This window comes from Frigoribacterium sp. CFBP9030, from assembly GCF_034045195.1.
Lineage (GTDB): Bacteria > Actinomycetota > Actinomycetes > Actinomycetales > Microbacteriaceae > Frigoribacterium.
Genome location: NZ_JAXCWG010000002.1, coordinates 286531 through 401873 on the forward strand (window position 1 = coordinate 286531; position 115343 = coordinate 401873).

Genomic DNA, 115343 nt, shown 5'->3' on the forward strand with positions numbered 1-115343 from the left:
GCCGAGAGCGACTCGACGTAGCGGCGCTGACCTTCGGCGAAGATCGTGTCGAAGGCCAGCGAGGACTTGCCGGAGCCGGAGAGTCCCGTGAAGACCACGAGGGAGTCGCGAGGGATTTCGAGGTCGACGTTGTGGAGATTGTGGACTCGGGCGCCTCGAACACTGAGTTTCGGGACACCGTCTACGGGAGAGATTGACACTCTTGCCATTCTACGAAGACCGCCGGGGAAGAGACCGGGGTCGCTCGCTCAATCGAGGGTGGGTTGGGTTGAAGTGAGTCGGGCCGACTCCGACCAGAGTCGCTGGGCGGCGTCGGCGTCGTGCGCATGACGGGACGCTCTGACGAGGGCTGGTTCGCCGGTGAGCTGGAACCAGCCGGCCGGGCCCCAGTATTCCCCGCCGTCGACGCCTTCTGCCACGGCGGCGTGGACGAGCGGTTCGGCACCGATCTCCTTGCCCTGCGAGAAGGTGTGCATCATCGAGGTCAGGACGGCCGGCGGGCGCCGGGGCTCGACGACGGGAGGCCGAGGGTCGCTCAGCGACTCCCACGAGAAGCCCGGATGCGCGACGACACTCGACACCGACGAGCCGGACGCTCTGAGGCGTCGGTCGAGATCGAACCCGAACGTCATGACGGCGAGCTTGGACCGGGCGTAGGCGACGTAGCTCGAGTAGCTGGAGAGCATCATCGGATCGTCGAGGTCGAGCCGGACCCACCGGTGGCTGATGCTGCCGAGGTGGATGATGCGACCGGCCGGCGCCGCCTGAAGACCGGGCAGGAGGTGCGAGACGAGGGCGAAATGGCCGAGATGGTTCGTCCCGAACTGAAGCTCGAAGCCGTTCGCGGTCGTCTGTCGCCGGCGCGAGCCGACCACGCCGGCGTTCGCGAGCAGCACGTCGACCGCCCCTCCGGCGGTGATCGCCGAGGCGCCCGTCCGTACGGAGGTCAGGTCGGCGAGATCGAGCTCGACCGTCTCGAGGTCGGCGCTCGCGACGCGGTCTCGGATGGCATCGACTGCCCGGCTGGCCCGCTCGCCGTCGCGAGCGGCCAGCACCACCTTGTGGCCCTGCGCCGCCAACCGCTCCGCCGCGAAGAAACCGAGGCCCGCCGTCGCCCCTGTGACGACGACCCTCTTCGGGTCAGCGGACATGCCCTGCCGCCTCCATCTGTCGCAGATCCTTCTTGAGGTCGGCGACCTCGTCGCGGAGGCGCCCGGCCAACTCGAACTTGAGCTCGGCCGCCGCCTGCAGCATCTGCTCGTTGAGGTCGGCGATGATCGACTCGAGGCCGTTGGCGGCACCGGCCGCCAGACCCTGCCGTTTGAGATTCGGCGTGGGTGCGCGTTTCTTGCCGTCGCGGCCGGCGAGGAGTTCGGCCGTGTCGGCCCCCTCACGAGCGAGCGCCTCGGTGATGTCGGCGATCTTCTTCCGCAGCGGCTGCGGATCGATGCCCCGTTCGAGGTTGTACGCGATCTGCTTGTCCCGACGCCGGTCGGTCTCCTCCAGCGCCTGCTTCATGGAGTCCGTCATCTTGTCGGCGTACATGTGCACCTGACCGGACACGTTGCGGGCCGCACGACCGATGGTCTGGATCAGAGACGTCGACGACCGGAGGAAGCCCTCCTTGTCGGCGTCGAGGATGGCGACGAGCGACACCTCGGGGAGGTCGAGGCCCTCGCGGAGCAGGTTGATGCCGACCAGGACGTCGTAGACGCCTTGACGCAGCTCGGTCAACAGCTCCACACGTCGGAGGGTGTCGACATCGGAGTGGAGGTAACGGACACGGACACCGGCCTCGGTGAGGAAGTCGGTGAGCTCCTCCGCCATCTTCTTCGTCAGCGTCGTGACCAGAACCCGCTCGTCGCGATCCGTACGGAGGCGGATCTCCTCGAGGAGGTCGTCGATCTGCCCCTCGGACGGCTTGACGACGATCTCGGGGTCGATGAGTCCGGTCGGTCGGATGATCTGCTCGACCACGCTGTCCGTGATGCCGAGCTCGTACTTGCCCGGGGTCGCCGACAGGTACACCTTCTGCCCGACGCGGTTCAGGAACTCCTCGAATTTGAGGGGTCGGTTGTCGAGCGCACTGGGCAGTCGGAAACCGTGATCGACCAGGGTGCGCTTGCGGGAGGCGTCGCCCTCGTACATGGCGCCGATCTGCGGCACCGTCACGTGCGACTCGTCGATCACGACCAGCAGGTCGTCGGGGAAGTAGTCGAGGAGGCAGTGAGGCGCTTCGCCCGGCGAACGGCCGTCGATGTGGGAGGAGTAGTTCTCGATGCCGTTGCAGAACCCGATCTGCTCCATCATCTCGAGGTCGAAGGTCGTGCGCATGCGGAGGCGCTGGGACTCGAGCAGCTTGCCCTGCTTGTCGAGCTCTCCGAGTCGATCGGCCAGCTCGTCTTTGATGGTGCCGATGGCGCGATGCATGACGTCCGTGCCGGCCACGTAGTGGGACCCGGGGAACACGGACACGGCGTCGAGGGTCTTGACGACGTCGCCGGTGAGGGGGTGCAGGGCGTACAGAGCCTCGACCTCGTCGCCGAACATCTCGATGCGGATGGCGAGCTCCTCGTACATGGGGATGATCTCGATGGTGTCGCCACGCACGCGGAAGTTGCCGCGGGAGAAGTCGATGTCGTTGCGCTGGTACTGCATCGAGACGAACCGTCTGATCAGCGTCTCGCGGTCGATGCGCTGACCCACCTGCAGCGCGATCATGGCCTCGAGGTAGCCCTCGGGCGTGCCGAGCCCGTAGATGCACGACACCGTCGAGACGACGATGACGTCGCGGCGACTCAGCAGCGAGTTCGTGGTCGAGTGCCTCAGCCGCTCGACCTCGGCGTTGATCGAGCTGTCCTTCTCGATGAACGTGTCGGTCTGGGGCACGTACGCCTCGGGCTGGTAGTAGTCGTAGTACGAGACGAAGTACTCGACGGCGTTGTGCGGGAACATCTCACGGAACTCGTTCGCGAGCTGCGCGGCGAGGGTCTTGTTGTGCGCCAGCACGAGCGTCGGGCGCTGCACCTGTTCGACGAGCCAGGCGGTCGTCGCCGACTTGCCTGTTCCGGTCGCACCCAGGAGGACGACATCGGTCTCGCCCGCGTTGATCCGACCCGCGAGCTCGGCGATGGCGGCCGGCTGGTCGCCGCTCGGTTCGTACTCGCTGACGACTTCGAACGGGCGGACGCTACGGGTTGGTTCCATGCTTCCGAGTTTACGAGGGACCACCGACACTGGGCGCCTCGGGGGCGTCCGCCTTCCGTGCTGACAGCGAACGCAGCCGCTCGTGGAGATCGTCCGCGCGCCTCTTCGTGTCCTCCAGGCTGCCGGTGGCGTCGACGACGATGTCCGCCGCCTCGAGACGCTCCTCGTCCGACGCCTGGGCGTCGAGTCGCCGTTCGGCCTCGGTGCGCGACATGCCCCGCAACTCGATCAGACGACGGAGGCGCTGCTCGCGAGGAGCGTGGACGACGACGATGACGTCGAACTCGCCCGCACCGCGAGACTCGACCAGGAGGGGCACGTCGTAGACCACGACTCGTCTGGGGTCGTCGCGGACGGCCTCGGCCATGCGCTGCGCCGAGAGGGCTCTGACCGCGGGATGGATGATCGACTCGAGGTCGAGCCGAGCGGCCGAGTCACCGAAGACGAGGGCACCCAGTGCCTTGCGGTCGAGCCCGCCGGAAGGTGAGACGACACCGGTGCCGAAGCGCTCGACGACCGCCTCGAATCCCGGAGTCCCGACGTCGACGACCTCGCGGGAGAGCTGATCCGCATCGATGACGGCCGCACCCCTCTCGGCCAGACGCAGTGAGACGGTGCTCTTGCCGGCGGCGATCCCGCCCGTGAGGCCGCAGATGAACATGCCGCGATGATACTCGGCCGGGCCGGGCCGGGCCGGGTCAGGCCGCTGAGCGCAGACTCCCCCGCATCGGGCCGCAGACGCCGACAGGCGGCTCCCCCGAGGGGGAACCGCCTGTCAGTGCGATCGTGAGCGCCGAGGCGCCGTGATCAGTTGCTGCTGGAGAGCTTCTCGCGCAGTGCGGCGAGCGACTCGTCGTCGGCGAGGGTGCCGGCGCCCGAGGGGGTCTCGTTCGAGAACGAGGAGCCGGTGGGCACGTCGAACGTCGTCTCTTCGGCCAGCGAAGCGGCGACCTGCTTCTTGTGGGCCTCCCAGCGCGACTGGGCTGCAGCGTAGTCCTGCTCCCACTTCTCGCGCTGCGAGTCGAAGCCCTCGCGCCACTCGTTGGTCTCCGGGTCGAAGCCCTCGGGGTACTTGTAGTTGCCCTGGTCGTCGTACTCGGTGAGCATGCCGTACAGCGCCGGGTCGAACTCGGTGCCCTCGGGGTCGACGCCCTCGTTGGCCTGCTTGAGGCTCAGCGAGATGCGACGGCGGTCGAGGTCGATGTCGATGACCTTGACGAACACCTCGTCGCCGACGGCGACGACCTGCTCGGCGAGCTCGACGTGCTTGGCCGACAGCTCCGAGATGTGAACGAGGCCCTCGATGCCGTCTGCGACGCGCACGAACGCACCGAACGGGACGAGCTTCGTGACCTTGCCGGGCGCGACCTGACCGATGGCGTGCGTCCGAGCGAACACCTGCCACGGGTCTTCCTGCGTCGCCTTGAGCGAGAGCGAGACGCGCTCACGGTCGAGGTCGACCTCGAGGATCTCGACGGTGACCTCCTGGCCGACCTCCACGACCTCGCTGGCGTGCTCGATGTGCTTCCAGCTCAGTTCGGAGACGTGGACGAGACCGTCGACTCCGCCGAGGTCGACGAACGCACCGAAGTTGACGATCGACGACACGATGCCCTTGCGGACCTGGCCCTTGTGGAGGTTGTTGAGGAAGGTGGTGCGGCTCTCGGACTGAGTCTGCTCGAGGAGCGCGCGACGCGACAGGACCACGTTGTTGCGGTTCTTGTCGAGCTCGAGGATCTTGGCCTCGATCTCCTGGCCGAGGTACGGCGTGAGGTCGCGCACACGGCGGAGCTCGATGAGCGAGGCCGGGAGGAAGCCACGGAGTCCGATGTCGACGATGAGGCCGCCCTTGACGACCTCGATGACGGTACCGGTGACGACGCCGTCGGCGTCCTTGATCTTCTCCACGTCGCCCCAGGCACGCTCGTACTGAGCGCGCTTCTTGGACAGGATCAGACGGCCTTCCTTGTCCTCCTTCTGGAGGACCAGGGCCTCGACCGTGTCGCCGACCTCGACGACCTCGGTGGGGTCGACGTCGTGCTTGATCGAGAGTTCGCGCGAGGGGATGACGCCCTCGGTCTTGTAGCCGACGTCGAGGAGGACCTCGTCGCGGTCGATCTTCACGACGGTGCCTTCGATGAGGTCGCCGTCGTTGAAGAACTTCAGAGTCTTTTCGACCGCGGCCAGGAAGTCATCAGCGGATCCGATGTCGTTGATGGCGACCTGCTTGGGTGCCTTGGTCGTTACGGTTGTCATGTAGTTAGTGCTCCAGTGAAAGCATGAATCGGGCCGTGGTCGTCCGTGAACGTGTTCTCGGGGTGATCGACCGCAGCGTGCGGGCAGAGTGACGCGGATAGCGCATGGACATCATAGCCTCGTGTCCCGGCCGCGGCAACGGACTCCGACTCCGTGTCGACACTCGTCGATCGGGCCCCGTCAGCGGAGGAGCTCGCGCCTCAGCGTGTCGAGGCCGACCCCGCCGAGTCGGAGCGCGTCACGATGGAAGCGGCGCACGTCGAAGGCCGCGCCGTCTCGTCGGGTGCGTTCCGCGCGAAGGTCCTCCCAGATGCGCTGGCCCACCTTGTACGAGGGGGCCTGACCCGGCCAGCCGAGGTAACGGTCGACCTCGAAGACGACGAACTCGTCGTCCATGTTCACGTTCCGGCGCATGAAGTCCAGGGCGTTCTCGGCATCCCAGCGTCGTCCGCCGTCGCCCGGGAAGGGCTTCCCGAGATGCACTCCGATGTCGAGGACGACACGGGCCGCGCGCATCCGCTGGCCGTCGAGCATGCCGAGCCGGTCACCTGGATCGTCGAGGTAGCCGAGTTCGTCCATCAGGCGCTCCGCGTACAGGGCCCAGCCCTCGGCGTGACCCGAGGTACCCGCCAGCTGCCGCCTCCAGGTGTTCAGATTCGTGCGGTTGTGGACGGCCTGGCCGAGCTGCAGGTGGTGACCCGGGACGCCTTCGTGGTAGACGGTCGTCGTCTCGCGCCAGGTGTCGAAGCGGGTGACCCCCTCGGGCACCGACCACCACATCCGGCCGGGCCGCGAGAAGTCGTCGCTCGGACCCGTGTAGTAGATGCCGCCGTCACGGGTCGGGGCGATGCGGCATTCGAGGCGACGCAGCTCGTCGGGGATGTCGAAGTGGGTCCGACCGAGCTCGTCGACGGCCCGGTCGCTCAGCTCCTGCATCCAGTGCTGCAGGGCTTCCGTCCCGTCGAGACGCCGTGAGGGGTCTGCGTCGAGCACCTCGACCGCGCGTTGCACGCTCGCGCCCTCTTCGATCCGGCCGGCCACCCCCTCCTGCTCGGCGGTCATCCGCGCGAGCTCGTCGAGGCCCCACTCGTAGGTCTCGTCGAGGTCGATCGCCGCTCCGAGGAATCGACGGGAGTGCAGCGCGTACGCCTCGCGCCCCACTCCGTCGTGGGCGCCCCCGGACGGGAGCATCTCGTCGACCAGGAATCTCTCGAACCGGAGGTAGGCCGACGCGGCCGCCTCGGCTCCCCGTGCGAGATCGCGATCGAGGGAGGCAGGAGGCGCGGTGCCGTCTTCAGGACGGGCCCCGCCGACGAGATCGGCGAAGAATCCGTCTCGTCGTCCGATCCGTGCGCACTGGACGGCGACCTTCTCGATCTGCCGGCGAGCCGGGACGACGCCCTCGGCGGCACCGGCGCGGAGGGACGCCTCGTAGCCCTCGAGAGCGGACGGGACGGCCGCCAGACGGGAGGCGATGTCGGACCAGTCCGACAGCGAGCCCGTCGGCATCAGATCGAACACCTCGCGGATCCCCTGCGCGGGCGAAGCGATGACGTTCAGGTCGCGGAGATGCAGCCGCGCCTCGTGGAACTCGACGTCGAGCGCCAGCTCACCGCGCAGATCCGTCTGCGTCACGCGGTCGACGTCATCGACGACGGGGGCCGCGTCGAGAGCGGCGATGACGGCCCGCGCTTCGCCGATGCGCCGGTCGTGCCCCTCGGGCGAGTAGTCGCCGTACTCGCCTGTGCGCCCTTCACGCCCGATCCACGTCGCGACCGAGGGATCGAGATCGACGAGCGTGTCGACCCAGCGTTCGGCGATCGCGTCGATGGCTGTGGGGACGCGGCTGGAGGTGCTGGTCGAGTCGTCTGACATGCCCCGAGCCTAGACGCGACCTCCGACACGGCGGGCTGGTCATTCTCGGTGGCTGACAGAGAAGGGCACCGGGTCGACGTGTCGTCGACCCGGTGCCCTCGAGGACCGCAGGAGGCGCTCAGTCCTTGTCGAGGTCCGTCTCGAGCAGGGCGGCGAGCTCGTCGAGGGCGGCCTCGGCGTTGTCCCCGTCGGTGGCGATGACGACCTCGTCGCCGTGGTTGATGCCGAGCGACAGCACGCCCAGGATGCTCGCAGCGTTGACGCTCTTGCCGGCCGAGGTCGTGAGCGTCACCTTTGCACCGGTCTTGCCGGCCGCCTGGCTGAACAGCGAGGCGGGACGGGCGTGCAGACCGACGCTCGAGGCGATGGTGACGGTGCGTTCGGGCATTTCTACTCCTTGGTCGAGACCGGTGCGGTCTGGTGCCGTCGTCGTCGGACGGCGGTGCGGATCCGATCGGCCGGGAGGCCGGACGGAGGGGGCGTGGAGGTCAGTCGTCGTCTTCGTCGGACTGCAGCAGGTCGTAGACCTCCGAAGTCGTGGTCGCACCCCGGAGGGCTGCGGCCTTGTCGGGGTCCATCAGGATGCTCGCCAGCTGACTGAGGATGGCGATATGCCCATTGCCTTTCGCGGCGATGCCCACGGTGACCGAGACCTCGTTGCCGTCCCAGTCGATCGGCTGCGGGAACCGGAGGACGACGAGGGCGTCGTTCTTCACCGAGTCCTTGCCCGCCAGGGTGCCGTGAGGGATGGCGACACCTTCGCCGACGTACGTCGAGACGGAGTTCTCACGCTCGAACATCGCGTCGATGTACGCCTCATCGATGGCGCCGGCCTCGACGAGGGCCCGACCGGTCGCCCGGATGGCCTCGTCGCGCGTGCCGGCGGACTCGTCGAGCCGGATGGAGGATTCGGCGAGCAGCGCCGTCAGTTCAGGAGCCTGGTCGGTCATCGTCAGACCTCGACCGTCGAGCCGTCCTGGATGGCCTTGACGACCTTGGCCACGTTGGGGTCGCCCATGAACAGCTGGAAGGGCACGACGGGGATGTCGGGGACGACCCCGCGCGCACGCTCGGCGAGGTTGTTCTGGGTGACGACGACGTCGGCGTCGGCCGGGATCTCGGACACCGGCGAGTGCTCGACGGTGACCCCGCTCTTCTTGAGCTGCTTCTTGAGCGTGGAGGCGAGCATGACGCTGCTGCCCATGCCCGCGTCGCAGGCGACGATGAGCTTCTTGATGGACGATCCGTCGAGGGTTGCCATGGTGTTCTCCTTGTTTCGAGGTGGAACGGGGGGCGGCCGGAGCCGCCCCCCGATTCAATCACTAGGACGCTGTGGGAGCAGCGGTTCCCTTGCTGGTGGCCTTGTTGGCGGCGGTCGCCGCCTGGGCGTCGGCCAGCGCCTGCTGCTGGGCCTCGGCGTCCTCCGCCGCAGCCTCGCGGTTCTCCTTGCGGCCGAAGCCCATCAGGAGCGAGGAGACGACGAACGACACGAGAGCGGACAGCAGGATGCCGACCAGGATGAGCGGGAAGTCTCCCCGCGCGGCGACGCCGAAGTAGGCGATGATGCTGCCCGGCGAAGCCGGCCCGACGAGCCCGAGCCCGAAGGCCGAGAACCAGGCGATCCCCGTGGCGCCACCGGCGACGGCGGCGATGAGCAGGATGGGCTTCATGAGGATGTAGGGGAAGTAGATCTCGTGGATGCCGCCGAAGAAGTGCACGATGATCGCGGCGGGGGCCGACGGGCGGATGGCACGCGGGCCGAAGAAGAGGAACGCGAGGAGGATGCCGAGCCCGGGGCCGGGGTTCGACTCGAGCATGAACAGGATGGACTTGCCGGCGTCTGCGGACTGGATGGCGCCGAGCGGGGTCAGGAAGCCCTGGTTGATGGCGTTGTTGAGGAACAGCACCTTCGCAGGCTCGATGATGATCGAGGCCAGCGGCAGGAGACCGAGGTTGACCAGGAACTCGACGGCCTCACCGAACCGGTCGGTGAGCCACGTCGTGATCGGGGCGAGGCCGAAGAAGGCCGCGATGGCCATGGCCGCACCGATGATGCCGAGCGAGAAGTTGTTGACCAGCATCTCGAACCCGGACTTGATGCGACCCTCGACGAGCTTGTCGAACTGCTTCAGCACCCAGGCGGCCAGCGGGCCGACGATCATGGCGCCGAGGAACTGCGGAACGTCCGTCGCGGAGATGACACCGAGGACGGCGACGGCGGCGATGACCGCTCCACGCTGACCGTGGATCATGCGACCACCGGTGTAGGCGATCAGGATCGGCAGCAGGTACGTGATGATCGGACCGACGATGCCGCCGTAGGGCTCGCCGGCGGAGTCCGTTCCGAAACCGCCGAGCTGCGGGACGGGCGTCCACCCGGTCTCGATGAACAGAGCCGTGATGAGACCCCAGGCGATGAACGCGCCGATGTTCGGCATGATCATGCCGGAGAGGAAGCCTCCGAACCGCTGTACGCGAGCGCGCACACCGGTCCCGGTGACCGTGGGGGTGAATTCGGACATGAGGGCGGTACTCCTTCGTACTCAGTGACGAGCGTGGGGGTGCGGGAGGGGGATGGTGCTTCGGGTGGGGCTGTGGGGGGAGGTCGCTATCAGACGATCACGACCCTGGGGCCGGCACGCTCGACGTCGTCGGCGAGCTCGCCGTCGACCCCGGAGTCGGTGACGATCGTGTCGACGTCGGAGAGCGGGGAGACCTTCGCGAAGTCCTCGCGGCCGAACTTCGTGTGGTCGGCGAGGACGACGGTCCGCCTGGACGACGCGAGGAGGGCGCGCTTGACCCGCGCCTCGGCGAGATCGGGCGTGCTGAGCCCTCGCTCGACGGAGACGCCGTTCGTCCCGACGAAGGCCACGTCGGCGAAGACGTCGGCGAGCTGGCTGCGCGTCCAGTCCCCGACCGAGGAGTACGTCCTGGTGCGGATCAGTCCACCGAGGAGGTGCAATGTGACGTTGGGCCTGCTGATGAGGATGGTCGCCACGGCGAGCGAATGGGTGACGACCGTCAGCACGCGGTCCACAGGCAGCAGCTCGGCGAACCGGATGGCCGTCGTGCCGGCGTCGATGATGATCGAACCCTCTTCGGGCAGCTCATCGAGCGCAGCTCGGGCGATGCGGTCCTTCTCGGCCGCCGCGGTGCCCTCACGATCGACGACGGGGGGCTCCATGCCGAGGCGCTCGACGGCGATGGCGCCACCGTGGACACGTCGGAGGACGCCACGCCGTTCGAGCTCGGTCAGATCCCGGCGCACTGTCTCGGGCGCGACCGAGAGGTCACGGGCCAGACCCGCCACCTCGACCCGACCTCTGCTCAATGCCGTATCGAGGATCTGCTGATGACGCTCAGGTGCGTACATGCGAGACCTCGTCGTCGTGCGGGGATGACTCACCGGAAGGAAGTCATCAGCTGTTCAGTGAATTAAGAGCCGTTTGGTGCCCGACGTTCACCGAGCAGATTTCATATAAGCCCGTTTGTGTCTGTTCGTCAAGTCGGGACCGCGTTTCTGCTTTGTTTGCGCCCGCTTCGAGTCGTCGCCGGGGCTTGAGGCGCGCGCAGGCTGCCACGGTCGCGCCCGAGTGTGCCCACTCCGAGCGGATCGAGCCGTTCTGGACCGACGCGGCGGGTCGGCTGGCCGACGATCGCGTCAGGCGGGCCGTCAGTGCGCCGCGGCGTCCCAGCTCTCGCCGAGACCCACGCTGACGTCGAGAGGCACTCTGAGATCGGCGGCACCGCTCATCTGGCGACGGACGATGTCGCGGATGGCGTCGACCTCGCCGGGTGCGACCTCGACGATCATCTCGTCGTGCACCTGCAGGAGGACACGCGACGCGAGTTCACGAGACCCGATCTCGGACTGCACTCCGAGCATGGCGATCTTCATGATGTCGGCGGCCGAGCCCTGGATCGGGGCGTTCAGCGCTGCACGTTCGGCGTTCTCGCGCAGCACCCGATTGGGTGACTTGAGGTCGGCGAAGGGTCGACGGCGACCGAAGATGGTCTCGGTGTAGCCGTCTTCGCGGGCCTGCTCGACGACGTTCCGCAGGTACTCGCGGACGGCCCCGAAACGCGCGAAGTAGTCCGTCATCAGCTGCTTGGCCTCGGAGCTCTCGATCCGGAGCTGCTTCGACAGGCCGAATGCGCTCAAGCCGTAGGCGAGACCGTACGACATGGCCTTGACCTTCGTCCGCATGGCGGGTGAGACGTCGGCCGGTTCGACCCCGAAGATGCGGGCACCCACGAAGCGGTGCAGGTCCTCACCCTCGTTGAACGCCTGGATCAGGCCCTCGTCACCCGAGAGATGCGCCATGATCCGCATCTCGATCTGCGAGTAGTCGGCCGTCAGCAGGGTCTCGTACTCCGGACCGTGGATGAACGCGGCACGGATCTCGCGACCGACGGCGGCCTTGACCGGGATGTTCTGGAGGTTCGGGTCGACCGATGAGATCCGCCCGGTGGTCGTGCCGGTCTGGTCGTACGTCGTGTGGATGCGTCCGTCGTCGGCGATCGACTTCTCGAGCGTCTCGATGATCTGCCGCAGCTTGGTGGCATCGCGGTGCTTGAGGAGGAGATCGAGGAACGGGTGGGGATGCTTCTCCTGCAGGTCGGCGAGAGAGGCCGCGTCGGTGGAGAAGCCCGTCTTCGTCGCGCGGGTCTTCGGCATCTCGAGCTGCTCGAACAGCACCTCCTGCAGCTGCTTCGGGGAGCCGAGGTTGACCTCGCGGCCGATCTCCGCGAACGCCTGGGTGGCGAGTCCGGCTGCGGACTCGCCCAACCGCACGGACAGGGCCTGGAGCGTCGGGCGATCAGCGGCCACCCCGGTGAGCTCCATGTCGCCGAGCACCGGGACGAGCGGGAGCTCGATCTCCGTCAGGACGCGCCGCGACCCTTCATCGAGTGCGTCGACCAGGGAGTCCGAGAGGCGCAGCACGAACCACGCCTCGGATGCCACGCTGAAATCGTCTTCGCTGGCGACGAGCTGGTTGGGGTCGCCGACGGGCAGCGACTCGCCGAGCTGCTCGTAGACGAGGTCCGAGAGGGCGAACGACGTGCGGGCCGGTCGGAGGAGCCAGGCGGCGACGCGGGGATCGCCGACGACGCCCGTGAGATGCAGACCCACTCGCGACAGCGCCTTGTAGGCGCGCTTCGCGTCGTGGACGACCTTGGGGGTCTCTCCGTCGAGCCAGGCCTCGAGGGCCACGTAGTCGCCGCGCCCGGCGGCCCACGGGATGTACGCCGATTCGACCCGCGTCGAGAGGCCGAGCCCGACGACGCCCTCATTGCCGTACTCGACCACGAGCCCCACGGGGCTCTGCGGGTCGGAGGCGTGCTTCTTGAGCCAGAAGGCGAGCTCTTCGTCGACGAGGGTCCGGACGACGGGCATGCCGACCGGTACCGCCGTCACGGCGGGCTCGGACGCCTCGCCGGTCGCCGAGGACTCGGACAGGAGGAGGACGCGCTCGAGCAGCGTCCGGAACTGCAGCTTGTCGAACAGCTCTCGGACCGCAGCCTCGTCGATGCCCCGGCGCTCGAGGTCGGCCGGCCCCACGGGCAGCTCGACATCGGTGACCAGACGGTTCAGGCGACGATTGCGGATCGCGTTCTCTTTCTGCTCTCGCAGCTTCTGACCGACGACGCCCTTGATCTCGTCGGCGCGCTCGATGATCTGGTCGAGCCCCCCGTAGAGGTTGATCCACTTGACCGCGGTCTTCTCGCCGACCTTGTCGATGCCGATCAGATTGTCGCTGGTCTCGCCGACCAGGGCGGCCACCTCGGGATACTGATGCGGCTCGATGCCGTAGCGCTCGAACACCTTGTCGCGGTCGTAGCGGGTCAGTTCACTGACGCCCCGCGCCGAGGGGTAGAGGAGGGTGACGTCGTCGTTCACCATCTGGATGGCGTCTCTGTCGCCGGAGACGACGAGCACACGGAAACCCTCGTCTCGACCCCGCGTCGCGAGGGTCGCGAGGATGTCGTCCGCCTCGAAGTCCTCTTTGGTGATGGTCGTGATGCCCATCGCGTGGAGGGCCTCCTCCAACAGAGGGATCTGACCGACGAACTCGGGCGGGGTCTCGGAGCGCGTGCCCTTGTACTCGGGGTACTCGCGCGTGCGGAAGGAGAACCGCGAGATGTCGAACGCGACGGCCAGATGCGTGGGCTTCTCGGCTTTGAGAAGACTCAGCAGCATCGAGATGAAGCCGTGGATCGCGTTGGTGTGCTGACCCTCGCGGTTGACGAAACTGTCGACCGGTAGAGCGTAGAACGCGCGGAAGGCCAGCGAATGACCGTCGATGACCAGGAGGGTAGGCTTTGCTTCGTCCGACACCCCGTCAGCCTAGCGGGCACCTCCGACACGGCCGTCGGGGAGATCCACCGGACCACGGCCCCACGGAGCGCAATGACCTCCCACTCCCCCGCCGCTTCCTCCGAAGGTGCCGCCCGTCAGGTCGGCGGATCCGATGCCGTGCGCCCCGAGCTCAGTGACGCGGCGTCCGAGCTCTTCGGTCGTCGTGGAGTCGGCGACCTCGCCGAGAAGATGGGGATCGAGATCCTCGAGATGAGCGCCGAGCGCGCCGTGGCTCGGATGCCCGTCGCCGGCAACACGCAGCCGGTCGGCATCCTGCACGGCGGGGCGCACGTCGTCCTCGCGGAGACCCTCGGCTCCATCGCGTCGACGGTCCACGCTGGCCCGGGGCGGCTGGCCATGGGGATCGAGCTCAACGCGAGTCACAGTGGCTCGATCTCGACCGGCTGGGTCATCGGCACCTGCACCGCGATCCATCTGGGCCGAACGCTGGCGACGCATCAGATCGTGATGACGGACGAGGCAGGGCGGCTCCTCTCCACCGTCCGCATCACGAACTTCCTCACGGACGCGCGCTCCTGATCGCGAACCGCAGCGGACGACGCGGCAGACGGATCGAGGCCGCCACCCCGTGGGGTGACGGCCTCGTCGCGCGACTCGGGTCTACTTCTTGGCGCTGAGCTGCTCGATGATCGCCTGCGCGACGTCGTGCATCGTCAGTCGGCGATCCATCGACGCCTTCTGGATCCAGCGGAAGGCCTCGGGCTCGGTCAGCCCCATCTTCTCGTTGAGCAGGCCCTTGGCCCGGTCGACGAGCTTGCGGGTCTCGAAGCGCTCGACGAGGTCGGCGACCTCGGCCTCGAGCGTGATGATCTGCGTGTAGCGCGACAAGGCGATCTCGATCGCCGGCAGGAGGTCGTTCGGTGTGAACGGCTTGACGACGTAGGCCAGGGCGCCGGCCTCGCTCGCCCGTTCGACGAGCTCCTTCTGGCTGAAGGCCGTCAGGAGGACGACGGGCGCGATGTGGTTCTTGCTCAGCGTCTCGGCCGCGCTGATCCCGTCGAGCTTCGGCATCTTGACGTCCATGATGACGAGATCGGGCCGGAGCTCGGTGGCGAGGGCGACGGCGGTCTCGCCGTCTCCGGCCTCGCCGACGACCTCGTAGCCGTTGTCGCGGAGGATCTCGACGATGTCGAGCCGGATGAGGGACTCATCTTCGGCCACGACGACGCGACGGGGTGCTGCTGGGGTTGCTTCCTGGTCACTCACGAAGCAGAGCCTACGGTATTCTTGCCTCGGTCGTCGTGAGCCGGATTGGCGGAATGGCAGACGCGGAGCACTCAAAATGCTCTGTCCGAGAGGGCGTGTGGGTTCGAGTCCCACATCCGGCACGAACGCGGCCAGCGACTTTTTCCGACATCTCCGTCGATGAAGTGGCGTGCGGGCCGGTCTTGTGCACTACAGTTGCATCACTGGTTGTTGTGTTACGCATTTGTATCTCGCGACGTTCCAGGTCGGACTTCTCCGGGAGTCGGGTCCGGTGGCGTCGTTCTCAGAGGGAGCGGACAAAAAGGCACCGCGACGAGCGTTCTCGAAATCGGGAATGACAACTCTGAAAATATAAGGAACAAGAAAAATGGCTACAGGTACCGTTAAGTGGTTCAACTCCGAAAAGGGCTTCGGCTTCATCACCCCCGACGACGGATCCACTGACGTCTTCGCGCACTTCTCCGCGATCGCCGGCGACGGCTACCGCAACCTGGAGGAGAACCAGAAGGTCGAATTCGACACCGCTCAGGGCAACAAGGGCCTCCAGGCCGAGAACATCCGCGTCATCTGACTCGGCGGCGTCCTCGAGGCGCCGATGATCTCGGGTCCGCCCGATATCGACGAGAAAGCCCCGATCCACTCCGGTGGGTCGGGGCTTTCTTCTGTGTCGCCGACGTCTCGCCTCATTCGCGGCCTGGTGGGAGACCGAGGAGGCGCGCGACCGTCTCGTAGTCCCGAGCCGCTTCGAGATGCTCTGCTCCCGAGGCCGTCGCGTCCGCTCGCCGGTACCGCGACACGAGCGTCGACCAGAGAACGAGCTCGTCACCGGTCGAGTCGTCAGGAGCCGACGACGCGACGTCCTTCGGGACCTCGACGGCGTGCGAAGCCCGGGGAGCCGCCTGCCCTTCGCCGGTCGCCGCCCCGACGAGCGAATGCGTCCCCGCTGCGAGGAGGGCCCCGACGAGCGCGCCCATCGTGAAGCACAGCAGGAGCGAGAGGAGCGCGGTGACATGCCAGCCGCCCGCGGCGGCGATCACGGCGAAGGCGACCCCGCCGCCGACGGCTCCTGTCACGACCCAGTGAGCCGCGCCTCCCGGGGGCGTCGGACCGGAGAGCTCGATGGCGGATCGGGAACGCAGGGCTCGCGCCGATTCGGACACGCTGAGATCGGATCCGCTCGGGACGACGTACAGGCGTCCGTCGAAGACGAAGCACGCTGGGTGAGACGGGCCGACCGACATGGCCACAGGATACGCCCGGACAACACGACGCCGCCGAGCCCGTCGAGGACCCGGCGGCGCCGGTGCGGTACTGGTGTGTCTGGCTAGGCGAGCTCGGCGTAAGCCGGAGCGGCCTCGCCGTGCGCGTCGCCGACCCGGTGCACACGCAGATCGTTCGTCGACCCGGCGATTCCCGGAGGGGTGCCGGCGATGACGATCACCTTGTCGCCGACGTCGGCCAGCTTCTTGCCGATCAGGATGTCGTCGACCTGCGCGAACATGGCGTCGGTGTGGGTGACGTTCTCGACCAGGTGCGACTGGACGCCCCAGCTGAGGGCCATCCGGCGCCGGGTCGCCTCGTTCGGGGTGAAGGCGAGGATCGGGATGGAGTGGCGGAGGCGCGACATCCGACGGACGGAGTCACCGGACTCCGTGAACACGCAGAGGAACTTCGCCTGGACGAAGTCGGCGACGTCGGCGGCGGCGAGGGTGATCGCGCCACCCTGCGTGCGCGGCTTGGTACCGAGGGGCGGGATGCGCTCGAGTCCGTGCTCTTCGGTGGACTGCACGATGCGGGCCATGGTCTGGACCGTGATGACGGGGTACTCCCCCACGCTGGTCTCGCCGCTCAGCATGACGGCGTCCGTACCGTCGAGGACGGCGTTGGCGACGTCGGACGTCTCGGCTCGCGTGGGGATGGGGCTCGAGATCATCGACTCGAGCATCTGCGTGGCGACGATCACGGGCTTCGCCATGCGACGGGACAGCTCGACCGCGTGCTTCTGCACGATCGGCACCGCCTCGAGGGGCAGCTCGACCCCGAGGTCGCCGCGGGCGACCATGATGCCGTCGAACGCGTCGATGATGGCCTCGAGGTTGTCGACCGCCTGGGGCTTCTCGATCTTCGCGATGACCGGGACCTTCCGGCCCTCCTCGGCCATGATCTCGTGCACGCGGTCGACGTCGTCCGCATCCCGCACGAACGAGAGGGCGATGAGGTCGGCACCCAGGGTCAGCCCCCACCGCAGATCGGCTTCGTCCTTCTCGGACAGCGCGGGCACGTTGACGGCGACGCCGGGGAGGTTGATCCCCTTGTTGTTCGAGACGGTGCCGGCGACGACGACCTCGGTCGTGACGGTCGTGCCGTCGGACTCGAGCACGCGGAGCTTGACGCGACCGTCGTCGATGAGCAGCGGATCGCCGGCGCTGACGTCGGCGGGCAGGCCCTTGAACGTCGTGCCGCAGATGTCTCTCGTGCCGAGGATGTCCTCGGTCGTGATCTTGAAGACGTCGCCCACGGCGAGATCGTGCGGGCCGTCGGAGAACTTGCCGAGCCGGATCTTCGGCCCCTGGAGATCGACGAGGACCGCGACGGGACGCCCGGCGTCGTCCGCCGCCTGACGGACGTTCTTGTACACGCTCTCGTGGACGTCGTAGCTGCCGTGGCTGAGGTTCATCCGGGCCACGTCGACACCCGCGTCGATGATCGCTCGGATGTCGTCGTAGCTCGATGTCGCCGGCCCGAGGGTGGCGACGATCTTTGCGCGTCTCATGTGTTCCTAACGTCTGGGGATGGTGTCGGACGACTCAGGCCCGCCGTATTAGCTTATTCCCGCCCGGGCGGACGATCAGACAGAAATGGAGCGATCGGTGGGTGCGACCGGGAACGGCAGAGTCGTCTGACCCTCGAGATAGGCGTCCACCGACGATGCGGCCGCCCGCCCCTCGGCGATCGCCCACACGATCAGCGACTGACCCCGACCCGCGTCGCCGGTGACGAACACGCCGGCCTCGCTCGTCTCGTAGGTCTTGTCGCGGACCAGAGCGCCGCGCCCGTCGAAGGGCAGTCGCAGCTGCTCTTCGAGTTCGTCCCGCTCGGGACCCGTGAAGCCGAGCGCCAGGAGGACGAGGTCGGCGGGGATCTCCCGCTCGGTGCCGGCCTTGGGCACCCGGCGGCCGTCGAGGTACTCGGTCTCGGCCACGCGGATCGCCCGCACCTCGCCGACGTCGTTGCGGAGGAACTCCACCGTCGACGCGAGGAACATCCGCTCGCCGCCCTCCTCGTGGGCGCTCGAGACCTCGAACACCGTCGGGAACATGGGCCACGGCTGGGTCTCGGGCCGCTCCTCCGGAGGCTGTTGACCGATGGCGAGGTTCGTGACCGAGAGAGCGCCCTGACGGTGCGCCGTGCCGATGCAGTCCGCGCCGGTGTCGCCGCCCCCGAGGACCACGACGTGCTTGCCCTCTGCGGAGATCTGGTCGACGACGGTGTCGCCTGCACCGACCCGGTTCTGCTGGACGAGGTACTCCATCGCGAAGTGGATGCCCGACAGATCACGGCCCGGGATCGGCAGATCGCGGGGCACCGTGGCCCCGGTGGCCACCACGACGGCGTCGTACCGCGCCCGGAGGTCGTCCCAGGCGATGTCGCGACCGATCTCGACGCCCGCTCGGAAGCGGGTGCCCTCGGCCTGCATCTGCGCGAGACGGAGCTCGATCTGCTTCTTCTCCATCTTGAAGTCCGGGATGCCGTAGCGCAGCAGGCCGCCGATGCGGTCGTCGCGCTCGTAGACGGCGACGGTGTGACCGGCGCGGGTCAGCTGCTGCGCAGCCGCGAGCCCGGCAGGGCCGGACCCCACGACGGCGACGGTCTTGCCGGTCAGACGCTCGGGCGGGTGGGGGGTGACCCAGCCGTTCTGGAACGCCTGGTCGATGATCGAGACCTCGACCTGCTTGATGGTCACGGGCGGCTGGTTGATGCCCAGCACGCACGACGATTCGCAGGGGGCGGGGCAGAGGCGACCGGTGAACTCGGGGAAGTTGTTGGTCGCGTGCAGGCGCTCGATGGCCTGTCGGCCCTCGCCGCGCCACATGAGGTCGTTCCACTCGGGGATCAGGTTGCCGAGCGGGCAGCCCTGATGGCAGAAGGGCACGCCGCAGTCCATGCAGCGGCCGGCCTGCCGGCGGAGCTCGCCCGACTCCTGCTGCTCGTAGACCTCTTTCCAGTCCATGAGCCGCACCGACACGGGACGCCGCTTCGGGAGCTCACGCTTCTGCGTCTTCAGGAATCCCTTGGGATCAGCCACCGGTCACCTCCAGGATTCGCTTCCAAGCTTCGTCGCCATCGGGGTCGAGACCCTCGTCGACGGCCGTCTGCCGGGTGGCGAGGACGGCGGCGTAGTCCCGCGGGAGGACCTTGACGAACTCCGAGACGGTCGTCTCGAGGTCGGCGAGGAGTCTCTCGGCCACGGGCGACCCGGTCTCGGCGAGGTGCCGGGAGAGCAGATCGGTCAGGATCTCGGCGTCGGCGCTGCCGAGCGGGTGGAGCTGCAGCTCGCCGGAGGCGAGCGCGTCGGAGTTGACCCGCTCCGTCCGCAGACGGTGCACGTAGGCCGTGCCTCCGGACATGCCCGCACCGAGGTTCCGGCCGGTGTCGCCGAGGATGACCGCGAGACCACCCGTCATGTACTCGAGCGCGTGGTCGCCGACGCCCTCGACGACGGCGCTGGCACCCGAGTTGCGGACCAGGAAGCGCTCGCCCACGATGCCCCGGATGAACATGCTCCCCCGGGTGGCTCCGTAGCCGATGACGTTGCCCGCGATCACGTTGGCCTCGGCCGTGAAGGTGCTCGAGCGGTCGGGACGGACGACGATGTCGCCGCCGGAGAGACCCTTCCCGACGTAGTCGTTGCTGTCGCCCTCGAGTCGGAGGGTGATGCCCGCGGGGAGGAACGCCCCCAGCGACTGACCCGCCGAGCCCGTGAGGGTGATATCGATGCTGCCCTCGGGGAGTCCGTTCTCGCCGTACCGCACGGTGACCTCGTGACCGAGCATCGTGCCGACCGCGCGTTCGGTGTTGCGGATGGGGAGTCGGAGTTCGACCCGCCCGCCGTTCTCGAGCACGGACATGCTCTGCTCGATGAGGCCGACGTCGAAGTGCTTCTCGAGCTCGTGCTCCTGCGGGCGGTGGTTGCGTCGAGGCTCGTCGTCGGCGAACGCCGGGCCGACGAGCACCGGCGCGAGGTCGAGACCGGAGGCCTTCCAGTGGTCGATGGCCCGGTCGACGTCGAGCACGTCGGTGCGGCCGATCGCCTCGTCGAGGGAGCGGAACCCCAACTCGGCCAGGTACTCGCGCACCTCCTGGGCCAGGAACTCGAAGAAGTTGACGACGAACTCGGGCTTGCCCGAGAACCGGGCGCGGAGCTCGGGGTTCTGCGTCGCGACGCCCACCGGGCAGGTGTCGAGATGGCAGACGCGCATCATGATGCAGCCCTCGACGATCAGCGGGGCCGTCGCGAAGCCGAACTCCTCGCCGCCGAGCAGCGCCGCGATCATCACGTCGCGACCCGTCTTCATCTGGCCGTCCACCTGGACGACGACGCGGTCGCGCATGCCGTTCAGCATGAGCGTCTGCTGCGTCTCGGCGAGGCCGATCTCCCAGGGGGTGCCCGCGTGCTTCAGCGAGTTCAACGGGCTGGCACCCGTTCCGCCGTCGTGCCCCGAGACGAGGACGACGTCGGCGAGGGCCTTGGTGACCCCCGCGGCGACCGCGCCGATGCCCGACTGGCTGACGAGCTTCACATGGACCCGAGCGGTCGGATTCGCCCGCTTGACGTCGAAGATCAGCTGCTTGAGGTCTTCGATCGAGTAGATGTCGTGGTGCGGCGGCGGCGAGATGAGACCGACGCCGGGGGTCGCGTGACGAGTCCGGGCGACCCAGGGGTAGACCTTGGTCGGCGGCAGCTGGCCGCCCTCGCCGGGCTTGGCGCCCTGCGCCATCTTCAGCTGGATGTCGGTCGCATGGGTCAGGTACATGCTCGTGACGCCGAAGCGTCCGGATGCGACCTGCTTCACGGCGCTGCGGCGTTCGGGGTCGAGCAGACGCTCGACGTCTTCTCCGCCCTCACCCGTGTTGGACTTGCCGCCCAGACGGTTCATGGCGATCGCGAGAGTCTCGTGCGCCTCCTTCGAGATCGACCCGTAGCTCATCGCACCCGTGGAGAAGCGCTTGACGATGGCCTCGATGGGCTCGACCTCGTCGAGTGGGATCGACGGACGGACGCCGTGCTTGAAGGCGAACATGCCGCGGAGGGTCATGAGGTCTTCGGCCTGGTCGTCGACGAGCTTCGTGTACTCGCGGAAGATGTCGTAGCGGCGGGTGCGCGTCGCGTGCTGCAGACGGAAGACCGTGTCGGGGTTGAAGAGGTGCTTGGGCCCCTCGCGACGCCACTGGTACTCGCCGCCCGTCGCCAGACGCTCGTGGGCGACGACGGAGCCGTCGGCCGGGTAGGCGCTGAGGTGACGCTCCTTGTTCTCGGCCGCGATGACGTCGATGCCGATGCCGCCCAGCATCGTCGAGGTGCCCGTGAAGTAGGTGTCGACGAACTCGCGGCTGAGGCCCACGGCCTCGAAGGCCTGCGCCGCCGCGTAGCTCGAGACGGTCGAGATGCCCATCTTCGACATGATCTTCAGCACGCCCTTGCCGAGCGCCTTGATCAGGTTGTGCACGGCGTCTTCGGGCGACAGACCCGTGATCATGCCCGACCGGACGAGGTTCTCGCTGGTCTCCATCGCGAGGTACGGGTTCACCGCCGACGCGCCGTAGCCGATCAGGGTGGCGACGTGGTGGACCTCGCGCACGTCGCCGGCCTCGACGATCAGCCCGACCTTCATCCGGTTCTCGGTGCGGATCAGGTGATGATGCACGGCGGCGATCATCAGAAGCGAGGGGACCGGCGCGAAGTCCTGGTTCGAGTCGCGGTCGGAGAGGACGATGAAGCGCGCCCCGGCCTCGATCGCGTCGTCGACCTCGTTGCACATCGCCGCGATGCGCTTCTCGAGCGCACGAGGTCCCTTGTCAGAGCGGTAGAGACCCCGGATGGTCGACGTGGCGCGCGAGCCCGGGCTCGGGTCGATGTGCTGGATCTTCGCCAGCTCGTCGTTGTCGATGACCGGGAAGTCCAGGATGACCTGGCGCGCATGCTCGGGTGTGGCCGCGAGCAGGTTGCGCTCGGGGCCGAGGCCGAGCTTCAGCGAGGTCACGACCTGCTCGCGGATCGAGTCGAGCGGCGGGTTCGTCACCTGGGCGAACTGCTGCGTGAAGTAGTCGAACAGGAGGCGCGGGCGCTCGGACAGGACGGCGATGGGCGTGTCGCTGCCCATGGCCCCGAGGGGCTCGGCGCCGGTCTTCGCCATCGGGGCGAGGAGGATCCGCACCTCTTCTTCGGTGTATCCGAAGGTCCGCTGGCGCCGCGTCACCGACGCCGGAGTGTGGACGATGTGCTCGCGGTCGGGGAGGTCGGACAGGTGGATGCGCCCCTCGGCCAGCCAGTCGCCGTACGGAGCCTCCGCAGCGAGGTCGCGCTTGATCTCGTCGTCCTCGATGAGTCGCCCGGCCTCGGTGTCGACCAGGAACATCTTGCCGGGGCGCAGGCGCCCCTTGCGGACGACCTTGGCGGGGTCGATGTCGAGGACGCCGATCTCGCTGGCGAGCACGACGAGCCCGTCGTCGGTGACCAGGTAGCGGCCCGGACGGAGACCGTTGCGGTCGAGCGTCGCCCCGACGACGGAGCCGTCGGTGAAGGTGATGGCGGCGGGGCCGTCCCACGCCTCCATGAGCATCGAGTGGTACTCGTAGAAGTCGCGCAGCTCGGGGTCGATGTCGACCTGGTTCTCCCACGCTTCGGGGACCATCATCATGATCGCGTGAGGGAGCGACCGGCCGGTCAGGCTGAGCAGCTCGACCACCTCGTCGAACGAGGCGGAGTCGCTGGCACCCGGGCTGACGATCGGCAGGAGCGGCTTGAGGTCGCCGATCAGCTCGGACTCGAGCTGCGACTGCCTCGCGCGCATCCAGTTGCGGTTGCCGCGGACCGTGTTGATCTCGCCGTTGTGCGCGATCATGCGGAACGGCTGGGCGAGAGGCCACGACGGGAACGTGTTCGTGGAGTACCGCGAGTGGACGATGGCCAGCTTCGAGGCGAAGCGCTCGTCGCTGAGGTCGGGGTAGAACGGCTCCAGCTGGAGTGTCGTCACCATGCCCTTGTAGACCATGGTGCGACTGCCGAGGGAGGTGAAGTAGGCGGAGAGCTTGCGCTCGGCGCGCTTCCGCAGACGGAAGGCGCGTCGGTCGAGCTCGACGCCCGACAGGCGCCGACCGTCGGCGCCTCTCTGACGGCTCGCCAGGAAGAGCTGCTCGAAGGCGGGCATGGCGTTGCGCGCCAAGGTCCCGAGTTCGTCCGGGCGCACGGGCACGTCGCGCCACCCGAGCACGTCCAGGTGCTCCAGATCGGCGATGCGCTCGATGCCGGTCTTCAGCTCGGCGCGCTCCTGCTCGTCGAGGGGCAGGTAGGCGATGCCGACCGCGTACTCCCCCGCCTCGGGCAGCTCGAAGTCGACCTCGTCGCGGAAGAACGCGTCGGGGATCTGGCAGAGGATGCCGGCTCCGTCGCCGGTGCCGGCGTCCGATCCGATGGCACCGCGGTGCTCGAGATTGCGCAGAGCGCCGAGGGCCGCGTCGATGATGTCGTGCCCGGCGGTGCCCCGGAGGGTCGCGACCATGGCGAGACCGCAGGCGTCCTTCTCATTGCGGGGGTCGTAGAGACCGACCGCGGAGGGGACCGTGCTGAACTGCTGATGGGCTGGCGTGGGGGCCATGGAATCCGTCCTCACGAAGAGATCCTGTAGGAGTCGGGACGTCGTCGGCCCGTGTCACTGGACGTCGCCGCGGAGGTGCGGCTGACGTCGGTCGCCGACCGGACGGTGGATCGGTTGTCCGGTGGTGCTTCGGCTCAGCGGAGTTGCCCTGACAGCTTGTGGCGGTCGTGAGGTGGTTCTCGATGCGGGAGCGGCTCCGGCTGGAGGGAGGCCGTGACTCGGTCGAGTCGTGGGATCCCTGGCCTGGTGCGGTGGTACCGGGGCTGTGTGCCCTAGGACCGCGGTGTCGTATCGGCGGTGTCGTCCGATGCTCCGACGGCGACGAGTTCGGGGTCGTCGTCGTCCGCTTCCGTGCGTCGCGAGTCTAGCTCAGTGTCGCGATCGATCGGGGACCGCCCCGGGGCGTAGGCGCTGGGCACCCGACCGGGGTGCCGTCGCGTGGCGACGACGTAGATGACGATGCCCAGGAGGATGGCGGCGAAGCTCATCCAGACGTTGGTGCGGATGCCGAAGAAGAGCAGGCTGGGGTCGGTGCGGATCGACTCGAACCAGGCCCGGCCGATGCCGTACCAGACGAGGTAGAACGACAGCGCCTTGCCCCATTCGAGAGTGGTCTTGCGCTCGATCAGCAGCAGGATCGCGACACCCGCGAGCATCCACACGATCTCGTAGAGGAACGTCGGGTGGAACAGCGTGCCCTCGGGGAGCCCGGTGGGGTACGCCGGGTTGCTCGACTGGATCTCGAGACCCCAGGGCAGGTCGGTCGGCATGCCGAAGAGCTCGTTGTTGAACCAGTTGCCCAGTCGACCGCAGGCCTGAGCCACGAGAAGCCCGGGGGCCAGGGCGTCGGCGAAGGTCCAGAAGCGCAGACCCGAGTACCGGCAGCCCAGCCAGACGCCGAGGGCGCCGAACAGGAGGGCGCCGTAGATCGCGAGACCGCCCTCCCAGATGAAGAACACGTGGACGTACTGGTCGGGCGACGAGAAGTAGTCGCCCGGGTGCGTGATGACGTGGAAGAAGCGACCGCCGATGATGCCGAGCGGAACGGCGAACAGCATGACGTCGATCACGACGCCGCTCTCGGCCCCGCGGCGCTTCAGACGCTGGTTCGTGATGATGCCGGCGATGACGATGCCGGCCAGGATGCAGAGGGCGTAGGCGTGGATGCGCAGCGAACCCGGCACCGAGGCGCCGAAGGTCTCGTTGATCCAGGCCGTCACGTCGAAGTACTGCCATTCGGCGGACGGACTCGGGATGCTCAGGGGAACGAACACGGGCGGAAACGCCTTTCACGGGGAACACGGGGTGTCGGCGGGCCGACGCGGGAAGACTCTAGCGCGAGCAGGAGTCAGCGTGAGACGGTGGCGCCCGACGACAGATCGGCTGCGACCTCGGCGAGGGCGTCGAGCCCGCCCTCGGCGAGGGCGCGCACGAAGGCCGAGCCGATGATCGCCCCGTCGGCGTAGGCGAGGACCTCACGCACCTGGGTGGCGGTCGAGATGCCCAGACCGACGCACGCGTACTCGACACCTGCCTCACGAAGGCGGTCGACGAGGGTGTGCGCCGCGGAATCGACGTCGGTGCGGGTGCCGGTGATGCCCATCGTCGACACCGTGTAGACGAATCCGCGGCTGGCCTCCACCGACTGGCGGAGTCGAGCCTCGCTGGAGGACGGCGCGGCGAGGAAGACCCGATCGAGGTCGGCGGCCTCGGCGGCGGCGATCCACGCGGAGCCCTCGTCGGGGATGAGGTCGGGGGTGATGAGACCGGCACCGCCCGCAGCGGCGAGGTCGTCGGCGAAGCGCTGGACGCCGTACTGCTCGACCGGGTTCCAGTACGTCATGACGACGACCGGGGTGTCGACACGGGAGGTGATCTCGCGGACGGCCGTGAAGACGTCGCGGACTCGGAAGCCCTCGGCGAGTGCCTTCTGCGTGGCGGCCTGGATGACCGGTCCGTCCATGACGGGATCGGAGTACGGCATGCCCAGCTCGATGACGTCGATGCCGTTCTCGGCGAGCGTCACAGCGGCCTCGATGCTCGTCGCCAGATCGGGGAACCCCACGGGGAGGTATCCGATCACGGCGCCGGACCCGGCTTCGCGACGAGCTCGGATGGCCGCCGCCACCTTGCTGCCCGTGGGGGCGTCGGCGCCGCTCACAGCTGCTGCGCCTGCTCGTCGAGGACGCCGAAGTAGCGGCTGGCGGTCGCCACGTCTTTGTCGCCTCGGCCGCTCATCGAGACCAGGATCGTCCAGTCGGGGTGACGCTGACCGAGCTTGATCGTGCCGGCGAGGGCGTGCGCCGTCTCGATCGCGGGCAGGATGCCCTCGGTCTGAGTGAGGAGCTTGAACGCGGCCATCGCCTCGGCGTCGGTCACGGGCTCGTAGTGGGCCCGTCCGCTCTCGGCGAGCCAGGCGTGCTCGGGCCCGACGCTCGGGTAGTCGAGGCCGGCCGAGATCGAGTGGCTCTCGAGCGTCTGCCCGTCTTCGTCTTGCATGAGGTACGACTTGGTGCCCTGCAGGTTGCCGATCCGACCCAGGGTGATCGACGCCGCGTGACGACCGGTCTCCACGCCGTCTCCCCCGGCCTCGTAGCCCCAGAGCTCGACCGAGGGGTCGTCGAGGAACGCGTGGAAGATGCCCATGGCGTTCGACCCGCCGCCGACGCACGCCGTGACGGCGTCCGGGAGCGACCCGGTGAGCGCCAGGACCTGCTCGCGAGCCTCTTCGCCGATGATCTTGTGGAAGTCGCGCACCATCGCCGGGAAGGGGTGCGGACCGGCGACCGTGCCGAGGACGTAGTGCGTGGTGTCGACGCTGGCGACCCAGTCGCGCATCGCGTCGTTGATGGCGTCCTTCAGCGTGCGCGACCCGGTCGTGACCGAGACGACCTCGGCCCCGAGGAGGCGCATGCGGGCCACGTTGAGGGCCTGACGTTCGGTGTCGACCTGGCCCATGTACACGACGCAGGACATGCCGAACAGGGCGGCCGCGGTGGCGGTCGCCACACCGTGCTGCCCGGCGCCCGTCTCGGCGATCAGCCGGGTCTTGCCCAGCTTGCGGGCGAGCAGCGCCTGTCCGAGCACGTTGTTGATCTTGTGCGAACCCGTGTGGTTCAGGTCTTCGCGCTTCAGGATGACGCGCGCCCCGCCGGCGTGCTCGGCGAAGCGCGGGACCTCGGTGATGATCGAGGGTCGACCCGTGTACGTCGCGTGCAGGGCACGGAGCTCCGCCTGGAACTCGGGATCGACCGCCGCGGCCTTGTAGGCCGAGTCGAGTTCGTCGAGTGCAGCCACCAGGGATTCGGGGACGAAGCGCCCCCCGAAGGAGCCGAAGTAGGGCCCCGTCTCGTCGCGCAGTGCCATCAGACCTCCAGGAAGCGGGTGAGTGCGTCGACCGGGTCGCCGTGCGTGACGAGGGCCTCGCCCACGAGCACGACATCGGCGCCGGCGCGACGGTAGTGGGCGACGTCGTCGGGTGACGCGACGGCGGATTCGGCGACGCGGACGACACCGGACGGGATGCCGTCGGCGAGTCGACCGAACAGATCGCGGTCGAGTTCGAACGTCGAGAGGTCGCGGGCGTTCACGCCGAGCAGCTCGGCGCCGGCGTCGAGACCGCGTCGGACCTCGTCGGCCGAGTGGGTCTCGATCAGCGCGGTCATACCGAGCGACCGCACGAGCTCGTGCAGCTCGACGAGTCTGGGCTGCGAGAGGCCGGCGACGATGAGGAGGACCAGATCGGCGCCTGCGGCACGCGCCTCGAAGACCTGGTACGGGTCGGCGATGAAGTCCTTGCGGAGCACGGGGACGTCGACGACCTGTCGGACGGCCTCGAGATCGGCGAGGGTGCCCTTGAATCGGCGACCCTCGGTGAGGACGCTGATCGCGCTGGCCCCACCCGTCGCGTACGAGACGGCGAGGGAGGCGGGATCGGCGATGTCGGACAGATCGCCGCGGGACGGGCTGGCCCGCTTCACCTCGGCGATGATCTTGACGCGTTCGTCGGGTCGGAGCGCGGCCAGGGCGTCGAGTGCCGCAGGACGTTCGAGGGCGGCCGCCTCGACCGACGCGAACGGCGCCAGCTCACGCCGGGCCTCGGCATCGGCCAGGGAGCCGGCGTAGAGGTCTTCCAGCACTTAGTTGTGCGCCTTCGGGACATAGCGGTGACCGCCGACGCCGTACCCGACGCGCTTGAGCACGAGCCCGACGACGAGCCCGACGATCACGAGCCCGGCGGAGGCCCAGACGATCCACGGGATGGCGAGGAAGAAGGCGACGGTGCCGATGGAGAAAGCGACCAGCATGATGATCACAGCCGTCCACGCGGCGGGCGAGTTGCCGTGACCGAGGTCTTCGGCGGCCTCGTGGCGGTCGTCGGGCTTCGTCTGAATGCTCACGGTGCTCCTTGGATCAAGATGGGACGCGACGAGTCTACCGGCTGCGGGCCGTCTCGTCGGGACTCTCGGTGGGGTCGTCCCCGCTCGAGAGGGTGTCCCAGGCGGCGGCCGGGTCGGTCGCGGGATCGGCGGCCACGAGCCGGGTCGCCGAGTACTTCCGGGTGGCCTGGGGCCACATCCCCGAGAGGACGACGACGGCGACGCCGAGCAGCGCCGAGACGATGCCGGTCACCAGCGCCACCCACGGCCAGGGCGTGGCCGAGACGGAGTCGACGAGCGACACGAGCGACTCGGCCCCCTCGACGCCGGTCGCCGTGGTGATGGGGGTTCCGGAGGCGCCGATCGGGTCGGCCAGGGATGTTCCGGCCCCGAGGGCGACGCAGACGCCGAGCAGGGTCTGCAGCACGCCGAGCACGATGCGGAAGACGCGACCCGCGATGGTCAGCGCGGCGAACAGGGCGAGGCTCGCGAGCGAGAGCGCCGAAAGGGCGCCGCCGGCGACGTCTCCGCTGGCCGTCACGCGGTCGGAGCCGCCCTGGGGCAGGCTGATCGCGAGCTCGAACCACGGCTGCGTCCAGGCGAGGAGCACCACGGCAGCCAGAAGGATCCCGAGCAGGATCGTCGTGAGCTTGATGCGGCGGGCGCTCATCAGACGAGCCTCGTCATGGCGTTGGCCACGGCCACGGCACGCAAGGGGGCCGCGGCCTTGTTGCGCGCCTCCTCGTTCTCCGCGACGGGATCGCTGTCGGCGACGAGACCGGCGCCGGCCTGGACCCGCGCGGTGCCGCCCTGCAGGAGCACGGTGCGGATGGCGATCGCGACGTCGGCCGAACCCGCGAAGTCGAAGTAGCCCACGACCCCGCCGTAGACCCCCCGCTGCGCCGGTTCGAGCTCGTCGATGATCTCGAGGGCGCGGGGCTTGGGCGCGCCCGACAGGGTGCCTGCGGGGAACGTGGCCCGGAAGGCGTCGATGGCGTTGTGCCCCGGAGCGAGATCCCCCTCGACGCTCGACACGAGGTGCATGATGTGGCTGAAGCGCTCGACCTGCATGAACTCGGTCACCTCGACGGAACCCGGGGTGCAGACCTTGAGCAGGTCGTTGCGGGCGAGATCGACGAGCATCAGGTGCTCGGCTCGCTCCTTCTGGTCGGAGGCCAGCTGGTCGGCGAGCAGCTGATCCTCCTCGGGGTTGCCGCCACGCGGCTTCGAACCGGCGATGGGGTGCGTGTAGGCGCGCCGTCCGTCGACCTTGACCAGGGCCTCGGGCGACGATCCGACGATCGAGTAGGGCCGACCGTCGACGTCGTCGAGGCTCACGAGGTACATGTAAGGGCTCGGGTTGAGAGTGCGGAGGACGCGATAGACGTCGAGCGGATCGGCCGTGAGCTCGTGGTCGAACCGCTGCGACACGACCACCTGGAAGACGTCGCCGTCGCGGATGTACTGCTTCGACCGCTCGATGGCCGCCCCGTACTCGGCGTCGCTCGTGCGTCGGACCGGGTCGGGGGCGATCGTGAGATCGACGTCGGAGAGGAACGCCTCGCTGGGCTCGGCCAGACGACTCTGCAGACCGTCGAGGCGCGACTGCGCGTCGGCCCACAGGGCGTCGGAGGTGTCGGTCTCGTCGTTCAGCACCGTGGCGATCAGCATGACGGCGCCGGTGCGGTGATCGAGCGCCACCAGCTCGCTCACGAAGCTGAGGGCCTGGGACGGGACCTCGAACTCGGCGGGCGGCGCGTCGGGCAGCGACTCGAGCTCGCGGACGGCCTCCCAGCCGATGAAGCCGACGAGCCCACCGGTCAGGGGCGGCAGCTCGCGGAGGCGCGGCGTCTGCCAGCGTTCGAAGAGCGCGGAGAGCACCTCGAGGGGTCGCCCGGTCGCATCGCCCAGCGCACGCTCGCGGCTCATGCCGTAGTCGATCCATTCGACGTCGTCTCCGCGGGTGGTGAGCACTCCGAAGGAGGACACACCGACGAACGACCAGCGCGACCAGATGCCGCCCTGCTCGGCGGACTCCAGCAGGAACGTGCCGGGTCGCCCCGCCGCGAGCTTCCGGTAGACGCCCACCGGCGTCTCGCCGTCGCCGAAGAGGTCGCGGACGACCGGGACGACGCGGTGGCCGGACAGGGCCGCGTCGAACTCGGCCCGGGAGGTGGTGCCCCGGTCAGACACGAGGATCTCCGTCGATCGACGTGGCCGTGACCGGCGACAACGGACCGACCTCGAAGCAGGAGTGCGCGCCGGTGTGACAGGCGGCCCCGATCTGCTCGACGGTGACGAGCAGGACGTCGTCGTCGCAGTCGAGCGCCGCCGAGCGGACGAACTGCGCGTGACCCGAGGTGTCGCCCTTCCGCCAGTACTCCTGACGGGACCGCGACCAGAAGGTGACCCGGCCCTCGGTCAGCGTGCGGATCAACGCCTCGGCGTCCATCCAGCCCATCATGAGGACGTCTCGGGAGGACTCCTCCTGGATGATGGCGGGCAGCAGCCCATCGGCGTCGAAGCGCGCGCGGGCGACGACCGGTGCGGCGGACTCGCGGGTGAGGGGGGCGGTCATGAGTGCTCCTGCGATCGACGGACCAGGATGCCGGACGCCGCCAGCTCGCGCTTGACGTCGTCGACGGTCAGCTGACCGGTGTGGAAGACGGAGGCGGCGAGCACCGCGTCGGCGCCCGCCTGGATGGCGGGGGCGAAGTGCTCGACCGCACCCGCGCCTCCTGAAGCGACGACGGGGACACGGCTGACGTCGCGCATCGACGCGACCAGCTCGAGGTCGAAGCCCTCACGGGTGCCGTCGGCGTCGATCGAGTTGACGAGGAGCTCGCCGGCACCGCGTTCGACCGCCTCTCGCGCCCAGACCAGCGCGTCGAGATCGGTCTCGGTGCGACCGCCGTGGGTCGTCACCACGAAGCCGGACGGCGTTCGCGGGGAGCGCTTCACGTCGAGGGAGAGCACCACGGCCTGGGCGCCGAAGCGGTCGGCGATCTCGCCGACGAGGGCCGGTCGGGCGATCGCCGCGCTGTTGATGCCGATCTTGTCGGCACCCGCGGCCTGCAGACGCGAGACGTCGTCGGTCGAGCGGACCCCGCCCCCGACCGTGAGCGGGATGAAGACCTGCTCGGCCGTGGCGCGGACCACGTCGTACATGGTCGCGCGCTCGTCGACCGTCGCGGTGACGTCGAGGAAGGTGATCTCGTCGGCGCCCTGCTCGTAGTAGGTGCGCGCGAGCTCGACGGGATCGCCGGCATCGCGGAGGTCGAGGAAGTTGACGCCCTTGACGACACGACCGGCCGCCACGTCGAGGCACGGGATGACCCGGACGGCCAGCGTCGGGTCGGCGGCAGTCATCTCAGAGCCTCGCGGCGTGGATCGGGCTGACGAGGATGGCTCGGGCGCCGAGGTCGTAGAGGGCGTCCATCACCTGGTTCGTGTCGGTCCGCTTCACCATCACCCGCACGGCCGCCCATTCGGCGTCGTGGAGGGGCGCGACCGTCGGGGACTCCATGCCCGGCGCGATCGCCGTCGCGGCGTCGAGCTTGGAGACCGGGATGTCGTAGTCCATCATCACGTACTGCCTCGCCACGAGCACGCCCTGCAGACGGCGGTGCAGAACGGCCAGCCCGTCGACGCTCTCGTCGGAGGCGATGAGCACGGCCGTCGACTCGAGGATGACGGGGCCGAAGATCTCGAGGCCCGCCGCCCGGAGGGTGCCGCCGGTCGACACGACGTCGGCCACGGCATCGGCGACACCGAGGCGGACGGCGCTCTCGACCGCACCGTCGAGACCGACGAGGTTCGCGGTCACCCCGTGCGAGGCGAGGAACGAGCCGACGAGACCCGCGTAGCTCGTGGCGACCCGGGTTCCCTGCAGCTCACGCAGGTCGGTGAAGCGCCCGGGAGGACCGGCGAAGCGGAAGGTCGAGCCGCCGAAGTCGAGAGGGGCGACCTCGTGCGCGGGCGAGTGCGAGTCGAGGAGGAGGTCGCGGCCCGTGATGCCGACGTCGAGCGCACCCGAGCCGACGTAGGTCGCGATGTCACGCGGACGGAGGTAGAAGAACTCGACGCCGTTGCGAGGGTCCTCGACGTGGAGCGTGCGGGTGTCGCGGCGACCCGTGTACCCGGCCTCGCCGAGCATGGCCGTCGCGGTCTCGCTGAGGGAGCCCTTGTTGGGCACTGCTACGCGGAGCATGTGGTGACTCTGTTCTCTCTGGTCGGCCCGTCGGGGCCGGATGACGTCGGACCGCCGGGGGACGACGGTCTCGCGGGGCTGCGGAGACGGATCAGAGATGTCGGTACACGTCGGCGGGCGTCAGCCCCTTGGCGAGCATCAGCACCTGCAGGTGGTAGAGCAGCTGCGAGATCTCTTCGGCGGTCGCCGTGTCGCCCTCGTACTCGGCTGCCATCCACACCTCGGCGGCCTCTTCTACGATCTTCTTGCCGATCTGGTGCACGCCCGCATCGAACTCAGCCACCGTTCCCGACCCCTGAGGGCGGTCGCGGACCTTGCCGCTGAGCTCTGCGAACAGTTCGTCGAAGGTCTTCACGAGGTCAAGGCTACCGTCGCGGCAGCGGCACGGAGAGCCGCGATGCGCTCCGACGGCTCGCCGCCGTAGACGGCCGAGCCGGCCACGACCGTATCGGCCCCGTTCGCGACCGCCGTGACGATCGTCGTGACGTCGATGCCGCCGTCGACCTCGAGCCAGACGTCGAGCCCGGACCGGTCGACCGCCTCACGAGCGCGGGCCAGCTTGGGCATCGTCTCGGTCATGAACGACTGCCCGCCGAACCCGGGCTCGACCGTCATGACGAGGATCATGTCGAACTCGTCGAGCGTCTCGAGGTACGGCGCGATGTCGGTGCCGGGCTTCACGGCGACGGAGGCGCGAGCCCCCGTGCTGCGGATCGCGCGCGCCGTGGCGACGGGATCGGCGGCGGCCTCGGCCGAGAACGTCACGGAGAACGCACCGAGCTCGGCGTACCGAGGAGCCCAGCGGTCGGCGTCGTCGACCATCAGATGCACGTCGAGAGGCAGCGGACTGACCTGCTGGAGGCGCTCGACCACCGGGAGCCCGAGCGTCAGGTTCGGCACGAAGTGGCCGTCCATGACGTCGACGTGGACGAGATCGGCGTCGCCGATGCGATGGAGGTCGCGCTCGAGGTTGGCGAAGTCGGCCGAGAGGATGCTGGGGCTGATGCGGACGGACACCCGACGAGCCTAGCGGGGCCACCCGTCCGGCGCCGCGTCACGACGGCGACGATCGGCGCCGCGTCAGGAGGCCGAGGGCTGGCGCCGCTTCTCGACGAGTGCGACGAACATCGCGTCCGTCCCGTGTCGATGCGGCCAGAGCTGGACGTACGGCGCCGAGCCGAGGTCGACGGGGGCGCCCACGATCGTCTCCGCGGAGGCGGTCGCGTCGACCACGGTGACGTCGTCGCGACCCCGCACGCCGGTCTCCACGATGGCCCGTGTCTCGGCGACGTGAGGTGAGCACGTCACGTAGGCGAGGACTCCCCCGGGTGCCAGGGCGTCGATCGCGGCGGCGAACAGGCGGGCCTGCAGGGCGGTCAGCTCGCCGACGTCGCGGGGCTGCTTGCGCCAGCGGGCCTCGGGGCGACGCCGGAGGGCGCCGAGCCCCGTGCAGGGCGCATCGAGCAGGATGCGGTCGAACGACTCGGGCTGCTCCGCGCCGAAGCGCGTCGCGTCGCCCTCGACCACCTGCACGCCGCCGGGGACGGACTCGAGCGCCTGACGGACGAGTCCGGCCCTCGCCGGGACGAGCTCGTTGGCCAGGAGCCGCGCGCCGCCGCCTGCCGCCTCCGCCCCGAGCAGCGCCGCCTTGCCGCCCGGCCCGGCGCACATGTCGAGCCACCGCTCGCCCTCCGTGATCGGGCGGTGGCGGCTCAGCAGCAGAGCCGCCATCTGCGACCCCTCGTCTTGAACCCGGGCGCGTCCGTCTCGGACGGCGGGGTGGCTCGCCGGATCTCCGCCGCCGCTGGTCGCCGCGACGGGCGAGAGGACGCCACCCGCGCCTCCCAGTTCGGAGACCTCGGCCAGCCCCGGCAACGCCACGAGACTCACCCGCGGGGCCCTGTTGTCGGCCTCGAGCAGCTCGACGAGCTCGTCGCCCCGCCCCTCGGCGGTGAGCGCCTGACGGAAGGCCCGCACGACCCACGCCGGGTGCGACCACTCGGCGGCCAGCGCCTCGTCGGCACCCCGGGCGCCCTCGAGGACGCGTTCGCGCCAGACCCCGGGCTCGGTGCGGGAGACGGTGCGGAGGACCCCGTTCACGAAGCCGGTGCCCGATCGACTGCCGACCTCGCGGGCGAGCTCGACCGACTCGTCGACCGCGGCGTGCGTGGCGACCCTCGTCGAGAGCAGCTGATGGACGCCCAGCCGCAGGACGTCGAGGAGAGCCGGGTCGATCTTCGACACGGGCCGTCGGGCGGCGATCGCGATGACGAGGTCGTAGTACCCCTGGAGGCGCAGCGTGCCGTAGGTGAGCTCGGTCGCGAGACCCGCGTCGGCGGCGTCGAGACGGGCACGGGCGATGCGCGACGGGAGAAGCAGGTTCGAGTAGGCGTCGTCGTCGGAGACGGCGCGGAGGACGTCGAGGGCGACCCGACGGGCGGGCTGGACACGGCTCATGAGCGGTCTCCTTCGTCGAGGGGGTCGGAGGGGCGGCCGGGTCCGCCCGGGTCGGGTGCCGAGTCGCTCGCGGTCACGAGGAGGCGCGGGGCGTCATCGCCGGACAGCCCGCGGAACCAGTCGGTCGCCGCCATGGCCTTCTTGCCGGCGGGCTGGACCCGCATCAGCTCGAGGGGCGCGGTGGCTGTGCCGACGAGGAGGCGGCGACCGGACAGCGAGAGGGCGCCGGGTGCCGGGTCGACGGCGAGATCGGGCGACTCGACGGCGCGCAGCTCGAGGATCTTGAGGCGGGCGCCCTCGAAGGGGACGTGCGCCCCTGGCTCGGGCGTGACACCCCGCCACCGGTCGAGGACCTCGCCGGCGGGCCGCCCGAGATCGAGCGCCCCGTCGTCGAGGGTCAGTTTGGGGGCCAGCGTCACCGTGCCGGTCTGCGCGACGCCCACGGCCGTGCCCGAGGCGAGGTCGGCGACCGTGCGCTCGAGCAGCTCCGCACCGGAGACCGAGAGGTCGTCGAGCAGGCCGCCCGCGGTCTCGGCGCCGCCGAGACGCTGCTCGACGACGCCGTAGACGTCGCCGGCGTCGAGCTCGGGGACGAGCTGGAACACGACGGCCCCCGTGACCTCGTCGCCGGCCATGAGGGCGCGCTGGACGGGTGCCGCCCCGCGCCACCGCGGGAGGAGCGAGAAGTGGAGATTGACCCAGCCGAGTCGAGGCAGCGAGAGCACGGGCTCGCGCAGCAGCGCCCCGAAGGCGACGATGACGCCGAGGTCGGCGTCGAGTGCCCGGAGGTGCTCGGTCACGTCGTCGGTGATCCGACGCGCCTTGACCACGGGCAGACCGAGACGCTCGGCCTCGACGGCGACCGGCGTCCGCGTCAGCACGCGCTTGCGGCCCTGAGGGGTGTCGCTGCGGGTCAGCACCGCCACGATCTCGTGCTCGCTCTCGGCGAGGGCGCGGAGGGACGGGAGGGCGGCGGCGGGGCTGCCGGCGAAGACGAGACGCACGGGGGTTCCTGAACTCAATCGGTGAACGGCTCGACGTCGTCGAACCGCACTCTGAGTGTAGGGACGGCACGACCGCGCTTCTGACCGATGGCCTTGCGACGCTCGGTGGCCGCCCGGATCACCTGCGACCTGAGGATCTGCGCCACCTCGCCGCCGCGCCGCACGTCGAAGCGGACGATGGCCCGCACCCCGGCCTCGGGCACGTCGACGGGGCCGAGCGTCTCGGCCCGCACCTCGTCGGGGAGCTCGCCGAGGGCTCGGGCGACGGTGTCGACGGTGCCCGTCACCGTCGCGACGCGGACGGCCGGCGGGAAGCGCAGCTGCCGACGGTCGGCGAGCTCGGAGGAGGCGAAGCGGGCGAGCTCCCAGGTGGCCAGCGCGGAGGCCAGGGCTCCCCCGACCCCGACGAGCACGACGGGTGCGCGTCGAGCCGCGAGAGCCGTCGCATTGGCCCACCAGCGGAGACAGTCTTCGGCGACTCGGAGACTCTCTCTCGCCAGCATGCGCTCCCCGTCGAGGAGGAGGACCGCCCGGTAGCCGCCGGGGGCGACGGGCTCGGCACCGCGCGTGGCGACGACCAGCGCGGGGGCGTCGTCGACGTGGGTGATCGGTCGCGTGCCGTCGGCCACGATGACGCGGACCCCCGGGAAGGCCTTGCCGAGCTCGTCGGCGGTGCGGGACGCACCGGCGCCGACGGCCTTCATCGCCGTGCCCTCGCAGGTCTTGCAGTGCCAGCCGACCGCGAGTGCTCCGCACCAGGAGCAGGCGGGCTGGGCGCCCTGCTCACGCTGGACGACCGGACCGTTGCAGCGCAGGCAGCGCGCGGTGTCACCGCATTCGGTGCAGGCGAGCCGTGGAGAGTAACCCGGGTGAGCCACCTGGACGAGGACCGGTCCGTGCTCGACGGCGGCTCGGGCCTCCGTCCAGGCCGTGGAGGGGATCCGTGCCCGCGCGGCGAAGCCGTCGTGCGCGGACTGCTGAGACGTCGGGATCACCTTGGGCTGGTACCGCGGATCGGGGCGGACCTCGGCGAGGAAGCCCAGCTCGACCAGGCGCTGGACGTCGGTGCTCCGGGCGTGGCCCAGGAAGACCAGGGCCGTGTCCTGCTGCGCCTGGCGGACGAGCGCGGTGTCGCGGGCGTGCACGTAGGGGCTGAGCGGCTCGGAGAAGAGAGGGTCGCCGTCGTCGAAGACGACGATGACGCCGAGACGAGCCGACGGCGCGAGGAGGACCGAGCGGTTGCCGACGATGACGACGGGGTCGTCGCCGCGGGCACGGAGGAGCGCCCGGTACCGGTCGGCGTTCGACTGCCGGGAGTCGAGACGGACGATCGCCTCGGACGGGACGACCGCGGCGAGGGCCCGCAGGACGTGATCTTCGTCTCGGTAGTCGGGGACGGCGATGATCGCGTTGTCGCCCGCCGCCAGCGCCACCGTGGCCAGCTGAGCGGCGGTGACGGCCCAGTGGCCGACCCACGCGCCGTCGTCGGCCAGTTCGACCAGCAGGGGGACGGCGTCGACGGCGGCCCGGCCCCTCGCGGGGACGAGATCGTGGAGCGAGTCGGCCCGGTACGCGGTGACGGCCTGGGCGACGACGGGCTCGGGCGCCGTGACCGGCTCGTCGGCACCCTCCGCCGCGAGGCGCGCGGCGGCCCAGGCCTTCTCGACCCGCACCTGCCGAGGAGGCACGGCGAGGCGCAGGACATCGCTCGCGGAGCCGCCGGCGCGGTCGGCCACCGCCCGGGCGAGCCGCCAGACCTCGGGGGCCAGCACGGGCACCTCGGACACGATGTCGTCGACTTCGCTGAGCTCGCCCGCATGGTCGGATCCGTCGACGACGTCGACCACGAATCCGTCGGCGATACGGCCGGCGGATCGCAGCGGTACTTTGACCCGGATGCCCGGGACGACCTGTCCGACCAGACGCGCGGGGACGCGGTAGTCGAAGAGACGATCCAGCTGCGGCAGCGGCGAGTCGACGAGCACACGGGCGACGGGCCGACCGGGGGTATCGGCGGACGTCGCGCTCACGGGGTTCTCGGACGGCGTGGCGGGGTCACCGATGATCAGAGCCCGGCGGCGGCCCGCAGCGCGTCGACGCGGTCGAGGGCCTCCCACGTGAAGTCGGGCAGGTCGCGGCCGAAGTGGCCGTAGGTCGACGTCGCCGCGTAGATCGGGCGCAGCAGGTCGAGGTCGCGGATGATGGCCGCCGGGCGGAGGTCGAAGACCTCGCCGATGGCGTCGATGATCACCTGGTCGGAGACGTGACCCGTGCCGAACGTCTCGACGTAGAGACCGACCGGGGCCGCGCGTCCGATGGCGTAGGCGATCTGCAGTTCGAGGCGGTCGGCGAGACCTGCTGCGACGGCGTTCTTCGCGACCCACCGCATGGCGTAGGCGGCGGACCGGTCGACCTTCGACGGGTCCTTGCCCGAGAACGCCCCGCCGCCGTGCCTGCTCGCGCCGCCGTAGGTGTCGACGATGATCTTGCGGCCGGTGAGCCCTGCATCGCCCTGGGGCCCGCCGATCTCGAAGCGCCCGGTGGGGTTGATGATGAATCGCGTGCCGCTCGAGTCGAGCCCCGCGTCGGCGAGCACGGGACGGATGACGTGCTCGATCACGTCGCTCTCGAGCTGAGCGCTCGAGACGCTCGGCGAGTGCTGCGTCGAGAGCACGACGGTGTCGACCGTGACGGGCACGACGCCGTCGTAGCCGACCGTGACCTGGGTCTTGCCGTCGGGTCGGAGGTAGTCGAGCTCGCCCGTCTTGCGGACCGAGGCGAGTCGCTCGGCGAGACGGTGGGCGAGCCAGACGGGCAGCGGCATGTACTGGGGCGTCTCGTTCGTGGCGTAGCCGAACATGATGCCCTGATCGCCCGCACCCTGGCGGTTGAGGACGTCGTCGTCGCCGCCCCGCGCCTCGAGCGCCGAGTCGACGCCCTGCGCGATGTCGGGCGACTGCGAGCCGATCGAGACCTCGACGCCGCAGGTGCGGCCGTCGAAGCTGACCGCCGACGAGTCGTAGCCGATGCCGACGATGAGATCGCGGACGATCGTCGGGATGTCGACGTAGCCCTTGGTGGTGACCTCGCCGGCGACGTGCACGAGACCCGTCGTGACCATGGTCTCGACGGCGACCCGGCTGGCGGGGTCGACGGCCAGCAGAGCGTCGAGGATGCCGTCGGAGATCTGGTCGCAGATCTTGTCGGGGTGGCCCTCGGTCACGGACTCGGAGGTGAAGAGACGGAGGCCCGTCGGAGTCGTACGGCTCGTGCTGGTGGTGTCGGTCGTGGTCAAGGGGACCCCTCGTGGCTCATGGTCGGCTCGACGGATGCATCGTGCCGTGGGACGTGACGAGGCCCCGCGGGATGGTCTCCCGGGGGCCTCGTCAGAGTCTAGGACCGACCCCTGACAGCTGGTCGTCCCGTGACGTGCCGCCTGTGGGCGGCGGATGCCTAGTCGGCTGTGACGGCGAGCGGCTTGACCTCGAGCCGGTCTTCGTTGATCTCGTGCATGGCGACCGAGAGCGGCTTGTCGTCGATGGTGCTGTCGACGAGCGGGCCGACGTTGTCGAACAGGCTGCCCTCGTGGAGGTCGGCGTAGTAGTCGTTGATCTGACGGGCGCGCTTGGACGCGAAGATGACGAGCGCGTACTTCGACTCGACCTTCGAGAGCAGCTCGTCGATGGGCGGATCGATGATGCCCTTGTTCTTGTCGGCCATGGTTACTCCTCGTTCGTGGTGCGTTGTCTCGGCGTGCCGACCGGGCAGGCTGAGGGGGAAGTCGTGGCGTCGATCAGTCGCGCTGTCGCGCGTCGTCGGACGCAGTCATCAATTCTACGACCTCTCGGGCCGCTTCGGCCACGTCGTGGTTGACGACCTTGACGTCGAACTCGTCTTGGGCGGCCAGCTCGACCTTCGCGGTCTCGAGTCGTCGCTGCTGCTCGGCGGCGTCCTCCGTGCCGCGGCCGATGAGTCGACGGACCAGTTCGTCCCAGGTGGGGGGGAGCAGGAACACGAGCACGGCCTCGGGCATCGCCGCACGGACGAGACGCGCCCCCTGCAGATCGATCTCGAGCAGCACGCTGCGGCCGTCGCGGAGCGCCGCGTCGATCGGAGGGCGCGGCGTGCCGTACCGGTACGAGTTGTGGACGGTCGCGTACTCGAGGAGCTCCCGCTCTCGGATCATCCGGTCGAACTCGGCGTCGTCGACGAAGTAGTAGTGCACGCCGTCGACCTCGCCCGGTCTCGGAGCCCGCGTCGTCGCCGAGATCGACAGGTGGACGTCGGGGTAGTTGTCGCGGATGTGAGCCGATACCGTGCCCTTGCCGACGGCCGTCGGACCGGCCAGGACGACCAGACGCGATCGGAGCCGCCCGCGCGCCTCGCGATGTGCCAGCCAGTCTCCGAGCGTGCGTCGCTGCCGGACTCCGAGACCGCCGACCCGCTTGGACTCGGCGATGCCCAGATCGGTCATGATGCGCGCCGCCCGGGTCGGGCCGATCCCCGGGATGCTCGTGAGCAGCTCGCGGACGCGGAGGGTGGCCTCGGGTGCCGTGGCCTCACCGGCCCACGCCGTCTCGGCGACGTCGAGCGCCTGACGTCGTCTCTCGGCGATCGCGGACTTCACGGCGGCCCGGCCCCGACGGGCGGCGACGGCGGCGCGGGCCGCGGCCGCGCGGTCGACGGGCGGCGGCGTCAGACGAGGCATCGGCGGATCTCGTCGGAGTCGCGACGGATCGCGTCGGCGAGGTCGGACGGACCGTGCTCGAGCAGCGCCCGGGAGGTCGAGACGACGACCGAACGGCCCGCAGCGCCGAAGAGGGCGGGGATGTCGCGGTAGAGCGCGCCCTGGTGCCCGAACCCGGGCGCGAGGACGGGCGTGGTGGTCAAGCGGTCGGGGTCGACGCCGGCGGCTACGAGGTCGACCGTCGCGCCGAGCACCAGCCCCACGGAGCCGAACCGGGGTTCTCCGGCGATCTGGTTGTCGTGCAGCACGTCGTCGACGATACCGCCCGCGACGGTCGAGACCGTGCCGTCGTCGTCGGTGCGCCGCGCCGTCTGCGTTACCCGCGCCTCCGGATTGGAGGTGGCGCCGAGCACGAACACGCCCGCACCCGCGCGACGGGCTCGTGCGATCAGACCGGTCATGGAGCCGAGACCGAGGTACGGAGACACCGTCAGCGCGTCGACCCGGAGGCTCGATTCCGGATCGAACCAGGCGTCCCCGTAGGCGTCCATGGTGCTGCCGATGTCGCCGCGTTTGGCGTCGCCGATGATCAGCAGCCCCGCCTGACGCGCGGCGTGCAGGACCTCTTCGAGGGCGGCGAAGCCGGCCGAACCCCACCGCTCGTAGAAGGCGACCTGCGGTTTCACGATCCCCGCGCCTCCTCGGTGCGCCGCGTCGACCACCCGCAGACCGAAGTCGCGCGCCCCGGCCGCCCCGCCCGGCAGACGCCAGGCGTCGAGCAGGTACGGGTGCGGATCGATGCCGACGCAGAGCGGGCCGAGACGGTCGAAGACCTCGCCGAGCCGCTCGCCGAAGGCCGGAGCCGAGGCCCCGGCCGTCACAGTCGGGCCGCCCGCGCGAGTCCGTAGTCTTGCAGGCTCGTGACCTCGAGGTCGGTCTGGACGGCCTCGATCGACGCGACCGCGGCACCGAGCTGGGCGATGGTAGTGAAGAGCGCCTTGTCGGCGGCGACGGTCGCCGCACGGATCTCGTAGCCGTCGGCACGGGCGCTCGAACCGCTCGGCGTGTTGATCACGATGTCGACCTCGTCGGCGTTTATCAGGTCGACGACCGAGTGGCCGCCCGCGCTGAACTTGGCGACGGTGTCCGCCTCGATGCCGTTGCGCACCAGCACGGTCGCGGTGCCCTCGGTGGCGAGGATCGTGAAACCGAGCTGCTGGAGGCGCAGCACCGGCAGGACGATCGCCCGCTTGTCGCGATCGGCGACGCTCACGAAGACGGTGCCCGAGGTGGGCAGGCCGCCGTAGGCCGCGGTCTGGCTCTTGGCGAAAGCCCGCGGGAAGTCGCGGTCGATCCCCATGACCTCGCCCGTCGAACGCATCTCGGGACTCAGCACGCTGTCGACGATCTGGCCGTCCTTCGTACGGAAGCGCTTGAAGGGCAGCACGGCCTCCTTGACGGAGATGGGCGAGTCGAGCGGGACGTCCGAGCCGTCTCTCGCCGGCAGCAGCCCGACCTCGACGAGCTCGCGGATGCTGCGTCCGACCATGACCAGCGACGCGGCCTTGGCCAGCGGGATCCCGAGCGCCTTCGAGACGAAGGGCACCGTGCGGCTCGCACGCGGGTTCGCCTCGATGACGTAGAGCACGCCGGCGGCGATGGCGAACTGGACGTTCAGCAGACCCGAGACGCCGATGCCGCGCGCGATCTCGAGGGTGGCGGCACGGACCCGGTCGATCTCGCCCTTGCCGAGCGTCACGGGAGGGAGCGTGCAGCTCGAGTCGCCCGAGTGGATGCCGGCCTCCTCGATGTGCTCCATGATGCCGCCGACGTAGAGCTCGGTGCCGTCGTAGAGGGCGTCGACGTCGATCTCGACCGCGTCGTCCAGGAACCGGTCGACGAGCAGCGGCGCATCGGGGCCGATGATGGCCTGGTCCTCGACGCGGACGAAGTAGTCGGCCAGCGAGGGGCTGTCGTAGACGATCTCCATGCCGCGACCGCCGAGGACGTACGACGGGCGGACGAGGACGGGGTAGCCGATCTCCTCCGCGACCGCGACGGCGGTCTCGTAGTCGGTGGCCGTGCCGTTCTTCGGGGCGTGCAGCCCGGCGGCGTCGAGGATGCCCTGGAACAGCCCGCGCTCCTCGGCGGAGTCGATGGCGTCGGGGCTCGTCCCCAGGATTGGGACGCCCGCGGCCTCGAGGCCCTTGGCGAGACCGAGCGCCGTCTGTCCGCCGAGCTGGACGACGACGCCGACGAGCTCGCCGCTGGCGCTCTCGGCGTGGACCACCTCGAGGACGTCCTCGAGGGTGAGCGGTTCGAAGTACAGGCGGTCGCTCGTGTCGTAGTCGGTGGACACGGTCTCGGGGTTGCAGTTGATCATGATCGTCTCGAAGCCCGCGTCGCTCAGCGCGAAGCTGGCGTGCACGCACGAGTAGTCGAACTCGACGCCCTGCCCGATCCGGTTCGGGCCCGAGCCGAGGATGATCACCTTGCGGCGGTCGCTCGCGACCACCTCGGTCTCGAAGTCGTAGCTCGAGTAGTGGTACGGCGTGAGGGCCGGGAACTCCCCCGCGCAGGTGTCGACGGTCTTGAACACGGGCCGGACGCCGAGGGCGTGCCGCTCGTCACGGACCTGCTGCTCGGGCAGACCGCGCAGCTGCCCCAGCTGGGCGTCGCTGAAGCCGTGGTCCTTCGCGAAGGCGATCGTCTCGGCGTCGAGGGACTCGGTCGCGGCCACCGTCTCGGCGACCTCGTTGATCAGCACGATCTGGTCGATGAACCAGGGGTCGATCTTCGTGGACTCGAAGACCTCGTCCGCCGTCGCACCAGCGCGGAGGGCCTGCTGCACGGTGACGATGCGACCGTCGGTCGGCGTCGCGGCCAACGCGAGCAGCGCCTCCTTGTCTCCGGGGGCGCCCTGCCAGTGGAAGCTCGATCCGCGCTTCTCGAGCGAGCGCAGCGCCTTCTGCAGCGCCTGCGTGAAGTTGCGGCCGAGGGCCATCGCCTCGCCGACGCTCTTCATGGTCGTGCTGAGCGTCGTGTCGGCCGCGGGGAACTTCTCGAACGCGAACCGCGGCACCTTGACGACGACGTAGTCGAGCGTGGGCTCGAAGGAGGCGGGGGTCACCTTGGTGATGTCGTTCGGGATCTCGTCGAGCCGGTACCCGAGGGCCAGCTTCGCGGCGATCTTGGCGATCGGGAACCCGGTGGCCTTCGACGCCAGAGCGCTGGAGCGCGAGACGCGGGGGTTCATCTCGATGACGATGACGCGGCCGTTCGACGGGTCGATGGCGAACTGGATGTTGCAGCCGCCGGTGTCGACGCCCACCCGACGGATGATGTCGATGCTGATGTCGCGGAGGTTCTGGTACTCGCGGTCGGTCAGGGTGAGGGCCGGAGCGACGGTTATCGAGTCGCCGGTGTGGACTCCGACCGGGTCGACGTTCTCGATGGAGCAGACGACGACCGTGTTGTCGGCCGTGTCGCGCATCATCTCGAGCTCGTACTCCTTCCAGCCGAGGATGCTCTCTTCGAGCAGGACCTCGGTGGTGGGGCTCTGGTGCAGACCGTCGGTCACCATGCGGACGAGCTCGTCGCGCGTGTAGGCGAAGCCGGAGCCGAGGCCGCCCATCGTGTACGAGGGGCGGATCACGAGAGGGTAGCCGAGGTCTTCGGCGTACTCGACCGCCTGGTCGACGGTGCGAGCGATGTACGACTTGGCCACGTCGGCGCCCGACTCGAGCACGAGGTCCTTGAAGAGCTGGCGATCCTCCCCCTTCTGGATCGCCTCGACCTTCGCGCCGATCAGCTCGACGCCGTGCTTGGCGAGGATGCCCTCCTCGTCGAGCTTGATGGCCGCGTTCAGGGCGGTCTGCCCGCCGAGGGTCGGGAGGATCGCGTCGGGGCGCTCCTTCACGATGATCGCCTCGAGCACCTCGGAGGTGATCGGCTCGATGTACGTGGCGTCGGCGAAGTCGGGGTCGGTCATGATCGTGGCCGGGTTCGGGTTGACCAGGATGACGCGCACCCCCTCTTCGCGGAGGACGCGGCAGGCCTGCGTTCCCGAGTAGTCGAACTCGGCCGCCTGGCCGATGACGATCGGCCCGGAGCCGATCACGAGGACGGAGTTGATGTCGGGGCGCTTGGGCATCAGATGCTGCTTTCGATGTCGGAGCCGAAGTCGACGGACTTGCCGTGCGAGCGGGCGACGACCGCCTCGCGGAAGCGGTCGAAGAGGTGGTTGCTGTCGTGCGGGCCGGCGGCCGCCTCGGGGTGGTACTGGACCGAGAACGCGGGGATGTCGAGGGCCCGCAGACCCTCGACGACCTGGTCGTTGAGGCTGTAGTGGCTGACCTCGACGCGGCCGAAGCCCGCGGGCGAGTCGAGCACGCCGTCGATGGGCGCGTCGACCGCGAAGCCGTGGTTCTGACTGGTGATCTCGACGCGGTTGGTCGTCTTGTCGAGGACGGGCTGGTTGATGCCCCGGTGGCCGAACGGCAGCTTGTACGTGCCGAAGCCGAGCGCCCGGCCGAACAGCTGGTTGCCGAAGCAGATGCCGAAGTAGGGCAGACCGTCGCGGAGAGCGCCCTGCAGCAGCTCGACCTGCGTGTCGCTCGCGGCCGGGTCGCCCGGGCCGTTCGAGTAGAAGAGCGCGTCGGGGGCGAGTGCGCGCAGCTCGTCGAGCGTCGTCGACTGCGGCAGCACGTGCACCTCGAAGCCGCGCTGGGCCAGGTAGCGCAGGGTCGAGGTCTTGACGCCCAGGTCGAGGACGGCGACCGAGCCGATGCGCTCGCCCTCGGGCTGGACCACGTAGGGCTCGAGCGTGGACACCTGGCTCGAGAGGTTGAGACCGCGCATGTCGCTGCCCGCAGCGACGAGGGCGAGCTGCTCGGCCGGGTCGAGCTCGGCGTCGGCACCGCTGAAGACGCCGCCCTTCATCGAGCCGACGTCGCGGAGGCGCCGCGTGACGGCACGGGTGTCGATGCCGCGGATGCCCACGACGCCGTCGGCGACGAGCTGGTCGTCGAGGCTGCCCTGTGCCCGGTGGTTCGACACGACGCGGCTGGCGTCGCGGACCACGTAGCCGGCCACCCAGATGCGACGCGACTCGGGGTCTTCGTCGTTCACCCCGGTGTTGCCGATGTGCGGGGCCGTCATGACGACGATCTGCCCGGCGTACGAGGGGTCGGTCAGGGTCTCCTGGTAGCCGGTCATGCCGGTCGAGAAGACCACCTCGCCGAGGGTGCGGCCGACGGCGCCGTAAGCGAGCCCGACGTACCGCGACCCGTCTTCGAGGATGAGGACGGCTTTTTCACTCACAGGTTCTCTCCAGTGCTGGTTCCGGCCCGGGGGGCCGTGGGGATGATTCCGCGGATGCCGTCGACGACCGCGGTGGGGTCGTCGACGATGCGCAGGTAGGTGTCGACGTCGGTCTCGCCGAGGGTCCAGGCGATGAGGACGAGCCCGCCCTCTTCGACGACGCGGTCGATCGTCCATGTGGCCCGGCCGACGTCGCGGATCGAGGAGGCGCGGATCAGCTTCGCCGGTTCGCCCGCGATCTCGAGGCGGACGCCCTCGACATGGACCGAGACGCCTGCGCGTCCGCGGAAGCCGAGCCCTCCGATGACGATGCGGTCGAGCGGATCGCCCGCTCGACTCGTGGCCACGTAGAAGCCGTCGGTCTCGATGCTCGGCGTGCCGAGGCCGTCGGGAGCGATCTCGGGGAGGGCGATGTCGGATTGACGTCGGCCGCGGGCACGCCACGATCGCGCCATCTGCCAGAGCAGAGCCGCGAGGAGGACGAGGACTCCGAGGCCGATCCACCAGTAGGTCATCGGGCCTCCGCCCCGGCCGTGGCCTCGACCGACACCCGGTGCGCCGCCACGGCCGCCGCGGCACGCGCGATCGTCTCGGTCTCGACCACCGCGCCGCCTTCGACGGTGGCGTAGCCCTGATGGAAGGTGGCCTCGACGCGGCCCGGCAGGACGCGGTCGATGAACGGCGAGTTGGTGCTCTTGCCCGCGAGGTGCTCGGCGGAGAAGGTGCGCGTCACGCTCCGATCGTAGAGGGTCAGCTCGGCGGGCTCTCCGACGGCGAGGGGTCGCCCCTGCCCCGAGACCCGACCGATGACGGCCGGGGTCGTCGACATGATGCGCGCGACGTCGCCCCAGCCGATGAGCCCCGTGTCGACCATCGTGTGCTGGACGACGGGCAGGGCCGTCTCGAGGCCGACCATGCCGTTCGCCGCGGCGTCCCACTCGCAGCACTTCGCCTCGGAGGTGTGCGGCGCGTGATCCGTGGCCACGATGTCGATGGTGCCGTCCGCGAGGGCCGAGCGGAGGGCCTGCACGTCGTCCTTCCCGCGAAGCGGGGGGTTGACCTTGTACCGCGAGTCGTACCCGGCCACCAGGTCTTCGGTGAGCAGCAGGTGGTGCGGCGTGACCTCGGCCGTGACGTCGATGCCCCGGGACTTCGCCCAGCGGATCACCTCGACGCTGCCGGCCGTCGAGACGTGGCAGACGTGCAGCCGGGCACCGACGTGGTCGGCGAGGAGCACGTCGCGCGCGATGATCGCCTCCTCCGCGACAGCGGGCCACCCGGCGAGACCCAGCTCGGCCGAGAGCGCCCCCTCGTTCATCTGGGCGCCGATGGTCAGTCGTGGTTCTTGGGCGTGCTGCGCGACGACTCCCCCGAAGCCCTTGACGTACTCGAGCGCGCGACGCATCAGCAGGGGGTCGCTCACGCAGTGGCCGTCGTCGGAGAACACCCGGACGGCGGCGCGGGATCGGGCCATGGCGCCGATCTCGGAGAGGTGCGTCCCCTCGAGACCCCGCGACACGGCGCCGATCGGTCGGACGGTCACGTACCCGGCCCGGTCGCCGAGCGCCTGCACCTGCTCGACGACCCCCGCGGTGTCGGCCACCGGCGACGAGTTCGCCATCGCGTTGACCGCGGTGAAGCCCCCCGCGGCGGCGGCACGCGAGCCGGTCAGAACGGTCTCGCTGCCCTCGCCGCCCGGCTCCCGGAGGTGCGTGTGGAGGTCGACGAGACCCGGCAGGACGAGGAGCCCGTCGGCGTCGACCACGGTGGCCCCGACGGCGCTGAGACGCGTGCCGAGCTCGACGACCACGCCGTCTCGGACGAGGACGTCGGTGCGGTCGCCGTCGACGGTCTCGACGGCGCGGATGATCTGGGTGGTGGTCACAGGGAGTCCTCCCGGTCGCCGGCGAGTGTGAGGTAGAGCACGGCCATGCGCACGGCGACGCCGTTGGCGACCTGCTCGCGGACGGTCGATCGCGGCGAGTCGGCGGCCTCGTCGCTGATCTCGAGACCGCGGTTCATCGGCCCGGGGTGCATCACGACGGTCTCCGGCGGCAGCGCACGGAACCGTGCGGCGCTCAGCCCCCAGGCGCGGGCGTACTCGCGGGCGTTCGGGAAGAACGCCTCGTTCATCCGCTCCTGCTGGATGCGCAGCATCATGACCACGTCGGGTCGCACCTGGAACAGGGCCTCGTCGAGGTCGTAGTGGACGTCGACGCCGAATCGGCTGACGTCGACGGGCAGGAGCGTGGGAGGCGCGACCACCGTGACCTGGGCGCCGAGCGTCCGCAGCAGCCAGGCGTTCGACCGGGCCACCCGCGAATGCAGGATGTCGCCGACGATGACGACCCGCAGACCGTCGAGGTCGCGACCCCGACTCGCGGCGCCATGGACCCGGCGTCGCATGGTGAACGCGTCGAGCAGCGCCTGGGTCGGGTGCTCGTGCGTGCCGTCGCCGGCGTTGACGATGCCCGCGTCCACCCAGCCGCTGTCGGCGAGCACCCGGGGAGCCCCGGAGGACGGGTGCCGGATCACGATGCCGTCGGCGCCCATCGCGGCGAGCGTCTGCGCCGTGTCCTTCAGGGATTCGCCCTTCGACACGCTCGAGCCCTTCGCCGCGAAGTTGATGACGTCGGCGCTGAGTCGCTTCGCCGCGGCCTCGAAGGAGATGCGCGTGCGTGTGCTGTCTTCGTAGAAGAGGTTGACGACCGTCGTCCCGCGCAGCGTGGGCAGCTTGCGGACCTCGCGGGTGCTGACGTCGGCCATGTCCTCCGAGATGTCGAGGATGCGCAGGGCATCGTCGAGTCCGAGGTCGGAGGTGCTGAGCAGGTGCCTCATGCGTGAGCACCCGCGCCGACGGCACCCTCTGTCGCCGCGCCTCCTTCGATGGCGACCAGCTCGTCCGCATCGACGCCGGCGAGCCGGACGTAGATCCGCTCCGCGGTCGAGGTCGGCAGGTTCTTGCCCACGAAGTCGGCCCGGATCGGCAGCTCGCGGTGGCCCCGGTCGACGAGGACGGCGAGGCGGACCGCACGCGGCCGGCCGAGCGAGCTCAGGGCGTCGAGCGCCGCCCGGATCGTCCGCCCTGAGTACAGGACGTCGTCGACCAGGACGACGGTCTTGCCGTCGATGCCGCCGACGGGCAGCGACGTGGGCCGGGAGGCGCGGGTCGGCTGGCTGCGGAGGTCGTCGCGGTACATGGTCACGTCGACCGACCCGACCGGGATCGGCTCGCCCGAGATCGTCGCCAGAGACTCGGCGATGCGCTCGGCGAGGACGACGCCACGGGTCGGGATGCCGAGCACGACGAGGCCGGAGGCGCCCCGGTTCGACTCGAGGATCTCGTGGGAGATGCGCGTCAGAGCGCGCGCGATGTCAGCCTGACTCAGCACGGTACGGGTGCTCAATCGGACCCCCTTCCCCGCCTCTCTGGACGGAACTTAAAGGATGTCGGATGTCGGGATCGTGGAGCTGCGGAGAGGCCCGGCGACCGTGCGGTCGCCCTACGGCCCCTCGGTTCGGACCAGCCTAGCTGCTGGCGGCGATGCGACCGAGCAGACCGTTGACGAAGACGGCGGAGTCGTCGGTGCTGAGCGACTGAGCCAGCTCGACGGCCTCGCTGATGGCGACGTGGTCGGGGATCTCGTCGTTGTGACCGAGCTCCCAGATGCCGATGCGGAGGATGGCCCGGTCGAGCGTGGGCATCCGGTTGAGGGACCAGCCCTGCGAGTACGTCTCGATGAGCTCGTCGATCTCCGAGCGGTGGTCGATGACCCCCTGGACGATCTCGCGGGCGTAACCCCAGCTCGAACTGCGCTCGGGTTGACCCATGGCCCGGGTGGTCTCCATGACGAGGGCGTCGGTCATGCTGATCTCGCGGATGTCGGCGACGTACAGGACGTCGAGGGCGCGCTTGCGCGCCTTGGTGCGGGCACTCACTGCTGTGGACGACCCGGACTAGCTGACGCGGCCGAGGTAGCTGCCGTCGCGGGTGTCGACCTTGACCTTGGTGCCGTTCTCGAGGAACAGCGGGACCTGGATCTCGTAGCCGGTCTCGACCGTCGCCGACTTGGTGCCGCCGGTGGAGCGGTCGCCCTGCAGACCCGGCTCGGTGTACGTGACCTCGAGGATGACCGACGCGGGCAGCTCGATGTAGAGCGGCGTGCCGTCGTGGAGGGCCATCTGCACGTTCTGGTTCTCGAGCATGAAGTTCTTCGCGTCGCCGACCACCGTCGCGGGGACGTTGATCTGGTCGTAGTCGCTGGTGTCCATGAACACGTAGCCGTCGGCCTCGGCGTAGAGGTAGGTGAACTCGCGACGGTCGACGTTGGCGAAGTCGATCTTCGTGCCGGCGTTGAACGTCTTGTCGACGACCTTGCCCGACATGACGTTCTTCATCTTCGTGCGGACGAACGCGCCACCCTTGCCCGGCTTGACGTGCTGGAACTCGATCACGTTCCAGAGCTGGCCGTCGAGGTTGAGGACGGCACCGTTCTTGATGTCGTTTGTAGTCGCCATGCGCGCGGGGTCCGTTCGGAGTCGGTGGGTGTCGGCCGGATGAGGCCATCGACGAGTGTAGCGGACCCGTCGAGCGCGGACTCGGAGCGGAACCCCGCCCGGGTCAGGACCCGATCTCCTGGTAGGCCGCGAAGAGGAGGCTCTGATCGGGGCCCTGGATGACCGTCGGCTTGCCGATCCCGTCGAGGACGATGAATCGGAGCATGCCCGCACGGGCCTTCTTGTCGCGCTGCATCGTCGCGAGGAGGGTGTTCCAGCGACCCAGCGGGTAGCTCACGGGCAGGGTCAGGGACTCGAGGATGCGGCGGTGACGGTCGACGGCGTCGTCGGACAGCCGGCCGGTCAATCGGGCGAGCTCGGCGGCGAAGACCATGCCGACCGAGACGGCGGCGCCGTGACGCCACTGGTAGCGCTCGGCGTGCTCGACCGCATGCCCCAGGGTGTGACCGTAGTTCAGGATCTCGCGGAGACCCTGCTCGGTGAGGTCCTCTCCGACGACCCGCGCCTTGAGGGCGATCGACAGCTCGACCACCCGCCGGAACTCCGGCGTCGTCGGGTCGGTCGCGCGGTCGACGTCGGCCTCGACGATGTCGAGGATCTCGGGTTCGGCGATGAACCCCGCCTTCACGATCTCGGCGAAACCGGCGAGGATCTCGTTCTTCGACAGGGTGTCGAGCATGTCGAGGTCCGCCAGGACGGCGATCGGCGGGTGGAACGCGCCGACGAGGTTCTTCCCCTCCGCCGTGTTGATGCCCGTCTTGCCGCCGACGCTCGCGTCGACCATCCCCAGCACGCTCGTCGGCACCTGGACGAGAGCGACGCCGCGCAGCCAGGTCGCGGCGACGAAGCCGGCGAGATCGGTGATCGCGCCGCCGCCGAGCCCGAGGACGACGTCCGTCCGGGTGAAGTCCGCCTGGCCGAGCACCTGCCAGCAGAAGGCGGCCACCTCGACGCGCTTCGCGTCTTCAGCATCGGGCACCTCGGCGATGAGCGCCTCGTAGCCCGCCTCGACCAGCGTCTCGCGGACCTCGTTGGCCTTCCGACCGAGGGTCGGCGCGTGCACGATCAGCACCTTCTTCGCCTGCGGCGGGAGGAGCCCGGGCAGACCGGCCACGAGGCCCCGCCCGACGAGCACGTCGTACGGCGCGTCGCCGCCGACCCGGATGGTGGTGGTGGTGGTGGTGGTGGGCTGCGGATCGGTCACGGGTTTCCTCTTTCGGGGTCGAGCCAGGTCACGATGTCGTCGACGACCCTCGAGACCGGGCGATGGGACGTGTCGACAACCACGGACGCGAGGTCGCGGTACAGGGGCTCGCGCTCGGCCGCGATGAGGCGCCAGGCGTCCATGCCCCCTCGGCTGAGCAGTGGACGGTGGCTTCCCGACAGGCGGGACTCGACCGCGGACTCGCTCACGGAGAGCATCACGACCGGGAGGTCCGCCAGGGAGGCGCGGGTCGACAGGTCGAGGACGGCTCCCCCGCCGAGCGACACGACCCCGTCGGACGCCAGCAGCTCGGAGACGACCTCGCGCTCCTTCGCTCTGAAGGCGGACTCGCCCTCGGCGTCGAAGATGTCGGCGATGGCACCGTGACGCTGCACGACGACCCGGTCGCTGTCGGCGAACCCGGCGCCGAGTCGGCGGGCGAGCTTCTTGCCGATGCTCGTCTTGCCCGCACCCATCGGGCCGATCAGCACGACAGGACGGCGCCTCACAGGCCGGCGGACTCGGGCTGCTCGGGGGCGGACCCGGTGCGGAGGTTCTCGGGGATGGCGTCGAGGTAGCCCCGGAGGTTGCGGGCGGTCTCGCCCAGCGAGTCGCCGCCGAACTTCTCGAGCACCGAGTTGGCGAGCACGAGCGCGACCATCGACTCGGCCACCACGCCTGCCGCGGGGACCGCGCAGACGTCGGAGCGCTGGTGGTGCGCCTTGGACTCCTCGCCGCTCGTCACGTCGATCGTGGCGAGAGCACGCGGCACGGTCGCGATGGGCTTCATGCCGGCGCGGACCCGGAGCACCGTTCCCGTGCTCATGCCGCCCTCGGTGCCGCCTGCACGGTCGGTGTCTCGCGAGATGACCCCGCCGGAGAGGTGCAGCTCGTCGTGCGCGACCGACCCGCGCCTCCTGGTGGTCTCGAAGCCGTCGCCCACCTCGACGCCCTTGATGGCCTGGATGCCCATCAGGGCGGCGGCGAGCTGGGAGTCGAGACGGCGGTCCCAGTGGACGTGCGAGCCGAGACCCGGAGGGACGCCGTAGGCGAGCACCTCGACGACGCCGCCGAGGGTGTCGCCGTCGCGCTTGGCGGACTCGACCTCGTCGACCATGGCCGCACTCGTCGCCTCGTCGAAGCAGCGCAGGGGGTCGTCGTCGAGAAGGTCGAGGTCGGACGGGAGCGGGAGCGGTGAGCCGTCGGGCACGCGGACCGGCCCGATCGAGAGGGTGTGGCTGACGAGTTCGATGCCGAGTTCGGACAGGAACGAGCGGGCGACGGCGCCGAGGGCCACTCGCGCCGCCGTCTCGCGGGCGCTGGCTCGCTCGAGGATCGGACGGGCCTCGTCGAAGTCGTACTTCTGCATGCCGACGAGGTCGGCGTGACCGGGACGCGGCCGCGTCAGAGGCGCACTGCGCCCGCGCGACACGTCACCGATCTCGACCGGCTCGGGGTTCATCACCTCGACCCACTTGGGCCACTCGGTGTTGCCGACGCGCAACGCCACCGGGCCGCCCATCGTGAGGCCGTGACGGACGCCGCCGGAGATGTGCAGCTCGTCCTGTTCGAACTTCATGCGCGAGCCGCGGCCGTAGCCGAGACGTCGACGGGCCAGATCGGCCTTGATCGCGCTCGACGAGACGGGCACCCCCGCGGGGAGGCCCTCGAGGACGGCGATGAGCTCGGGGCCGTGAGATTCCCCTGCGGTCAACCAACGAAGCATGGGAGCAATCCTCCCACAGCACGAGAGCGCCCCCGGTCCGTCGACCGGGGGCGCTCCGAGACACGTCGTGCCGCTACTGGTACTCGGGGTGCTCGCGCATCCACGCCTGCCACTGCGCGACGGCGACCTCGTGCTCGGCGAACGTGGTCGAGAACGTCGTCTCGCCCGAGTCGAGATTGACCGTGACGAAGTAGCGCCAGGGGCCGTCGGCGGGCTTGACCGCCGCGTCGAGGGCCAGATCGCCCGGGTTGGAGATCGGGCCGACCGGCAGCCCCTCGTGCACGTAGGTGTTGTAGAGGTTCGAGGCGTCGCCGCGCTCTTCGTCGGTGGTGGTGACGAGATGCGTGTTGCCGGTGCCGTAGGCGACCGTCGCGTCGGACTGCAGCAGCATGCCGTCGTCGAGGCGGTTGAGGAACACGCGCGAGACCTTGGGGTAGTCGGCGGCGAGCCCGGCCTCCCGCTGCACGATGGAGGCGAGTGTGATGACGCGCTGGTAGTCGGCGGGCTGGACGCCAAGAGCCGTCAATCGGGCCACCTGGGTGTCGACCATCAGCTGGAGGTAGCCATGAGCGTCGAGCGCGGGATCCAGATCGTAGGTCGCCGGGAACAGATACCCCTCGAGCGAGGTCACACCGGCGGGCAGACCGAACGACGCCATGTCGCCGGCCGCTGCCGTCACCTGGTCGAGCGGGATCTCGGTCGCCTCGGACAGCAGGCTGTAGATGTCCACCGCCGCGGTGCCCTCGGGGATCACCAGGCGGTTGACGATCCGGTTGGCGTCGTCCTGGAGGGCGTCGATGGCGGCCTGCGCGCTCATCTCCTTCTGCAGCGAGTAGGTGCCGGGCTGGAAGGTCACCGTCGTATCGGCCAGCAGGATCGAGTAGGCGGCCTCGTAGCTCTTCGTGACCCCGCTGTCGGCGAGGGAGGCGGCGATGTCCGAGCCGACCTGGCCGTCCACGATCGCGAAGTCGACCTCCTCGCCGTTGCCGGCGCCCGTGTAGTCGGCGGGCGCGTCGTCGCCGGTGATGCGCGCGACGATCGGAGAGATGGCGTTCCAAGCCGCGAACACACCCGCCGTGCCGCCGGCGAGGACGATGACGAGGATCGAGACGAGGATGATCGTGCCGCGATGCCGACCGCGCTCTCGCGGCTCGGAGCCGCGACGATCCCGGGGCGTGCGCTCGCGGGGCGTCCGCTCGCGACGCGACTGTTCGGCGGGACGACGTGGCTCGGACGCCTGCGCCGACTCGATCGACTCGTCGGCTGCCGCGGACCCGCCGGCATCGCCCGCGGGTGAGGCCTCGGCGGCCGAGGCCTGGCGCTCCTGCTCGCGCTGCGCCCGCCGCGAGCCCGGAGCGGGCGGTGAGCTGGGCGTCGCCGGCCGATCGTGGTCGTCACCGGATGGGGAGCCGTCGGTCGGCCGCTCGGCCCCGTCTCGTCGGGGGGGATCGGCGGGAGTGGGCTGCGACGTGAAGATGTCGTCCCATCGGGGGTCGTCGGCCACGAGTCAACGTCCTTCGTCGGTGTCGGGTTCGGTCCCGGCGCCCTCATCGGAGCCGGGGGCGTCGACGAGCTGACCGGGCGGTCTCCCGCTCGATCGCTCGAGATCGAGCGCATGCTGGACGATGATAACAGCGGCGACTTGATCGATCACGGATCGTTGTGTGCGCCCCTTGCGCCCGGAGGAACGAAGTGCGCTCTGTGCACTGACGGTCGAGAGACGCTCGTCGACGAGACGGACCGGCAGATCGGACGCTGCGGCGAGGGCTCCGGCGAAGAGCCGAGCATCGGCGGTCGACGCGGTGTCGCGCCCGGCGAGCGACAACGGCAGTCCGACCACGATCTCCACCGCGTCGAGCTCCGTCGCGTGCTTCATGATCGCCTCGACGTCCGCCGTGCCCGAGGAGGCGCGGGGCACCGTCTCGACGGGCGTCGCGATCATCCCGTGCGGATCGGTCCGTGCGACGCCGATGCGGGCCTTGCCCACATCGACGCCCAGTCGGACTCCGTGACGCACGTCGGCCGCTCAGCCGCGGAGCGCGTCGACGATGCCCGACAGCGCCCGAGGGATCGCCGACACGTCGGAGCCGCCCCCCTGGGCGAGGTCGTCCTTGCCGCCGCCGCCTCCGCCGAGGACGGTCGCGGCGCCCTTGGCGAGCACGCCCGCCTTGGCTCCCGATCGGCGAGCCGGCTCGCTGGTGGCGACGATGACCGCGGGCTTGCCGGCCACATCGGCGGCGAGGGCCACGACGGAGCTCGACTGCGACCCGAGACGCTCTCGGACCGACGTCACGAGAGAGCGCAGTTCGTCGGTCGACCGGAGCGAGCCGACGGAGTCGGCCACGACCGTGAAGTCGCCGACGTCGGTCGCGGACTCCGCCAGGGCCGGGATCTTCGTCGCCAGCTGAGCGCGCTCGAACTCGGCGATGCGCTTCTCGGCCGACTTGAGACTGGAGACCAGGTCGCCGACGCGGTCGGCGAGCTGCTCCCGCGGCGCGCGGAGCGAGGAGGTGAGCTGGGACACGATGGCCCGCTCCGCGGCGAATTCACGGAACGCGTCGAGACCGACCAGCGACTCGACCCGGCGGTTCGTGGAGCCGACGGAGGTCTCGCTGACGAGGTTGATCAGACCCACCTGGGCGCTGGTGGCGACGTGGGTACCGGCGCAGAGCTCGCGCGACCAGGGCCCGCCGATGTCGACCATGCGGACCGTCTCGCCGTACTTCTCGCCGAACAGCGCCATCGCTCCGAGCGATCGCGCCTCGTCGAGCGGGAGCTCGCGGGTGACGACCTGCAGGTCGTCGCGGATGGCGCCGTTCGCCACCTCCTCGATCTCGCTGCGCGTCGCCGGGCTCAGGGCCTGGTTCCAGTTGAAGTCGAGGCGCATGTAACCGGCCTTGTTGTACGAACCGGCCTGGTGCGCCTCCGGCCCGAGGACCTCGCGGAGCGCCGCGTGGATGAGGTGCGTGGCGGAGTGGGCCTGGGTGGCTCCTCGCCGGTAGACCGGGTCGACGACGCTGGTGGCCGCATCGCCGACGCCGACCTCGCCCGAGCGGACCTGCACGCGGTGGCTGATCAGACCCTTGACCGGCTTCTGCACGTCGAGCACCTCGAGGTCGAAGCCCGCACCCACGATCGTCCCGGCGTCGGCCTCCTGTCCACCGGACTCGGCGTAGAGGGAGGTCTCGGCGAGGATGACCTCGGCGATGTCGCCTGCGACGGCCCGGTCGACGGAGGCCCCGTCGACGATGAGCCCCAGCACGCGCGTCGGCGTGTGGAGCATGTCGTAGCCCGTGAAGACGGTCTCGCCGCCGGCCCGGAAGGCGCTGTAGACGCTGAGGTCGGCCAGAGCCACCTTGCGGGACTTCGCATCCGCCTTGGCCCGTGCCCGCTGCTCGGACATGAGCGAATCGAAGGCCGCACGGTCGACCGTCAGGCCGTTCTCCTCGGCGATCTCGAGGGTCAGGTCGATCGGGAACCCGAACGTGTCGTGCAGCAGGAACGCCGTGTCGCCGGCGAGGCGCGGGGTCTTCTCGGAGCTGGCCGCGCGGGTGTCGACGACCGCGTCGTCGAGGATCGCCGTACCGGCGGCGAGGGTGCGGAGGAAGGTCTCCTCTTCGGCGTAGGCGAGGCGCGAGATGCGGCCGAAGTCGCTCTCCACCTCGGGGTACGCCGACTTCATCGCGTCACGGGATTCGGGGAACAGCTGGGGGAAGGTCGCGCCCTCGACGCCCAGGAGCCGCATCGAGCGGACGGTGCGACGAAGAAGGCGGCGGAGGATGTAGCCCCGCCCCTCGTTCGACGGTCGGACTCCGTCGGACATCAGCATCAAGGAGCTGCGGACGTGGTCGGCGATGACCCTCATGCGGACGTCGTCCTCGTGCACGGCGCCGTAGCGACGGCCCGACAGCTCGGCGGCCTTGTCGAGCACCGGGCGGACCTGGTCGATCTCGTACATGTTGTCGACGCCCTGCTTGAGGAACGCGACCCGTTCGAGACCCATCCCGGTGTCGATGTTCTTGTTCGGCAGTTCGCGCACGATGTCGAAGTCGACCTTCGAGCGGACGTTCTCGATCTGGTACTGCATGAACACGAGGTTCCAGATCTCGACGTAACGGTCGTCGTCGGTGGCGGGACCGCCGTCGGCGCCGTAGGCCGGGCCGCGGTCGAAGAAGATCTCCGAGCAGGGGCCCGCCGGCCCGGGCTGACCCGTGTGCCAGTAGTTCGTGTCTTTGCCGAGGCGCTGGATCTTCTCGTCGGGCAGACCGGCGATCTTCTTCCAGAGGGCGATGGCCTCGTCGTCCTCCTCGTACACGGTGACCCACAGGTCGGCCGGGTCGAAGGCCAGTCCGCCGTCGGCCTCGCTCGAGGTGAGGAGCTCCCAGGCGTAGCCGATGGCGTCCTCCTTGAAGTAGTCGCCGAACGAGAAGTTGCCGTTCATCTGGAAGAACGTGCCGTGACGCGGCGTCTTGCCGACCTCTTCGATGTCGTTGGTGCGGATGCACTTCTGGACGCTCGTGGCCCGGGGGTACGGCGTCGGCACGAGACCCGTGAGATACGGGATGAAGGGGACCATGCCCGCCACGGTGAACAGCAGGCTCGGGTCGTCGCTGACGAGGGAGGCGGAGGGGACGACGGTGTGGCCCCGGTCTCCGAAGTAGTCGAGCCAACGGCGGCGGATCTCGGCGGTCTGCATGGTTCTCCGGTGTGGGGTGATCGGTGTGACGGGGGCGTCGAGGAGGCGCGGGTCGAGTGGGTGGATCAGCTCTCGCCGTCGGAGCGCAGCTCGGCGTCGCGGGCGCGGTAGCCGTCGACGAGTGCTGCGCGGAAATTCGTGAGGCTGCCGTCGAGCTCGCCGAACAGTCGGCTGCCGCGAGGCGTCTTGTTGTATAGATGCGCCAGAGTGAAGCCGGCGACGACGCCGATGGTCAGCAGGAACAGGCTCTTCACGGGGACTCCTCACGACGGTCGTGCGGACGACGCACGGGACGACACACGAGCTTACCCGTCGCGCAGGAGGAGACCGCCGACGACGAAGGGAGCGCGCCACGGTTCGTGGCGCGCTCCCTCAGGGTGCTGTCGTGACGGGTGTCAGCGGGCGGCGTAGTACTCGACGACCAGCTGGACCTCGCAGGTCACGGGGACCTCGACGCGCTTCGGGCGACGCACGAGGCGGGCCTGCAGCTTGTCGATCTCGACCTCGAGGTAACCCGGGACCTTGGGCAGGACGTCGACGTGACCGCCGGCGGCTGCGACCTGGAAGGGCTCCATCTTCTCGCTCTTCGGCGCGACGTGGATCATCTGACCCGGCTTGACGCGGAACGAGGGACGGTCGACGAGCTTGCCGTCGACGAGGATGTGACGGTGCACGACCATCTGGCGAGCCTGAGCCGTGGTGCGGGCGAAGCCCGAACGCACGATGAGCGCGTCGAGACGCGTCTCGAGCAGCTCGACCAGGTTCTCACCGGTCAGACCGGCGGACTTGCGGGCCTCGTTGAAGACGATCTTCAGCTGCGCCTCGCGGATGCCGTACTGGGCACGCAGACGCTGCTTCTCACGCAGACGGACGGCGTAGTCGCTGTCGGTCTTGCGCTTGGTGCGGCCGTGCTCACCGGGAGCGTAAGGACGCTTCTCGAGGTAGCGGGCGGCCTTCGGGGTCAGCGCGATGCCGAGGGCACGCGACAGACGGGTCTTGCTACGGGTACGTGACTTGGTCGACACGGTTCTTCTCTCTGATCGTGTGAAAGCTGACGGCCGAGGATGCTCGGGCGCAGGAAGCGCCGTTCCGACCAGGACCTCGTGAGAGGACACCGGGTCGGGTCGAGTACTCGACGAAACACGAGGGATGGTGCCACGGGAACCGATCGGCTAAAGACCAGGACCCTTGATCGAATGTCGTCACTGCAGCCGTGCGTGACAGACCGATACCAGGCAGCCATCAGCTTAACACGGGCGGGTCATTCTCCGCGAATGATGCGGCGCAGTTTCTCTAGGCGTGTCGTGACGGCGTTCTCGTTGCCGTGACCGGTCGGATCGTAGTAGACGGTGCCGACCAGCTCGTCGGGCAGGTACTGCTGCTTGACGACGCCGAGTTCGGAGTCGTGCGAGTACCGGTACCCCTTACCGTGCCCGAGTCGTCTGGCCCCCGGGTAGTGGGCGTCTCGGAGGTGCTTGGGCACACGCCCCGCCCGGCCGGCCCGGACGTCGGCTATGGCGGCGTCCAGGGCGCTGTACGACCGGTTCGACTTGGGCGCGGTGGCCAGGTAGACGACGGCCTCGGCCATCGGGATGCGGCCCTCGGGCATGCCGATCATCTGGACCGCCGTCGCCGCCGACACCGCCACGGTGAGGGCGTTCGGGTCGGCCATCCCGATGTCCTCACCCGCGGAGACGATGATGCGTCGGCAGATGAAGCGCGGATCCTCGCCGGCCTCGATCATGCGCGCCAGGTAATGCAGGGCGGCGTCCACGTCGGAGCCGCGGATCGACTTGATGAAGGCGCTGATCACGTCGTAGTGCTCGTCGCCGTTGCGGTCGTAGCGCAGCAGCGCACGGTCGACGGACTGGGCGACGGTGTCCGCCGTGATCACCGGTCGGGTGTCGTCGGGGTCGTCGTCGTAGTCGGCGTCGGGATCGAAGTCGGCCCCCGGGTCCGCACCGGCGGCCTCGGTCGCGCCGGGAGCCTCGAGACTCGAGGCGGCCGCCGACTGGGCGGACGCCTCGAGGGCCGTCAGCGCTCGTCGTGCGTCACCCGATGCGAGTCGGACGATCGTCGCGAGGGCCTCGTCGTCGAGGATGACGGTGTCCGCCAGACCGCGAGGGTCGTGCACGGCGCGTCGCACGAGATCGCCGAGGTCGTCGTCGCTCAGCTGCTCGAGGGTGAGGAGCAGCGATCGCGACAGCAGCGGTGTGATGACCGAGAACGAGGGGTTCTCCGTGGTCGCGGCGATGAGGATCACCCAGCCGTTCTCGACGCCGGGGAGGAGGGCGTCCTGCTGGGCCTTGGTGAACCGATGGATCTCGTCGAGGAACAGCACGGTCGTCGTGCCGTACAGGTCGCGATTGGTGAGGGCCTTCTCCATCACCTGGCGGACGTCCTTCACGCCGGCCGTCACCGCGGAGAGTTCGATGAACTGCCGACCGGAGGTGTGCGCGATGGCCTGGGCGAGAGTCGTCTTGCCCGTGCCGGGCGGCCCCCACAGGATGACCGAGACGGCGCCCTGCTCTCCGGTCGCGTCGGAGGCCAGCGTCACGAGGGGCGAGCCCGGCCGGAGCAGATGCCGTTGACCGGCGACCTCGTCGAGGCTGGTGGGACGCATGCGGACCGCGAGTGGGGTCGAGCTCTGCGGGAGCGGGCTCATGGGCACTCATGCTAGACCGGGCCGCCGACAGCGACGCCCGGCACGGCTCCGATACAGTGCGGGGCGACCATCGACACGGCATGGAGGACACGTGGCAGCGAACAAGGGCGACCGCGAGAACCGCGAGAGGCTCCGGCGCTACACGGCTCGGAAGAGCATCCACGCCGGGCAGGTCGCCCGTCGCCGTCGGGACGACATCCGCGCATCCCTCATCGCCCTCGTCGTCGTCTCCGCCGCAGTCGTCTCGCAGTTGCTCTACACGACCTCGGGGCCCGGTGCCGTCGACGATCCGCCCGCCGCCACGGCGACTCCGACGCCGACCGCCACCTCGACCGGGGACGTGCCCAGCTCGGACATCGCGGCGGATCGCGTCTGGACCGGCGATCTCGTGCTGAACGACGACGTCCCGCTGGCGATCAGCCTCGACGGCGCACGGGCCCCGCAGGCGACGTCGGTGCTGGTCGACCTCATCCAGCAGGGCTTCTACGACGGCACCGCGTGTCACCGCCTGAGCGACGCCCCGTCGGCGGAGTTCCTCCAGTGCGGCTCGGCGAACGGCGACGGGACGGGTGACGCCGGTTTCACCTTCGGACCGCTCGAGAACGTCCCCGCCGACGGCGTCTACCCGGCGGGCACCATCGCCATGGCCCGGGGCGAGGACCCGAACTCGCAGTCGACCCAGTTCTTCATCACCTACGGCGAGACGACATTGGACGCCTCGACGGGCGGATACACGGTGGTCGGTTCCGTCACGGACGGTCTCGACGACCTCGTCTCCTCGATCGCCGCCGAGGGCGTCCGACCGGTCGCCGAGGGTCAGGAGTCGACGGACGGCTCCCCCGTCGTCGCGACCACGATCACGTCGGCGACCATCGAATAGACCACGGTCGTCGACGGTGCAATAGGCTGGAGTCCCATCATCGAGACCCGTCCTGGGCTCCGTGACGAGCACATCCAGCAAGGGACAACAGTGGCTACTGACGATCAGGCACCCTGGGGCCGCGTCGACGACGACGGCACCGTCTACGTCCGGGAGGCAGAAGGCGAACGCGCCGTCGGCCAGTACCCCGATGCGACCGCCGCCGAGGCGCTCGCCTACTACGAACGCAAGTACACCGAGTTGAACGGGCAGGTCACCCTGCTCGAGCAGCGGGTGGCCCGTGGCGCCTCGGCGTCCGACGTCGGCAAGACCGTCAAGCAGCTGAAGGCGCTCCTCGTCGAGCCGAGCGCCGTGGGCGACCTCGAGGCGCTCCGCACTCGCGTGACGGCTCTCGACAGTACGGTCGGCGAGCTCACTCAGAAGCAGAGCGCGGAGGCCCAGGAGGCTCTGGCCGAGGCGGTCGCCGTTCGCACCGCCCTGGTCGTCGAGGCCGAGACGCTCGCCGCACAGGACCCCGCCCGGGTGCAGTGGAAGCAGGTCACGGCGACGATCGACGAGATCTTCGCGAGATGGCAGAAGCACCAGCAGGACGGCCCGCGGATCCCCAAGGGCGAGGGCAACGACCTCTGGAAGCGCTTCCGCACGGCCCGGTCGACCATCGACCAGAACCGCAAGTCGTTCTACGCCGAGCTGGACGCGACGCACCGTGAGGCGCGACAGCGCAAGCAGGCTCTCGTCGAGGCCGCCGACGCGCTGGCCGGCAAGGGCGCCGACGGCATCCCCGAGTACCGTCACCTGCTCGACGACTGGAAGCGCGCCGGTCGCGCGGGCAAGAAGTACGACGATGCGCTCTGGGCTCGCTTCAAGCGGGCCGGCGACGTCCTGTACGCCGCGAAGGGCGAGGTCGTCGCTCAAGACAACGTCGAGTACGAGGGCAATCTCGCGGCGAAGCTCGCGCTCCTCGACGAGGCCGAGAAGATCCTCACGGTCACCGAGCGGGTCGCCGCCCGCGAGGCGCTCACCTCGATCCAGCTCCGCTGGGACGAGATCGGCCGGGTTCCGCGCGAGCAGGTCCGTGTCGTCGAAGACCGACTCCGCAAGGTCGAATCGCATGTCCGCACCCTCGACGAGGAGTTCTGGCAGAAGAACAACCCCGAGCGCAAGGCGCGGTCCGAGGGTCTGGCGAGCCAGCTCCAGGACGCGATCTCGAAGCTCGAGGAGGAGCTCGCCACGGCCGAGGCCAGCGGGGACTCGCGCAAGGTGAAAGACGCGCGCGAGGCTCTCGACGCGCGCAAGGTCTGGCTCGACGCCCTCGGCTCCTGACCTCTCCACCACCGCCCGCACCGCCCGGCTCTCTCTCCACAAGGAGGGGCCGGGCGGTTCGTCGTGCGGGCGATGGTCGGGCAGGCTGGCAGCATGCCACCATCGCTCCCCCGCCTCCTGACGTCGGCTCAGCTGCCGGAGGCCGAACTGCGCGCTGCCGCCCTGGACGGCGAGTTGTACGCGGTCGGGGACGGCTGGGCCGAGATCACGACCGTCGACACTCCCTGGATCCGCGCCTCCTCGGTCGTCGGGCTGTTCGGACGGCAGGTGATCGCCGCTGGGGAGACCGCCGCATGGATCTGGATGGCTGCGGTGTCCCCACCATGGAGGCACGACGGCATCGTGCCCCCGGATGCTCGGCACCGAGACACGAGCGGACGGGTCTCGATCCGTGAGATGACCATCGATCGGGACGAGATCGCCGAGGTCGCGGGACTGCGCGTCACCGCACCGGCGCGCACGGCACTGGACCTCGCCCGAGCCTCGGTCTGGACTCCGGCCGACGAGAGACGCGTCGGCGACCTCTGCCGGCTGTATGGGGTCACGTCGGTGCAGGTCGCCCGTCTCATCGATCGACGCGGACGGCTCCCCCACCGGCAGCGCGCCGAAGCCCGGCTGCGATCCCTCCTGGATCCGCTCGGGGCCTGATCGGTCAGCCGGCGCTGACCCGGTACACGTCGTAGACGGCGTCGATGCGGCGCACGGCGTTCAGCACCCGGTCGAGGTGGGTCGTGTCACCCATCTCGAAGACGAACCGACTGAGGGCGAGACGCTCGTCGGATGTCGAGACGCTCGCCGACAGGATGTTCACGTGGTGTTCGCTGAGCACCCGGGTGACGTCGCTGAGCAGGCCGCTCCGATCAAGGGCCTCGATCTGGATCTGGACGAGGAACACGCTCTTCGACGACGGTGCCCACTCGACCTCGATCATCCGCTCGGGCTCGTTCATCAGGCTCTGGACGTTGTGGCACGTCGCCTGATGCACGCTCACCCCCTGCCCGCGTGTCACGAAGCCGACGATCTGGTCTCCCGGCACCGGCGTGCAGCATTTGGCGAGCTTGACGAGGATGTCAGGAGCACCCCGGACGAGCACCCCCGAGTCGCTGTTGCGGAGGGGACGGGTGGCGCCCTTGCTCGGGAACTCGAACTCGCCCTCCTCGACCTCGGTCTGCTGCTGGACGGCCGACAGGATCTTCTCGATGACGGACTGGGTCGACAGGTGACCCTCGCCGACGGCCGCGTAGAGACTCGACACGTCGTCATATCGCAGCAGGGCGGCGACCTCGGCGATGCTGTCCTGGTTCATCAGCTTCTGCAGCGGCAGGTTCTGCTTGCGCATGGCCCGGGCGATGGCGTCCTTGCCCTGCTCGATCGCCTCGTCGCGGCGTTCTTTGGTGAACCACTGCCGGATCTTGTTGCGGGCGCGGGGGCTCTTGACGAACATGAGCCAGTCCTGGCTCGGCCCGGAGTCCGGGTTCTTCGAGGTGAACACCTCGACGACGTCGCCGCTGGACAGCGCGCTCTCGAGGGGGACCAGCCGACCGTTGACCTTGGCGCCCATGGTGCGGTGACCGACCTCGGTGTGCACGGCGTAGGCGAAGTCGACCGGCGTCGCACCGGAGGGCAGACCGATGACCTTTCCCTGAGGCGTGAAGACGTAGACCTCCTTCGCACCGATCTCGAAGCGGAGGCTGTCGAGGAACTCCCCCGGGTCGGCCGTCTCGGCCTGCCAGTCGGAGATGTGCGCGAGCCAGGCCATGTCGGTGTCGGTCCGGGTGCCGGTGGCGGACTCGTCGCGCCCGCCGTTCATCCGCTGCTTGTACTTCCAGTGTGCGGCGACGCCGAACTCGGCACGCTGATGCATCTCGTGCGTGCGGATCTGGATCTCGACCGGACGTCCCTTGGGGCCGATGACGGTGGTGTGCAGCGACTGGTAGAGGTTGAACTTGGGTGTCGCGATGTAGTCCTTGAAACGACCGGGGATCGGGTTCCATCTGGCGTGGATGGACCCCAGCACGGCGTAGCAGTCACGCAGCGAGTTGACCAGCACTCGGATGCCGACGAGGTCGTAGATCTCGTCGAATTCGCGGCCTCTCACGATCATCTTCTGGTAGATCGAGTAGTACTGCTTCGGTCGGCCGACCACGTCGCCGCGGATCTTCGTCGACTTGAGATCGGATTTGACGGCGTTGATGACGTTCTGGACGAACTGCTCCCGCTGCGGCGTCCGCTGCTTCACGAGGTTGTCGATCTCGACATAGAGCTTGGGGTGGAGCACGGCGAACGAGAGGTCTTCCAGCTCCCACTTGATGGTCTGGATCCCGAGACGATGGGCCAGCGGCGCGTAGATCTCGAGCGTCTCGGTGGCCTTGCGCGTCGCGGAGGCACTCTCGACGAAGCCCCAGGTGCGGGCGTTGTGCAGACGGTCGGCGAGCTTGATCACCAGCACGCGGATGTCCTTCGACATCGCCACGACCATCTTGCGGACCGTCTCGGCCTGCGCGCTGTCGCCGTACTTCAGCTTGTCGAGCTTCGTGACGCCGTCGACGAGCATCGTGATCTCGTCACCGAAGTCGTTCTGGAGCATCGCCAGCGTGTAGTCGGTGTCTTCGACGGTGTCGTGGAGCAGGGCTGCCGCGATGGTCTTGGAGCCGATGCCGAGATCGGCGAGGATCTGCGCCACCGCGACGGGGTGGGTGATGTACGGCTCGCCGCTCTTGCGCAGCTGGCCGCGGTGGGCCTTCTCTGCCACCGAGTAGGCCCGCTCGATGATGACCAGGTCGGCCTTGGGGTGGTGCATCCGCACCGTCTTGACGAGGCGGTCGACGGCGCCCGCGGGCTGACTGCGCGAGAAGAGACGCGGGAGGAGGGTACGGAGCGACGCCGTGCCTCCGGCGGGCTCGGACGAGGGCGCACTCTGACTGGTGGTGATCTCGGTCACGGACGACCCTCGCTCTCGTGGTCACGGACGCCGATGCGGACGGCCCGCGATGTGCAGAGGGTCCGGCAGGGCAACGCTACTCGCTCTGGTTCAGTCGACCGACGCCGGGGCGCCGTTCTCGGAGGTGAGGTCTCCGTCGGCATCTCGCCACGCGAGCATCCCGCCCTCGACGTTGACCGCGTCGATGCCGGCACGCCGCAGTGCCGCCGTCGCCCGGAGTGAGCGCATGCCCGCGTGGCAGACCACGAGCACCTGCTGATCGGCGGGGACGTCATCGAGACGATCGCCGAGTTCGGAGAGCGGGACGAGTCGCGCCTCGGGGGCGTGCCCGGCGTCCCATTCGGACTGCTCGCGGACGTCGATCAAGGGCGTGCCCGCTCGGGCGCGTTCGATGGCCTCGGCGGCGCTGACCCCGGGGAGGTCGTCGACGGGGCTCACGGTGCCTCCACCAGGGTCGCGTCGGAGGCTTCCACCTTGCGGGCGTCTCGCTTGGCGATCTCGGGCTCGCGCATCCGGAGGGTGGCGTACAGAGGCGACGCGATGAAGATCGTCGAGTACGTGCCCACCAGGATGCCGATGAACAGCGCCAGTGAGATGTCACGCAGCGTGCCCGCACCGAGGACGAATGCACCGATGAAGAGGATGGCCGCGACCGGGAGCAGGGCGACCACCGAGGTGTTGATCGACCGGACCAGCGTCTGGTTGACCGCCAGGTTGATCGACTGACCGAACGTGCGCCGCGAACCCTCGCCGTCTTCGGAGGTGTTCTCCCGGATCTTGTCGAACACCACGACGGTGTCGTAGAGCGAGTAGCCGAGGATGGTCAGGAACCCGATCACGGCGGCCGGGGTGACCTCGAAGCCGACGATGCCGTAGATGCCGGCCGTCAGCACGAGGTCGTGCAGCAGGGCGGTCATCGCCGCGAGCGACATCTTCCAGGTGCGGAAGTAGAGCGTCATGCCGATGGCGGCGAGGATCAGGAAGATCACCAGGCCCTTGATCGCCTGACCCGTGATGTCAGCGCCCCACGACGCGCCGATGAACGACGAGGTCACGCGGTCGTCGGGGACGTCGTACGCCGTCGCCAGCGCCGCGGCGAGGTCGTTGGTCTGGGCCGCCTCGAGCTGGGAGGTCTGGACTCGGATCGTGTCGGTGCCGACCTGCGTCACCCGCGGGTTGGAGTTCGGGACGACCTCGTCGACCGTCTCGGCGGCGATGTCCTGATCGAGTTCGGCGGGCTGGGCGATCTGGAACTCGGAGCCGCCGGTGAACTCGATGCCGAAGTGGAATCCGCCGCGGAGGAACGGGACGGTGACGGAGATGAGGATCATCAGCGCGGCGATCCAGTACCAGGTCTTGCGTCGACCGACGATGTCGAACGATCGCGAGCCGGTGTAGAGGTCGTTACCGAACTTCGAGAAGCTGGCCATCAGGAGTTGGTCCCTTCGTCGCCGGACGCGTTGTCGCCCGGACGGGTGTTCTTCTCGGCGGCTTTACGCTCGGCGATGGTCTGGCGGATGACGGCCTCACGACCGCCCGCCTTCTTCCGACCACGGGCCACGACGGGTTCGCGGAACTGCGCCCTGCCCCGGTAGACGGCACCCAGCGCTCTCGGATTGAGGCCGCTGAACGAGTGCCCCTCGCCGAAGAACCGAGTGCGGGCGATGAGCTGCAGCATCGGATGCGTGAAGAGCGACACCACGATCAGGTCGATCACCGTCGTGATCCCCAGAGTCAGGGCGAAGCCCTTGACGTTGCCGACGGCGAGGATGAAGAGGGTGATGGCCGCGAGGAAGTTGACCGTGTCGGAGGCGATGATCGTGCGGATCGCGCGCTTCCAGCCGGACTCGACGGCGTTCTCGAGGATCCGCCCGTCGCGCAGCTCGTCTCGGATCCGCTCGAAGTAGACGATGAAGGAGTCCGCGGTGATGCCGATGGCGACGATCAGCCCCGTCACCCCCGCGAGCGACAGGCGGTACCCCTCGCGCCACGACAGGATCGCGATCACGAGGTAGGTGAGCACGGCGGCGATGATCAGCGACAGCACGGTCACGAACGCCAGCGCCCGGTACTGGATCAGCGAGTAGATCACCACGAGGATGAGGCCGATCAGACCGGCGATGAGCCCGCTGACCAGCTGGGTCTGCCCCAGTGTTGCGGTGATCGTCTCGTTGCTCTGGACGGAGAAGCTGAGCGGCAGAGCGCCGAACTTCAGCTGGTCTGCGAGTGCCTTCGAGCTGTCTTGCGTGAACTGGCCGGTGATCTGCGCGCGACCGTCGGTGATGGCGGCGTTGGCGGACGGAGCCGTGATCACCTGGTTGTCGAGGGTGACCGCGAACTGGTTCTGCGGGGCCTGGAGGGTGACGAGTCGCGACGTGACGTCGGCGAACTGGTCGGTGCCCTGACCGTCGAACTCGAGGTTGACGGCCCAGGTGTTGGTCGAGTTGCCCTGCGCGTCGGTGGCCAGCCCGTTCGTGGCGTCGCTGATGTCGCTGCCCGCCACCTCGACGGGGCCGAGGATGTACTTGGCCGTGCCGTCGGTCGAGCAGGTCACGAGGGGCTCGTCGTCGGGCGCCGTCGCGAGGTCGTTGTCGGCCGCGCAGTTGTAGTTCTCGTAGACGTCTGCGAGCTGGGGTGTGATCCACGCGAGGTCGGAGCCGTTGGTCGGCGACGCCGTCGGTGTGCTCTCGAGGTCGGGGTTCGGCGTGTAGGGCGCGGTGGTCGAGCCGGCGCTCGGACTGGCGCTCGCGCCGTCGGCCTCGCCGCCCACCTCGGCGCTGGACGCCGCCCCGGTGAACAGGACCGGGCGGAAGGACAGCTTGGCCGAGGCCTCGATGCGCTCGAGAGTCGCGTTGTCGGGTCGACCGGGGATCGAGACGACGATGTTCTGGCTGCCCTGCTTGGTGATCTCCGACTCGGAGACGCCCGCGGAGTCGATGCGCTGACGGATGATCGTCACCGCCTGGTCGAGCTGCTGACTCGACACCGTCTCGCCGTTCTGCAGCTGGGCGGCCAGCGTGATCTGCGTGCCACCCTGCAGATCGAGCGCCAGCTCGGGGACCCAGCTCGCGCCGTTCCACCAACCGTCTCGACCGGAGTCGTTCAGCACGGTCGCCGTGCCGTTCAGGGCCGTCAACCCGGCGATGATGACCAGGAGCCAGGTCAGCGATCGGATGGCTTTCTTCACCGGCGTCGAACGTGCCACGGAGGAACTCAGCTTTCTCATGGGAACGCGCGCCCGGTCGGAGCGCGCGCGTGTCGGGCCCGGTCGTCAGGACACGACCGGGCGGACGGATCAGGCAGTGGGCTTGTCGGAGTCTTTCGACGGGGTCGTGTCGATGCGCGGCTCGTCGGCACGCTCGCCGTATGCGGGCGACTCGTCGAGGGAGCCCGTGGAGGTCGAGTCGATCACGGGGCGGTCGAGGGCGTCGTCGCCGTCGGTCTCGCTGCTCGTCTCGACGACGACGGGCTCGACGACGCGGCCCAGGGTCTGACGGTGCACCTTGACGATCGTGCCGGGTGCGACCTCGACCTCGGCGACGTTGGTCTCGTCGTCGATCGAGACGACCGTGCCGTAGAGCCCGAACGTGAGCATGACCTCGACGCCTGGGACCATCTTGCGCTGGAGGTCGGCCTGCTGATTGTCCCGCTTCTTCTTGTTGCGGAACATGAAGAAGACGAGGACCACCAGGAGGAGGACCATGATCAGGGTTGTGGCGTCCATGCGGAACTGCCTTTCGAAGCTCGTGGGGTGTGGGCGTCGGCGACCCGGTTAGCTCTGTGCGCCGACCGACCTGGTGGAATTATAGATCATCGGCGAAGAGGCCCCCTGAGTCGCGGGCGAGGCCGAAGTGCCGCCAGGCCTCCGGCGTCGCGATCCGGCCCCTCGGGGTCCGCGTGACGAGACCCGCCCGGACGAGGAACGGCTCGACCACCGACTCGATGGTGTCGGCCTCCTCGCCGACGGAGACCGCGAGGGTGTTGAGCCCGACGGGACCTCCGTCGAAGCGCTTCAGGATCGTCGACAGCACCTCGCGGTCGAGTCGGTCGAGACCCAGGTCGTCGACGTCGTAGAGAGCCAGAGCCTCGCGCACCGTCGCGAGGTCGGCGGGTCGCTCGTGCACGAGCGCGTAGTCGCGGACCCGTCGGAGGAGGCGGTTGGCGATTCGAGGGGTGCCTCGGCAGCGGCCGGCGATCTCGGCCAGAGCCCGGGCGTCGACGTCGACGCCGAGCAGCGACGCGGCCCGGCGCAGCACCTCGGTGAGCTCGGCCTCGTCGTAGAACTCGAGATGGGCCGTGAAACCGAAGCGGTCGCGGAGGGGATTCGGGAGCATGCCGCTCCGGGTGGTCGCCCCGACGAGGGTGAACGGCGACAGCTCGAGGGGGATGCTCGTGGCCCCTGCTCCCTTGCCGACCATGATGTCGATCCGGTAATCCTCCATGGCGAGGTAGAGCATCTCCTCCGCCGAACGGGCCATGCGATGGATCTCGTCGATGAAGAGCACCTCGCCCGGGACGAGCGCCGACAGGATGGCGGCGAGGTCCCCGGCGTGCTGGATGGCCGGACCGGACGACATGCGGAGCGGTCGGGAGCTCTCGTGGGCGACGATCATCGCGAGCGTCGTCTTGCCGAGACCGGGCGGGCCGGCCAGGAGGATGTGGTCCGGAGACCGGTTCTGCATCTCGGCCGCCCGGAGGAGCAGCTGCAGCTGTCCTCTGACCTTCGTCTGACCGACGAACTCGGCGAGAGACGACGGGCGGAGGGCCCCCTCGAAGGCGAGCTCCGTCTCGGACTCGATGGTCGGGCGGGTGATGTCGTCGTCGCTCATGCGCGCGACGCCGGGGACTTCTGCGGACCCAGTCGACCGAGCGCCGCACGCAGCAGCTGCGGCACGGCGAGCCCGGAGTCCTGACCGGTCTCGGTCACGACGGCGTCGATGGCCGCCTGAGCCTCGCGCTCGGCCCAGCCGAGACCGACGAGGGCCACGAGCACATCGGACGCCGTGGTCGAGGCCGCGGTGACGCTCGAGGCGGACGGCGCGACGTCGAGCTTGCCTGCCAGCGAGAGCACGATGAGCTTCGCGGTCTTGGGGCCGATGCCGGAGACCCGACGGAACGCGGCGTCGTCCTCGTCGAGGACGGCCTGCGCGATCTGGTTCGGGGTGAGGGTCGCGAGGACACCCTGGGCGGACTTGGGGCCGACGCCCGTCACGCCACGCAGGAGGTCGAACACCTCGAGCTCTTCCAGCTCGAGGAATCCGAACAGCGAGAGATCGTCTTCTCGGACGATGAGCGTGGTGAAGAGGCGCGCCGTGTCGCCGGGGTGGACGGTCAGAGCGACCTGAGGGGTGACACCCACCCGGAGGCCCACTCCCCCGACCTCGACGACGACGGACGCCCCGGAAGCAGACAGGACGGTGCCGCGGACACTCGAGATCATGCGCCCAGCCTAGGAGTTCGCAGGGTCTTCTCGGCGTCCCGCCACGCCCGTTGCGCGGGAGTGAGCGTGCTGGCGCCGGCGGGCGCGGTCGCAGTGCCGCCCGCCCCGCCGCCCAAACCGTCGCGACGCCAGGCATGGCAGATGGCCAGAGCCAGGGCGTCGGCTGCATCGGCGGGCTTCGGCGCCTCGGTCAACCCCAGGAGGCGCGCGACCATCGCCCCCACCTGGGCCTTGTCGGCCGAACCGTAGCCCGTCACCGCAGCCTTCACCTCGGAAGGGGTGTGGAGCGCGACCGGGATCGAGCGCTCGGCGGCAGCCCGGAGAGCCAGGCCGCTGACCTGAGCGGTGCCCATCACCGTGCGCAGGTTGTTCTGCGCGAAGACGCGCTCGATCGCCATCGCGTCGGGCCGGTGCTCGTCGACGAGCGCTTCGATGCCCCGGCCGATGGTCAGCAGTCGCTGCTCGAGGGGAGAGTCGGCAGCCGATCGGATGACGTGCACCGCCACCAGGGAAGGCCGCCGGGTCGCCGACACCTCGATCACACCCACGCCGCACCGGGTGAGTCCCGGGTCGATGCCGAGCACCCGGAGCGTCACCGGGGGCTGCTACTCGTCGTCGTCGTCGAGCGCCGACTGGACGTCGGCGGGGACATCGTGGTTCGCGTAGACGTTCTGGACGTCGTCGTCGTCGTCGAGGGCGTCGATGAGCCGGAAGACCTTGCGTGCCGTCTCGAGGTCGACCTCGATCTTGAGACCGGGGACGAACTCGATGTCGGCCGAGTCGTAGTCGATGCCGGCCTCTTGCAATGCGGAGCGGGCCGGCACGAGATCGGAGGCCTCCGTGACGATCTCGAAGCCCTCGCCGCGGTCCGTGACCTCTTCGGCGCCGGCGTCGAGGACCGCCGTCAGCACGTCGTCCTCGGTGAGGTCGCCGTTCTTCATGACCGCGATGACGCCCTTGCGGCTGAAGTTGTAGGCGACGCTGCCCGGGTCGGCCATCGTCCCGCCGTTGCGGGACATCACGGTCCGCACGTTCGCCGCCGCGCGGTTCTTGTTGTCGGTGAGGCATTCGATCAGGAGGGCGACGCCGTTCGGGCCGTAGCCCTCGTACATGATCGTCTGGTAGTCGACGCTCTCACCGCTGAGACCGGCACCGCGCTTGATCGCCCTGTCGATGTTGTCGTTCGGGACGGAGGTCTTCTTCGCCTTCTGAACGGCGTCGACCAGCGTCGGGTTGCCCGACATGTCGGCCCCGCCCTGCTTGGCTGCGACCTCGATGTTCTTGATGAGCTTGGCGAACGACTTGGCACGGCGGCTGTCGATGACGGCCTTCTTGTGCTTGGTCGTTGCCCACTTGGAATGCCCGGACACGGTGCTCCTTCAACTGCTGGCGGAAATCGGGACGAGTCTACCGCGATGCCCGGGCACGGGCCTTGTCGAGGAAGTACGCGTGGAACCGGTAGTCGTCGGTCACCTCGGGGTGGAACGAGGTGCCGAGCAGGTTGCCCTGCTCGACGGCGACGACACGGCCGTCGTCGAGGACGCCGATCGCCGTGGCCAGCGGCCCGACCTCGGTCACCACCGGGGCCCGGATGAAGACGGCGTGCACGGGCGGCGCCCCGATGACGGGGACAACGACATCGGTCTCGAAGGAGTCGGTCTGACTTCCGAACGCGTTGCGCCGGACGGCGACGTCGAGACCGCCGAGGCTCTTCTGCCCGGCGATGCCGTCCACGATGCGGTCGGAGAGCATGATGAGCCCGGCGCAGGTGCCGTACACCGGCAGGCCGTCATCGATCGCGGCGCGGAGAGGGCCGGCGAGATCGAACAGGCGGGTCAGTTTATCCATCACGCCCGACTCGCCCCCGGGAATCACGAGACCGTCGACGGATGCCAGCTCGGATGCCCGGCGAACCGGCACCGCTTCTGCGCCGAGTGACGTCAGGACGCCGATGTGCTCACGGAAATCGCCCTGGAGCGCCAGGACACCGACGCGAGGTGACCGCCGACCCACCTGCGTGCTGTTACCAGCCACGCTCGGCGAGACGGTGGGGCGCCGGCAGGTCGGGCACGTTGATGCCGACCATGGCCTCGCCCAGACCGCGCGACGCGTCGGCCACGACCTGCGGGTCGTCGAAGAAGGTGGTCGCCTTGACGATGGCCCGGGCACGCTCGGCCGGGTTGCCCGACTTGAAGATGCCGGAGCCCACGAAGACGCCGTCGGCGCCGAGCTGCATCATGAGCGCGGCGTCGGCGGGCGTCGCGACCCCGCCCGCGGTGAAGAGAACGACCGGCAGCTTGCCCGTCTCGGCGATCTCCTTGACGAGCTCGTAGGGGGCCTGGAGCTCTTTCGCGGCGACGTAGAGCTCGTCGGTCTTGAGGCCCTGCAGCTGCGCGATCTCCTTCGAGATGGTGCGGATGTGCTTGGTGGCCTCGGAGACGTCGCCCGTGCCGGCCTCGCCCTTGGAGCGGATCATGGCCGCACCCTCGGTGATGCGGCGGAGCGCCTCGCCGAGATTGGTCGCTCCGCACACGAACGGCACGGTGAAGTTCCACTTGTCGATGTGGTTGACGTAGTCGGCGGGGCTCAGCACCTCGGACTCGTCGATGTAGTCGACACCGAGGGTCTGCAGGATCTGCGCCTCGACGAAGTGGCCGATGCGGGCCTTGGCCATGACGGGGATCGAGACGGCTGCGACGATCTCGTCGATCATGTCGGGGTCGCTCATCCGCGCCACGCCGCCCTGCGAGCGGATGTCGGCGGGGACGCGCTCGAGGGCCATGACGGCGACAGCCCCCGCGTCTTCGGCGATCTTGGCCTGCTCGACGTTGACGACGTCCATGATGACGCCGCCCTTGAGCATCTCGGCGAGACCGCGCTTGACGCGGTCCGAACCGGTTGTGGCGGACGAGGTGGAGGCGGGGGTCGTGTCGCTCATGATGCCTTCCATTCTAGGGCTGTTCAGGACTGTCGGGTCGTCGACGGGTCCGACGCCCGATCGGTCGCGGGCCAGGCCTCGGCGACGGCGGCGCGGACGTCGCCCAGAAGTCGGGTGACAGCCTTGGTCTCGGCGATGATCGGGAAGAAGTTCGAGTCGCCGCCGTACCGCGGCACGATGTGCTGGTGGAGGTGCTCGGCGATGCCCGCTCCCCCGACCTGGCCCTGGTTCATCCCGATGTTGAACCCCTGGGCACGCGATACGACGGTGAGCACCCGCATCGCGATCTGCGTGAGGGCGGCGATCTCGGTCACCTCGTCGACGGTCGCCAGGTCGTAGGTCGCGACGTGGCGATACGGGCACACCAGGAGGTGCCCCGGGTTGTAGGGGAAGAGGTTGAGCACGACGTACGCGTGCTCACCCCGCGCGACGATGAGCGCGTCGTCGTCGGACTTCGACGGCGCCTCGCAGAACGGGCAGTCGTCGTCGTGCGCGCCCTGCCCCTGCCCGACGTAGACCGCACGGTGCGGGGTCCACAGACGTTGGAAGGCGTCGGGAACGGCGGCGAAGTCGCCCGAGGCCTCGGTGGCCGCGGGATCGGACACGGTCAGACCTGGGCCTTGGTCTGGATCGCCGTGAGGATCTTCGCGATCGCGTCGTCGATCGGGACGCCGTTCTCCTGCGTTCCGTCGCGGTAACGGAAGCTCACGGCGCCCGCGGCGCGGTCCTCTTCTCCGGCGATCAGCTGGTACGGCACCTTGGACTTCGTGTGCGTGCGGATCTTCTTCGGGAACCGGTCGTCGCCGTGGTCGACCCGGGCGCGGACGCCCTCGGCTCGGAGACGCGCGACCACGCCGTCGAGGTACTCGCCGTACTCGTCGGCCACGGGCACGGCGACGACCTGCTCGGGCGAGAGCCAGACGGGGAACGCACCGGCGTAGTGCTCGGTCAGCACACCGAAGAAGCGCTCGATCGTGCCGAAGAGGGCGCGGTGGATCATGACCGGGCGCTGGCGCGTGCCGTCCGCCGCCGCGTACTCGAGGTCGAAGCGCTCGGGCAGGTTGAAGTCGAGCTGGACGGTCGACATCTGCCAGGTGCGCCCGATGGCGTCGCGTGCCTGGACGGAGATCTTGGGCCCGTAGAACGCGGCCCCGCCGGGGTCGGGCACGAGGTCGAGACCGGACTCCTCCGCGACCTCGCGGAGGGTCGCCGTCGCGGTCTCCCAGATGTCGTCGTCGCCGACGTACTTCTCCGGGTCTTTGGTGGAGAGCTCGAGGTAGAAGTCGGTCAGGCCGTAGTCGCGGAGCAGGGAGAGCACGAAGTTCAGCGTGCCGGTCAGCTCGTCTTTCATCTTGTCGCGGGTCGTGAAGATGTGCGCGTCGTCCTGGGTCATGCCCCGGACCCTGGTCAGCCCGTGGATGACGCCGGACTTCTCGTTGCGGTACACCGTGCCGAACTCGAACAGGCGGAGCGGCAGATCGCGGTACGACCGGGGCTGCGACCGGTAGGCGAGGATGTGCATCGGGCAGTTCATGGGCTTGAGGTAGTAGTCGGCGCCCTGACGGGTGATCTCGCCCTCGTCGTTCCGGGCCTCGTCGAGCTTCATGGCCGGAAACATGCCGTCCTTGTACCAGCCGAGGTGACCCGAGGTCTCGAACAGGCTCGCCTTGGTGATGTGCGGCGTGTACACGAAGTCGTAGCCGGCCGCCTCGTGACGCCGCCGGGAGTAGTCCTCCATCTCGCGACGGATGATGCCGCCCTTGGGGTGGAAGATCGCGAGACCGGAGCCGATCTCGTCGGGGAAGGAGAACAGATCGAGCTCGACGCCGAGCTTGCGGTGGTCGCGCTTCGCGGCCTCCTCGAGTCGCGACTGGTAGGCGCGCAGCTCGTCTTTGGTGGGCCAGGCGGTGCCGTAGATGCGCTGCAGCTGCGGGTTCTTCTCGGAGCCCCGCCAGTAGGCCGCCGCCACCCGCATCAGCTTCGTGGCATTGCCGAGGAGGCGCGTGCTCGGCAGGTGGGGACCCCGGCAGAGGTCGTACCAGATCACGTCGCCGGTCTTGGGGTCGACGTTGTCGTAGACGGTGAGCTCTGCGCCACCGACCTCGACGGACTCGCCGTCGTCGCCGATCTCGTCGCTCGACCCGCCCTTGAGGCCGATCAGCTCGAGCTTGAACGGCTCGGCCGCCAGCAGCTCGCGGGCCTCGGCGTCGGTGACGACCCGGCGACGGAAGCGCTGGCCCTGCTTGATGATGCGCTCCATGCCCTTCTCGATGGCCTTGAGGTCGTCGGGGGTGAAGGGCTCGGCCACGTCGAAGTCGTAGTAGAAGCCGTCGGTGACGGGCGGACCGATGCCGAGCTTGGCCGACGGGTTGATCGCCTGGACGGCCTGCGCCATGACGTGCGCGGCCGAGTGCCGGAGGATGGCGAGCCCGTCGTTCGACCCGATCAGGACCGGCTCGGCGACGTCGCCCGCGTGGAGCTCGGTCGCCAGATCGCGCAGCTCGCCGTCGACCCGCAGGGCCACCACCGAGCGGTCCGTGAAGATCTCGAAGCCCGTCGTCGTCTCGGACACCTCGACGGGCTGCAGGTCGGTCGAGGCGGGGGCGGCGGGGACGGTCTGATCTGTCACGGTCGTGAGGTTCCTTACGTGGGAGGGACCAGGTCAGTTTAGACGGGCGCGGAGCCGGGATCGATCGTGCCCCGCGCCTCCTCGGCCCTCCCGGTCGGGACGACCGCGAGCTCGGTCGCGCACGCCTCGGCGGCCACCCAGGCGAGCATCCCGCACTTGACGCGCATGACGAACTTCGAGACGCCGTGGAACGCGACCGCGTCGCCGAGCACCTCGTCGTCGGGCTCGCCCGCCCCGCGGGAGCGCATCATCGCGCGGTACTCGTCGATCAGCAGCCGCAGCTCGGGGAGGGTGCGGCCGGGGGCCAGCTCGCTGAGGACCGAGGCGGACGCCATCGAGATGGAGCAGCCGGCGCCCTGCCAGGCGAACCCGTCGATGCGCCCGGTGGCCTCGTCGACCGAGAGCCGGACGGTGATCTCGTCGCCGCAGGTGGGGTTCCGCTCGAAGTGCTCGGCCTGCGCGCCGGGCAGCTCGCCGTCGCCGTGCCGTCGCTTCGCGTGATCGAGGATGACCTGCTGGTAGAGGGAGTCGAGGGAGGCGCTCATCGCTCGGACCCCTCGACTTCGAAGTACGCCCGGACTCCGGCGACGCCGTCGAGGAGGCGGTCCACCTCGGCCTCGGTGCTGAACAGGTACGTGCTGGCACGGGTGGTCGCGGCGACGCCGAGGCGCCGGTGCAGCGGCTGCGCGCAGTGGTGCCCCACGCGGACCGCGATGCCCGAGGCGTCGAGGTACTGCCCGACGTCGTGCGCGTGCACCCCGTCGACGACGAATGACGCCAGACCGGAGCGGGCCACGCCCGCGGGCGGTCCGACGACGCGGACGCCGGGGACGGCGGCGAGACCCGCGACGAGTCGCTCGGCGAGCGTCTCTTCGTGCGCGCGGATGCGATCGAGACCGACGGCCTCGAGGTAACGGACGGCTTCGGCCAGCGCCACGGCCTGGGACACCGGCTGGGTGCCCGCCTCGAAGCGCTGCGGCGAGGGCAGGTACTCGGAGCCCTCGAGCGTCACGGTGGTGATCATCGATCCGCCCGTCTTGAACGGCGGCAGCGCGTCGAGCAGCTCGGCCCGCCCGTAGAGGACGCCGATGCCGGTCGGACCGAGCATCTTGTGCCCCGAGAAGGCGGCGAAGTCGACCCCCAGGGCCGGGAGGTCGAGCGGTCGGTGCGGCGCCGACTGACAGGCGTCGAGCACGACGAGGGCGTCGACGGCGTGCGCGGCCTCGACGAGGCGCTCGACCTCGGCGATCTGCCCGGTGACGTTCGACACGTGCGCGAACGCCACGATCCGGGTGCGGTCGCCGAGCAGCGCGATCAGGTCGTCGGCCGACCAGACGCCGTCGTCGTCGACGGGGACGAACCGGAGCACGGCCCCGGTCGTCGCCGCGAGCTCCTGCCAGGGCACCAGGTTCGCGTGGTGCTCGGCCTCGGTGAGCACGATCTCGTCGCCGGGACGGAGGGCGAACCGGCGGGCCGGCGCTCCCCCGCGACCGTGCGTCGCGTTCGCGAAGCCGTAGGCGACGAGGTTCAGGGCGTCGGTCGCGTTCGCCGTCCAGACGATCTCGTCGACGGAGGCGCCGACGAACCCGGCGACGATGGCCCGGGCGTCTTCGAAGGCCTCGGTCGCGAGACCGGCCAGCGTATGCGCACCGCGGTGCACAGCCGAGTTGATCGTCTCGAGGAACACCCGCTCCGCGTCGAGCACGCTCGACGGGCGCTGCGCCGTGGCCCCCGAGTCGAGGTACGCGAGCGGCTCGTCGTTCACCGTCTGGTCGAGCAGCGGGAAGTCGGCACGGAGACGCTGCACCTCGGACTCGGAGAGCCCCGAAGCGAAGGAGGCGCGGGTCGCGTCGACAGCGCCGATCGCGTCGGCAGCGCCGGTCGAGTCGGATGGGCTGGGCCTTGCGGAGATCTGGGTCACGGTGTCCTTTCCCGTCGATCCTATTGATCGTCGCCGACGGTACGACGACCCAACGGCCCGGCCGCCCCGCGTGTTCCCACCACTCCGGCGCATGACGCCGTGTGACGCGCGCCGCGGAGGGGGTGGCGCCGGGTCCGCAGCCCGGCCAGCATGAGGGCATGAGCCCTGACCGCATCGAGACCAGTCACGCCGGCAGTCTGCCGCGCACCCCCGAACTCATCGCCGCCAACGACGCCCGTGCCCTCGGGCCCGACGGCTTCACGCTCGAACGGACCCCCGAGTTCGACGAACTGCTGACCGCGGCCGTCGCCGACCTCGTCCGCCGGCAGGAGGACCTCGGCATCACGATCGTCGGGGACGGCGAGTACGGCAAGGCCATGACGAGCGCCGTCGACTACGGCGCCTGGTGGTCGTACTCGTTCCAGCGGGTCGGCGGGCTGTCGCTGACCGGCTCGGACATCTTCAGCCAGCAGCCGGTGCGCTCGGGCCCCGGCGATGTGCGCCTGACCTCGTTCCCCGACCGACGCGACTGGCAGAGGTTCCACGACGCGTACACCGACCCGACGTCGGGCATCGGCACGGGCTCGGGGGCGACGCCCTTCCCCAGCACGACCGGGCCGCTGACCTACGTCGGGCAGAGCGCCATCGCCTCCGACATCGCCAATCTCACGACCGGCGTCGCGGCCGGCGACGCCACGTCGGCCTTCATCACCTCGCTCTCGCCGGGCAGCGGAGCACGCATCGCGAACGACTTCTACGCCACCGAGGAGGAGCACATCTGGGCCTGGGCCGAGGTGCTGCGGGAGGAGTACCTCGCCATCACCGGCGCGGGCCTCGTCGTGCAGATCGACGACCCCTCGATCGCGGAGAACTGGGACCAGATCAACCCCGAGCCGAGCATCGACGACTACCGGGCGTTCACCCGCATCCGGGTCGAGGCGCTGAATCACGCCCTCCGCGGCATCCCGCCAGAGCTGGTGCGATTCCACCTCTGTTGGGGCTCGTGGCACGGCCCGCACACCACGGACATCGAGTTCCGGCACATCGTCGATCTCATGCTCGAGATCGACGCGGGCTCGTACTCGTTCGAGGCCGCGAACGTGCGCCACGAGCACGAGTGGAAGATCTGGCGCGACGTCGAGCTGCCCGCCGGCAAGACGATCGCCCCCGGGGTCGTGAGTCACGCGACCAACGTCGTCGAGCATCCCGAGCTCGTCGCCGACCGCATCGAGGCGTTCGCGTCGACGGTCGGCCCCGACCGGGTCGTCGCCTCGACGGACTGCGGTCTCGGCGGACGCATCCACCCGCAGATCGCCGTGGCGAAGCTCGCGGCCCTCGGGGAGGGCGCCCGCATCGCGTCGCACCGCCTCTTCGGCTGAGGCCGCTCGACCGGAACGACCCGCGCCTCCTGCGGTTACAGGGCCGAGGAGGCGCGGGTCGTCGTAACCGGGCGGTCGCCTCAGTCGTCGAGCGGCTTGAGCACGCGCCGGAGGAACTGCTGCGTGCGGGCCTCGCGCGGGCGGCTCAGCACGTCGGCCGGGCGCCCGCGCTCGACGACCACGCCGGCGTCCATGAAGACGAGCTCGTCGGCGACGCGCCGGGCGAACTCGAGCTCGTGGGTGACGACGATCATCGTCCAGCCGTCGTCGGCCAGCTCCTTGACGACCGTCAGGACGTCGCCGACCAGCTCGGGGTCGAGCGCCGAGGTGGGCTCGTCGAAGAGCAGCAGCTCGGGGCGGAGCGCCAGGGCGCGGACGATGCCCACGCGCTGCTGCTGCCCGCCGGACAGCTCGGCGGGGTAGGCGTCGGCCTTCTCGGCGAGGCCCACCCGGGCGAGCAGCGTTCCGGCCTCGGCCCGCGCCTCCCCCGGGTCGCGCTTCTGCACGCGCACCGGGCCCTCGACGACGTTCTGCAGCACGGTCAGGTGCGGGAACAGGTTGAAGTGCTGGAAGACCATCGACGAGCGGTCGCGGAGGGCGGTGAGGTATCGCTTGCCGACCTTGGCGCCGAAGTCGATCGATCGGCCGTCGGAGAGGGTCACCGTGCCGGCGTCGGGGACCTCGAGGCTGTTCAGCGACCGCAGGACGGTCGTCTTGCCCGAGCCGGAGGGCCCGATGATGGCGACGACCCGACCACGACGGACGTCGAGGTCGATGCCGCGGAGGACCTCGTTCTCGCCGAAGCTCTTGCGCAGACCACGGACGGTCAGGACGGTGGCATCGGCGCCCGATGCCGGAGGCGGGGTGACGTCAGCGGGCAACGTGGCGGTCCAATCTCTTCTCGAGGGCGTCCTGTCCGAACGACAGGATGAGGCAGATGACCCAGTAGACCAGGGCTGCCTCGAGGTAGATCAGGAGGAACTCGTTCGAGACCGAAGCGATCTGCTGCGCCTGACGGAACAGCTCGACGACGAGGATGACGCTCGCGAGCGAGGTGTCCTTGACGAGGCTGATGAACGTGTTCGACAGCGGCGGCACCGACACCCGGGCCGCCTGCGGCAGGATGATCCGCCGGAGCGCCAGCCCCCGCGACATGCCGATCGTGTGCGCGGCCTCCCATTGGCCCTTCGGCACCGAGAGGATGGCCGCGCGGATGACCTCTGCGGCGTACCCGCCCACGTTCAACGAGAACGCGATGATGGCGCTGGGCCACGGGTCGAGCCGGATGCCGAGCGAGGGCAGTCCGTAGAAGACGACGAACAGCTGGACCAGCAGCGGGGTTCCGCGGATGACCGAGGTGTAGAACCGGGCGATGCCGGCCAGCCAGATCCGCCCCGACAGTCGCATCAGCGCGATCACGATGGCGATCACGAGGCCCAGGGCCATCGAGATCAGCGCCAGCGGGATCGACGCCACGAGCGCTCCCGACACGATCGGCCAGAGCGACCGCGCGAAGAGGTCGAGGGTGGACTGCACGACTACTCGCTGACGTCCTGGCCGAAGTACTGGTCGGAGATCTCCGCGAGAGTGCCGTCGGCCTTCAGCTCGGCGAGGGCGTCGTCGATGGCCGCGACGAGGTCGTCACTGCCCTTGGTGGTGACCAGCGCCGAGTTCGAGACGTCGTCGGTCGTCGCCGCGATCTTGATCGCGGCCGCCTTGTCGGGGTTCGTCTTGACGTAGTCGAGGAAGGTCAGCTCGTCGTTCACCGTCGCGTCGATGCGGCCCTGCTCGAGCAGGGCGACCGACTGGGCCCAGCCCTCGACGACCTGCACGTCGGCGCCGGCGTCTTTGGCCGTCGTGTAGAAGTTGCTCGACTGCGACTGCGCCGTGGTCTTGCCCTCGAGGTCGGCCAGCGAGGTGATGTCGGTGTTGTCCGCGGCCGTGATGACGGCGCCGCGGCTCACCGTGTACGGCGTCGAGAAGTCGAAGCCGGCCTCACGCTCGTCGGTGATCGAGATCTGGTTGGCGACGATGTCGAACCGCCCCGCGTCGAGCCCGGCCAGCAGGGCGTCGAACTGGGTCTCCTCGAAGGTCGGAGTCAGGTCGAGCTTCTCGGCGACGGCCGTGGCGACGTCGACGTCATAGCCCGTGAGCGCCCCGGAGCCGCCCTCGTGGTAGGTGAAGGGCTGGTACGTGCCCTCGGTGCCGATGACGAGCTCGCCGGACTCCTGGATGTCGTCGAGGCTCTTCGCCGCGCTCGTGTCGGCGGTCGCATCGCCGGTCTGCGTGACGACGCCGTCGGTCGAGGCGGGGGCGCAGGCCGTCAGCGCGAGGGCTGCAGCGGCGACGACGCCGGCGACGGAGAGGCGACGGACGGAGCGGGGGGCGGTGATCTTCACGGGGTTCCTTTGCGGAGACTCGGGGTCGGACGAGCCACCCGACCCTAACGCCGACGGCGGCGGTGGGATTCCCGATGTCCTTTCGTGACCTCGGGACGGCTGCGATCGGACTCTCCGGGCGGGACCGGTGGTGGACCCGGTGGTGAGCTCGGGGGGGGGGTCAGCGGCGGGCCAGCGCCTCGGTCACCGACGGGGCGCCGTCGAGCCGGATGTGCCGGTGGGCGACGCTCGTCGCCGAGACCGCGACGGCACTCAGCGACAGGGACGAGAAGAGCTTCCCGTCGACCAGGTCGGAGCGGATGAGCGCATCGTCGTCGTCCGCCGCGAGGGCGCTGCTCTCGCGGATCAGATCGAGCCACGGAGCCCAGTCGCCCTCGCCGCCGGCGTCCGCGTCGGTTGCGGCGGCCGATGCGAGAGGCCCTGAAGGAGGCGCTACATCGCGGAACCGGGGCAGCCAGCGATCGACGCGGGGCACGCTCCGATCGTCGGGTGCGGCGTGGGTCAGCATGTGGACGCCGGGGTCGAGACGGGTGGACCGGGTGGCCGAGCCGTCCCAGATGGAGTGGGTCGCGCCTCCTCGGTCCGCGGTCAGCAGGTTGAAGGTCCGCGTCCGTTGCGGTCCGACGGGCAGGGCGCCGTCGGCCGCGGCCCGCAGAGGGAGGGAACCCCGCGTGGCCCAGCCGCCCTCGGGCGCGGGCGGCTCCTCGTGGCGGTTCAGCACGACGCTCGCCCGGCTCGGCCGCGTGGCGACGGCCAGCCAGGCGCCCCCGGCCTCACGGTCGTGCACGCCCGTGACCCGGTCGCCGAGCTCGGGCCACCAGGCGCCGGGCTCGTCCCACGGGCGGTCGGGGGATTCGTCGCGCAGCCCGAAGAACACCACGGGCCAGTCGGAGTCGGGTGCGATCGAGACGACGACGGTGCACATGAGGGTCCTCCGGGTGGGTGTCTCGCGTGGGGTCGCCGTGCGGCGACGCGCACGGCGATCAGACGGGCGGCCACGAGATGCGGCATCGTGGGAGTGCAACGCTACCGACCGGGGCCCCGGGTCGGCCGACCGTCCGCACCGATCGACAGGGCACTCCCGTGACGCACGACTCCTCCCCGCACTCCCCCGCCGACGCGACCGACCCGACCGACCCGACCGACCCCGCCGACCCCGCCGACCCGACCGGATCGTCGCGGCGGCTGAACGTCGTGGTCGGCATCTCGGGCGGGATCGCGGCGTACAAGGCCGTCGGCGTCGTCCGCGGGCTCGTGCTGCAGGGTCACGACGTGCACGTCGTGCCGACCGAGGCGGCCCTGCGATTCGTCGGCGCACCGACCCTCGAGGCGATCAGCCGCAACCCCGTGCGCACCTCGGTCTTCGACGACGTGGCGCAGGTGCGGCACGTCGCGCTCGGGCAGCAGGCCGACCTGATCGTCGTCGCCCCCGCCACGGCCCACACCCTCGCCAAGATCGCGCACGGTCTCTCGGACGACCTGCTCGGCACGACGATCCTCGCCAGCACCGCGCCGCTCGTCGTCGCCCCCGCGATGCACACCGAGATGTGGCGCAACGCGGCGACCGTCGCCAACATCGAGCTGCTGCGCGGACGCGGGGTGACGGTGGTCGGACCCGCCGACGGACCGCTCACCGGCGGCGATTCGGGGCCGGGTCGACTGAGCGAGCCGGACGAGATCGTCGCGGCGGCCCTCGCGGTGGCGACCCGCGCCTCCTCGACTGATCCGGCGGGAGCCGAGGAGGCGCGGGTCGCCGACCTCGCCGGCGTCCGCCTGGTCGTATCGGCAGGCGGCACCCGCGAACCCCTCGACCCGGTGCGGTTCATCGGAAACCGCTCGACAGGCAAGCAGGGTGCGGCCATCGCCCTCGCCGCGGCTCGACGAGGCGCCGACGTGACCGTCGTCGCTGCCGAGTTGGACGGGGCCGTGCTGCAGTCGCTGGCCGCAGCACCGACGATCCGCGTCGTCCCGGTCTCGTCCGCGCTCGAGCTGGAGACCGCCATGGGCGCCGAGGCGGCCGCGCACGACGTCGTCGTGATGACCGCCGCGGTGGCCGACTACCGGCCGGCCGAGGTCGCCCCCGGCAAGATCAAGAAGGACGACACCGGCGACGAGATGACCGTGCGACTCGTCCGGAACCCCGACGTGCTCGCGGGTCTCGTCGCCGCTCGCCGCGACGGTCAGGTCGTGGTGGGGTTCGCCGCCGAGACGACGGAGGACCGCGACGAGCTCGTGGCGCTGGGTCGGACGAAGCAGCTGCGGAAGGGCGCCGACCTGCTCGTGCTGAACTCGGTGGGATGGACGACCGGCTTCGGCGCCGACGACACCTCGGTGATCGTCATCGACCGTGAGGGTGCGGAGGTCGCCGAGGCCCGCGGGTCGAAGCGGGAGGTCGCCGACGCCCTGCTCGACGCGGTGGCGGAGCGCCTGGTCGAGTAGCGCCGGACGGCGAGGCGTGGGGAGATCGGCGCCGAGTCCGGGCGAGTGCGGCCGAGACGGTCGTCGCGAGCCGACCGCTTCGGCCGGACACGCCCGCATGGGCGGCCTGCGAAGGGACAGCCCGATGGGCCGCCGCGCGGACAGTCCGACGGGCCGACCACACCCGGACATGACGAAAGCCCCGGCGGATGCCGGGGCTTTCGGTGTGTGAGCGATACTGGGATCGAACCAGCGACCTCTTCCGTGTCAGGGAAGCGCGCTACCGCTGCGCCAATCGCTCAAAACTGTGTTCACATCTGTTGCGGATTACTGCATCGAGTGTAGACCTTGGTCTGCATCGATTGGAGGTGGAGACGGGATTTGAACCCGCGTGAACGGCTTTGCAGGCCGGTGCCTCGCCTCTCGGCCACTCCACCATACGAGCAGCCCCCCAGAAGGAGGCCACCAGTCGGTGGACCACCCTCTGGTGAGCTTGACACTCGAGCGGATGACGAGATTCGAACTCGCGACCCTCACCTTGGCAAGGTGATGCGCTACCACTGCGCCACATCCGCATTTCGCTTTGCATTTCTGCGTGCAAAAGAACAATACCCACACCCCGGACCAGATACCAAATCGAGTCACCCTCGTGTCTTGCTGGGGCCCATCCGGCCGCACCGCGCCTCCTTCGGGGCCGTGTCGAATGGCGCTCCGGCACCCGTATGCACTAGCATCGACGAGTCCCGCAGGGGCGATTGGCGCAGTTGGTAGCGCGCTTCCTTCACACGGAAGAGGTCATCGGTTCGAGTCCGGTATCGCCCACCAGGCAGACGAGAACAGGGCCCCGCAGATGCGGGGCCCTGTTCTCGTTCCGGTCGCTTCTACCCGGCTCGTGTGCGGTGGACGGGCGTGTCCGCACAGACGAGCGAGCTGGGGGACGCGGAACGGCCCCGGTCGTCTGACCGGGGCCGTCCTCGTGGTGCGTGTGGTGCTGGTGGGGTGCGCCTACTGGCGCGAGTTCTCGAGGACGTAGCCCTCTTCGCCGTGGATGGCGAGGTCGATGCCGGCCACCTCGTCCTCGTTCTTGACGCGGAACCCGATGGTCTTCTCGATGACGAAGCCGATCAGGTAGGCGAGAACGAACGAGTAGACCATGACGGCCAGGGCCGAGACGGCCTGGATGCCCAGCTGGTCGAGCGAACCCGAGAAGATCAGACCGCTGCCGTTGGCGAAGAAGCCGAGGTAGAGGGTTCCGATCAGACCGCCGACGAGGTGGATGCCGACGACGTCGAGCGAGTCGTCGAAGCCGAGCTTGAACTTGAGGTCGATCGCGAGGGCGCAGACCGCACCGGCGACGACGCCGAGCACCATGGCCCAGAACGGCGTGAGCGCGGCGCAGGCGGGGGTGATCGCGACGAGACCGGCTACGGCACCCGAGGCGGCGCCGATGGAGGTCGCCTTGCCGTCCTTGATCTTCTCGACGACGAGCCAGCCGAGGATGGCTGCCGCCGGCGCGGCGATCGTGTTCAGGAAGGCGAGGGCGGCAACGCCGTCGGCCGCGAGCTCGGAGCCGGCGTTGAAGCCGAACCAGCCGAACCAGAGCAGACCGGCGCCCAGCAGCACGAAGGGCGGGTTGTGCGGCTTGTCGGCGCCCTTGGCGAATCCGACCCGCTTGCCGAGCACGAGGGCCAGGGCGAGGGCCGCGGCTCCGGCGTTGATGTGGACCGCCGTGCCGCCCGCGAAGTCGATCACTCCCATGCTGGCGATCCAGCCGCCGTCGACCACCGAGCCGTCCTCACCGAGCGTGAAGTTGAAGACCCAGCTGGCGACCGGGAAGTAGACGATGGTCACCCAGACCCCGGCGAAGATCATCCAGGCGCCGAACTTGGCGCGGTCGGCGATGGCACCCGAGATGAGGGCGACCGTGATGATCGCGAAGGTCGCCTGGAACGCCGCGAACGCGATGGTCGGGTAGGCGCCGGCCGGGTCCAGGCTGTCGACGAACAGCGAGTTCAGGCTGAACATCGAGGGGTCGAAGCCGAAGACGCCGTCCCAGCCGATGTAGGTGTCGGTGCCGGCGGGCCCCTCGGGTCCGTTCGAGAAGGCGATCGAGTAGCCGAACAGGACCCAGAGGACGGCGATGAGGCCCATGGCCCCGAAGCTCAGCATCATCATGCTGATGACGCTCTTGGCCTTGACCAGGCCGCCGTAGAAGAACGCCAGGCCGGGGGTCATGAGCAGCACTAGTGCTGCTGTGATCAGCATGAAGGCGGTATTGCCTTGATCCATCTGTGAGTCACCTCTCGATTCGGGAGCCAGGGGCAACGGTCGGCCGCCCGACCGTGAGGGTTCACGGGCTGCGGGGGCGGGACCGGGGTGCGGCTCTCAGTGTCGTGGGGTGAGGTTTCGTTGCGTGTGCACCGATGTTTCGGGAATGTAACGCGATTCGGGCGCGTGTAAACAACGTGTTTCACACCGGCCCGAAACGACCGCCGACGGCCTGTGGAGGTCATCGGAGCGATGTCGGAAGAACGTCGGGGCGGCTCTGGAAGGGCGTCGGGCCGACGTCAGAGGGACGTCAGCGCCACCAGTCGCGAGACAGCCCGCAGGTACTTCTTGCGGTACCCGCCGGCCAGCATCTCCTCGCCGAAGACCGAGTCGAGCGGGGTGCCGGAGGCGACCACGCGCACCTGACCGTCGTACAGCCGGTCGACGAAGGCGACGAAGCGCAGAGCGTCGGTCTGACTCGTGAGCGGCGAGACGTCGCGGAGCCCGACGGCCTCGAGCCCGGCGACGAGCTTGACGTACCGGCTCGGGTGGACCGTCGACAGGTGGGCCACGACCGCGCCGAAGTCGTCGACGGAGACCGGCCCGGTCACGGTGGCGAGCGCGGCGTCGACGTCGTCGGTCACGGAGGCGGACGCCTCGACCTCGCGGCGCCGGTAGTCGTCGCCGTCGATCCGCAGCGTGCGGAACCGGTCGGAGAGCCCCTGGATCTCGCGCAGGAAGTCCGCGGCGGCGAAGCGCCCCTCGCCCAGGGCGTTCGGCGGGGTGTTCGAGGTCGCGGCGATCCGGGTGCCGTCGTCGGCGAGATCGCCGAGCAGTCGTGTCATCATCATCGTGTCGCCCGGGTCGTCGAGCTCGAACTCGTCGATGCAGACGAGCGACGCGCCCTTCAGCTGGGCAGCCGCACCGGCGTAGCCGACCGCCCCGACCAGCGCCGTGTACTCGATGAACGTGCCGAAGTAGCGGCGTCCGCCGCTGCGGTTGAAGAGCGCGGCGAGCAGATGCGTCTTGCCGACGCCGAACCCGCCGTCGAGATAGAGGCCGGGCAGCACGGCCGGAGCCTCGGCGCGCCTCCTGAACAGGCCTCGTCGGGCGCCGCCCGCGGGTGCCGCGTCGAACGAGCGCACGGCCTCGACGGCCTCGTGCTGCGAGGGGAAGGCGTCGTCGGGGCGGTAGTTCTCGAGCGACGCGTCGACGAACTGCCGAGGAGGCACGAGCGCGGTGACGATCTCGGCACCCGTGATCGAGGGGGTGCGGTCGACCAGCGAGACGACGCTGGCGGTGGGATCGGGTGACATCGGGGCGGCCTCACGGTCGATCGGGCACGGAGCGCGGTGACGCCCGGCGTCCGCCGAGCGATGTGTGGAAGAGTCTCTGGAGTCCCTGTGCGAGGCCAAAGCGCGGTGCGTAGCCTCGACGGGGTCGTACTGCCCCTGAGTTTAGTGCTCACCGGCAACCCGAACATCAGCCGCTCACGCGGCGCTCCGCAGCAGGCGGAGACACACACCCGGAGGTAAGTCCATGGTCGTCGAGCACGACACGTCCGCCCGTTTCAGCGACTACGCGCACCCCGAACGCCTGGTGAGCACCGACTGGCTGGCGCAGCACCTCGGCTCCCCCGGTCTCGTCGTCGTCGAGTCCGACGAGGACGTCCTGCTCTACGAGACGGGCCACATCCCGGGCGCCGTCAAGATCGACTGGCACCTCGACCTCAACGACCCCGTCCGCCGCGACTACATCGACGGCGAGGGATTCGCCCGGCTGATGTCGTCGAAGGGCATCGGACGCGACACGACGATCGTCGTCTACGGCGACAAGAACAACTGGTGGGCCGCCTACGCGCTCTGGGTGTTCTCGCTGTTCGGTCACGACGACGTGCGGCTGCTCGACGGCGGCCGCGCCGCCTGGGAGGCCGAGGGACGCGAGTACACGACGGACTCCCCCGAGCCCGAGACGAGCGACTACCCGGTCGTGGAGCGCGACGACACGGTCATCCGCGCCTACAAGGACGACGTGCTCGAGCACCTCGGCAAGCCCCTGATCGACGTCCGCTCCCCCGAGGAGTACTCGGGCGAGCGGACCACCGCCCCCGCCTACCCCGACGAGGGAGCCCTCCGCGCCGGGCACATCCCCTCGGCCGCGAACGTCCCCTGGGGCAAGGCCGCGGCGGAGGACGGGCGGTTCCGTCCCGTCGCCGAGCTCGACGCCATCTACCGCGACGGCGCCGGCCTCGAGACCGGCGACGAGGTCGTCGCCTACTGCCGCATCGGCGAGCGGTCGAGCCACACCTGGTTCGTGCTGCACCACCTGATGGGCTTCGAGAACGTCCGCAACTACGACGGCTCGTGGACCGAATGGGGCAGCGCCGTCCGTGTGCCCATCGTGCAGGGCAGCGAACCCGGAGAGGTCCCCGCCCGGTGACCGGGACCACGCTGCCCGCCGCGCTCGTCGAGATCCGCGAGGAATTCACGGCGCTGGAGGTGCGCGACCGCCTGCAGCTGCTGCTCGAGTTCTCGAACGAGCTGCCCGACCTGCCGGCCCGGTTCGCCGACCACCCCGACCTGCTCGAACGGGTGGTGGAGTGCCAGAGCCCCGTCTACCTCTTCGTCGAGGTCGTCGACGGTCGCGTCCACCTGCACGCCACCGCCCCGCGGGAGGCCCCGACGACCCGCGGCTTCGCCTCGATCCTCGCTCAGGGCCTCGACGGCCTGACCGTCGACGAGGTGCTCGACGCCGTGCCCGACGACTACCCGCAGACGATCGGCCTGACCGAGGCCGTCAGCCCGCTGCGCATCCGGGGCATGACCGCCCTCCTCGCGCGCGCCAAGCGTCAGATCCGCGACAGGATCGCCACCGCGTGACCCTGCGCGTGCTGCACACGACCGGGCGTCCCCTCGAGACCGGTCTCGAGCTCGACATCGAGCACGAGGCGACGCCCGGTCGCCTGCGCGACCTGTACGCGCCTCCGGCCGCGACCTGGACCCGCCTCAACCTCATCACCGCGGTCAGCGGCGACGCCGCCGGGTCGGACGGCACCTCCGAGACGCTCAGCAACCCGACGGACCGCACCATCCTCGCGGCGATCCGGGCGGTCGCCGACGGGGTCGTCGTCGGAGCGGCCAGCGTCCGCGCCGAGGGCTACCGGGTGCCCAAGACCTCCCGGCTGGTCGTCGTGACGTCCTCGGGCGACCTCTCCGGGCACCGGATGGACCCGGAGGCCGCCGAGCGCGTCGTCGTCGTCTGCCCCGAGGCCGCGGTGGCGGAGGTCCGGCGCACGCTCGGCGGCGAGGTCGCCCGCGCCGCGACCGTCCTGACCTGCGCCGACGAGTCCCGCCGCCTCGAGCCCGCCGCGGTGCTCGACCGGCTGCACGCCCACGGCCTGCTGTCGCTCGTCTGCGAGGGCGGGCCGTCGCTCGCGGGGCAGTTCCTGCACGACGGACTGGTCGACGAGCTCTGCCTCTCCACCTCGCCGATCGTGATCGGCAGCGGTCTGCCGGTCTTCGGACGCGAGCGCTTCGACCCGTCGCGTCTGACGCTCAGTCAGCTGCTGATGGACGAGCAGAGCGCGCTGTACGCCCGCTGGCTCGTGGAAGACGGCCCAGCCACCCGTCGATGACCCCCTCGAAACGCTGCGGGTCGAAGTTGTAGAGCTTCGTGTGGCGCGCGGTGCGGAACACCTCGAGACGCACGAGATCGGGTCGTGCATCCGCGAGGGCGTGCGACGCCGTCGACGGGACGAACCCGTCGTCGTCGCTGTGCAGCAGCAGGACGGGCACGTCGAGGGCGTCGGCGCCGGCCACCAGGTCGAGTCGATCGAGATCGATCGGGCCGCGCCGCCCGCTCAGACGCGAGAGCGCGGGAGACATCAGGAGGCGCAGCACGAGATCCTGGACGACCCGCGGCACGTGCATGGCCGCCCCCTGGAATCGGAGGGTGGTGCGCCAGTCGACGACCGGTGACTCGAGCACGACGCCCGACACCCGACCGGCCAGCGTCGACCGCGTGGCCGCCTGCAGCACGAGCGCCCCGCCCATCGACCAGCCCATCAGCACCAGCGACGTCGCCCCGTGCAGCAGGGCGTACGCCATCGCCGACTCGACGTCCGCCCACTCGTCGTCGCCCAGGGCGTAGCGGCCGTCGGGCGACCGCGGCGCCTCGCCGTCGTTCCGGTACGAGACGAGCAACGACGTGTAGCCGTGCCGGCGGAACACGGGCACCGACCGGATCGTCTCGGCGCGGGTGACGCCGCGACCGTGCACGCCGATCATCCAGGGGCCCGGTTCCCCGCCCTCGGCCGGCACCAGCCAGGCGGGGGCCGGGCCGACCTCGGTGTCGACCCGCACCTCCTCGGCTTCGAGATCGGCCTCGCCGGGGTCCGACCACAGCCAGCCGCCGATGCGCCCCGAACGGGCCCCGTCGAGCGAGCCGGCGGTCACTTGCTCGACCCGTCGGACGACGACCCGCCCGTCGTCGCTCAGCACCTCGCCCAGACGCGCATGACCACGACCGCCGTCGAACCAGAGGCTGTAGCGGCCCGGGAGGCGCGTGTCGGCCGTCGAGGTCAGGCTCACGGTCGACGAGGCGGCATCGTGACCGACGATGCGCAGGTCGTCGCGGCGCCGGCGCTCGGGCGTGACGATCTTGCGCATCACAGCCACGACGCCCCCCGCGATGGCGACGAGCGAGAGCGTGACGGACGAACCGACCACGATCGCGGTGACGGCCAGGGCGGCCCTCGATCCCCCGGCGGGTGGACGGGACGCTCTGCTGGTCACGACGGACTCCGGACACTCGACGCGGGCACGGGGCGACCGGCGCGGACGGCCGACGCCCGTCGTGCAGCCCGACGCGGCGTGCCGTCTGCCTGACGGTCTGCTCGGAGCCTAGTCTGCACACGTGTCCGACAATCTCTCGACGCCGTCGCCTGCGCCCGCGTTCATCGACGCCGTCGACGCGGTGCGTCGAGCAGCCACCCGCGACGACCTCGCCGTGACCGAGATCCCCGCACCCGGCGGCATCGCTCCGAACTCGCTGGCTCTCGCCGGCGACGTGGTCGGGGCGAACGGCCGGGCCGACTCCGACCTCGGCACCGGACGCTTCACCCTCCTCCACGACGCGTCCGAACCGGAGGCCTGGGGCGGGCCCTTCCGGGTCGTCTGCTTCGCCCAGGCTCCCCTCGAGACCGACCTCGCCCTCGACCCCTTCGTCGCCGACGTCGCCTGGTCGTGGCTGGTCGACTCGCTCGACGCCCGCGGCGCCGCCTACGATTCGGCCTCGGGCACCGCCACGAAGCTGCTCTCGACCGGCTATGGCGAGCTGGCCCGTCACGGCGACGGCGCCCTGCTCGAGCTGCGCGCCTCGTGGAGCCCCACCAGCACCGACCTCGGCCCCCACATCGAGGCCTGGGGCGAACTGATCTGCACGCTCGCGGGCCTCCCGCCGACCGTCGAGGGCGTCACCCTCCTCGCGTCGCGGCGTGTCGGTCGGGACTGAACCAGAAGGACACGACCATGAACCCCGCCGCATCCGAATCCCGCAGCGTCGACTCCGGCGTCGTCGGCAGCGCAGGCGACCCGTCCGGGGGCGATCAGCCCGTGGTCTCCGTGTCGCCGAGCGTCCTGACGACCGCCGACGACCTCCACGGCAGGGTCGACGTCATCGCCGACCGGCCGGGGTACCTCGCAGCGGTCGAGGCGATCCGCTCCGGCACGGGGCCGGTGTCGATCGACGCCGAGCGCGCCTCCGGCTTCCGGTACTCGCAGCGGGCCTATCTCATCCAGGTGTTCCGTCGCGGCGCCGGGGTCTTCCTCTTCGACCCGCCCGCGATCGGCTCGTTCGCCGAGCTGCAGGAGGTCATCGGCCACGAGGAGTGGGTGCTGCACGCCGCCAGCCAGGACCTCGCGTGCCTCCGCGAGGTGGGGCTCGACCCCGCGACCGTCTTCGACACCGAGCTCGGGGCCCGGATCGCGGGGCTGCCCAAAGTGGGGCTCGGCGCCGTGGTCGAGCAGCTGCTGGGCGTCCACCTGGCGAAGGAGCACTCCGCCGCCGACTGGTCGACGCGTCCGCTTCCGCAGAGCTGGCTCGTCTACGCCGCCCTCGACGTCGAGCTGCTCGTCGACCTGCGGGACGCCATGGAGGCGCGGCTCGTCGACGCCGGCAAGCTCGAGATCGCGCGTGAGGAGTTCGCCGCCACGGTCGCGCGCGAGGCGAAGCCGCCGAAGGTCGACCCCTGGCGTCGTCTCACCGGACTGCACACCGTGCGGGGCACGCGCGGTCTGGCCGTCGCCCGTGAGCTGTGGCTGGCCCGCGACGAGTACGCGCGGCAGATCGACACCGCACCCGGTCGACTCGTGCCCGACTCGTCGCTGGTGGCGGCGACCAAGGCGATGCCCGCCGACAAGCGCGCCCTGGCGGGTCTGCGGGAGTTCGTCGGACGCGCGAGCCGGAGCGAGCTCGACCGCTGGTGGGGCGCCATCGAGCGCGGCCTCGCGACGACCGACCTCCCGTCGACCCGCGGTCCCGCGGCGGAGACGCTGCCGCCGCCCCGCAGCTGGGCCGACAAGAACCCGATGGCCGACGCCCGCTACCGGTTCGCGCGCCCGCGCATCGCCGAGATCGCCGAGACGTTCGACATGCCCGTCGAGAACCTGCTGACCCCCGAGCACCTGCGGCGTCTCGCCTGGGAGCCGCCCATCCCGTTCGAGACCGACGCCGTCGCGGCGGCGCTCGAGGCGCTCGGCGCCCGACGCTGGCAGATCGACGCCGTGGCCGAACCGCTCGCCGAGGCCTTTGTCGACGCCCACCAAGAGCCCGAGGACGGCGACGGCGCGACTTCGTAGACATCCGCGAAGGATTCTCCGCCCGGCAGGCGTCGTCCCTAGGATCGGACCAGATCCGAGCACTGGAGGCAATGTGGCCGAGAGAACAGATGTCGTCTTCGTCGACGGGGTACGCACCCCGTTCGGGCGGGCCGGCGACAAAGGCATGTACTGGAAGACCCGGGCGGACGATCTCGTCGTCAAGGCGATGAGGGGTCTGCTCGAACGCAACCCGTCCCTGCCGCTCGACCGCGTCGACGACGTCGCCATCGCGGCGACGACCCAGCAGGGCGATCAGGGTCTGACCCTCGGGCGGACGACCGCGCTCCTGGCCGGTCTGCCGAAGTCCGTCCCCGGTTTCGCGATCGACCGGATGTGCGCCGGGGCCATGACGAGCGTCACGACTCTCGCCGGGGGCATCGCGTTCGGCGCCTACGACGTCGCCATCGCCGGGGGCGTCGAGCACATGGGCCGCCACCCGATGGGCTTCAACGCCGACCCGAACCCGCGGTTCGTCGCCGAGAGGATCGTCAGCGGCGAGGCCCTCAACATGGGAAACACGGCTGAGCGGATCCACGATCGGTTCCCGCAGCTGACGAAGGAGCGGTCGGACCGCTACGCCATGCGGTCTCAGCAGAAGCTGGCCGCGGCCTACGACGCCGGCCACATCCAACCCGACCTCGTGCCCGTGGCCGTGGCCACCGACGAGGGCTGGGGTCTCGCCACCCGTGACGAGGCGCCGCGCCCCGAGACGACCCTCGAGGGTCTCGCCGCGCTCCGCACGCCGTTCCGGCCGCACGGCCGCGTCACCGCCGGCAACTCCTCCGGGCTGAACGACGGAGCGACCGTCAGCCTCCTCGCCTCGCAGCAGGCGGCCGACGAGCTCGACCTCACCCCCAAGATGCGACTCGTGAGCTTCGCCTACGCAGGCGTCGAACCCGAGATCATGGGCATCGGACCCGTCCCCTCCACCGAGAAGGCCCTCCGCAAGGCGGGCCTGTCGATCGACGACATCGGGCTCTTCGAACTGAACGAGGCCTTCGCGGTGCAGGTGCTGTCGCTCCTCGACCACTTCGGCATCGACGACGACGACCCGCGGGTCAACCCGTGGGGCGGTGCGATCGCGGTGGGGCACCCGTTGGCCTCCAGCGGGGTCCGCCTGATGATCCAGCTCGCGCGCCAGTTCGAGCAGCGACCCGACGTCCGCTACGGCCTGACGGCCATGTGCGTGGGTCTCGGTCAGGGCGGCAGCGTCATCTGGGAGAACCCGCACTACTCGCGAAAGGCGGCCCGCGCATGACGACGGCCCTCGAGACCCTGACAGCCCTCTCCGCCGACGAGGTCGTGACGCACTCGCACGTCCGCGACGTGCCGATGCCGTCCGGTGGCGTGCTGGCCCTCGTCACCCTCGACAACGGCCGCGACCACACCCGACCGAGCACCCTCGGGCCGGCGACGCTGGCCGAGTACGGCGCGACCCTCGACGCCCTCCGGGCCCGCGCCTCCCGGGGTGAGATCGCCGCCATCGCCGTGACCGGCAAGCCGTACTTCCTCGCCGCGGGGGCGGACCTCAGCAAGGTCGGGCAGATCCCGAGCCGCGAGGTCGGGCTCGAGCTGGCCCGGCAGGGCCACGCGGTGCTCGGCAAGCTGCACGACGCGGGCGTGCCCACGTTCGTGTTCGTGAACGGACTGGCGCTCGGCGGCGGGGTGGAGATCGCGCTGCATGCCGACTACCGCACCGTCGACTCGTCGGCGGCGGCGATCGCGCTGCCCGAGGTGTTCCTGGGGCTCATCCCCGGCTGGGGCGGCGCGTGGCTCCTGCCCAACCTCATCGGGATCGAGAACGCCCTGCGCGTGATCGTCGAGAACCCCCTCAAGAACAACCGCACCCTCAAGCCCGCGCAGGCTCTCGAGCTCGGCATCGTCGACGAGATGTTCGGACCCGCGTCGTTCCTCGAAGACAGCATCCGCTGGGCCGACGGCGTGGTGACCGGGCGCATCGCGGTCAAGCGTCCGAACGTCCCCGGGCGGCTCGAGAGGGCCGTCAAGTGGGATGCCGCCATCTCGATCGCCCGCAAGTCGCTGCAGTCGAAGATCGGCACCGTGGCGGCCTCGCCCTACGCGGCCCTCGACCTGCTCAAGGCCGCCAAGAACACCGACCGGGCGACCGGCTTCGCGGCGGAGGACGAGGCGCTGGCCGATCTCGTCTCGGGCGATCAGTTCCAGGCGAGCATGTACGCGTTCGACCTCGTCCAGAAGCGCGCGAAGAAGCCCGCCGGAGCCCCCTCCCCCGAGGTCGCCCGCGCGATCGGGAAGGTCGGGGTCGTGGGTGCGGGGCTCATGGCCAGCCAGTTCGCCCTCCTCTTCGTCCGACGTCTGCGCGTGCCCGTCGTCATCACCGACCTCGATCAGGGGCGCGTCGACGCCGGTGTCGCACGGATCCGAGCCGACATCGTCGAGTTGGCAACGAAGGGCCGGATCACGAGCGACGAGTCGAACCGGTTGGAGGCGCTGGTCACCGGCACCACCGACCTCAGCGACTTCGCCGACTGCGACTGGGTCATCGAGGCCGTCTTCGAAGAGCTGTCCGTCAAGCAGAAGGTCTTCGCCGACGTCGAGGCGATCGTCTCCGACACGACGATCCTCGCGACGAACACGTCGTCGTTGAGCGTCGAGGCCATCGGCGCCGAGCTGCAGCACCCCGAGCGTCTGGTCGGCTTCCACTTCTTCAACCCGGTCGCCGTCATGCCGCTCATCGAGGTCGTCAAGACCCCGAAGACCGACGAGGCGACGCTCAGCACCGCGATGGTGACGGCCAAGGTCCTCCGCAAGAACGCGGTCATCACGGCGGACACCCCGGGGTTCGTCGTGAACCGCATACTCGCGAAGGTCCTCGGCGAGGCCATGCACGCGGTCGAGACGGGCACCCCCTTCGAGGTCGTCGACCGGTCGATGGATCCCTTCGGGCTCCCGATGACCCCGTTCGAGCTGCTCGAGCTCGTCGGACTGACCGTCGGCGCGCACGTGCTCGACACCCATCACGCCGCGTTCCCGGACAGGTTCCACGCCAGCGAGGCCCTCCACCGGCTGGCGGACCACGGGCGGATCCTCGACCGCGATTCCAAGGGCCGACGCCAGGGGTTCGACAAGAAGGCCGTGGCGCTGACAGCGGGGAAGGGCACAGCGCTGTCCGCCGACGAGCTCCGGATCCGCATCGAGGACGGCCTGGCCGACGAGGTCGGGCGCATGCTCGACGACGGCGTGGTCTCCGCAGCCGAGGACATCGATCTGTGTCTGATCCTCGGGGCGGGCTACCCGTTCCAGATGGGCGGGCTCACGCCGTACCTCGACCGGGTCGGCGCCACCGAGCGCGTCCGGGGCACGACGTTCCACTCACCCGTGATCCGCGGTGTGGCCGGCTGAGCCTCCGCGTCGACGACGACGGCCCCGCTGCTCTCGAGCAGCGGGGCCGTCGTCGGTCGAGGCGGGGACGCCCGCGTGTCGCTTACTGGTCGCGGAGGCGACCGGAACCGGTGGCGTCGGCCTGCGCACCGTCGGTCAGCGGTCGGGCCACGGGGATCTTGCTCCCGAGGACCTGAGCCACCACGTCGCGGGCGATGGCCTGCGGGGTGAGCCCCACCTCCTCGAGGATCTCGGCTCGTGAACCGTGCGCCAGGAACTCGTCTGGGAGACCCAGCTCGGTGACCGCAGTGTCGACGCCTGCCTGACGGAGATCCTGTCGGATGCGCGTCCCGATGCCGCCGACGCGCACGCCGTCCTCGATGGTCACGACGAGTCGATGCTCCGCCGCGAGATCGATCACCGAACGCGCCACGGGGACGACCCACCGCGGGTCGACGACCGTGGCGCCGATGCCCTGATCGGCGAGGCGCGCGGCGACGTCGAGACCGACGGAGGCCATCGGGCCGACGCAGACGAGCAGGACGTCGGCCCGATCACCGCGATGCAGCACGTCGACACCGTCGTCGAGTCGTTCGATCGCGTCGTGCTCGGTGCCGACGCTGCCCTTGGAGAAACGGACCACGGTGGGCGCGTCGGTGACGGCCACGGCCTCGCGGAGCTCTTCGCGGAGGCGCGTCGCATCTCTCGGGGCCGCCAGACGGATGTGCGGCACGATCTGCAGCAGTGCGAGATCCCACATGCCGTGGTGGCTCGGCCCGTCGGGGCCCGTGACACCCGCCCGATCGAGGACGAACGTGACGCCGGCCTGGTGCAGCCCGACGTCCATGAGGATCTGGTCGAACGCCCGGTTGACGAAGGTCGCGTAGAGCGCGACCACCGGGTGCAGCCCGCCGAACGCGAGCCCGGCGGCGCTGGTGACCGCGTGCTGCTCGGCGATGCCGACGTCGAGCACCCGGCCGGGGAACCGCTCGGCGAGGAGATGCAGACCCACCGGACGGAGCATGGCCGCCGTGATGCCCACCACCGTCTCGTCCCGCTCGGCGATCGAGACGATCTCCTCGGCGAAGACGGACGTCCACGACGGGGCGCCCGCCGAAGCGAGCGGCTCACCCGTCTCGGGGTCGATCTGCCCCACCGCATGGAACTGGTCGGCCACGTCGGCCCGCGCGGGATCGTAGCCCCGGCCCTTCTCGGTGATGGCGTGCACGATCACCGGGGTGCCATAGTTCTTGGCCTGCTGGAGGGCCTCCTCCATCGCCGACTGGTCGTGACCGTCGACCGGGCCGACGTATTTGATGTCGAGGTTCGAGTACAGCGCCTCGTTGTTGGTGAATCGACTGAGGAACCCGTGCAGCCCGCCCCGAACCCCGCGGTAGAAGGCGCGACCGGGGTGCCCGAGGTGATCGAAGACGGCACGGCTGCCACGATGCATGTCGCGATACGTGCTTCTCGTCCGCACGGTGTTGAGGAACCGCGCCATGCCGCCGATGGTGGGCGCGTACGAGCGGCCGTTGTCGTTCACGACGATGATCAGCCGACGGTCGTTGTCGTCGGAGATGTTGTTGAGGGCCTCCCACGTCATGCCGCCGGTCAGAGCGCCATCGCCGACGACGGCCACGACGTGGCGGTCGGACTGCCCGGTGAGCTGGAAGGCGCGCGAGATGCCGTCGGCCCACGACAGCGAGCTGGAGGCGTGCGAGCTCTCGACGATGTCGTGCTCGGACTCGGAGCGCTGCGGATAGCCCGCGAGACCGCCCCGGAGGCGCAGCATGCTGAAGTCCTGGCGCCCGGTGAGGAGCTTGTGCACGTACGACTGGTGGCCGGTGTCGAAGACGATGGCGTCATGCGGCGAGTGGAAGACCCGGTGCAGAGCCAACGTGAGCTCGACGACCCCGAGGTTGGGGCCGAGATGACCGCCGGTCTTGGAGACCTCTGCGACGAGGAATCTGCGGATCTCGCCCGCGAGCTCGATCATCTCGTCGTCGGTCAAGCGGTCGAGGTCGCGAGGTCCTCTGATCGTTTCGAGCAGGCTCATACCGGCTTCCCTTCCACGCCCCGGAGGGCATCGGTCCAGTCTAGGCACGAGGGGTGTGCGGAGCGTGGAAAGACCCCCGGGCCGCCGCGGATCGGCGGCGGCCCGGGGGTCTCGCGGGGCGAGGGATCAGACCAGACTGCGCAGCACGTACTGCAGGATGCCGCCGTTGCGGTAGTAGTCCGCCTCGCCGGGGGTGTCGATCCGGACGACGGCGTCGAACTCGACGACCGACTTGCCCTCGGGCGAGTGGTCGCTCGGCGTCGCGACCACGTGGACGGTCTTGGGCGTCGTGCCCTCGTTGAGCTCGGTGAGCCCCGAGATGCTGATCGACTCCGTGCCGTCGAGCCCGAGGGACTCCCAGCTCTCACCCGCCGGGAACTGCAGGGGGACGACACCCATGCCGATCAGGTTCGAGCGGTGGATGCGCTCGAAGCTCTCGGTGATGACGGCCTTGACGCCCAGGAGGCTCGTGCCCTTCGCCGCCCAGTCGCGCGACGAACCCGAGCCGTACTCCTTGCCGCCCAGGATGACGAGCGGCGTGCCGGCATCCTGGTAGCGGGCGCTCGCGTCGTAGATGAACGACTGCGGGGCGTCGGGCTGCGTGAAGTCGCGCGTGTACCCGCCCTCGACGCCGTCGAGCAGCTGGTTCTTCAGACGGATGTTGGCGAAGGTGCCGCGGATCATCACCTCGTGGTTGCCACGACGCGATCCGTAGGAGTTGAAGTCCTTGCGGTCGACGCCGTGCTCCGCGAGGTAGTGACCCGCCGGGCTGTCGACCTTGATCGAGCCCGCCGGGCTGATGTGATCGGTCGTGACCGAGTCGCCGAGCTTGGCGAGGACGCGAGCATCGACGATGTCGGTGACCGGCGTGGTCTCGATCGTCATGCCGTCGAAGTACGGGGGCTTCCGCACGTAGGTCGACTCGTCGTCCCACTCGAACGTGGCGCCGGTGGGCGTCGGAAGCGAACGCCAGCGCTCGTCCCCGTCGAAGACCCCGGAGTACTCGTGGGTGAACATGTCGGTGTCGATCGACTCGTCGATGGTCTTCTGGACCTCGGCGGCATCGGGCCAGATGTCTCGGAGGAAGACGTCTCCGCCGGCCTCGTCGGTACCGAGGGCGTCGTTCTCGAAGTCGAAGTTCATCGACCCGGCCAGCGCGTAGGCGATGACGAGCGGGGGGCTCGCCAGGTAGTTCATCTTCACGTCGGGGTTGATCCGCCCCTCGAAGTTGCGGTTGCCCGACAGGACCGCCGTCACGGCGAGGTCGTTGTCTTGCACGGCCGTCGAGATCTCGTCGATCAGAGGGCCGGAGTTGCCGATGCACGTCGTGCAGCCGTAACCCACCGTGTAGAAGCCGAGGTCTTCGAGGTAGGTCGTGAGACCGGCCTTCTCGTAGTAGTCGGTGACGACCTTTGACCCGGGTGCGAGGGTGGTCTTGACCCACGGCTTCGCCTTCAGGCCCTTCTGGCTGGCGTTGCGTGCCAGGAGACCCGCGGCCAGCATGACGGAGGGGTTCGACGTGTTCGTGCACGACGTGATGGCCGCGATCGCGACGGCACCGTGATCGAGGGTGAACTCGCGACCGTCTTCGAGCGTCACCGGCGTGGGCTTCGAGGTCTTGGCGGGGGCGTGCGAGGTGTGGATGTGCGTCGGGGGCTCCGTCGCGTCGTCCTCCGCCGTGAGACCGACCGGGTCGGAGGCCGGGAAGGTGCCCTCGACCGCGGCGTCGACACTCGTGTGGTCGGTGGTCGCGTACGAGCCCAGATCGATCTCGAACTGCGACTTCGACTCGGTCAGCTCGATGCGGTCCTGGGGGCGCTTCGGCCCGGCGATCGACGGGACCACGGTCGCGAGATCCAGCTCGAGGTACTCGCTGAAGAGGGGCTCGGTCGACGGGTCGTGCCAGAGCCCCTGCAGCTTGGCGTACTTCTCGACGAGTTCGATCTGCTCCTCGCTGCGACCGGTGAGACGCAGGTAGTCGAGCGTCACGTCGTCGATCGGGAAGATCGCCGCGGTCGAGCCGAACTCGGGGCTCATGTTGCCGATCGTGGCGCGGTTGGCCAGGGGCACCTGAGCGACCCCTTCGCCGTAGAACTCGACGAACTTGCCTACGACCCCGTGCTTCCGCAGCTGCTGCGTGATGGTGAGGACGACGTCCGTGGCGGTGACGCCGGTGGGGATCGAGCCGCTCAGCTTGAAGCCGACGACGCGCGGGATGAGCATCGACACCGGCTGACCCAGCATCGCGGCCTCGGCCTCGATGCCGCCGACGCCCCAGCCGAGCACGCCGAGGCCGTTGACCATGGTGGTGTGCGAGTCGGTTCCGACGAGCGTGTCGGGGTAGGCCTGCAGCACGCTGCCGCCGTCCGCCGTGGCGACCGTGCGGCTGTAGGTGACACGGGCCAGGTACTCGATGTTGACCTGGTGGACGATGCCCGTTCCGGGCGGGACGACCTTGAAGTCGTCGAACGCCGTCTGCCCCCAGCGGAGGAACTGGTACCGCTCGCCGTTGCGCTCGTACTCGATCTCGACGTTGCGTTCGAGGGCGTTCTCGCTGCCGAAGAGGTCGGCGATGACCGAGTGGTCGATCACGAGCTCGGCCGGCGCGAGGGGGTTGATCTTGGTCGGATCACCGCCGAGAGCCGACACGGCCTCGCGCATGGTCGCGAGGTCGACGATGCAGGGGACCCCGGTGAAGTCCTGCATCACCACGCGTGCGGGTGAGAACTGGATCTCCGTGTCGGGCTCGGCCGAGGGCTGCCACGAGCCCAGGGCGCGGATCTGGTCGCCTGTGACGTTGGCACCGTCTTCGGTGCGGAGCAGGTTCTCGAGGAGGACCTTGAGGCTGAACGGGAGCTTGTCGGCCCCGTCGACCGCATCGATGCGGTAGACCTCGTAGTCGGTGTCGCCGACCCTCAGTGAATCCTTCGAACCGAAACTGTTGATTGCAGACACGTGCCGTCTCCCTTGCTGACTCCGTCGTCATCATGGTCGCTGGGCAGATGCCGCACCAGCGAGGCAAGCCTAAGTCCGCGGACCGTCCGATGACCGACGTCGTCGATTTATCTCGATGTCAAGATAAACCTACCACCGAGTGGCTGAGCGGCTGCCGCTCAGAGCCTGCCCGGGGCCGCGTCGGCCTCGAGACGCGCCCGGTAGACCGTCCGCACCAGCAGCCAGGTGACCCAGAGGACCGCCGCGTACAGCGGGACGCCCATGACGAGCTTCGTCGTCGCCAGGGCGGTGATCTGCCCGGCGAAGAAGAGAGGCAGCTGCACGGCGAGTCGTGCCGCGAACAGCCCGCACCAGAGCCACGTGGTCAGCACCAGGACCCGGCGCTTGGCCTTGTCGTCTCGCCAGGCGCTCCCCTCGTTCGTCAGCAGCCCGACGATGATGCCGATGACGGGCCACCGCACCGCGATGCTCACCAGCAATGCCAGGAGGGACACGACGTTGACGACGAGACCGGGGATGAAGTTGCCCTCGGCCCGTCCGCTGAGGAGGGCGATGGCAGCCGAGATCGCGATCCCGAACACGCCGGCCAGAGCCTGGGCCACGGGGCCGCGCTGCACGATGCGGGCGACGACGAACAGGACCGCGACGCCGACCGGGATGAGCACGGAGGGTACGAGGCTCCCCGTCAGCGTGTAGACGACCACGAATCCGAGACCCGGCAGGATCGACTCGGCGAGCCCGCGGACGCCTCCGATGGCCGAGAGCAGGGCTCCAGCCGTGGGGACCTCGCCCGGCGCGACCTGGCCGATGCCGGCCTTGCTCGCCGCCGCCCGCAGCTGCGCGGCGAGGGAGACGCGGGGATCGTCGGACGGGGACTCCGCGCCGATCCCGGTGCGGTCGTCGTCGGTCATGCCGGCCTCAGACCTGGGAGGGCGTGGTGCCCGGTGCGTCGGTCGGCCCGGCCTTGGGCATCGACAACGGGATGAGGTCGCGGGGCGCCATCGGGTTCGAGCCGCGCACCACGACGATGCTGCGGAAGAGCTCTTCGATCTTGGCCGCGGCGTCGTCGTCGACGGTCGCGTCGCCGGCGATGACCCCTCGGAGGAACCAGCGGGGGCCGTCGACCCCGACGAAGCGCGCGAGACGCGTGTGCCCGGCGTCCCCGCCCATGACCGGGATCTCGGCGCGCACCTCGGGACCGAAGGGTCCGTCGATCTCGGTGGTCGCGCCTCCTTGGCGTTGGATCTGCTCGGAGATCTGACCGCGGATCTCGTTCCAGAGACCTGCGCTGCGCGGGGCCGCGAACGGCTGCACCTGCAGGGTCGACTTCGCGAAGTCGAGCCCGACGGCCACGACCCGCTTGCTGCCCTCCTCGACCTCGAGGCGGAGGTGGAGGCCCTCACGGGGCACGATCTTGACACCGCCGAGATCGACGTAGGGCCTGACCGGGTTAGCCTCGGTCTCGTCGAGCGGACCCTCTTCGGCGCGATCGGCCGGTGCGGACTTCGAGTCGTCGAAGACCTCGACCTCGTCGAGACCGCTCACATCGATCTCGACGTCGTCTCCGTCGACCTGCTCGATGTCGATGGCGACCTCGGCGGCCTGCTGCGCGCGCTTGGACTTCCTCATGCTGATGCCGTTCCTGTCTCGTGTGCGTATCCCGTGGATCCGAAGCCGCCGTCGCCCCTGACGCTCTCCGGGAGGGTCTCGACCGTGAGGAAGTCCGCTCGGACGACCGGCACGATCACGAGCTGGGCGATCTTGTCGCCGACCGCTATCTCGTGATCGGCGTCGAGATCCGTGTTGAGCAGAGCGACCTTGATCTCGCCGCGGTAGCCGGCGTCGACCGTTCCGGGGCTGTTCACCACCGTGATGCCGTGCTTGGCCGCGAGGCCGCTGCGCGGGACGACGAAGGCGGCGTGGCCGTCGGGGAGGGCGATCCGGACCCCCGTTCCGACGAGAGCCCGGCGACCGGCCCGGAGGGTGATCGCCTCGGTGGACAGGAGGTCCGCGCCGGCGTCGCCGGGGTGCGAATAGCGCGGGACGAACGCGGAGCCGAGGGCCCCGTCGACCGCGATCTGGACGTCGAGGGTCTGAGTCACGTGTCGAGGGTAGTCCAGAAGTCTGGTCGAATGGACCCATGCACAACTACCGCGAGCGGCTGTCGCCGCCGGTCACCGTCTTCCTGGCCTCGGCGCTCCTGCTGCCGGCGACGCTCCTGGTCTTCCTGCCCATCAACGTCGGGGTGGGCGTGGTCATGGCGATCGTCTTCTACGTGGCGGCCGTGCTGGCGCTGCTCCTCGGCTCGCCCGTGCTGACCATCGACGACGAGGGGTTCTCGGCGGGTCGCGCGCGCCTCCACGCCCACGAGATCGGAGACGTGACGGCCTACCGCGGGGCCGCCGCCACAGCACAAAGAGGGCCCCTGCTCGATGCACGAGCATGGACCCTCTTCCGGGGATGGGTGAAGCCGGTCGTCCGGATCGAACTGACCGACGTGTCGGACCCGGCTCCCTACTGGCTGGTCTCGACCCGTCGGCCCGACGAGATCGTCGACCGGCTGACGGCCGTCAGGCGGCGCACTCCCGGCAGATAGCCCCGAGCTTGGTCTCGTGGTCGAGCTGCGAACGGTGCTTGACCAGGAAGCACTCGACGCAGGTGAACTCGTCGAGCTGCGGGGGCAGGACGACGACGTCGAGATCGAGGTCGGAGAGATCCTGACCGGCGAGCTCGAACGAGCCCGGGTTGTCGGCGTCGTCGTCGACGACGCCGGTCATCTTGTCGGGGACCCGCTCTTTGAGCCCCTCGATCGACTCCGAGTCGTCGTCGTTCTTGCGAGGTGCGTCGTAGTCGGTTGCCATGCCCATCCAGTTCTATTACGTTCGTGTACCCAATTCGGCGCGCACAGTTTGCATGACTCGTTCCCGAATAGCAAACCGGTCGGCAGGGCCTCCCGGGCGCCTCGAAAGAACTGGCGGCACGCCCGTTCTATTCCCCGGTCGGAGGCCCTCGACGTGCGAGTCTTACGGGCGAATCACGACGGCGAAAGGCGTGCTACATGCAGGATCTGAGGGTCATCGGAGTCGAGAGCGGTGCGCTGCTCGTGGCGACCGACGGCGGAAGCGAGTACCGCCTCCCGGTCACGCATTCGCTCCACACGCATCTGCGCGCCGCCGCGCCCGACGGCTCCCCCGCCCAGCGCAAGGCGCCACCTCGCGAGATCCAGGCGCACATCCGCGCCGGCCTCTCGTCCGAGCAGACCTCCGCGGTCACCGGAGCCGACCTCGACTACATCCGTCGATTCGAGGGTCCCGTCCTCGCCGAGCGCGCGTTCGTGCTCGAGACCGCGATGGCCGTCCCGGTGACGGTGGCCGGCGACGACGACGGCGACTCGGGCCCGTCCACCTTCGGAGGGGTGATCGAAGCCCGCCTGGACACGGCGGAGGCATCGGACCGCTCGTGGACCAGCTACAAGGACGTCGAGCAGGGCTGGCTGGTCCACGTCTCGTACGTGACCCGCGAGGTCTCGCGAGACGCGACCTGGCGGTTCGATCCCAAGAAGCTCCTCCTCGCCCCCGCCGGCGGAGACGCCAACACCCTCTCTCAGCATCGCGAGGACGTCGGCCCTCTCGCACCGCGCCTCCGGGCCGTCGACCGCGACTCGGGATCGACCCCGGGTCGCTTCGACAGCGGCGCGTTCATGGTCGACACGACCCCCGAGGCCGACGTGGAGATCGAGGTCCCCCGGGTCGTCGAGCCCGAGCGTCATCGGAGCGACGCCCGCTCGGCCGCCTCGCTCGCGGCCACGAACCGATCGCCCGACCCGGCCACTTCGCACAACCAGACGGCCGATCTGCTCGAGGCCCTCCGTCGCCGACGGGGCGAGCGGGAGTCAGCGCGCTTCTCCGACGACGACGCCCCGCAGCACCCGGCGGCGGGATCCATCCGCGTCATCGACGTGCCTCTCGACGACTTCGGACTGCCCGAGGGCTCGACGGACACGACCGCCGCCCGACCCGACGCCGAGCAGGGCCGCGACGACGACTCGTCGGCTGCTGCGCATCCCCTGCCGGGCGCAGCCCGCACCGGCCGACCCCGCCGTGCCAACCCGATGCCCCCCGTGGTCACGCCGCTCTCGTCGAGCGGCAAGAAGGGCCGCGGCCGGGCGTCGATGCCGAGCTGGGACGACATCGTCTTCGGAGCGCGTTCGGACGACGACAAGTGAGTGGTCCGACCACCGGGGGTCGTCAGCGCGCGTAGGCGCCGAATCGTCTGAGCGGGACCTGCGTCTCGTCGGTCGACCAGCTGCCGTGCTGCCCGATCATCGAGCCGGCCAGACCGCCGGTACCGCGCCCGTCGTAGTAGACGACGCCGCGACGCGCGGCGACGAGGATGTCGCCGATCCGGGGCAGCACCTCGGCGTCGACCGGTCCGAACCAGCCCGCCTCGACGGCCTCCTCGCGCGTGATCACCCAGGCCCGTTCGCCCTCCGCCTCGCGCCAGGCCGCGAGTGTGGCCGCTCGCCGGTCGTCCGTCACCTCGTCGCCGAAATGCAGCTGCAGGCAGCGCGGCTCGCCCGCCACGTGCCGCACACCGTCGACGAGCTCGGGTCTCCCGCCGAAGACGATGCGACGGCGTTCGCCGATGTCGAGCACCCCGTGGTCCGCCGTGACGAGCAGCCCGGTGTCGTGCCCGAGCCCGGCGTCGAGGCGGCGGATCTCGGCGTCCACCTGCTCGAGCGCCGTCGTCCACTCCGGCGACTCCCAGCCGGCGCGATGCGCGATCATGTCCAGCTCGGGGACGTACAGATACACCAGGGAGGCGCGGGTCGCCTGAGCGACGTCGCGAGCCGCGTCGAATCGGTCGGCCATCGACTCCGCCGACAGATAGGTCGTGCCGGAGAGGATGGCCTCCGTCAGCCCGGACGTCGCGTAGCGCTTCGGGCCGACCGAGAAGCTCGTCACTCCCTCGTCGGCGGCTCGCTCGAAGACGGTGCTGCTGCGCTGCCAGGTGTCGGGCCGCATGCCGGCGTCCCAGCCCGAGAGCTGCTTCACGACGCGATCGCGGTCGCGGTCGAGCACCGAGTAGCCGACGAGCCCGTGCTCGCCGGGGAGGACCCCGGTGGCGAAGGTGGTGAGCGCGGCCGCCGTCGTCGTGGGGAAGCCCGACCAGATGCTGCCGCCCGGGGCGGAGGCGAGCGTGCGGGCGTGGCCCTTCCGAGCACCGAGCGAGGAGCTGCCGAGACCGTCGACGAGGAGGACCACGGCGGACCGCGCGGGGGGAAGAGCGAGCGGGTTCGCCGCGCCCGAGAGCGAGGCGACCGAAGAGGGGAGCACGTCGGCCAGGCTCACGGCGTGCGGGGGGCGCCCCGGTACGATGGACGTCATCGGCACCAGTCTGCCATAGCCGAACCATCCATCCGAGGTGCTTCGCGCCTCCTGCCCCCGAGAAGTGCATGACGACGACCGACACCCTCTCCACTCCCGACGACGGCGAACGCATCGAGGACATCGACGTCTCGCTCGAGATGCAGGGCTCGTTCCTCGAGTACGCGTACTCGGTCATCTACTCGCGGGCCCTGCCGGACGCCCGCGACGGGCTGAAGCCCGTCCAGCGGCGGATCCTCTACCAGATGTCGGAGATGGGGCTGCGTCCCGACCGCGGGCACGTCAAGAGCGCGCGCGTGGTGGGCGAGGTGATGGGCAAGCTGCACCCGCACGGCGACACCGCCATCTACGACGCCATGGTGCGCCAGGCGCAGCCGTTCACCATGCGGGTGCCCCTCATCGACGGGCACGGCAACTTCGGCTCGCTCGACGACGGGCCGGCCGCCCCCCGCTACACGGAGGCCCGACTCGCCGAGGCGTCGCTGGCGATGACGCAGGGGCTCGGCGAGGACGTCGTCGACTTCGTGCCCAACTACGACAACCAGCTGATGCAGCCCGAGGTGCTGCCCGCCGCGTTCCCGAACCTCCTCGTCAACGGCGCCAGCGGCATCGCCGTCGGCATGGCGACCAACATGGCCCCGCACAATCTCATCGAGGTCGTCGGGGCGGCTCGGCATCTGATCGACCACCCCTCCGCGAGTCTCGACGACCTCATGGCCTTCGTGCCCGGTCCCGATCTGCCGACCGGTGGCACCATCTCGGGGCTCGCCGGTGTGCGTGACGCCTACGCCACCGGCCGGGGGAGCTTCAAGACCCGCGCGAAGGTGTCGGTCGAGAGCATCACGGCCCGGAAGAACGGCCTCGTCGTCACCGAGCTGCCGTACCTCGTCGGGCCCGAGAAGGTGATCGAGAAGATCAAGGACGGCGTGCAGGCCAAGAAGCTGACCGGCATCACCGACGTCACCGATCTGACCGACCACAAGCACGGCCTGAGACTCGTGATCGGCATCAAGACCGGGTTCAGCCCGCAGGCCGTGCTCGAGCAGCTCTACCGCTACACGCCGCTCGAAGACGGCTTCAGCATCAACAACGTCGCCCTCGTCGAGGGGCAGCCGCGCACGCTCGGGCTGAAGGAGATGCTCGAGGTCTACGTCGCCCACCGCATCGACGTGGTGACCCGGCGCACGCGGTACCGGCTCGCGAAGAAGGAGGACCGCCTCCACCTGGTCGAGGGGCTGCTCGTCGCCATCGTCGACATCGACGAGGTGATCCAGGTCATCCGCAGCAGCGACGACACCGCCGCGGCCAGGGCTCGTCTGCGCGAGGTCTTCGACCTGAGCGAGATCCAGGCCGAGTACATCCTCGATCTGCAGCTGCGCCGCCTCACGAGGTTCAGCCGCATCGAGCTCGAGGCCGAGCGCGACGAACTGCTCGCCGCCATCGCCGACCTCAAGGCGCTGCTCGCCGACAAGCGCCGCCTGCGCGCCCTCGTCTCGAGCGAGCTGGGCGAGATCGCCGAACAGTTCGGCACGCCCCGCCGCACCCTCCTGACCGAAGCCGCGCCCAGTGTGGCGACCGTGGGTCGAGGCAGTAGGAAGTCGCCCGTGCTCGAGATCGCGGACACCCCCACGAGGGTCTTCCTCTCGACGACGGGTCGCATCCTCCGCGTCGACCACCAGGACCCGGACTCGGGGCTGCCCACTCCCCCACCGCGTCGGACGAAGCACGACGCCGTCCTGTCGTCGATCGACACCACGAGTCGGACCGAGATCGGGGCGGTGACCACCCATGGTCGTCTGATCCGCTTCACCCCGGTCGACCTCCCGTCGGTTCCGCCGACCTCGGTGCAGCTCGGTGCGGGTGTGCCCGTCCGCGACTACATCGGACTGACCGATCGCACCGAACGGGTGCTCGCCCTCGTCTCCCTGACGGCCGACCGGCCCATCGCCCTCGGCACCGCACGAGGCGTGGTGAAGCGCGTGGCCCCGGGTCAGTACCCCTCCCGCCCCGATTTCCCGGTCATCGGTCTGAAGAAGGGCGACTCGGTCGTCGGAGTGGCGCAGGGCGGCGATGACGACGAGCTCGTCTTCGTCTCGTCGTCGACGCAGCTGTTGAGATTCCCGGCGTCGGCCGTCCGTCCGCAGGGCCCGGCGGGTGGTGGCGTGGCCGGCATCAACCTCCCCGAGTCGTCGACCGTGCTGTTCTTCGGCGCCGTGCCCGCCGGGCACGAGGCGGTCGTCGTGACGGTGTCGACCAGCTCCTCCACCATCGCCGGCACGGACCCGGGGCGCGGCAAGACCAGCGCGTTCGACGAGTACCCCGGCAAGGGCAGGGCCACCGGCGGTGTCCGGTCGCACGCCCTGCTCAAGGGCGAGGACGGCCTCACCCTCGCCTGGGTCGGACCCGCGCCCGCTCGTGCCGTCGGTGCGGACGGCGCAGTCCGAGAGCTCCCGGCCGAGCTGTCGCGACGCGATGCGTCGGGCACGCCCCTCGCCGCGGAGATCGGCTCGATCGGGGCGTCCGTCGCGCACATCGCGGACTCCGCCACCGGCGCGGAGGCAGGCGCGGACGCGGGTGACGACTCGGCGGCCGGCGCCGTCCAGTCGGCCCCCGCAGAGTGACGGCGGGCGAGCGGACCGCGTGGTCCGCTCGCCCGTCTCACGCGCCTGACCGCGCCGAGCCTCGCTGTGCCCGCCTCACTCGACGATCATGCGCAGTGGTGCCGAGGGCGCCGGCAAGCCGCCTGAGGCCTCCGTGCGCCCCTGCTCTCAGACGTCGATGCGGTCGCGGCTGATACCCGAGCCGTCGATGATGAACTCCTTGCGCGGAGCCACCTCGTTGCCCATCAGCAGCTCGAAGACCCGGGCGGCGTTCTCTGCGTCGTCGACCTTGACGCGGCGGAGCATGCGATGCTGCCGCTCCATCGTCGTCGTCCGCAGCTGCTCGGCATCCATCTCGCCGAGGCCCTTGTACCGCTGGATCGGGTCCTGGAACTTCTTGTTCGTCCGCTTCAGCCCGGCGAGCACGCCGTGCAGTTCCTTCTCGGAGTACGTGTAGATCGTCTCGTTCGGCTTGCTGCCGGGGTGCATGACCACCACGCGATGGAGGGGCGGCACAGCCGCGAAGACACGCCCGGCCTCGATCATCGGTCGCATGTAGCGGAAGAACAGCGTCAACAGCAGAGTGCGGATGTGGGCGCCGTCGACATCGGCGTCGCTCATGATGATGACCTTGCCGTACCGGGCGGACGAGAGATCGAAGGAGCGCCCGGACCCCGCGCCGAGCACCTGGATGATGGAGGCGCACTCGAGATTCGAGAGCATGTCGCTGACCGAGGCCTTCTGCACGTTCAGGATCTTGCCCCGGATCGGCAGCAGCGCCTGGAACTCGCTGTTGCGGGCGACCTTGGCCGTGCCGAGCGCGGAGTCGCCCTCGACGATGAACAGCTCGCTGTTGGCGACGTCGTTCGACCGGCAGTCGACGAGTTTCGCGGGCAATGACGAGTTCTCGAGGGCGTTCTTGCGCCGCTGGGTCTCTTTGTGGGCGCGTGCCGCGATGCGTGACTTCATCTCGGCGACGACCTTGTCGAGCACGAGCGCCGTCTGCGTCTTGTCGTCGCGCTTCGTCGAAGCGAAGCGCTCGGCGAACTGCTGCGCGACGACGTTGGCCACGATGGCCCTCACGGCCGGCGTGCCGAGGATCTCCTTGGTCTGACCCTCGAACTGCGGTTCGGGGAGGCGGACCGTGAGCACGGCCGTGAGCCCTGCCAGCACGTCGTCCTTGTCGATCTTGTCGGTGCCGACCTTCAGCCGACGGGCGTTCTGCTCGACCTGCTGACGGAGGAACTTCAGCAGCCCCGCCTCGAACCCGGCCTGATGCGAACCGCCCTTGGGTGTCGAGATGATGTTCACGAAGCTCCGGAAGACCGTCTCGTAGCCGCTGCCCCAGCGGAGGGCGATGTCGACCTCGCACTCACGCGTGAGCTCGGTGGCGACCATGGCGCCGCCGTCGGTGAGGACCGGCACGGTCTCGGTGTACGAGCCGGTGCCCGTCATGCGCCAGGTGTCTGTGACCGGGGCGTCGGGGGCGAGGAACTCGACGTACTCGCTGATGCCGCCGTCGAAGCGGAAGGTGCTCTCGAGCGGGAACCCGCCGTCGGTGAGCGAGCCGGGACGCTCGTCGCGGATGCGCAGGGTGAGTCCCGGGATGAGGAAGGCCGTCTGGCGGGCACGCGCCGTGAGGTCGTCGGGCTGGAAGGTCGCGCCGCGTGTGAAGATCTGCCGGTCGGCCCAGTACCTGATGCGCGTGCCTGTGACGCCTCGCTTGACCTTGCCGACCTCGCGCAGCACGCTGCCCGACACGAACGGCGTGAACGGCGCGTCGGGGGTGGGCTCGCCGGTGTCGTCGAAGGTGCCGGGCTCACCACGCCGGAAGGACATGGCGTAGGTCTTGCCGTTCCGGTCGACCTCGACGTCGAGACGCTCGGAGAGCGCATTGACCACCGACGCGCCGACGCCGTGCAGCCCGCCCGACGACCCGTAGGACCCCCCGCCGAACTTGCCGCCGGCGTGCAGCTTCGTGAACACGACCTCGACCCCGGTCAGGCCCGTCTTCGGCTCGATGTCGACGGGGATGCCCCGGGCGGTGTCACGGACCTCGACGCTGTCGTCGGCGTGCAGCAGGACGTCGATCGAGTCGCCGTGACCCCCCAGAGCCTCGTCGACCGAGTTGTCGATGATCTCCCAGAGGCAGTGCATCAGACCTCGGGAGTCGGTGCTGCCGATGTACATGCCCGGGCGCTTGCGCACGGCCTCGAGACCCTCGAGGACGGACAGATGACGGGCCGAGTAGTCGGACGTGGCCAATGGGTGCTCCTGACGCGTTGCGGGCGACCACGAGCGGGGAATTCCGGAGGCGGTGGTCGCGTTCCATGGTAACGAGGGCCACCGACACGGAGACCCCGACACTCTCTCGTCGTCGAGCGTCTACGCGATGAGCGAAATCCCCCCGAATGTCTCACCATCACTCCACAGCCGTGTTTTGATGAGGACACGTATCCACAGCACCACCGTCAGGAGGAGCACCCCTATGACTCAGATGGCCACCGACCAGACAGCCGTCGACGAGTTCGGCTCCCGCTACCAGTTGAGCGCAGCCGACCGCTGCGACAGCTGCGGAGCCCAGGCGTACATCCGTGCGACCCTGGCCACCGGTCAACTCTTCTTCTGCGCCCACCACGGCGCGAAGCTGAAAGACAAGCTGGAGCCGACCGCGATCGAGTGGCTCGACGAGAGCGCCAAGCTCTCCGAGCACTGACCGGACTCTCGGCGCCTCAAGGCGCCCTGTTCGACGAAGAAGCCCGCACCCTCCGAGAGGGTGCGGGCTTCTTCGTGGTCACATCGCCTTGAACGACCGTTCCAGGTTGTCGGCGATCACCCGTTGCGACGCGGCCGCGTACTGATCGAGCTTCTCGTGGGCCGGGGTGAGACCGTACGAGATGCCGCGACGCGAGAGCGCCGTCCGGAGGATCCGGTCCGTGAGACCGGGATTGAGGGGAAGCAGGGGGCCCTTCAGCTGCGTGCCGAACGACGTGCCCCGGACGACACCCTCGGCGCCGTCTGACCCGTTGCCGCCGCCGTGGACGACGGTCGCGAACGGACGCGAGCCCGCGCCGAGCTCGAGGTGGGCGGCGTGGTCCTCGAAGCCGAAGAGGGTGAGGTCGTCTCCCCCGTACTGGGTGGTGACCTGGAAGTAGTTCGTGCGTCGCGGTGCGCCGCGACGGACGAGCGCATCGAAGAACCCGACGCCTTCGACGGTGTCGCCCTCGACCGTGACGACGCCTCGTGTGAGGAGCTCCATGCCGCCGCCGACGGCGACGACCGGGACCCCCGACCGGGCGAATCCCTCGAAGGCGTCGCGGAGTCGGACGGCGTCGACGCTGACTGAGCGGACGCCCGAGAGCGGACCGTGGCCCAGCACGACCACGTCGGCCACCGAGGGGACGTCGTCCCCTATGCGGTACTCGGTGACCTCCGAGTCGATCCCGGCGCGTCGTGCACGTTCGACCAGGGTCGTCACGTTGCCACGATCACCGCTCACCCCGAGTTCTTCGGGGTAGACGTGGACGATTCTCAGGACGTCGTCGCTCACGCGCTCTTCTCCAGATCGGGGTGGCCGAGGATGCGGCGCGCGAGCATCATCTGCTCGTAGTTCGTCACGAAGTGCTTGGTGCGATCACCGGGCGACGGGAGAGCGCGCATGAGGCGGATGGCCTTCGAGATGTCCTCCTCGATGACGTGCACGGGGATCCCCTCGTGCTCGAGCCGGAGGGCCAGCTGCCAGGCTTTGGCGCCCGCGAGCACGTCGACGTGATCGAGGTGGGAGAAGTCGATGTCGTAGATCCACGAGATGTCGGGCGTGCCCTCGTCGATGGCGAGCATCACCTGCTCGACCCCCTGCGGAAGCGCGTCGAGGTTCATCTGCAGACTCGCTGCGTTCTTGAACATGATGAACTCGGCCTCGTCGGTGCCGAGCGACATGCGCTCACCCCGTCCGTAGGCCGGCTTCATGCCGTCGAAGGCGCGAGAGACGGCCACGGCGTCGACCGGCCCGCCCAGCACGACGGAGGCCGTCTGCAGAGCTGCCGCCGCGTCGACGGCGTAGTGCAGACCGCGGGCCGGCAGCTGCACGTCGACCGTGACGTCGCCGACCCGGATGGTCGCACCCGCGCCGTCGAGAGTCAGGACCTCGGCTTGCGCGTCGAGCGAGTCGTCGGCCCGCCTGGTGAAGTCGTTGGCGTTCTGGAGCCCGTTGGGCGATGCCGCGACGACCGCCGGTGCGGCGCCGAAACGCGTGACCGACTGACCGGGACGGGCCGTGTACGGCCCGAGGTGCTGGTCGTCGCGGTTGGTGATCACCGACGACGTCGCCAGGGCGGCTGTGTCGGTCATCATCGTGCCGACGCGCTCCGTCTCGAAGAAGCGGTACAGCTGGTCGACCTGCACGTTCAGCATGAGCACGGTCGAGGGGTTCAGGGACTTCGTCAGTTCGACGGCGAAGGCCTCGTCGACCTCGATCACGCCGATGTCGTGCTTCACGTCGCCGAACGGCGTGACCTCACGGAGGAACGCCGACGCGATCCCCTGCGGCAGGTTGGCGCCGGTGGGGTTCGTGAACACCGTGAGACCGTGAGCCCGCAGCGTCTCGGTCAGCATCATCGTCGTCGTCGACTTGCCGTTCGAACCGAGGACGAAGACGACCCCGCGCTCGAACTGCGACGAGACATGGGTGAGGAAGTCGGGGGCGAGGGCGAGGACCGTGCGCCCCGGATAGGCGGATCCCCCGCCTCGGAGGCGCGCGAGGGCGCGGACGATCCGGCCCGCCAGGACGGGGACGACGTACTTCATGTCTCTACTCGAGGTAGTCGCGGAGCGACTGCGATCGGGACGGGTGGCGCAGCTTGGCCATCGTCTTGGACTCGATCTGGCGGATGCGCTCGCGC

Annotated in this window: 104 protein-coding genes and 5 tRNA genes (2 of these 109 only partly in view); 20 read left to right on the top strand and 89 right to left on the bottom strand. The window is 69.7% G+C overall.

The window, feature by feature from the left end; translation table 11 throughout:
* The 12 genes from uvrA to polA form a co-directional block, all read right to left on the bottom strand.
* Positions 1-209, bottom strand: the 5' end (the start) of a protein-coding gene (gene uvrA, locus SOM13_RS03530; protein WP_320478919.1) for an excinuclease ABC subunit UvrA. 2746 nt of this gene lie to the left of the window's left edge; the window shows 209 of its 2955 coding nt (coding positions 1-209); its start codon is at positions 207-209; its stop codon lies off the left edge, out of view.
* 39 nt (positions 210-248) lie between these two features.
* Positions 249-1151, bottom strand: a complete 903-nt coding sequence (locus SOM13_RS03535) for an SDR family NAD(P)-dependent oxidoreductase (RefSeq protein ID WP_320477186.1) — start codon at positions 1149-1151, stop codon at positions 249-251.
* Positions 1141-3207, bottom strand: coding sequence for an excinuclease ABC subunit UvrB (gene uvrB / locus SOM13_RS03540; RefSeq protein WP_192060346.1), 2067 nt, complete (start codon positions 3205-3207; stop codon positions 1141-1143). Before uvrB ends, SOM13_RS03535 begins: the two co-directional genes overlap by 11 nt.
* A 10-nt stretch (positions 3208-3217) precedes the next feature.
* Positions 3218-3868: a dephospho-CoA kinase gene (coaE, locus tag SOM13_RS03545; RefSeq protein ID WP_192060345.1), complete on the bottom strand. Its 651-nt coding sequence runs from the start codon at positions 3866-3868 to the stop codon at positions 3218-3220.
* 146 nt (positions 3869-4014) lie between these two features.
* Positions 4015-5463 (bottom strand): 30S ribosomal protein S1, encoded by a 1449-nt coding sequence (rpsA, locus tag SOM13_RS03550; RefSeq protein WP_055797456.1) that lies wholly within the window; start codon positions 5461-5463, stop codon positions 4015-4017.
* A 180-nt stretch (positions 5464-5643) separates the two neighbouring features.
* Positions 5644-7338 (bottom strand): DUF885 domain-containing protein, encoded by a 1695-nt coding sequence (locus tag SOM13_RS03555; RefSeq protein ID WP_320478920.1) that lies wholly within the window; start codon positions 7336-7338, stop codon positions 5644-5646.
* A 118-nt stretch (positions 7339-7456) separates the two neighbouring features.
* Positions 7457-7726, bottom strand: a complete 270-nt coding sequence (locus SOM13_RS03560) for an HPr family phosphocarrier protein (protein WP_192060343.1) — start codon at positions 7724-7726, stop codon at positions 7457-7459.
* Positions 7727-7826: 100 nt separating this feature from the next.
* Positions 7827-8288, bottom strand: a complete 462-nt coding sequence (locus SOM13_RS03565; protein WP_320478921.1) for a PTS sugar transporter subunit IIA — start codon at positions 8286-8288, stop codon at positions 7827-7829.
* Between the two features lie 2 nt (positions 8289-8290).
* On the bottom strand, positions 8291-8599 hold the full coding sequence (locus tag SOM13_RS03570; protein ID WP_192060341.1) for a PTS lactose transporter subunit IIB: 309 nt from the start codon (positions 8597-8599) through the stop codon (positions 8291-8293).
* 61 nt (positions 8600-8660) lie between these two features.
* Positions 8661-9860 carry a PTS mannitol transporter subunit IICB gene (locus SOM13_RS03575; protein WP_192060340.1) on the bottom strand — a complete coding sequence of 400 codons (1200 nt, stop codon included), beginning with the start codon at positions 9858-9860 and terminating at the stop codon, positions 8661-8663.
* Positions 9861-9949: 89 nt separating this feature from the next.
* On the bottom strand, positions 9950-10711 hold the full coding sequence (locus SOM13_RS03580; RefSeq protein ID WP_192060339.1) for a DeoR/GlpR family DNA-binding transcription regulator: 762 nt from the start codon (positions 10709-10711) through the stop codon (positions 9950-9952).
* A gap of 300 nt (positions 10712-11011) precedes the next feature.
* Positions 11012-13678: a DNA polymerase I gene (gene polA / locus SOM13_RS03585; RefSeq protein ID WP_320478922.1), complete on the bottom strand. Its 2667-nt coding sequence runs from the start codon at positions 13676-13678 to the stop codon at positions 11012-11014.
* 72 nt (positions 13679-13750) lie between these two features.
* Here polA and SOM13_RS03590 point away from each other — a divergent pair, with 72 nt between their 5' ends.
* Entirely contained in the window at positions 13751-14239 is a 489-nt protein-coding gene (locus SOM13_RS03590) for a hotdog fold thioesterase (protein ID WP_320478923.1), read from the top strand.
* Positions 14240-14320: 81 nt separating this feature from the next.
* Here the strand turns inward: SOM13_RS03590 and SOM13_RS03595 are convergent, their stop codons facing one another.
* Positions 14321-14926 (bottom strand): ANTAR domain-containing response regulator, encoded by a 606-nt coding sequence (locus tag SOM13_RS03595; RefSeq protein WP_192060336.1) that lies wholly within the window; start codon positions 14924-14926, stop codon positions 14321-14323.
* Positions 14927-14965: 39 nt separating this feature from the next.
* Here SOM13_RS03595 and SOM13_RS03600 point away from each other — a divergent pair.
* Both SOM13_RS03600 and SOM13_RS03605 read left to right on the top strand, forming a co-directional pair.
* Positions 14966-15048: transfer RNA gene (locus SOM13_RS03600), tRNA-Leu, on the top strand.
* 245 nt (positions 15049-15293) lie between these two features.
* Entirely contained in the window at positions 15294-15497 is a 204-nt protein-coding gene (locus SOM13_RS03605; RefSeq protein ID WP_055797427.1) for a cold-shock protein, read from the top strand.
* A gap of 112 nt (positions 15498-15609) precedes the next feature.
* Here SOM13_RS03605 and SOM13_RS03610 read toward each other — a convergent pair whose 3' ends face one another.
* From SOM13_RS03610 to SOM13_RS03805, 40 genes are all read right to left on the bottom strand, one after another.
* Positions 15610-16167 carry a hypothetical protein gene (locus SOM13_RS03610; protein WP_320478924.1) on the bottom strand — a complete coding sequence of 186 codons (558 nt, stop codon included), beginning with the start codon at positions 16165-16167 and terminating at the stop codon, positions 15610-15612.
* A gap of 83 nt (positions 16168-16250) precedes the next feature.
* Complete coding sequence (gene pyk / locus SOM13_RS03615) at positions 16251-17699, bottom strand: pyruvate kinase (RefSeq protein ID WP_243213406.1); 1449 nt, start codon at positions 17697-17699, stop codon at positions 16251-16253.
* Positions 17700-17774: 75 nt separating this feature from the next.
* The gene (locus SOM13_RS03620) at positions 17775-19232 is read right to left on the bottom strand and encodes a glutamate synthase subunit beta (RefSeq protein ID WP_320478925.1); all 1458 of its coding nucleotides are present in this window, start codon (positions 19230-19232) and stop codon (positions 17775-17777) included.
* The gene (gene gltB / locus SOM13_RS03625; RefSeq protein ID WP_243213404.1) at positions 19225-23802 is read right to left on the bottom strand and encodes a glutamate synthase large subunit; all 4578 of its coding nucleotides are present in this window, start codon (positions 23800-23802) and stop codon (positions 19225-19227) included. The genes SOM13_RS03620 and gltB overlap by 8 nt, the downstream gene beginning before the upstream one ends.
* Before the next feature lie 272 nt (positions 23803-24074).
* Positions 24075-25076, bottom strand: a complete 1002-nt coding sequence (gene lgt / locus SOM13_RS03630; protein ID WP_243213403.1) for a prolipoprotein diacylglyceryl transferase — start codon at positions 25074-25076, stop codon at positions 24075-24077.
* A 74-nt stretch (positions 25077-25150) separates the two neighbouring features.
* Positions 25151-25963: a tryptophan synthase subunit alpha gene (gene trpA / locus SOM13_RS03635; protein WP_374231363.1), complete on the bottom strand. Its 813-nt coding sequence runs from the start codon at positions 25961-25963 to the stop codon at positions 25151-25153.
* Positions 25960-27168, bottom strand: coding sequence for a tryptophan synthase subunit beta (gene trpB / locus SOM13_RS03640; protein WP_243213402.1), 1209 nt, complete (start codon positions 27166-27168; stop codon positions 25960-25962). Before trpB ends, trpA begins: the two co-directional genes overlap by 4 nt.
* Positions 27168-27941 carry an indole-3-glycerol phosphate synthase TrpC gene (gene trpC / locus SOM13_RS03645; protein ID WP_320478926.1) on the bottom strand — a complete coding sequence of 258 codons (774 nt, stop codon included), beginning with the start codon at positions 27939-27941 and terminating at the stop codon, positions 27168-27170. Before trpC ends, trpB begins: the two co-directional genes overlap by 1 nt.
* Positions 27942-28196: a DUF6704 family protein gene (locus SOM13_RS03650; protein ID WP_192060587.1), complete on the bottom strand. Its 255-nt coding sequence runs from the start codon at positions 28194-28196 to the stop codon at positions 27942-27944. It lies immediately after the preceding gene.
* 40 nt (positions 28197-28236) lie between these two features.
* On the bottom strand, positions 28237-28851 hold the full coding sequence (locus tag SOM13_RS03655) for a Trp biosynthesis-associated membrane protein (RefSeq protein WP_192060330.1): 615 nt from the start codon (positions 28849-28851) through the stop codon (positions 28237-28239).
* Complete coding sequence (locus tag SOM13_RS03660; RefSeq protein ID WP_320478956.1) at positions 28851-30380, bottom strand: anthranilate synthase component I; 1530 nt, start codon at positions 30378-30380, stop codon at positions 28851-28853. The genes SOM13_RS03655 and SOM13_RS03660 overlap by 1 nt, the downstream gene beginning before the upstream one ends.
* On the bottom strand, positions 30367-30759 hold the full coding sequence (gene hisI, locus SOM13_RS03665; RefSeq protein ID WP_320477183.1) for a phosphoribosyl-AMP cyclohydrolase: 393 nt from the start codon (positions 30757-30759) through the stop codon (positions 30367-30369). Before hisI ends, SOM13_RS03660 begins: the two co-directional genes overlap by 14 nt.
* On the bottom strand, positions 30756-31550 hold the full coding sequence (gene hisF, locus SOM13_RS03670) for an imidazole glycerol phosphate synthase subunit HisF (RefSeq protein ID WP_243213395.1): 795 nt from the start codon (positions 31548-31550) through the stop codon (positions 30756-30758). The genes hisI and hisF overlap by 4 nt, the downstream gene beginning before the upstream one ends.
* Before the next feature lies 1 nt (position 31551).
* On the bottom strand, positions 31552-32391 hold the full coding sequence (hisG, locus tag SOM13_RS03675; RefSeq protein WP_243213393.1) for an ATP phosphoribosyltransferase: 840 nt from the start codon (positions 32389-32391) through the stop codon (positions 31552-31554).
* 91 nt (positions 32392-32482) lie between these two features.
* The gene (locus SOM13_RS03680; protein WP_243213392.1) at positions 32483-32746 is read right to left on the bottom strand and encodes a phosphoribosyl-ATP diphosphatase; all 264 of its coding nucleotides are present in this window, start codon (positions 32744-32746) and stop codon (positions 32483-32485) included.
* Positions 32743-33408 carry a ribulose-phosphate 3-epimerase gene (gene rpe / locus SOM13_RS03685; RefSeq protein WP_192060325.1) on the bottom strand — a complete coding sequence of 222 codons (666 nt, stop codon included), beginning with the start codon at positions 33406-33408 and terminating at the stop codon, positions 32743-32745. Before rpe ends, SOM13_RS03680 begins: the two co-directional genes overlap by 4 nt.
* Positions 33409-33471: 63 nt before the next feature.
* Complete coding sequence (locus SOM13_RS03690; protein WP_320478927.1) at positions 33472-34848, bottom strand: RsmB/NOP family class I SAM-dependent RNA methyltransferase; 1377 nt, start codon at positions 34846-34848, stop codon at positions 33472-33474.
* On the bottom strand, positions 34845-35852 hold the full coding sequence (fmt, locus tag SOM13_RS03695; RefSeq protein WP_320478928.1) for a methionyl-tRNA formyltransferase: 1008 nt from the start codon (positions 35850-35852) through the stop codon (positions 34845-34847). The genes SOM13_RS03690 and fmt overlap by 4 nt, the downstream gene beginning before the upstream one ends.
* Before the next feature lie 14 nt (positions 35853-35866).
* Positions 35867-37882 (bottom strand): primosomal protein N', encoded by a 2016-nt coding sequence (locus SOM13_RS03700; protein WP_243213385.1) that lies wholly within the window; start codon positions 37880-37882, stop codon positions 35867-35869.
* A 35-nt stretch (positions 37883-37917) separates the two neighbouring features.
* Complete coding sequence (gene metK / locus SOM13_RS03705; RefSeq protein WP_243213383.1) at positions 37918-39147, bottom strand: methionine adenosyltransferase; 1230 nt, start codon at positions 39145-39147, stop codon at positions 37918-37920.
* A gap of 158 nt (positions 39148-39305) precedes the next feature.
* Entirely contained in the window at positions 39306-39572 is a 267-nt protein-coding gene (gene rpoZ, locus SOM13_RS03710) for a DNA-directed RNA polymerase subunit omega (RefSeq protein WP_192060321.1), read from the bottom strand.
* A gap of 73 nt (positions 39573-39645) precedes the next feature.
* Positions 39646-40560, bottom strand: coding sequence for a guanylate kinase (gmk, locus tag SOM13_RS03715; RefSeq protein WP_192060320.1), 915 nt, complete (start codon positions 40558-40560; stop codon positions 39646-39648).
* Positions 40548-41420, bottom strand: a complete 873-nt coding sequence (pyrF, locus tag SOM13_RS03720; RefSeq protein ID WP_320478929.1) for an orotidine-5'-phosphate decarboxylase — start codon at positions 41418-41420, stop codon at positions 40548-40550. The genes gmk and pyrF overlap by 13 nt, the downstream gene beginning before the upstream one ends.
* Positions 41417-44692: a carbamoyl-phosphate synthase large subunit gene (gene carB / locus SOM13_RS03725; protein ID WP_320478930.1), complete on the bottom strand. Its 3276-nt coding sequence runs from the start codon at positions 44690-44692 to the stop codon at positions 41417-41419. The genes pyrF and carB overlap by 4 nt, the downstream gene beginning before the upstream one ends.
* On the bottom strand, positions 44692-45861 hold the full coding sequence (gene carA / locus SOM13_RS03730; protein WP_192060317.1) for a glutamine-hydrolyzing carbamoyl-phosphate synthase small subunit: 1170 nt from the start codon (positions 45859-45861) through the stop codon (positions 44692-44694). Before carA ends, carB begins: the two co-directional genes overlap by 1 nt.
* Positions 45858-46376, bottom strand: coding sequence for a hypothetical protein (locus tag SOM13_RS03735; protein WP_192060316.1), 519 nt, complete (start codon positions 46374-46376; stop codon positions 45858-45860). The genes carA and SOM13_RS03735 overlap by 4 nt, the downstream gene beginning before the upstream one ends.
* Positions 46373-47746: a dihydroorotase gene (locus SOM13_RS03740; RefSeq protein WP_320478931.1), complete on the bottom strand. Its 1374-nt coding sequence runs from the start codon at positions 47744-47746 to the stop codon at positions 46373-46375. Before SOM13_RS03740 ends, SOM13_RS03735 begins: the two co-directional genes overlap by 4 nt.
* Positions 47743-48699 carry an aspartate carbamoyltransferase catalytic subunit gene (locus SOM13_RS03745; protein WP_192060314.1) on the bottom strand — a complete coding sequence of 319 codons (957 nt, stop codon included), beginning with the start codon at positions 48697-48699 and terminating at the stop codon, positions 47743-47745. The genes SOM13_RS03740 and SOM13_RS03745 overlap by 4 nt, the downstream gene beginning before the upstream one ends.
* Complete coding sequence (gene pyrR / locus SOM13_RS03750; RefSeq protein WP_192060313.1) at positions 48696-49268, bottom strand: bifunctional pyr operon transcriptional regulator/uracil phosphoribosyltransferase PyrR; 573 nt, start codon at positions 49266-49268, stop codon at positions 48696-48698. The genes SOM13_RS03745 and pyrR overlap by 4 nt, the downstream gene beginning before the upstream one ends.
* A 121-nt stretch (positions 49269-49389) precedes the next feature.
* A complete protein-coding gene (gene nusB / locus SOM13_RS03755) occupies positions 49390-49800 on the bottom strand; it encodes a transcription antitermination factor NusB (RefSeq protein ID WP_192060312.1) in 411 nt (136 codons plus the stop codon).
* An 18-nt stretch (positions 49801-49818) separates the two neighbouring features.
* On the bottom strand, positions 49819-50379 hold the full coding sequence (efp, locus tag SOM13_RS03760) for an elongation factor P (RefSeq protein WP_055797347.1): 561 nt from the start codon (positions 50377-50379) through the stop codon (positions 49819-49821).
* 103 nt (positions 50380-50482) lie between these two features.
* The gene (gene aroB / locus SOM13_RS03765; RefSeq protein ID WP_414655506.1) at positions 50483-51583 is read right to left on the bottom strand and encodes a 3-dehydroquinate synthase; all 1101 of its coding nucleotides are present in this window, start codon (positions 51581-51583) and stop codon (positions 50483-50485) included.
* A complete protein-coding gene (locus SOM13_RS03770) occupies positions 51580-52074 on the bottom strand; it encodes a shikimate kinase (RefSeq protein ID WP_414655507.1) in 495 nt (164 codons plus the stop codon). Before SOM13_RS03770 ends, aroB begins: the two co-directional genes overlap by 4 nt.
* A gap of 14 nt (positions 52075-52088) precedes the next feature.
* Positions 52089-53309, bottom strand: a complete 1221-nt coding sequence (gene aroC / locus SOM13_RS03775) for a chorismate synthase (protein WP_320478932.1) — start codon at positions 53307-53309, stop codon at positions 52089-52091.
* 73 nt (positions 53310-53382) lie between these two features.
* Positions 53383-54813, bottom strand: coding sequence for an endolytic transglycosylase MltG (gene mltG, locus SOM13_RS03780; protein WP_320478933.1), 1431 nt, complete (start codon positions 54811-54813; stop codon positions 53383-53385).
* A 3-nt stretch (positions 54814-54816) separates the two neighbouring features.
* Complete coding sequence (gene ruvX, locus SOM13_RS03785; RefSeq protein ID WP_243213370.1) at positions 54817-55326, bottom strand: Holliday junction resolvase RuvX; 510 nt, start codon at positions 55324-55326, stop codon at positions 54817-54819.
* A gap of 9 nt (positions 55327-55335) precedes the next feature.
* Positions 55336-58005: an alanine--tRNA ligase gene (alaS, locus tag SOM13_RS03790; RefSeq protein ID WP_320478934.1), complete on the bottom strand. Its 2670-nt coding sequence runs from the start codon at positions 58003-58005 to the stop codon at positions 55336-55338.
* Positions 58006-58070: 65 nt separating this feature from the next.
* A complete protein-coding gene (locus tag SOM13_RS03795; protein WP_192060306.1) occupies positions 58071-58259 on the bottom strand; it encodes a hypothetical protein in 189 nt (62 codons plus the stop codon).
* 141 nt (positions 58260-58400) lie between these two features.
* On the bottom strand, positions 58401-59030 hold the full coding sequence (gene rpsD, locus SOM13_RS03800; protein WP_192060305.1) for a 30S ribosomal protein S4: 630 nt from the start codon (positions 59028-59030) through the stop codon (positions 58401-58403).
* 236 nt (positions 59031-59266) lie between these two features.
* On the bottom strand, positions 59267-60670 hold the full coding sequence (locus tag SOM13_RS03805) for a replication-associated recombination protein A (protein WP_192060304.1): 1404 nt from the start codon (positions 60668-60670) through the stop codon (positions 59267-59269).
* A gap of 91 nt (positions 60671-60761) precedes the next feature.
* Between SOM13_RS03805 and SOM13_RS03810 the strand changes: the two genes are divergently transcribed.
* From SOM13_RS03810 to SOM13_RS03820, 3 genes are all read left to right on the top strand, one after another.
* Complete coding sequence (locus SOM13_RS03810; protein WP_320478935.1) at positions 60762-61550, top strand: peptidylprolyl isomerase; 789 nt, start codon at positions 60762-60764, stop codon at positions 61548-61550.
* 90 nt (positions 61551-61640) lie between these two features.
* Positions 61641-62873, top strand: coding sequence for a DUF349 domain-containing protein (locus tag SOM13_RS03815; RefSeq protein ID WP_243213366.1), 1233 nt, complete (start codon positions 61641-61643; stop codon positions 62871-62873).
* A gap of 93 nt (positions 62874-62966) precedes the next feature.
* Positions 62967-63521: a type IV toxin-antitoxin system AbiEi family antitoxin gene (locus tag SOM13_RS03820; protein WP_243213365.1), complete on the top strand. Its 555-nt coding sequence runs from the start codon at positions 62967-62969 to the stop codon at positions 63519-63521.
* Between the two features lie 4 nt (positions 63522-63525).
* On the opposite strand, the gene SOM13_RS03825 is transcribed toward SOM13_RS03820, so the two are convergent.
* From SOM13_RS03825 to SOM13_RS03895, 15 genes are all read right to left on the bottom strand, one after another.
* On the bottom strand, positions 63526-65814 hold the full coding sequence (locus SOM13_RS03825; protein WP_371740722.1) for a RelA/SpoT family protein: 2289 nt from the start codon (positions 65812-65814) through the stop codon (positions 63526-63528).
* Between the two features lie 90 nt (positions 65815-65904).
* Positions 65905-66252: a rhodanese-like domain-containing protein gene (locus SOM13_RS03830; protein WP_192060300.1), complete on the bottom strand. Its 348-nt coding sequence runs from the start codon at positions 66250-66252 to the stop codon at positions 65905-65907.
* Positions 66249-67244 (bottom strand): protein translocase subunit SecF, encoded by a 996-nt coding sequence (gene secF / locus SOM13_RS03835; RefSeq protein WP_192060299.1) that lies wholly within the window; start codon positions 67242-67244, stop codon positions 66249-66251. The genes SOM13_RS03830 and secF overlap by 4 nt, the downstream gene beginning before the upstream one ends.
* Positions 67244-69019 (bottom strand): protein translocase subunit SecD, encoded by a 1776-nt coding sequence (secD, locus tag SOM13_RS03840; protein ID WP_243213361.1) that lies wholly within the window; start codon positions 69017-69019, stop codon positions 67244-67246. Before secD ends, secF begins: the two co-directional genes overlap by 1 nt.
* 90 nt (positions 69020-69109) lie before the next feature.
* Positions 69110-69538 (bottom strand): preprotein translocase subunit YajC, encoded by a 429-nt coding sequence (yajC, locus tag SOM13_RS03845; protein WP_243213359.1) that lies wholly within the window; start codon positions 69536-69538, stop codon positions 69110-69112.
* A gap of 79 nt (positions 69539-69617) precedes the next feature.
* Positions 69618-70643 carry a Holliday junction branch migration DNA helicase RuvB gene (gene ruvB / locus SOM13_RS03850; RefSeq protein ID WP_320478936.1) on the bottom strand — a complete coding sequence of 342 codons (1026 nt, stop codon included), beginning with the start codon at positions 70641-70643 and terminating at the stop codon, positions 69618-69620.
* Positions 70640-71254 (bottom strand): Holliday junction branch migration protein RuvA, encoded by a 615-nt coding sequence (gene ruvA, locus SOM13_RS03855; protein WP_320478937.1) that lies wholly within the window; start codon positions 71252-71254, stop codon positions 70640-70642. The genes ruvB and ruvA overlap by 4 nt, the downstream gene beginning before the upstream one ends.
* Positions 71251-71850 carry a crossover junction endodeoxyribonuclease RuvC gene (gene ruvC, locus SOM13_RS03860; RefSeq protein WP_192060294.1) on the bottom strand — a complete coding sequence of 200 codons (600 nt, stop codon included), beginning with the start codon at positions 71848-71850 and terminating at the stop codon, positions 71251-71253. The genes ruvA and ruvC overlap by 4 nt, the downstream gene beginning before the upstream one ends.
* Before the next feature lie 9 nt (positions 71851-71859).
* A complete protein-coding gene (locus SOM13_RS03865) occupies positions 71860-72624 on the bottom strand; it encodes a YebC/PmpR family DNA-binding transcriptional regulator (protein ID WP_192060293.1) in 765 nt (254 codons plus the stop codon).
* Between the two features lie 37 nt (positions 72625-72661).
* Positions 72662-73288: a pyridoxal 5'-phosphate synthase glutaminase subunit PdxT gene (gene pdxT, locus SOM13_RS03870; protein WP_320478938.1), complete on the bottom strand. Its 627-nt coding sequence runs from the start codon at positions 73286-73288 to the stop codon at positions 72662-72664.
* A complete protein-coding gene (gene pdxS / locus SOM13_RS03875) occupies positions 73278-74192 on the bottom strand; it encodes a pyridoxal 5'-phosphate synthase lyase subunit PdxS (RefSeq protein WP_192060292.1) in 915 nt (304 codons plus the stop codon). Before pdxS ends, pdxT begins: the two co-directional genes overlap by 11 nt.
* A gap of 23 nt (positions 74193-74215) precedes the next feature.
* Entirely contained in the window at positions 74216-74797 is a 582-nt protein-coding gene (locus tag SOM13_RS03880; protein ID WP_320477168.1) for an HIT domain-containing protein, read from the bottom strand.
* Between the two features lie 2 nt (positions 74798-74799).
* The gene (gene thrS, locus SOM13_RS03885; RefSeq protein ID WP_371740741.1) at positions 74800-76764 is read right to left on the bottom strand and encodes a threonine--tRNA ligase; all 1965 of its coding nucleotides are present in this window, start codon (positions 76762-76764) and stop codon (positions 74800-74802) included.
* Between the two features lie 95 nt (positions 76765-76859).
* On the bottom strand, positions 76860-77366 hold the full coding sequence (gene sufU, locus SOM13_RS03890; protein WP_320477167.1) for a Fe-S cluster assembly sulfur transfer protein SufU: 507 nt from the start codon (positions 77364-77366) through the stop codon (positions 76860-76862).
* Positions 77363-78628, bottom strand: a complete 1266-nt coding sequence (locus SOM13_RS03895; protein ID WP_320478958.1) for a SufS family cysteine desulfurase — start codon at positions 78626-78628, stop codon at positions 77363-77365. Before SOM13_RS03895 ends, sufU begins: the two co-directional genes overlap by 4 nt.
* Positions 78629-78900: 272 nt before the next feature.
* On the opposite strand from SOM13_RS03895, the gene SOM13_RS03900 reads away from it, so the two are divergent.
* Positions 78901-80121 carry a cobalamin-independent methionine synthase II family protein gene (locus tag SOM13_RS03900; RefSeq protein ID WP_320478939.1) on the top strand — a complete coding sequence of 407 codons (1221 nt, stop codon included), beginning with the start codon at positions 78901-78903 and terminating at the stop codon, positions 80119-80121.
* A gap of 80 nt (positions 80122-80201) precedes the next feature.
* Here the strand turns inward: SOM13_RS03900 and SOM13_RS03905 are convergent, their stop codons facing one another.
* The 4 genes from SOM13_RS03905 to SOM13_RS03920 all read right to left on the bottom strand — a co-directional run bounded on the left by SOM13_RS03905 (position 80202) and on the right by SOM13_RS03920 (position 83445).
* On the bottom strand, positions 80202-81002 hold the full coding sequence (locus SOM13_RS03905) for an amino acid ABC transporter ATP-binding protein (RefSeq protein WP_320478940.1): 801 nt from the start codon (positions 81000-81002) through the stop codon (positions 80202-80204).
* A complete protein-coding gene (locus SOM13_RS03910; protein ID WP_243213352.1) occupies positions 80992-81657 on the bottom strand; it encodes an amino acid ABC transporter permease in 666 nt (221 codons plus the stop codon). Before SOM13_RS03910 ends, SOM13_RS03905 begins: the two co-directional genes overlap by 11 nt.
* A 2-nt stretch (positions 81658-81659) precedes the next feature.
* Positions 81660-82520: a transporter substrate-binding domain-containing protein gene (locus SOM13_RS03915; protein WP_371740719.1), complete on the bottom strand. Its 861-nt coding sequence runs from the start codon at positions 82518-82520 to the stop codon at positions 81660-81662.
* Positions 82521-82680: 160 nt separating this feature from the next.
* Positions 82681-83445, bottom strand: a complete 765-nt coding sequence (locus SOM13_RS03920; protein WP_320478941.1) for an NRDE family protein — start codon at positions 83443-83445, stop codon at positions 82681-82683.
* Positions 83446-83705: 260 nt separating this feature from the next.
* Here SOM13_RS03920 and coaBC point away from each other — a divergent pair, with 260 nt between their 5' ends.
* Positions 83706-84959, top strand: a complete 1254-nt coding sequence (gene coaBC / locus SOM13_RS03925) for a bifunctional phosphopantothenoylcysteine decarboxylase/phosphopantothenate--cysteine ligase CoaBC (RefSeq protein ID WP_243215069.1) — start codon at positions 83706-83708, stop codon at positions 84957-84959.
* Positions 84960-85167: 208 nt separating this feature from the next.
* Here coaBC and SOM13_RS03930 read toward each other — a convergent pair.
* The 3 genes from SOM13_RS03930 to SOM13_RS03940 form a co-directional block, all read right to left on the bottom strand.
* A tRNA-Val gene (locus SOM13_RS03930) sits at positions 85168-85239 on the bottom strand.
* A 62-nt stretch (positions 85240-85301) separates the two neighbouring features.
* Positions 85302-85375: transfer RNA gene (locus SOM13_RS03935), tRNA-Cys, on the bottom strand.
* A gap of 66 nt (positions 85376-85441) precedes the next feature.
* Positions 85442-85513 (bottom strand) — tRNA-Gly (locus tag SOM13_RS03940).
* A gap of 174 nt (positions 85514-85687) precedes the next feature.
* On the opposite strand from SOM13_RS03940, the gene SOM13_RS03945 reads away from it, so the two are divergent.
* Positions 85688-85763 (top strand) — tRNA-Val (locus SOM13_RS03945).
* Between the two features lie 180 nt (positions 85764-85943).
* On the opposite strand, the gene SOM13_RS03950 is transcribed toward SOM13_RS03945, so the two are convergent.
* On the bottom strand, positions 85944-87227 hold the full coding sequence (locus tag SOM13_RS03950) for an ammonium transporter (protein ID WP_192060285.1): 1284 nt from the start codon (positions 87225-87227) through the stop codon (positions 85944-85946).
* A gap of 278 nt (positions 87228-87505) precedes the next feature.
* Entirely contained in the window at positions 87506-88522 is a 1017-nt protein-coding gene (gene zapE / locus SOM13_RS03955; RefSeq protein WP_243215057.1) for a cell division protein ZapE, read from the bottom strand.
* Between the two features lie 223 nt (positions 88523-88745).
* Between zapE and SOM13_RS03960 the strand changes: the two genes are divergently transcribed.
* From SOM13_RS03960 to SOM13_RS03970, 3 genes are read left to right on the top strand one after another with little or no spacing between them, the layout of a single operon-like run.
* Positions 88746-89645 carry a sulfurtransferase gene (locus tag SOM13_RS03960; RefSeq protein ID WP_192060283.1) on the top strand — a complete coding sequence of 300 codons (900 nt, stop codon included), beginning with the start codon at positions 88746-88748 and terminating at the stop codon, positions 89643-89645.
* The gene (locus tag SOM13_RS03965) at positions 89642-90085 is read left to right on the top strand and encodes a SufE family protein (protein WP_243215059.1); all 444 of its coding nucleotides are present in this window, start codon (positions 89642-89644) and stop codon (positions 90083-90085) included. Before SOM13_RS03960 ends, SOM13_RS03965 begins: the two co-directional genes overlap by 4 nt.
* A complete protein-coding gene (locus tag SOM13_RS03970) occupies positions 90082-90840 on the top strand; it encodes a dihydrofolate reductase family protein (RefSeq protein WP_192060281.1) in 759 nt (252 codons plus the stop codon). Before SOM13_RS03965 ends, SOM13_RS03970 begins: the two co-directional genes overlap by 4 nt.
* Here the strand turns inward: SOM13_RS03970 and SOM13_RS03975 are convergent.
* Positions 90761-91999, bottom strand: coding sequence for an alpha/beta hydrolase family protein (locus SOM13_RS03975; protein ID WP_320478942.1), 1239 nt, complete (start codon positions 91997-91999; stop codon positions 90761-90763). The two genes, SOM13_RS03970 and SOM13_RS03975, sit on opposite strands and share 80 nt — an antisense overlap.
* 121 nt (positions 92000-92120) lie before the next feature.
* On the opposite strand from SOM13_RS03975, the gene SOM13_RS03980 reads away from it, so the two are divergent.
* The 4 genes from SOM13_RS03980 (at position 92121) to SOM13_RS03995 (ending at position 97465) form a co-directional block, all read left to right on the top strand.
* Positions 92121-92717: a DUF3000 domain-containing protein gene (locus SOM13_RS03980; protein ID WP_320478943.1), complete on the top strand. Its 597-nt coding sequence runs from the start codon at positions 92121-92123 to the stop codon at positions 92715-92717.
* A 17-nt stretch (positions 92718-92734) separates the two neighbouring features.
* Positions 92735-94063, top strand: a complete 1329-nt coding sequence (locus SOM13_RS03985; RefSeq protein ID WP_320477161.1) for an HRDC domain-containing protein — start codon at positions 92735-92737, stop codon at positions 94061-94063.
* 73 nt (positions 94064-94136) lie between these two features.
* Positions 94137-95342 (top strand): thiolase family protein, encoded by a 1206-nt coding sequence (locus SOM13_RS03990; protein WP_192060278.1) that lies wholly within the window; start codon positions 94137-94139, stop codon positions 95340-95342.
* On the top strand, positions 95339-97465 hold the full coding sequence (locus SOM13_RS03995; RefSeq protein ID WP_320478944.1) for a 3-hydroxyacyl-CoA dehydrogenase NAD-binding domain-containing protein: 2127 nt from the start codon (positions 95339-95341) through the stop codon (positions 97463-97465). Before SOM13_RS03990 ends, SOM13_RS03995 begins: the two co-directional genes overlap by 4 nt.
* 82 nt (positions 97466-97547) lie before the next feature.
* On the opposite strand, the gene dxs is transcribed toward SOM13_RS03995, so the two are convergent.
* The 5 genes from dxs to dut all read right to left on the bottom strand — a co-directional run bounded on the left by dxs (position 97548) and on the right by dut (position 104557).
* The gene (gene dxs, locus SOM13_RS04000; protein WP_320478945.1) at positions 97548-99500 is read right to left on the bottom strand and encodes a 1-deoxy-D-xylulose-5-phosphate synthase; all 1953 of its coding nucleotides are present in this window, start codon (positions 99498-99500) and stop codon (positions 97548-97550) included.
* A 126-nt stretch (positions 99501-99626) separates the two neighbouring features.
* Complete coding sequence (gene acnA / locus SOM13_RS04005) at positions 99627-102455, bottom strand: aconitate hydratase AcnA (protein WP_320478946.1); 2829 nt, start codon at positions 102453-102455, stop codon at positions 99627-99629.
* Positions 102456-102613: 158 nt separating this feature from the next.
* Positions 102614-103366, bottom strand: coding sequence for a DUF3159 domain-containing protein (locus SOM13_RS04010; RefSeq protein ID WP_320478947.1), 753 nt, complete (start codon positions 103364-103366; stop codon positions 102614-102616).
* 7 nt (positions 103367-103373) lie between these two features.
* Positions 103374-104084, bottom strand: coding sequence for a DUF3710 domain-containing protein (locus SOM13_RS04015; protein WP_320478948.1), 711 nt, complete (start codon positions 104082-104084; stop codon positions 103374-103376).
* Positions 104081-104557 carry a dUTP diphosphatase gene (dut, locus tag SOM13_RS04020; protein ID WP_414655440.1) on the bottom strand — a complete coding sequence of 159 codons (477 nt, stop codon included), beginning with the start codon at positions 104555-104557 and terminating at the stop codon, positions 104081-104083. Before dut ends, SOM13_RS04015 begins: the two co-directional genes overlap by 4 nt.
* Positions 104558-104595: 38 nt before the next feature.
* Between dut and SOM13_RS04025 the strand changes: the two genes are divergently transcribed.
* Entirely contained in the window at positions 104596-105051 is a 456-nt protein-coding gene (locus SOM13_RS04025) for a DUF3093 domain-containing protein (protein WP_192060271.1), read from the top strand.
* Here SOM13_RS04025 and SOM13_RS04030 read toward each other — a convergent pair.
* Positions 105026-105316, bottom strand: coding sequence for a DUF4193 domain-containing protein (locus tag SOM13_RS04030; protein WP_192060270.1), 291 nt, complete (start codon positions 105314-105316; stop codon positions 105026-105028). The two genes, SOM13_RS04025 and SOM13_RS04030, sit on opposite strands and share 26 nt — an antisense overlap.
* A 197-nt stretch (positions 105317-105513) precedes the next feature.
* On the opposite strand from SOM13_RS04030, the gene sepH reads away from it, so the two are divergent.
* A complete protein-coding gene (gene sepH / locus SOM13_RS04035; protein ID WP_320478949.1) occupies positions 105514-106680 on the top strand; it encodes a septation protein SepH in 1167 nt (388 codons plus the stop codon).
* A 22-nt stretch (positions 106681-106702) separates the two neighbouring features.
* Here sepH and SOM13_RS04040 read toward each other — a convergent pair whose 3' ends face one another.
* A complete protein-coding gene (locus tag SOM13_RS04040) occupies positions 106703-107842 on the bottom strand; it encodes an alkaline phosphatase family protein (protein WP_320478950.1) in 1140 nt (379 codons plus the stop codon).
* 68 nt (positions 107843-107910) lie between these two features.
* Here SOM13_RS04040 and SOM13_RS04045 point away from each other — a divergent pair, with 68 nt between their 5' ends.
* A complete protein-coding gene (locus SOM13_RS04045) occupies positions 107911-110463 on the top strand; it encodes a DNA topoisomerase IV subunit A (RefSeq protein ID WP_320478951.1) in 2553 nt (850 codons plus the stop codon).
* Between the two features lie 147 nt (positions 110464-110610).
* Here the strand turns inward: SOM13_RS04045 and SOM13_RS04050 are convergent, their stop codons facing one another.
* Entirely contained in the window at positions 110611-112707 is a 2097-nt protein-coding gene (locus SOM13_RS04050; protein ID WP_192060266.1) for a DNA gyrase/topoisomerase IV subunit B, read from the bottom strand.
* A 223-nt stretch (positions 112708-112930) separates the two neighbouring features.
* On the opposite strand from SOM13_RS04050, the gene SOM13_RS04055 reads away from it, so the two are divergent.
* Positions 112931-113158 (top strand): DUF7455 domain-containing protein, encoded by a 228-nt coding sequence (locus SOM13_RS04055; RefSeq protein WP_192060265.1) that lies wholly within the window; start codon positions 112931-112933, stop codon positions 113156-113158.
* A 78-nt stretch (positions 113159-113236) separates the two neighbouring features.
* On the opposite strand, the gene SOM13_RS04060 is transcribed toward SOM13_RS04055, so the two are convergent.
* The 3 genes in view from SOM13_RS04060 to SOM13_RS04070 are tightly spaced (at most 4 nt apart) and all read right to left on the bottom strand, a layout consistent with a single transcriptional unit that may run on beyond the window.
* Positions 113237-113992 carry a type 1 glutamine amidotransferase gene (locus SOM13_RS04060; protein WP_192060264.1) on the bottom strand — a complete coding sequence of 252 codons (756 nt, stop codon included), beginning with the start codon at positions 113990-113992 and terminating at the stop codon, positions 113237-113239.
* Positions 113989-115248, bottom strand: a complete 1260-nt coding sequence (locus SOM13_RS04065) for a MurT ligase domain-containing protein (RefSeq protein ID WP_192060263.1) — start codon at positions 115246-115248, stop codon at positions 113989-113991. Before SOM13_RS04065 ends, SOM13_RS04060 begins: the two co-directional genes overlap by 4 nt.
* 4 nt (positions 115249-115252) lie before the next feature.
* Positions 115253-115343, bottom strand: the 3' portion of a protein-coding gene (locus SOM13_RS04070; protein WP_192060262.1) for an RNA polymerase sigma factor. 1124 nt of this gene lie beyond the right edge of the window; the window shows 91 of its 1215 coding nt (coding positions 1125-1215); the start codon falls outside the window, past its right edge — the gene reads right to left on this strand; it ends in the stop codon at positions 115253-115255.

Excerpts from the sequence above, each read along its gene's own strand:
- SOM13_RS03535 (WP_320477186.1), bottom strand. The coding sequence starts at position 1,151 with ATGTCCGCTGACCCGAAGAGGGTCGTCGTCACAGGGGCGACGGCGGGC.
- uvrB (WP_192060346.1), bottom strand. The coding sequence starts at position 3,207 with ATGGAACCAACCCGTAGCGTCCGCCCGTTCGAAGTCGTCAGCGAGTAC.
- coaE (WP_192060345.1), bottom strand. The coding sequence starts at position 3,868 with ATGTTCATCTGCGGCCTCACGGGCGGGATCGCCGCCGGCAAGAGCACC.
- rpsA (WP_055797456.1), bottom strand. The coding sequence starts at position 5,463 with ATGACAACCGTAACGACCAAGGCACCCAAGCAGGTCGCCATCAACGAC.
- SOM13_RS03555 (WP_320478920.1), bottom strand. The coding sequence starts at position 7,338 with ATGTCAGACGACTCGACCAGCACCTCCAGCCGCGTCCCCACAGCCATC.
- SOM13_RS03560 (WP_192060343.1), bottom strand. The coding sequence starts at position 7,726 with ATGCCCGAACGCACCGTCACCATCGCCTCGAGCGTCGGTCTGCACGCC.
- SOM13_RS03565 (WP_320478921.1), bottom strand. The coding sequence starts at position 8,288 with ATGACCGACCAGGCTCCTGAACTGACGGCGCTGCTCGCCGAATCCTCC.
- SOM13_RS03570 (WP_192060341.1), bottom strand. The coding sequence starts at position 8,599 with ATGGCAACCCTCGACGGATCGTCCATCAAGAAGCTCATCGTCGCCTGC.
- SOM13_RS03575 (WP_192060340.1), bottom strand. The coding sequence starts at position 9,860 with ATGTCCGAATTCACCCCCACGGTCACCGGGACCGGTGTGCGCGCTCGC.
- SOM13_RS03580 (WP_192060339.1), bottom strand. The coding sequence starts at position 10,711 with ATGTACGCACCTGAGCGTCATCAGCAGATCCTCGATACGGCATTGAGC.
- SOM13_RS03590 (WP_320478923.1), top strand. The coding sequence starts at position 13,751 with ATGACCTCCCACTCCCCCGCCGCTTCCTCCGAAGGTGCCGCCCGTCAG.
- SOM13_RS03605 (WP_055797427.1), top strand. The coding sequence starts at position 15,294 with ATGGCTACAGGTACCGTTAAGTGGTTCAACTCCGAAAAGGGCTTCGGC.
- SOM13_RS03610 (WP_320478924.1), bottom strand. The coding sequence starts at position 16,167 with ATGTCGGTCGGCCCGTCTCACCCAGCGTGCTTCGTCTTCGACGGACGC.
- pyk (WP_243213406.1), bottom strand. The coding sequence starts at position 17,699 with ATGAGACGCGCAAAGATCGTCGCCACCCTCGGGCCGGCGACATCGAGC.
- gltB (WP_243213404.1), bottom strand. The coding sequence starts at position 23,802 with ATGGCCCCCACGCCAGCCCATCAGCAGTTCAGCACGGTCCCCTCCGCG.
- trpB (WP_243213402.1), bottom strand. The coding sequence starts at position 27,168 with ATGGCACTGCGCGACGAGACGGGGCCCTACTTCGGCTCCTTCGGGGGG.
- SOM13_RS03655 (WP_192060330.1), bottom strand. The coding sequence starts at position 28,851 with ATGAGCGCCCGCCGCATCAAGCTCACGACGATCCTGCTCGGGATCCTT.
- hisI (WP_320477183.1), bottom strand. The coding sequence starts at position 30,759 with ATGACCGCCCCCCTCACCCGCGAGTCCGCCGCACCGGTCGTCGCCCGC.
- hisF (WP_243213395.1), bottom strand. The coding sequence starts at position 31,550 with ATGACTGCCGCCGACCCGACGCTGGCCGTCCGGGTCATCCCGTGCCTC.
- hisG (WP_243213393.1), bottom strand. The coding sequence starts at position 32,391 with ATGCTCCGCGTAGCAGTGCCCAACAAGGGCTCCCTCAGCGAGACCGCG.
- SOM13_RS03690 (WP_320478927.1), bottom strand. The coding sequence starts at position 34,848 with ATGAGCCGTGTCCAGCCCGCCCGTCGGGTCGCCCTCGACGTCCTCCGC.
- rpoZ (WP_192060321.1), bottom strand. The coding sequence starts at position 39,572 with ATGGCCGACAAGAACAAGGGCATCATCGATCCGCCCATCGACGAGCTG.
- gmk (WP_192060320.1), bottom strand. The coding sequence starts at position 40,560 with ATGCCTCGTCTGACGCCGCCGCCCGTCGACCGCGCGGCCGCGGCCCGC.
- carB (WP_320478930.1), bottom strand. The coding sequence starts at position 44,692 with ATGCCCAAGCGCCCCGACATCAACTCCGTCCTCGTGATCGGCTCCGGG.
- SOM13_RS03735 (WP_192060316.1), bottom strand. The coding sequence starts at position 46,376 with ATGACCTACTGGTGGATCGGCCTCGGAGTCCTCGTCCTCCTCGCGGCT.
- SOM13_RS03745 (WP_192060314.1), bottom strand. The coding sequence starts at position 48,699 with ATGAGGCACCTGCTCAGCACCTCCGACCTCGGACTCGACGATGCCCTG.
- efp (WP_055797347.1), bottom strand. The coding sequence starts at position 50,379 with ATGGCGACTACAAACGACATCAAGAACGGTGCCGTCCTCAACCTCGAC.
- aroC (WP_320478932.1), bottom strand. The coding sequence starts at position 53,309 with ATGCTTCGTTGGTTGACCGCAGGGGAATCTCACGGCCCCGAGCTCATC.
- alaS (WP_320478934.1), bottom strand. The coding sequence starts at position 58,005 with ATGCAGACCGCCGAGATCCGCCGCCGTTGGCTCGACTACTTCGGAGAC.
- SOM13_RS03805 (WP_192060304.1), bottom strand. The coding sequence starts at position 60,670 with ATGAGCCCGCTCCCGCAGAGCTCGACCCCACTCGCGGTCCGCATGCGT.
- SOM13_RS03820 (WP_243213365.1), top strand. The coding sequence starts at position 62,967 with ATGCCACCATCGCTCCCCCGCCTCCTGACGTCGGCTCAGCTGCCGGAG.
- secF (WP_192060299.1), bottom strand. The coding sequence starts at position 67,244 with ATGGCCAGCTTCTCGAAGTTCGGTAACGACCTCTACACCGGCTCGCGA.
- yajC (WP_243213359.1), bottom strand. The coding sequence starts at position 69,538 with ATGGACGCCACAACCCTGATCATGGTCCTCCTCCTGGTGGTCCTCGTC.
- ruvB (WP_320478936.1), bottom strand. The coding sequence starts at position 70,643 with ATGAGCGACGACGACATCACCCGCCCGACCATCGAGTCCGAGACGGAG.
- ruvA (WP_320478937.1), bottom strand. The coding sequence starts at position 71,254 with ATGATCTCGAGTGTCCGCGGCACCGTCCTGTCTGCTTCCGGGGCGTCC.
- pdxS (WP_192060292.1), bottom strand. The coding sequence starts at position 74,192 with ATGAGCGACACGACCCCCGCCTCCACCTCGTCCGCCACAACCGGTTCG.
- sufU (WP_320477167.1), bottom strand. The coding sequence starts at position 77,366 with ATGAGCGCCTCCCTCGACTCCCTCTACCAGCAGGTCATCCTCGATCAC.
- SOM13_RS03900 (WP_320478939.1), top strand. The coding sequence starts at position 78,901 with ATGAGCCCTGACCGCATCGAGACCAGTCACGCCGGCAGTCTGCCGCGC.
- SOM13_RS03920 (WP_320478941.1), bottom strand. The coding sequence starts at position 83,445 with ATGTGCACCGTCGTCGTCTCGATCGCACCCGACTCCGACTGGCCCGTG.
- SOM13_RS03950 (WP_192060285.1), bottom strand. The coding sequence starts at position 87,227 with ATGGATCAAGGCAATACCGCCTTCATGCTGATCACAGCAGCACTAGTG.
- zapE (WP_243215057.1), bottom strand. The coding sequence starts at position 88,522 with ATGTCACCCGATCCCACCGCCAGCGTCGTCTCGCTGGTCGACCGCACC.
- SOM13_RS03960 (WP_192060283.1), top strand. The coding sequence starts at position 88,746 with ATGGTCGTCGAGCACGACACGTCCGCCCGTTTCAGCGACTACGCGCAC.
- SOM13_RS03985 (WP_320477161.1), top strand. The coding sequence starts at position 92,735 with ATGAACCCCGCCGCATCCGAATCCCGCAGCGTCGACTCCGGCGTCGTC.
- SOM13_RS03995 (WP_320478944.1), top strand. The coding sequence starts at position 95,339 with ATGACGACGGCCCTCGAGACCCTGACAGCCCTCTCCGCCGACGAGGTC.
- dxs (WP_320478945.1), bottom strand. The coding sequence starts at position 99,500 with ATGAGCCTGCTCGAAACGATCAGAGGACCTCGCGACCTCGACCGCTTG.
- SOM13_RS04010 (WP_320478947.1), bottom strand. The coding sequence starts at position 103,366 with ATGACCGACGACGACCGCACCGGGATCGGCGCGGAGTCCCCGTCCGAC.
- SOM13_RS04015 (WP_320478948.1), bottom strand. The coding sequence starts at position 104,084 with ATGAGGAAGTCCAAGCGCGCGCAGCAGGCCGCCGAGGTCGCCATCGAC.
- SOM13_RS04025 (WP_192060271.1), top strand. The coding sequence starts at position 104,596 with ATGCACAACTACCGCGAGCGGCTGTCGCCGCCGGTCACCGTCTTCCTG.
- SOM13_RS04030 (WP_192060270.1), bottom strand. The coding sequence starts at position 105,316 with ATGGCAACCGACTACGACGCACCTCGCAAGAACGACGACGACTCGGAG.
- sepH (WP_320478949.1), top strand. The coding sequence starts at position 105,514 with ATGCAGGATCTGAGGGTCATCGGAGTCGAGAGCGGTGCGCTGCTCGTG.
- SOM13_RS04040 (WP_320478950.1), bottom strand. The coding sequence starts at position 107,842 with ATGACGTCCATCGTACCGGGGCGCCCCCCGCACGCCGTGAGCCTGGCC.
- SOM13_RS04045 (WP_320478951.1), top strand. The coding sequence starts at position 107,911 with ATGACGACGACCGACACCCTCTCCACTCCCGACGACGGCGAACGCATC.
- SOM13_RS04055 (WP_192060265.1), top strand. The coding sequence starts at position 112,931 with ATGACTCAGATGGCCACCGACCAGACAGCCGTCGACGAGTTCGGCTCC.
- SOM13_RS04065 (WP_192060263.1), bottom strand. The coding sequence starts at position 115,248 with ATGAAGTACGTCGTCCCCGTCCTGGCGGGCCGGATCGTCCGCGCCCTC.